Genomic DNA, 113,416 nt, shown 5'->3' with positions numbered 1-113,416 from the left:
TGGCGCCCTCCTCTCGTTTCGTACGGAAGCAGGAGTTCTGGAGGCCGGGAGGGCGTCGCACCACGAGCGCGGACGGTGAGGGGTCGAAGGACATCTCCGGTGGCGGCCGCTTCACTCACATGACGATGTGGGCGCGGAACGCCCAGGGCCTGCGGAATCTGTTCTGGCTCAGCACGCAGGCCAGCTATGAGGGTCAGTTCCCCGCCGGAAAGCCGCGCATGGACCGCGAGTTGATCGCGCAGCGGCCGGACGGAGTCATCGCCACCACCGGCTGCCCCTCCGGCGAGGTCCAGACCCGCCTGCGGCTGAGCCAGTATGACGAGGCGAAGGCTGCCGCCGCGGCCTACCAGGAGATCTTCGGCCGCGAGAACTACTTCCTGGAGCTGATGGACCACGGCCTGGACATCGAACGTGAGGTCCGTGAGGGCCTGCTGCGTCTGGCCGGGGAACTGAATATTCCCCTTCTGGCCACCAATGACGCGCACTATGTCACCGAGGATCAGGCCGACGCCCACGACAGCCTGCTGTGCATCGGTGTCGGCAAGAACAAGGACGACCCGGGCCGCTTTCGTTTCAACGGCTCGGGCTATTACCTCAAGACAGCCGCTGAGATGCGCAAGCTGTTCTCGGAGCTTCCGGAAGCGTGTGACAACACCCTGCTGATCGCCGAGCGCATCGAGCCCTATGACGAGGTCTTCGACCATGTCGACGAGATGCCGCAATTCCCGGACGTGCCCGCGGACGAAACGCAGGAGTCGTGGCTGCGCAAGGAAGTCCTCCGGGGGCTGGCGATGCGCTACGGGAACCCGGTCCCCCAGCGCATCGTGGACCGCTTCGAGACCGAGATGTCGGTCATCGGCCCCATGGGCTTCAGCTCCTACTTCCTCGTCGTGGCGGACATCTGCCGCCACGCCCGGGAGAACAAGATCCCGCTCGGTCCGGGCCGGGGTTCGGCAACCGGCTCCCTCGTCGCCTACGCCACCCGCATCACCGAGCTGTGCCCCCTGGAACACGGCCTGCTGTTCGAGCGGTTCTTGAACCCCGAGCGCATCAACCCGCCGGATGTGGACCTCGATTTCGACGACCGTCAGCGCGACCGGATGGTCCGCTACGTGACCGAGAAGTACGGCGAGGAGTACACCGCCATGGTGAACACGTTCGGCAAGATCAAGGCCAAGAACGCGATCAAGGACTCCTCGCGCATCCTCGGCTACCCCTATGCCCATGGCGAGCGGATCACCAAGGCGCTCCCGCCGGACCAGAACGGCAAGTCCGCCCCGCTGGCCGCCGTCTTCGACTCCTCCCACGAGCGGTATGGCGAGGCCGGCGAGATCCGGCAGATGTACGACAGCGAGCAGGAGGTGAAGCGGGTCATCGATACCGCCCGCGGCGTGGAAGGCCTCACCCGCGGTACCGGTGTGCACGCCGCGGCGGTAATCCTCTCCAAGACGAAGCTCACCGACCGCATCCCGCTGCACATGCGGGCCTCGGACGGTGTGAAGATCACTGGCTTCGACTACCCGTCCTGCGAAGACATGGGTCTGATCAAGATGGACTTCCTGGGACTGCGGAACCTGGGTGTCATCGACCAGGCGATCGCGAACATCCGCGAGAACCGGGGCATCAGCCTGGCCACCGTGGATCCCCTGGACGGCGACCCGTCCACCGTCGTGATCCCGCTGGACGACGCCAAGACCTACCGGCTGCTGGCCGAAGGCAACACGTTCGGTGTCTTCCAGCTCGACGGTGGCGGCATGCGCGTGCTGCTCAAGCAGATGGAACCCACCCGGTTCGAGGACATCGCCGCGGTCAACGCCCTCTACCGGCCCGGCCCCATGGCGGCCAACGCGCACACCCACTACGCGCACCGCAAGACCGGCCGCCAGGAGATCACCCCGATCCACCCCGAGCTGCGCGACGCCTTGGAGCCGATCCTCGGCAACACCTTCCATCTGCTCGTCTACCAGGAGCAGATCATGGCCATCGCCCGGGAACTGGCCGGGTACACCCTCGGTGGCGCCGACCTGCTGCGCCGTGCGATGGGCAAGAAGAAACCGGAGGTGCTGGCCGCGGAGTGGGACAAGTTCCACGACGGAATGCGGGGCAACGGGTACGGCGAGGAAGCGGTCAAGGCCCTGTGGGACGTCATGCTCCCGTTCTCCGGCTACGCGTTCAACAAGTCCCACACCGCCGGCTACGGCCTCGTCTCGTACTGGACCGCCTACCTCAAGGCCAACTACCCGGCCGAGTACATGGCCGCCCTGCTCACCTCGGTCGGGGACGACAAGGACAAGGCCGCGATCTACCTCGCCGATGCCCGCAAGAACGGCGTCCGGGTTCTCCAGCCCGACGTGAACGAGTCCGTCGCCGAGTTCACCGCCGTAGGTGACGACGTACGGTTCGGGCTGCGGTCCGTGCGCAACGTCGGCGACCACGTCATCGAGGCCATCGTCGATGCCCGCCGCCGGAGGGGGAAATTCACCTCCTTCTCCGACTTCCTCGACAAGGCCGACCTGCCCGCGCTGAACAAACGAGCTGTGGAGTCCCTGATCAAGGCAGGCACCTTCGATTCCCTGGAGCATTCCCGCAAGGGCCTCACTGCTGTCCACGAGGCCGCCATCGACGCGCTCATTCCCGTGAAGAAGGCGGCGAGCTTCGGACAGGACGATCTCTTCGCAGGCCTGGGCGGCGAAGGGGACGGTGAAGGCGGCGGCGGACCGGCCTTCGGCCTCGACTTCCCCATCGACGGGACGGAGTGGCCCCGCAGACAGCTCCTGGCGGCCGAACGCGACATGCTCGGCCTCTACGTCTCCGCCCACCCCCTGGACGGCGCCGAGCACATCCTCTCCGGCGCCCGGGACTGCTCCATCGCCGAACTGCTCGCCTCCGGCCGCACCACCGGGGAAGTGCGGCTCTCCGGGCTGATCACCGGCATCCAGCTCAAGATGACGAAACAGGGCAACGCCTGGGCCATCGTGCACCTCGCGGACCGTGATGCCGGCATCGAAGTGCTCTTCTTCCCCGCCGCCTACCAGCTCGTGCAACACACGCTGGCCGAGGACGACGTCATCTCCGTCAAGGGCAAACTGGAGGACCGGGACGGGACCGTGAACGTCTTCGGCAGAGAACTCGCGGTACTGGACGTGTCCTCCGCCGAGCACGGCGGGAAACCCCCCGTGCGGCTCGCCCTCCCCGCCCACCGGATCACCGAACAGTCCGTCAGGGAACTGAAGCGCATCCTTGGGGACCACCCGGGCGACACCCCGGTCCACCTCAGCGTCCGCGGCTCACGCAAGACGACCGTGTACGCCCTGCAGGCCATGGTGGACGCCACCACCATCGCTTCCGACGTGAAAGGCACGTTCGGAGCCGAGGCGTGGGCGGGCCCGGCATGATGCCGGGGGCCGGCGAGGGTGCCCTTGCATCGTGAGGCGTTGGGCAAGCCTGTGCCCGTTCATGACGGGCTGCACCACCAAGGGTCGTTCAACCGGCCCTGGTGGGCTTCTCGGGGCGTGTCCGGGTGCCTGGGCGCCCGGGCCCCGAAATGTGTGGCAGCGACGACATCGACCGGCCAGGATGGCAACGTGATCCGGATTCGCACCGCTTCTCCAGGCGATGTTGCCCAGCTGGTAACCCTGAACCACATCGTCCATGACCTGCACACACGACACCGTCCCGACTTGTTCGTCGCCTCCCCGGAGGCGGATGCCGTCGAGGCCTTCTTCCGCACTCGGGTCGCCGATCCCTCAAGCACCGTGCTCCTTGCCGACGGGGCGGAAGGCAAAGCCCTCGGATACGCCCTCGCCCGAGTCAGAAACCGCCCCGGCACTGCTCTGACGCACTCAGAGGTCATCGTGACGCTGGATCAGATCGCCGTGGTTCCCGATGCCACCCGGAGTGGTGCCGGCGCAGCACTGCTCGAAGCCGTACGTGAAGTGGGACGCGCGGCAGGCTGCCGACGTCTCGTCACGGACGTCTGGCACTTCAATGCGGGCGCTCGTGAGTTCTACGAAGCTGCGGGCTTCCGCCCCACGACCGTGCATCTGGATCAGCCGCTCTGACTTTCGGGTTCGGCGCCCGCCCCGTCCCAGGCCGGGCAACAGTGCGGGGCCACAAGCCCGCGCGACCCGCGGACGGACCTCAGCTTCTCAGCCCTCGGCTGCTCAGCCCTCAGCTGCTCGGCCCTCGTTTTCTCAGCCCTCGGCTGCGTCGTCCGTCAGGTGGGGAAGCAGCGGGAACAGCCTGGAGATAAGGGCAACCGGCCGGGACCCCTCGGGGCGGGCCAGAGGCCGGTGGTCACGGTCCTGGTAGGGGGCAAGTGCCCCTCGGATCACCGCTGCCATCCGGCTCATCTCCTCGGGTGTCAGATAGGCGACCGCACTGAACGCTTCGTCGCGGCGCCACTCGGCCGGCGCCTGTTCTCGTTGGTCGAGCCAGTGCTGCCAGCTCTCGTCCTCCAGACCGCGGGCGAGGTCGCCGAAATCCTCCGCGGACGGGTCGGACGCGGCTGCCGGCCGCCGCAGACGCCAAGGACGTGCGCGGCCTCCCCTGTGAGGGGCTTCTTCGATGTAGCCGTGGCGGGCGAGCTGCCGTAGGTGGAATGAGCAGAGCCCGGAGCTGTAGCCCAGCCGGGCGGCCGCTTCGGTCGCCGTGACGGCGCCGACCTCGGCAAGCAGGTCGAGCAGGGCCGTGCGGACCTCGTGCTCACGCAATCCAGAACCGGCCGTGGAGGGCAGGCCGGGCGGGCGGTCGACGTGTTCTTCAGTCACTTTGCAAAGTCTGCTACTTTGCAAAGCAATTCGCAACTGCCCGTACTCCGCGCGAACTTCGGCCCCGTCGATGCCGCCTTGCCCCAACCGAAGGAAGAACCACGATGCCCATTCCTCACGAGCAACCTCGCGCCACCGACCGGCGAGTCCGTGTCCAGGGCGAGCCGGTCGGCTCCTATCCGGCTCTGCCTCCGGAAGCCGGCCGGGGCTCGGTACGCCGGATCACGGTGGTGGGCGAGGAAATCCTCAACCGTCGATGCCGTGAGGTGACCGAGTTCGGCACCGCCGAGCTGTCGGCGCTGATCGACGACATGTTCCTGACCATGTGGGTCGCAGATGGTGCCGGCCTGGCTGCCAATCAGGTCGGTGTCGACCTCCGGCTGTTCGTGTATGACTGCCCGGACGACTACGGGGTCCGGCATGTCGGCCACCTCGTCAACCCCGTTCTCGACCAGCCCGAGGCCGGCCACCGCCGACTCGTCGACGACTTCGAAGGATGCCTGTCAGTACCCGGTGCCGCCATGGCGGTCCCGCGGACCGATCGTGCCGTCGTGCGTGGATTCGACAAGGACGGCGCTCCCCTCGTGATCGAGGGGACGGGGTATTTCGCCCGGTGTCTGCAGCACGAGAGTGATCACCTCCTCGGGCACACCTATCTCGACCGGCTCTCCCGACGGGACCGCCGCGACGCACTGCGGCAGATGGACGACCGCTGCGCGGATGTCCTCGCCCAACGCGAGGTCAAAGCCGCCGGCCTGGGCCGGTGAGCCAACGGACAGCCGGGCGCGACCGCCGTCACCGGAAGGGGTTATAGGGGCTGTAGGGGCTGTAGGGGGTTGTAGCTGTAGGGGCTTGTAGGGGCTGTCCGCGGCGCCCCGGTTCCAGGGCGCTGAAACCCCACTGAAACCGCGCTGAATGCGCCCTGCCGCAATCTCTGCGGCATGACGACACCGACATCGCGCTCACTCGCCATCGCGGCCAAGGGGCTGCGCAAGGCCTACGGGGACAAGAGGGTCCTCGACGGCATCGACCTGGCGGTGCCGGCCGGCACCATCTTCTCCCTGCTCGGCCCGAACGGCGCCGGCAAGACCACCGCCGTCAAGATCCTCTCCACCCTCGTCACCGCCGAAGCCGGCGATCTGCACGTCGGCGGCCACGACCTGGCCGCCGACCCACAGGCCGTGCGGGCCGCGATCGGCGTCACCGGGCAGTTCTCCGCCGTCGACGGCCTGATCACCGGCGAGGAGAACATGCTCCTCATGGCGGACCTGCACCACCTCTCCCGCCGCGAGGGCCGCCGCACCGCCGCCGAACTGCTGGAGCGCTTCGACCTGGTGGAGGCCGCGAAGAAACCCGCCGCCACCTACTCCGGCGGCATGAAGCGCCGCCTCGACATCGCCATGACGCTGGTCGGCAGCCCGCGGATCATCTTCCTCGACGAGCCCACCACCGGCCTCGACCCCCGCAGCCGTCACACCATGTGGGGCATCATCCGCGAGCTGGTCTCCGGCGGCGTCACCGTCTTCCTCACCACCCAGTATCTGGCGGAGGCCGACGAGCTCGCCGATCGCATCGCGGTGCTGAGCGACGGCAGGATCGCCGCCGAGGGGAGCGCCGACGAGCTGAAGCGGCTCGTCCCGGGCGGGCACGTGCGGCTGCGGTTCACCGACCCGGTCGCGTACCGGTCCGCAGCGGTCGCGCTGCGCCAGGTGCCCCGCGACGACGAATCCCTCGCGCTGCAGATCCCCTGCGACGGCAGCCAGCGCGAGCTGCGCGCCCTCCTCGACCGGCTGGACTCCGCCGGTGTGGAGGCGGACGAGCTGACCGTGCGCACCCCTGGCCTCGACGACGTGTTCTTCGCCCTGACCAGCGGCACCGGCATCCCCAACCAGCCCAAGGAGGCCGTCCGATGAGCTCCCTGTTCCTCGCCATACGCGACTCGTCCACGATGCTGCGCCGCAACCTCCTGCACGCACGGCGCTACCCGTCCCTCACCCTGAACATCCTGCTGACGCCGGTCGTCCTGCTGCTGCTCTTCGTCTATGTCTTCGGCGACGTGATGAGTGCGGGCCTCGGTGGCGGCGGCGCCGACCGCTCCGCGTACCTCGCCTATCTCGTCCCGGGCATTCTGATGATGACCATCGGCGCCACCCCGGCCGGGACCGCGGTGTCCGTGTCCATGGACATGACCCAGGGCATCATCGCCCGCTTCCGTACGATGGCGATCCACCGCGGGTCGGTGCTCATCGGGCATGTGATCGGCAGCGTGCTGCAGGCGGTCATCAGTGTGGTTCTGGTCGGCGCCGTCGCCGTGGCCATCGGCTTCCGGTCCGCGCACGCCACGGCCTTGGAGTGGCTGGCGGCGTTCGGGCTGCTCGTGCTGGTCGCCATGGCTCTCACCTGGCTCGCTGTCGGGATGGGCCTGGCCAGCCCCAACGCCGAGGCGGCCAGCAACAACGCACTGCCGCTCATCGTCCTTCCGTTCCTCTCGAGCGCCTTCGTCCCGGTCGGCGCGATGCCGGGCTGGTTCCAGCCGATCGCCGCGTACCAGCCGTTCACGCCGGCCATCGAGACGCTGCGCGGCCTGCTGCTCGGCAGCGAGATCGGCAACAACTGGTGGATCGCGATCATTTGGTGCCTGGGTCTGGCCGCGTTCGGGTACGGCTGGTCGACGTCGCTGTTCCACCGCGACCCGAAATGAGCGCACGGGCTGCCTCCCGCAGGTCGTCCCGCCCCAGGGCGGCGTACTCCGCCACCGCGTCGGCGTACGCCGCCCGGCCGGCTTCCCCGGCCGCCTGCCGGGCACGGGCCGCCGACATCGTCGGCTGGAACTCGCGCAGCACCCACAGCCGTTCGGCCAGCGCGACCATCCGTACGGCACAGGCGTCGCCGGACACGAGCCCCGCCACGCCCAGCCCGTGCAGTACGGTCCCGAAGACAGGGAGCTCCATGGGCGAGCGGGACGGGCCGGAGAGCAGCGTCCGCAGCCGCTTCCGCAGCCGGCCGACCGTCTCCGCGACGAGGTCGAGACGGCCGGCGTAGGCATGGGCAGTCACCGCCGCCGACTGGATCTGCAGCGCCCACGGGTCGAGCCAGGGGTCGCCGCCGTACATCGAGCCCTCCCTGGGCATCCGCTCCAGGGCGCTGCGCCACAGGCCGAGTCCGGCTTCCGGCAGCCCGTGGGCGAGCGCGATCTCGGCGCGCACGCCGAGATCGGGACTGTAGAAGGTGTCCTGCTGCGGAGTGCCGTCACCCTCCGCCTGCCGCAGCCAGTACCCGGCCTCGTCGAGGTCGCCACGCTGCAGGCAGGCAAGGGCGAGGCCCCAGCGGATGCCGATGTGGTCGTGCGCGTCGCCGAACCGCGGTAGCGCCTCGAGTGCCGCCTTGAGGGATGCGTACGCGGCCTCGCCCTGCTCCGTTTTCAAGCACAGCTCGCTCAGCCGAGAGTGGCCCACGACCCGCAGGGACGGGCTGTCGACCGCTGCCAGTACGGCGGTCATCCGGCGGGCCGCGGCGAGCGCGCGGTCGATGTCGTGCTCGTACTCCCAGAGATAGGTGGCGACGCACTCCGCGATGCCGGCGACCAGCGGCTGCTCGCTGTCGCAGAGCCTGTGCAGCACTTCGTAGCCGGGAGGCAGCATCTCGGGGACCGCGCTCAGCACGACAGCGGCGGCGCGCAGCAGCGTGTCCGGCGGGGCCGGGGGCAGCCGCCGGAGGGTGACGAGCTGACGGGCGCCCTGCGGGCTGTAGTTCATGAACAGGCTCGCCGTGCACAACACCGCGGCGGCACGGGCGACTTCGACGTAGGCCGGCTCGGGACGGTAGTGCGACAGCGGCGGGCCGGTGTCGGCCGCGAGGGCGACGAGGCGGGGATAGTTGGAGTCGCTCAGCCACAAGACCGCGAGGACGGCGGTGACGGCGGCGGTGGTGGGGCCATCCGTACGGGCCAGGGCGTACCGCAGGGCCGTCACGAGATTGTCCTGCTCGGCCCTGATCCGATCCCGGGCGGCAAGGGGATCTTCCCTGGGTAATGAGGTCTCCCCTGCCCGGGTGGAGCCGGCAGCCGGGGGAAGGAGCCGCGAGTTCGGGGCAGGCTCAGGTTCCGAGCCGAGGAGTACGTCGTGGTACGTAACCCCGAAGTCCCTCGCCCAGGCGAGGAGTCGACCGACGGCCTCCTCTTCCCCGCCCGCCTCCGCGCGCCGGGCCGCGCTGAACTCCCTTACGGTCTCCAGCATCCGGTACCGCACGCCCGCCGGGGTGTCGGCGACGGTGAGCAGCGACTGACCGGCCAACTGCTCCAGCAGCAACAGCGCCTCCCCGCCCAGCACCTCTTCCGCCGCTTCGCCCGAGAAGCCGCCGGGGAAGACCGACAGCGTGCGCAGCGCCGCCCTGGCGTCCGTGGCGAGCAGGTTCCAGCTCCACTCCACGACCGCGTACAGCGTGCGGTGGCGCTCCGGCACGTCCCGCGCCCCGCCGCGCAGCAGCGCGAACCGGTCGCCGAGGCGGCGGGCGATCTCCGGCACCGACAGCACCCGCACCCGCGCCGCGGCCAACTCCACGGCGAGTGGCAGCCCGTCAAGCTGGCGGCACAGCCCGGCCACCGCATCCGACGGCAGCTCCACGCCGGTCCGGGCGGCCCGGGCCCGCTGCGCGAACAGTTCGACCGAGGTGTCGAGGCCGAGCTCCGGCAGCGCGTACACCGCCTCCGAGGTGAGGCCCAGCGGGGCCCTGCTGGTGGCGAGCACCCGCAGGTCCTCCGAGGACGAGACCAGGTCCTGTACGAGGGCAGCGGCGCCCCTGATGACCTGCTCGCAGTTGTCCAGCACCAGCAGAGCGGGCGCGGAGCCGAGCACACCCAGGATGCCGGTCAGCGGGTCGGCCGAGGCGTGACCGCTCACGGCGCCGTGCCGCCCCTCCCCCGCACCGAGCGCGGAGGCCACCTCCGCGGCCACGTCTTCGTCCGCGGTGACGCCGGCGAGCGGCACGACATACACCACGCGCTGCTCGGCCCGGCGGCTCACGGCGTACGCGAGCCGGGTCTTGCCGAGACCGCCGGGGCCGACGACGGTGACCGCGCGGGAGGCGCGCAGCAGCCGCGCCACCGCCGCAATGTCCTCGTCCCGCCCCAGCAGCGGGTTCGGCTCGTGCGGCACGCCGTGCCTGACCACAGGTGCCTCACCGCGCAACAGCTCCTGCTGTACGGCCTTGAGCCGGGCGCCCGGGCCCGTGCCGAGCTCGTCGCGCAGCTCACGGCGGTACGCCTCGTACCGTGTCAGCGCGGCGGCCGGGCCCGCCGTCGCCGCCTCACCGCGCAGCAGCTCGGCAAGCAACTCCTCGTCGCGCGGATGCTCCGAGGCGGCGATGGCCAGCGGTCCGGCCGCCTCCGCGTGCCGCCCCAGACGGGCGAGCGCGAGCGCCCGCGCGCGGACGAGTGTGCCGCGGACGCGGACACACTCGGCGCGCAACGCGGCTATGGGGTCTTCGGTGCCGGCGTCCCCGTCAGAGGTGCCCTCCCACAGCGCGAGTCCGGCCTCGGCCGCTGTCAGCGATCCTGCGTGGTCTCCTGCCCTGGCCCGGTCCGTACTGGCGGCGGCGTGCAGCAGCAGGGCGGAGCTGTCGACCTGATCGTCGGCGAGGGCGAGCCGGTATCCGCGCGGCGTGCTGACGAGGACGCCGGCGCCCAGCTGGGCCCGCGCCCTGGACACCAGGACCTGCACCGCCTTTCCCGGCCGCTCCGGCAACGCGTCCGGCCACAGCCCTTCCACCAGCCGTTCGGTGCTGCAGCCCGTACGCAAGTCGCCCGCGAGCAGCGCGAGGAGGTCACGGAGCCGGGGCGCGGTGACCTCCGCTCCGCGATAGGCGACACGCGGCAGCAGGGTCAGGTCGGGGGTCACTCGTGCAGATTAGCCAACGCTCCGGCGCCCGCACTCCCACCGCGGGCCGGGCTCCTGACGCGCGCTGGACTTCCGACGCGGACTGGACTTCTGTGCTGTGGGCTGGACTTCTGTGCTGTGGGATGGACTTCTGCAGTGGACCGGACACGTGGCTCCGGGTGCGCGTCAGCCGACGAACTCGCGAAGGAATATCTCAGGATCGGGCGACAGGTCGACCGGTTCCGGCGTCGCGTCGTACTCGGTCCACCAGACGGCGGGGACGTCGGGTGCAAGCTCGCGTAGCAGCCGGTGCACGATTCGAGCGGGTTCGGCGAGGGGCTCCTGGTCGGGGAAGCTCAGGACCTGGTGCGCGACGTCCCATGCGAAGGTCAGTGTCCGGCCATTGACGTGAATATCCATCTCAAGGGCACCGGCGCGTCCGCCTCCCGTGGTGCTGCCGGGCCACAAGCGGGTTACGGCGTCGGCCAGTTGACCGGTGGAGAATGGCCAGAAGGCACCGTTCGGCTGGTCGGCGCTGAAGAAAAAGCTGGATCCCATGACGTGTCCTCAAGGATGGTTCAGAGCTGTTCGGCTACTTGTGGAGCTAAGGAGCAGGCAACCGGATGTCGCCTCCTCTCCCGAGGGCGGCCCACTACTCAAAATCGTCGGTAGCAGCGATAGTGCGGTCAACACAGTGGAATGCACCACCAACACCGTAGTCGGACAGAGGGGTTGCACTGGATGAAGCCGCCCAGATCAGCGGTCTTATCCACAGCGTTCACCATGCTCATCGCCACGCTCGGTATCACTCTGGGCCTGGTCGCCACCCAGGCCGGTACCGCGCAGGCCGCAGACAACTGCTCAGGCCTGTCCTGCCTGACGTTCACGTCGGTCAACGGCGGACGGAACCTGGATGTGCAGAACGGCAACACCGGAGACGGCGTCTTCATCGTCACCAACTCCGCACCGGGATACCACCAGAAGTGGGACGCCCGCCTTCAGGGATCCGACTCGTCGTTCGCCCTCGTCAACGACGACACCGGCAAGTGCATCGAGGCCGGTCTCCCGCTCAAACAGCAGTCCTGCTCCGGCTCTTCCGCGCAGCGCTGGTACTTCCAGCCCGTCAACGGCACCACGGACACATTCATGATCCGCAGCGCCGGGGACAACAAGTGCCTCGACGTGGTCCGCGCCGCACAGTACGACGATGCCTGGACGCAGACCTACGGCTGCAACGGCACCAAGGCCCAGCAGTGGAAGATCCCGAGCAGCGCAGGTGACGCGGCGCTCAAGGCCGCCGCCGACTACGCTTCGAAGCGCTGCCAGAAGGACAGCTCCACATGTTCGTGGACCAAGGGCTCCCAGGCGCCGGCCGAGCCGCTGCCGAAGAAGTGCGTCTCCCCCGTCTGGTACAACGGCACCGAGGCGCCGGTGCCGTGGACGTTCTCCCTGAACACCTCCACCGGCTGGTCGAGCCAGCTCGGCGTGACCTTCACCTCGGGCCTCGGAACGGGTGCCGCGAGCCCTGTGCAGACCAGCGTCAGCCTCACTATTTCCGGTCAGGTCACCTATGACGTACGTGAAGATCTCGGCAACAGCCTGACGATCACCGTTCCGTCGCACCAGTACGGATGGGTGGCGCTGTCGGAACTGGCGACCAAGGTGACCGGCGAGTGGACCTTCGACGCGAGCGGGTTCCCGTGGCAGGCGAGGGACACCGTCACGGTTCCGCTGAAGAGTGACGACCAGGGCCGGTCCAGCATCTACCTGGCCCAGACCAGCCCGAACTTCACGACCTGCAACGACTGAACCGGAATTCCGGAAAAGGAGTGGGCCCGAACGACCGAGCGGGCCCACCCTGCTCTTCGCGATGCAGGCTGACGACGCCACCGCGGCAGCGATCCGCACCGAGGCTGCGTCGGTCTTGCCGTGAAATGCCGACTCATGGCGGGAGGAACAGCTCGACGACCTGTCCCTGCCCCTGCCCCTGCCCCTGCCCCTGTCTCTGTCCCTGCCCCTGTCCCTGTCTCTGGCCCGGACCCTGCCCCTTCGCTGCCCCTGTCGTTGTCCCGTCGACGTCACGGTGGGCAGGCGGCGGGCGGCTGGCGGCCCGGCTGGACGTCACGGACGTATGGTCTGCCCTTGCGCGGCGCCTTCCACGGCCTCCACATACGCCTGGGCCACCTCGCAGACGGGAGTGCCGTCAGCCCCGTCCATGCCCATGCTTTCCAGGGTCTCCTTGATCCAGCCAGGGCTGATGAGGTTGATGCGCAGGCGTCGCGGCAACTCGTCGGCCGCATTGCGCACGAACCCTTCCAGCCCGGTGTTGATGAGGGCCCCCAGCGATCCGCCCGCCAGGGGAGCGGAGAACGTGCCCCCGGTCAAGGTGATCGAGCCACCCTCTCGAAGATGACGCATGGCTCGCCGGGCCAGCGCGACCTGTCCCAACAGCTTTCCGCGTACCCCGGCGACGATCTCCTCGTCCGACACTGACTCCAGGTCCACCAACGGGCCGCCGGCGGCACAGCACACCACCGCGTCGAAGTCCGACGCCTCCGCGAACAGTGCGTCCAAAGAGGGCGGGTCCTCCACATCCGCCTTCACCGGCCCGCCGCGCGAGGCCTTCACCACCTGATGAGAAGCCTCCAACGCGCTGACGACGGCGCTGCCGATCGTCCCTGTCGCCCCGACCACGAGTACCTTCATGCCGTCGATCATGTCAGCGGTGGCATTACGGGCGCCCGCATTATGCGGCGAGGAAAGGGCCGGGGCCTGCGAGCACCGTACTCGCCGCACCATTCGCGGTCCCCCGCCCCGCGGCCCAGGGTCTTGTCGCAGCCTCCGTTGCCTGGTCTCCTGTACTCCCGGTGGCCCCGTGGCCCCGTGCTCCCGGTGGTCCCGGTGGTCCCGGTGGTCCGCAACGCCGTAAGGCCTGCGGCCGCCCGGCGCAGGCATCCGGAACGGTCACGGGACCGAAGACGGGCAGGGCACAGACCCGGGCACGGACACAGGCGCAGGCGCAGGCGCAGGCACAGGCACGAGATCGAGGAGTGGCACGGCGTGGAATCGGTGGCTGGGCGGGGCGTACAGGGCGCACTGCCCGACGGGCACGACGTACGGGACGAACTGCCCGGCGGGCGGGCCATACGGGACACACTGCCCGATGGGCTCGCTGCGGCCATTCGCGAGACCGCAGGGGACATCGCCGCGCTGCTGCGCCGAGGCGCCGATATGGGGCTTCCGGTACCCGGGTCGGAGTGGAACGCCGGGGAGGCGGCAGCGCATCTGGCGCAGGCCAATGAGCTGATGGCCGACATTGCGGCCGGGCACGCACGCAGTTACGGGGACGGCACCCCGCAGAGCCTCGCCCCGGCCAATGAGCAAGCACTCGCCGAGTTCGACGAGCGGAGGGCCGAGCCGCTGGCCGCGATGATCGTGGCGCAGGCCGATGCATACCTGAAAGCATGGGACGAGGGGCCGAAGGAAGAAACGGTCGTCACCCCGCTGGGCCCGATGAACCCGGCCGTGCTGGGGTCGTACCTGCTGACACACATGCTTGGCCACGGATACGACCTCGCCCGTGCACTGGGTCGTCCGCACATGATCGACCGCACCCGGGTCGGACTGACCCTGCCGTTCCTGATCACGGCCATGCCGCGGGTGACCGATCCCTCCCGCACGGCCGGGCTCACCGCCCGCTACGCGATCCGCCTGTGGAGTGGTGCCCGCTTCGGCCTGACGGTGACCAATGGTGCGGTATCCGTTGGCTCACCGCTGCCGGACCGCCCGGACTGCACGATCCTCATCGAGCCGGTCACCTTCCTCCTGATGGCACTCGGCCGCCGCGGCCAGTGGGGCGCCCTCACCCGGGGCCACCTCCTCGTCCGAGGCCGCAAGCCCTGGCTCGCTCCGCGCTTCCCGGCTCTCTTCAAGGCACCCTGAACCCGGCGAACAGCGCGCGCAGCGCGCGGCCCGGGTCGCGCGCACGTTCTTCCATCCCCGCCTCGCTCTGCTCCTCTCCCCCTCTGCTCCTCTCCCTCCTTATCTCGTCTCGTTCTGCTCCTTGTGCTGCAACGCGTTCACCAGTCCGGCTACGAGATTGGCCCGCTCGGCCATGGCGTCGATGACCAGGTACTCGTGGTCGGCGTGGGCACCGCCCCCGACCGCTCCGAGGCCGTCAAGTGTGGGCACCCCCAGTGCGGCCGTGAAGTTGCCGTCGCTTCCGCCGCCGACTGCCTTGCCTTCGAGGTCAGGAAGCAACTGTTGTGCCATCGCGAAGAGTTCGGCCGAGGCCGACTCGGGCATCGGTGGTCGGCTGACAGCTCCCTGGACCATGATCTGCGCCTCATCGAGATGCGGGGCCAGTGCCGCGAACGCGGATTCGATGCGTTCCTTCTCTCCGGCCGACTCGACCCGGACGTCAACGATGAGGGTCGCCTCGGCGGGAACGACGTTGTCCAAGGTGCCTGCGGACGCGACGGTCGGGGTCACGGTCGTACCGATATCGGGGCGGCCGAGCGCTGCGATATCCAGTACCTGGTGGGCGGCTTCGATGAGGGCGTTGACCCCGGCCGCGGGCTCCAGGCCCGCGTGCGACGCCCGGCCTCCGACGGAGATCTGGAAGGTGCCGCAGCCCTTGCGGCCGGTCTTCAGGGCTCCGCCATCAGCGGCCCCCTCCAACACAAGCACAGCGCCGCAAGCAAGGGCTCGTTCCTCGAGGAGAGCGCGAGAAGAGCCGGAGCCGACCTCTTCGTCGGCGGTCACCAGGATCTCGACGCCCGACCGGTCGTCGAGCGACGCCAGGCCGTGAACGGCCTGCACCAGCCCGCCAAGCATGTCAAAGACCCCGGGGCCGGTGGCATGTCCGTCCTCGACCATGAACGGGCGGCGTTCAAGGGTGGCGAGCGGAAACACCGTGTCGTGGTGGCCGAGGATCAGTACGGCGGGATCGCCACCCCCTGCCCAGTGGACGTGCGGCCCGGCTTCGCTCTCGACGAGGGCGGCCCGCCCGCCGAGGCGGTTCTCCAGGATGGCGGCGACAGCTTTGGCCGACGCCGTCAAGGAGTCGAGATCGCGCGACGGGGACTCGGTTTCGACGAGTGTCCTCAGGTCCTCGAGCATCGCATCGACACGTACCTGGACGGTCTTGTGCATCGTCATACGGCAAGGGTAGTCGGCACGCCGTGGCAGCCCGGCGCCGTCGGTAATGAGGCTCCGGGCCGAGGAGCACCAGGACGAGAGGTGGCGGCACCGAGGGGCGGCGGGATGGGAGCGCTACGGGGGCGCCGGGACGGGGACGGAGGTGTGGGCCATGGTCCGCCGTTCCCCGTACGCCTCCTGGACGCAGCCCCCTATCGAGCCCAACCGGGCCGTACCAGGGCTGTTGCGTGGTGTGCGGGTGACGGCAGGCATGTCCCTCAGTATCGCGTGTGGTGTTGACACCGTTTCACGGTGCGTGGCCTGACGCCGTCCCGGCTGCCGTTGGGTTCGGTGCCGTTGGATTCGGTGCCGTTGGGTGCGGGGCGGGGCGGGGCGGTGTCCCGGACCCTCGGTAGGGGAATGCGGAGCATCACTGCGAGCAAGGCTGCTCACGGTTGGCCTCCCGCCATCAGGAGCGGCCGGTCTCGACCGCGGCGGCAGGCCGGCAGCTACCGGGCTGTAGCTGCCGGCCTTCGCCGTACGCCCGTGCCGCCGACGGGAGTTCCGCCTCGCGCCCGCTGAGGATCACGGTCAGGGTGCCCTCACCAGGTGCCCAGGGGACGGACTGCTTGCCGAGCCGGCGCAGTGCCTGGGCGGCGACCGCGTCGGCCGTACCGTACAGAGCGAGCGGTGGCCGGCCGGGGCGCTGCACGGCCGCACGGATGCGTTCGGCGATGAGCTCGTAGTGGGTGCAGCCCAGGACGACTGCCCTTGCCTCGTCCGGGGTGCGCTCCGCGGCGGCGGCGACCGCACGCCCGATGGCCGCTTCGTCCGCGCACTCGACGGCATCGGCGAGCCCGGGGCACGGCACCTCGGTGACGCTCGCATCGGCCGCGAATTCCTTAATGAGACCCCGCTGGTAGGGGCTACCCGTGGTCGCGGGGGTGGCCCAGACGGCGAACGGCCCGCCGCCCGCGGCGGCCGGCTTGACCGCCGGGACGGTGCCGATGACGGGCAGGTCCGGCCCCAGACGGGCCCGCAGGGCGGGCAGGGCGTGCACGGAAGCGGTGTTGCAGGCGACGATCAGCACATCGGGACGGTGTGCGGCAGCCGCTTCGGCGACGGCGAGGGCACGGGCCGTGAGCTCCTGCGGGGAGCGCGGCCCCCAGGGCATCCCGTCGGGATCGGAGGACAGGACGAGATCGGCATCGGGCCGCAGGCGGCGTACCGCGGCGGCTGCGGCCAGCAGCCCTATTCCCGCGTCCATGAGCGCGATCCTCACCCTGCCCTCGCGCAGCGGCGTCGGTACGGCTGACGGGTCTGCCGGGTATTCCTCGTAACAGCGCTGAAGTTCGCGCTCACGCCGATCCCTGATGTCCTGCTCCACGCCAGTCGCCTCTCAAGTGCCTGTCATGTGCCTGCTGCTCCATGCCACTGGCGAAGAGTTTGTACCGTCATTGGCCTCCACGGCATGACCAATCTCGGGAGAGTGGTACGGGTTCGGGCGTGGTGGGCGGAAGGGTAGCGCCCACGCCGGAGCCGTCGGCTGCCGACTCCCGGCTGCCGGCTGCCGACGACTTGGCTCAACTGGCGGCTAACAAGAGGCAGTTGTGGTCACGGAGGTCCCCGGTCGGGCCATCCGCCGGGCCAGGCGGACGATGTCAGTCGACCGGCTCATGCGGAACGGGCTGGTCGGAGCGGACGCCTGGCGCCTTCGGAACGCCGGTCCGCCCGGTGCCGGCCTGATCGGTGTCGGGAACCGTCTCGTCAGGCCCTTCACCTTCACTCTGCGAAAGTTCGGGGTCCCACGGATCAGGCACTTCACTCGCGGCATCAGCCTGGTGGCTCGGCAGGTCATGGGGCACTGGGGTGCCGTCTTCGCTGGACGTGTCACGACGGGACATCGGTTAAGGCGCCTCCTTGTAGCTGTGTCGTGTGGAGGGTGGTGCGTACCGCGCGGTGCCCTGAGCCGGTACCCGGGCTCCACTCCGCCATGCTCGACGCGCGGTGAGACACAGACCACGCCACCCCATGCACGCCGACCCGACATGTCAGCCCCGCGCCAGGGAATCGATCACGGGGTGGGGAATCGGTCACCGGGTGGGGTGGCACCGATGTCGCTCAGCGGATGGAGCGGCGGGGGTCAACGAGCAGGTCGCTTCCGAGTCCACCAGACGACCCGGAGCTCGCGTACCCGCCTGAACGCGCCCGGCTTCGGCAAGTCCGACCAGTCCAGCCAAGCCGACCAGTTCGACCAGTTCGACCAGTTCGACCAGTTCGACCAGTTCGACCAGCTGGTGCGTTCGTATGTTCTGGCCCGCCCAGGCCTACCCGCTGCCGTGGCGGGTGCGCAACGATGAGGCATGCCCGATCCGCACTGCTCGAACTGCTGTCCCGTCACCCCACCCAAGCCCGAGGCGCCTGTCCCGTGGCCGGTCGGGGCGCTGCTGTGGCTCGCCGTCATCGGCGGGGCCGGGGCGGGCCTGTACGTACTCGTCATGTGGATGGCGTCCCACCTGTTCTGAGCGGTCGAAGCACGAGCTGAATGCGACAGGTCGCTGACAGGTCCCCTGGTCGGGCAGCCCGCTCTCCGCCGCAACATCACAACCTCGGCGTTCCGACCGTCCTCAACCAGCGGTTCGGCGTACCCATCTCCCTCAGCCGGCGGATCGCGATCCACGACAACGTGCCGCCCATGACCAGCGGCCTCACGTCGGCCAGGCATCACCTTGGACGCGCGCATGCAGATGCTCGTCATGCCAGCCATCGGAGTGCAGCAAAGCACTTCGCATCGTGCCTTCCAGAGGGAATCCCGCCTTCTCCGCCACCCGGCACGAGGCGGCATTGGCGACGGAGTGGCTGATCCGCAGGCGATGCAGGCCCAGGTCGTCCAGTGCCCAGCGGCTGACGCGGACAACCGCATCGACCATGGCCCCGCGGCCGCGCCCTGCGGGAAGCAGCCAGTACAGGAACTCGGCGCTGCCCCCAATGAGATCGAAGTCGGCCAGACCGATCAGTCCGACGGGGCTGCCGCCGAGAGGCTCACCGATCGCCCAGATCGCTGCATGCTCGGTCTGCCAGCGCTGCCGCCACCGCGAGATCCGGTCGCGGGCATCGTCCAGGGTCAGCCGTCCAAGCCGGTTCCAGTGCTGGATGTCCGGGTCCTGGCATGAGTCCGCGAGGACCTCGGCGTCATCGAGGGACCACGGCCGCAGCTCAAGGTTGCCGGCCAAGCCGAACACGGGCCGGTCGGCGTGGCTCATCCGGCCCGAGGGCACAACGGCAGGTATCGGAACAATCATCCGAGCATGATGTCAAAACCTTGAAAGGATCAACGGCACTCGCCCGCCCAACCGCGAGCCGGCGAGTGCCTGTCGAACCAGCGGGCCCACTCCATCTCCCCGGCAGAAGCGTGGTGCCGGGAAGATGGTTTCGATCAGTTGCCGAAGTCCTGCCCCACCGTGACGGCGCTGTCGGCGTAGGGGAGGGACGGCAACTGGGCGCCGGGGGCGATTTTCCCGAGGGTGGCGTACTGATAACAGGGGAAACGGACGCAGATCGCCCGCCGGGCGGGGCCGTAACGAAGCGTGAAGTGTGTCCCGTTGACGAATGACCGGGTCGAAGTCGGCAGCTTCACACCATCGGTGCCCGCCTTCTCGATGTTCGAGGAGGGAATGATGGTGACGTCTCCCGAGAGCGCAGGCCCGCTGTAGGAGCAGAGGCTTCCCGCCGGGCAGCTCGGTGCTGCCTGTGCCGGGGGCGTGAAGCCGACGGCTCCGAGTGCGAGAGCGACGGTGAAGCTTGCAAAGGCCTTTTCACGCGTGCGGAACAATGACCTACTCCGAATTCTTTGGGTGGTGGAATGGGTACTGTGTGAACGGCGGTGAACGGCCGTGAACGGCGTGTCCGGGCCGACCGGTAGCGACTCATCTGGCAGCGAAGGACCCCTGCCCCCTATTCGTGGAAGTGCGGCATCCGGGGTAGATATACCGAGCCGCCCAGATGCGCAGATGCCCAGATGCGCAGATGCTCAATTTACCGAATCCCGGACGCTTTTCCATGAGCCCTGGGCACGCAATGAGCTCATGGGTGTGATTGCACCTCGGATCACCCTCGTGCAAAGGCCTTGTCAGGTGGTGAATTTTTGTTCGGTTGCGCGCGTCATGCGCGCCTTCCTTTGTGGCGACCTCACGCCTGGCGGGGGTGTACCGCCTTCCCACTCCCTCTCACCCCCTCTCACCCCCTCGCGCGCCCTCGCGCCGTCGTCCAACGATGGCTGAATCGCCTCGCCGGGCAGACGCGCCAAGACCGGGCCACCGGGGCGGCGCGGACGCCGACACGGGCACGAGCACGAGCACGGAGGCGGGCACGGGGCACGGACGCGGGCACGGACGCCGACGCCGACGCCGACGCAGCAGCAGCCTGACCCCGACGATCGCTGTGTCCCGACTGCTGTAAATGTTCACGCCATTGGTACGACTCTCCCTTCTTCGCCGAGTCCGCCGGGAGGCCGCACCCCTGGTGAATGGCTCCATGAACCCATAGCAGGAAGACCGGAAATGGGAACACGGCATACGCCCGGCCGAGTGCACGGTTCATTCAGCAGCGGCCGCGGTGGTCACTACGGCAGGTTCCTGGCGATCCGATCCGCCCTGTCCGCCCCTGCCGGCCCTGTCGGCCCTGTCGGCCCTCCCGTCGTGACCGTCGTGGCCGCCCCGGCCCTCCCGGCAGTGGTCATAGTCGTCGACCGCTGCGGCGCCCCGGCCCCCTTCGTGCGTTGCGGCAGTGCGCCCGCGGCCAGCGCTCCGAGCGCGGCGAGGGACGCGAGGACCAGCAGCGTGGTGCTCATGGCTGCGGTGAAGGCCTCGGGGGTCCGGTGCGGTCCGCCGATGGACGGCCCTTCGGCGGCCGCGGTCGGTGCGATGAGGGTCATCAGCATGGTCGCCACCGCGACGCCCAGCGTCGGACCGGTGTTCATCGCGGTCTGCTGCAGTCCGCCGGCCACCCCGGCGTGTTCCACCGGCGCCTGGTGCACGAGGACGGCCGTCGCGGTGACCATTACCGTGCCGAACCCGGCGCCCAGCAGAAGGAATCCACCGCTGATGGCCGGGGCCGTCGATGACCGGTCGAGTTGGGACAGCATCAGGACGCCGAGGGTGAGGAGCACCATCGCCGTCACGGTCGTACGGCGGGCACCGTACCGACGCTGGAGTACCGCCGCGGCCGGCGCACCCAGCACCATCAGCACGGCCAGGGGCAGCACCCGCAGCGCGCTCTGCAGCGGGTCCAGCCCGAGGACGTCCTGCAGGAAGTAGGTACCGACGAACAGCGCACCGAACATGGCAGCCGACGCGGAGAGCAGAACGGCCAGGGCCGCGGCGACGGGCGGCGAGCCCAGAAAACCGAGTGGTAGCAGAGGACTTGCACTACGTCGTTCCTGACGGAGGAAAGCGGCGCAGGCAGCCGCGGCCGCCACCGCTCCGGTCACCGTGACCGCCGTCCACCCCCTTTCCGGCAGAGCGACAAGGGTGTGCACCAGACACAGCAGCGCCACCGCGAGCAGGCAGGCCCCGGGGAGGTCGAGACGGGCGGCGAGGGAGCGGTCCGTGGCGCCGTCCGAGGGGACCAGCGGAGACGCCGGCGTCGCAGTCGGGATGCGTACGGACAGAACCAGTACACCGGTCACGAGCGCGGGCAGCACCGTGAGGAAGAAGACGGCTCGCCAGCCCAGGTGGGCGACCAGCACGCCGCCGATGACAGGGCCGGCGGCGGCCGACAACCCGATGGCGCTGGTGCGCAGGGCGATCGGCATGCCCAGTTGGTCGCGGGGATACGTGGCACGCAGCATCCCCAAGGTGGCCGGTTGCAGCAGAGCGCCGAAGATCCCCTGGGCCACCCGCAGACCGATCACCCAGCCGACGCCCGGCGCCAGACCGATTCCCGCCGACGTGAGGGCGAATCCCAGGACTCCGATGGCGAAGAGCCGTTGGTGGCCGTACCGGTCGCCGAGACGGCCGGCGAAGACGAGCAGGCTCGCCACGGCGCTGAGGTAGCCGGTGCTGGTCCACTGGACCTGCACGAACGAGGCGTGCAGGTCCCGTTGGAGGGTGGGTTGGGCAATGGTCAGCACGGTGCCGTCCAGAGCGACGAGCACGGCCCCGGTGATGCTGCCGGCGAGAGTGAGGCGCCGGTGGAGTCGAGTGGTCACCGGTCCGCCGACCCGAGGTGCGCGTCCAGTACGGCCCGGAGCAGCGGCTCGATATCGTCGCCTCCGGTGGCGAGCGGGAGACTGCCCCAGGCCCACAGCTGGGCCATGCCGTGCAGGTTCGCCCACAGGGCTCCCGCGCGTACCGCCGGCTCGGTCCCGGCTCCGGGCAGTGCGCGGGCGACCAGATCAACAAGGAACCGGAAGAGCGACAGGCTGGTCTCCCGCAGGCCGAGTTGGTTGCTCTCCAACAGGTCGTGACGGAACATCAGCTCGAACATGCCGCGGTGGTTCAGTGCGAAGTCGAGGTAGCACCGGCCGAGCGCCATGAGCTGGGCGCGCGGGTCGGCCCGGTGGTCGCCCGCCGTCTCGGTGATCTGGTGGGCCAGGTCGGCGAACCCCTCCCGCGCGATGGCCGACAGCAACGCCAGATGAGTCGGAAAGTAGCGCCGTGGAGCCCCGTGCGACACCCCTGCGCGGCGGGCGACCTCCCGCAGCGTCAGCGCCTGCATCCCTTCCTTGGTCACCAAGTCGACGCCGACCGCCACCAACCGGGCCCGCAGGCCCGCGTCTTGCTCATCCATAGACACTGTCTACCAGAGGCGAGTAGACAGTGTCTACGCGCGCTGGGCGGACGGGGTCGCGCATCCCCTGATCCCCGCCGACGGGAGCCCGCGGGGAGGTGGGGAGCGCCGCAGAGGCCGTCGGAGCCGGCGCCCTTGCCCGCCGACGATCCTTCGGGGGACAGCCCTCTCCAGCGTGTCGCCAAGGCACTCGCGCCCCGGCAACTGCCGGTCTACGAGCTCATAGGTGATGCATCGAGCGGCGCCCTGCGTGAACAAGGCAAGGCACCCGGCCACAATCAGCGTGGGCAGGAGGAGGGCCGGCGCCCACGCCCACGCCCGCGCTTTTGCGGATGCGCCGGGCAGCGGGCGGACTGCACCCAGATCAAGCCGGCGCTGGAGAAGATCCGCATCCCGCGGGCCGGGCCGGGTCGGGCCGGGCAAGGCTCGGAGCAAGCCCGACAGCGGCGCAGCCGGCAAGGCCCACAGCAACGGGCCCTGCCCCGACTGCCCGACTGTCTGCGACGGCGCGGCATCCGGCACATCGTCCCGGAGAAGGCCGACGTCTAGGCCGTTTCTGATCGCTCTTGCTGGGTGGATCAGTACTCAGGCTGGGCAACTGCGTCTTATGGTGCGGCGACATGAGCTCACGGACGCGCAGTGGCAGAAGATCGAGGATGATGCCGCGGATCCGGATGGGGCACTGGCCGAGGCCGTCGAGAAGGAAGGGGGCGTCCGCCCGCCCGTGCCGTCGTCGGCCATCTCGTGCAGGACGGTGCCGTCGTGTTCGACGAGCCGCATCGTCTGACGGCCTTCGATGACGATGGCGTGGAACTCGTCCATCAGGCCGGCCGCCTTGAGGGCGAGCTGCCCGTTGTAGTCGTGGATGTCGAGCATCCCGCCCTGCGTGCGTGCCGTCGGGGAGGATTCGGCCTCGTAGACCACGACCGGAATTCCGTGGACATTCAGGACGCGGGCCAGCGTGAGTCCGCCGAGTCCGGCGCCGATGATCGTGACGGGGGTGCGCATGGTGGCTCCTCGGGGTCAGGACCGCCCAGTGGTCTCCGGCGGCCGCTACTGGAAAGGTGGCAGGACCCCGCCTACAAGCCGCCGGCATCGGACCGACCGTCCCCGCTGGATGGCCGACACCCCTCCGGATGGGCGTTGAGCTCGGTGCCCCGATCCATCGTGCGCCCATGATGCCCTCCCCTTCCCGCGTCGCTCCCCGTGATCGCAAGGACAGGTCCGTCCTAACCGACCAAGCCACCAAGCGCCAAGCACCCAGCACCCAGCACCCAGCACCCAGCACCCAGCACCCAGCACCCAGCACCCAGCACCCAGCACCCAACTGGCTAACCAGCTAACCGGCTAACCGGCTAGGGGAGATACTTCCTAGCCCCAGGTGAGGGGGTCGAGGTGGAGGTAGAAGCGCAGGCGGTCGTGGTCGAGGGCAATGCCGTACCTCTCGGCGAACGCCACGTCCGCGGCCCGCGCCTGCTCCCCGCTCGGCCATGTCTCCCGCGCGTTGGCGAGCAGCAGTGCAAGGTCGGCGTAACGGTCGGCCAGCCCGAGGCGGCCCAGGTCGATGAAGCCCGACACGTTCAGGGTCTGCGGGTCGAGGATGATGTTGGGCAGGCAGAGATCACCGTGGCAGATGACCACGTCGGCGGTCTCCTGTTCCCGTCGCCGCGCGACCTGAGCGACAAGGCGGGCCAGCAACTCCGCGGCCGGCGTGTGCTGCTGCTCGACGGGGAGGAACTCCGGGTTCACCGCCTCGCGGGTCACGACGTCACGCGCCACGGCGACCATGTCGTCCAGGCTCCGGCGGAACGGGCACTCCCCCACCGGCACCTCGTGTAGCCGGCGGACGGCGTCCGCGATGCGTTCCCAGGCGACTCGCAGGTCCGCGGCGGACACCTGGTCAGCGGGTACGCCGGGGACGGCGCTGGTCACCAGGCAGGCACCCGCGTTCCCGGAGCGCCAGTCGAGCACCCGGGGTCCCGGTACGCCCTGGTCGCCCAGCCATACGACCCGGTCGCGCTCGGCCTTCAGGCCGGCGGCGTCCGCAGTGGGCACGCATTTGGCGTACCGGGCAGCGTCCGCACTGCGAAAGACAACGGCTCCGGACTCCCCCGCGGTGACGGGCAACCAGTCACTGTCGCCGCCACCCGCGCCGAGCAGCACCGGCGACACGGTCTGAGGTCCGGTACCGGGATGCTCGCTCATAGCGGCCACTCTAGCCAGCCGGCGGCCAGGCACCCCGGTTCGGGCCCGTATGACTGCCGCCGCTCAAGAGGGGCACCGAGGGGGGCCAACTGGACGGTTCACCAGACTCCACGGTCTACGTGCGGCTCCCTGCCGTGCGCGCCGTGCTGCGCCGTGCCGTGCTGTATCTACCGCCCCTCGGATGGCCCCACCCTGCGAAGCACTCCTGTCGCTCCCTCAGTCATGAGCCTATGAGTCGATCCTGAAGTGACCTGCCGTGCTCGATACTTTCAAGGTCTCGCGTCACCGAGGCCGGAGCGGCCAAGAGTGCAGTGGTACAGGAATGTCAGAGGCGCAGGAGTCCAGAGGCGCAGGAGTCCAGAGGTGCAGGAGTCCAGCGGTGCAGGAGTTCAGCGGTGCAGGGGTGTCGATGGAAAGACTCGGCGCTCCCTGCGAGCCAACGGGTTTGGGCTCTGTGTTCGTCAGCGAGGCGTCTCATGCATGCCTGAAGGCAGCGACGGCTGGTGGGCGGGTGACGCTACCGGTGTTCAGGCCACCGTGGATCGTGGTCGGACACTCGTTGGAGCGGGTGCTGGTCACCCGATGGCCTGGGCGGCTTTTCCGGGCCCGGGTGGTGCCACCGGTGACGGAAGAGGAACGTACCGCGATGGCACGGGCCGCGCGGGGCCTGTCGTCCGGTGCCGACTACACACGCGCCATCGCTGTCGACCTCCTGGAGGAGCTCTCCCCGTCGGTCCTCTTCGGCGCTCACGGCGACAAGGTGATCCGCGTCCTGGAAGCCGGGCTCGCCCTGGATGAGGAACGTGCGCGGGACCTTGCATCCGCTCGTCATCCCGGCGCCGATGAGGAGTACCACAAGGCATGGAGTCGCCGGCTCGTGGACCAGCCGGAAGGCGAGCACTACCGGAACCAGGATCACGCATCGACCTTGTCGATCGCCGGGGCCGGACCTTCGCGGTCACCCGTCGGACACGGATTCTCGCTGATCTGGTGGGTGGTCACGAAGAGTGCCCAACACCTCGGAAGCGCGAGCTCCTTCACCCTCGATGAGGACGGGGAGCCAGTTCTCGCAGATCCGTGGGATTCAGCCCTGAGCGCTCTGCTCGATGCCGCGATGGCCTGCGGTGCGCCGCACTTGTCGGACAGCGAGGCGGCCACCGTGCTGACTGCTGCCTGGCACACCGTGTTTAGCCCGGAAGACGTCTAAAGGGAGCTCATCGGGCTGATGTCGGATGGCCTGTGGGGTGGGGCCGGGTCGAACCGCTGCTGTCGGTTCGCGCTCGACCGCCCCTCCCTCCCCTTCCGGCTCCCCCGCGGAATCGTGAGGAGAACGCGGCGGCCAATGCGCCTGTCGCGGCGGGTGACCCAGCTGAGTGGGTACCCCCGGCGACCGATCAGCGCCCAACTGGATATTGCCGGCAGACGACCAGCGGATGGGGCGGCTCAGCGCGGCCCCGCAGGCACGGTCTCCTATACGCCCCGCCGCCACATTCCATTGGATGTTTTTTACCCATCTCTTGTTTGAGGCTCTTCAGGGGAGGGGTGTAAGCTCCACATAAGAGGTACATAAGCGGCAAAACCGACTTACCTGGGCAGCCGCCGAGAGGCGGTTTACCCAGCGGAAGCCCCCGAACCTCTGGTTCTCGCCTGCGGTGAGGACTCACCATCGGTGGCGGGCCGCTAAATCCCTAGCAATAAGAAGGTGTGGACCTATGTCCACCAATCGATTGACACGAGCCATCGCGCTGACCGCAGGAGGGCTCCTGCTGGCTGGTGGCGCAGCGGTCGCCACTGCCGGGACAGCTACCGCCGCTACCCCGACACATGCACCATTCAGCTACTCCAGCCACGACGGCGGCGGCCACGACTGGGGCAACCGCTACGGCCACGACTATGGCTACGGCTATGGCGACTACGACTACGGGGGCTACTACGGCTACGGCTTCGGCCCCAGCGTCATCGTCGTCTACTACGGCTAACGGCAGCCGCTGATGACCGTCGCCTGCTGACGGCCAAGCGTCCCCTCCCTGGTGCCCGGGACATCCCTCCCGGGCATCCGCCATCCCGGGCATCCGCCATCCCGGGCATCCGCGATCCCCGGCATCCGCGATCCCGGGCACTCGCCGTTCCGTCGTTCCGTCGTTCCGTCGTTCCGTCGTTCCGTCACTCCGGGGGGGACGGCGCTCCGCCGGGGCCGTGGGCTACGGGACTGTCATGCGGCTTGGACGGCCGCGACATCGCCACTGCGGCGCAGTGACGTACGAAATGCATGGCGGGGAGCGGGTGAGCACGTTCGGTGCACGCGTCAGCACAGTGAGTGTCGCTGCGGTGTACGCCCGCCCGCCAGCTCAACCATGAGAGAGGGGCGCGTGGCGAGCCCGGGGTGCCGTGGTCACCGCCATCACCGCCCTCACAGCCCTCACCATCACAACTCCGCTTGCCCAGAGCACCGGCACGGCCCCGCGCCGTGGCGCGCGAGGCCGTGCCGGCAGGTGGGTCACGCGATCGGGCGCGAGGCCGCAGATCGCGGGCGTGTCCGGAGACTTGGCACCCCTACTCCTGGCTCGGGCACCGGCTCAAGCGCGGAGCCAGGCGCCGACCCGGCCGCCGCGTCGGGCGCCGGGTCGGGCGCCGCGTCGGGCGCCGGGTCAGGCGCCGGGTCAGGCGGCATCAGGACGCGGAGAGAGGGCGCTCTGTCATGCACCTGTCATGCATAGGTATAGAACTTGGTGTGATCCAGCAGATCGGCCGGGGTGACGTCGTTCCACGGCTTCATCGTGTCGTGGAGGTCGACGACGTCAGGTGTGTTGCCGCTCGGCAGATACCCCGACTTGGGATGCAGCCGCTGCCAGTCGGCCCACAGCTTGTCGATGAAGCAATGGTGCAGCCAGAAGACGGGGTCGTTGGGCGAGGCACCAGTGGTCATCTGGCCACCGACCCAGACATGCACACGGTTGTGCAGATTCGGGCCGCGCCAGCCCTCGACGTTGTTGCGGAAGCCCTCGGAGGAGCTGTTCCAGGGGGCGGCGTCGTAGGTGGTAATGGCGAGTACGCGGTCCACCTCGGCCCTGGTCGGCAGTTCGCGGACCCCGGTGCCGAGCGAGCGGCGCAGGAACGTCCGGCCGTCAACGCGTATGTTCATCGGCCACTTGCCGTTGCTGAAGGCGAACGGCCCCGAAGGCACGCGGCCGTCACCGCTCCGCCCGTCGCCGCCGAGGAAGTCGTCAGCCCACAGGGAGCTGCGGGGTGAGCGGTCGACGGTCCAGTCCCAGTAGGGCAGGGTGACCGACGGGGTGATGCTCTGCAGGGCTTCTTCGAACTGCAGCAGGAACCTGCGGTGCCAGGGGAGGAATGACGGGGACCGGTGGCCGGTCCGTTCTCCGTTGTCGGTGTCGCCGATGATGAAGGCGTTGTGGGTGCTGATGAACTCGTCATAACGGCCGCTGCGCTTGAGCTCCAGCACCGCGTCGACGAAGTTCCGCATTTCTGTGGCGGTGAGGTCCGCCTGATTCTTCCGGACTGCCATGTCGAGGACTCCTCGGTGGGGGGACGGTCAGGGGAAGGCGTCAGCCGGTGACGACTGGGACCAGATCAGCGCCCTGCAGTTCACGAACGGCGGCGCGCGCCACGGCCCGTGGCGTGGTGAACGTCTCGTAGTGGTTCACCAGGCTGATCCAGGTACCGTCCGCGTTCCGCATCACATGGAGGTCGTCGTTGTCGATGCGGACGACGAAGTCCATGCCGTCGTGCGGGCCGGCCTGGCCGGCAGGGACATCCGCATGACTCCCGTTGGCCCCACGGCTCTCGTTGGCCCCACGGCTTCCGTTGCTCCCACAGCTCCCGTGGCTCCCACGGTTTCCGTGGCTCCCACGGTTTCCGTGGCTCCCGTGGCTCCCGTGGCTTCCCCGCTCCGGGGCTTGCTCGTCTGCCGGCCAGCCCTCGATGTGACGGCCCTGGTACATCTCGTCGAAGGGGTCCGGGATTTCGTGGCCCCCGGGGTGTCCGTTGCACCCGGGGTTTCCGTCGCCCGCCGGGTGACCGTGGCCACCGGCGGGGCGGGCGACGGCGGTGTCGGCAAGGCCAACCGGTGCGGCGAGCGCCGCTCCGGCAAGGGCTGCGGCGCTACCGTGCAGCACCTGGCGTCGGGTGGGACGCGACATGTTCCACTCCTCTGTCCTGTTCGTTCGGCTCCTCCTCTGTGGCGGGGCAGCAGAGGAGGGCTTCGGCCGGCGTGCCGAAGGTCGGCCCGCGCCGCCACATGCTGGCAGGGACGACCGGATCATCAAGTGACACCATCGGATCAGGCAACGAACGAGACAACGCCTGGGGGAAGGTGCAGAGTTCAACGGCGGTGATCGTACTCACGCTCCGGCGCACCAGCGCACGGAACCGGATATTCCGCGCTGTGGAGCACTATCAGCCGCAGATCCTTTCCTCGCGCGACCCAAACCGTGAGACGTCGCACGGCCGGAACTCGGCGCGAATGTACGAGCCTTGGGATGGACTGTGTTTGGGGCTGGTGCCTTCCCGCTGGTGCCTTCCCGTCAGCGGAGATTGGTGTGGGGAGTGTGCTGTGAGTGAGGCCAACTACTTCGCGCGCAAGGAGGACATCAGGCACCCGGCCCACCAGACACCAGTCAGCCGTCAGCCGTCAGCCGTCAGCCGTCAGCCGTCAGCCGTCAGCCGTCAGCCGTCAGCCGTCAGCCACGCGATCATGCCCGCCCTCGCCCGCTCCGGCTCTCCGCGTCCGCGCCGAGGTGGTTGGGGACCGCCCGACCCACTCGCACCCCATCCGGCGGCAGCCGAGGTCGCCGAGACCTCGGCAGCGGGGTCGAATCCACGAGGAGAGGCGTGGCGTAGGGATCCCGTCATTCCGCTGTGCGGGGTGCCTTCACCCGGTCCTTCGCCGGGAGGCGTCGGGCCCCACCGACGGCAGGTAACCCGGTGCCCGCCAGGCGTTCAACCGGTGCTGCACCGCGGCACCCAGTGACAGGAGTTCGGCATCCTGGCGGTCACCGGCCATCAGGAGCAGGCCGACGGGGAGTTTGTTCACGAACCCGGCGGGCACCGACAACGACGGGTACCCGGCGACGGCGGCGGGCGTCGAGGACGGGATCACATCGTTGTCGCCGCGGGCACAGTTGGTCGTCCAGGCGGGCGGGTTCGTCGGCGCGGCGATGGCGTCCAGATGATGCGCGCTCAGGGTCTCGTCCATGGAGCGGCGGGAGAGATCCTTCAACTCGGCGCGCTTGGCGCGGTATGCGGGGTCGGTGGTGGGAGGCGCGGCGAGGGCCCGCTCGAACAGCTCCTGACCGGCGAAGCAGGTCCGCTCTTCCGGGTGGGTGCGGTGGAAATCGATCAGTGCGGCGAGGTTGCGAGGCCCGTGGCGAGTGGCGAGGTAGGCGTTGATGTCCCGGTGGAACTCGCTGAACAGCGCGGGGAATTCGAGTTCGGCGAGACGCTGCTGATATGGCGGAGTCACCTCCACGACCTCGGCTCCCGCGGTACGCAGTTTCTCTGCCGTGCGGGTCATCACGGCGTCCACCTCCGGCCCCAGCGAGGGCAGCCGCCACAGGCCGATCCGCTTACCGCGCAGGCTGCCGCGGTGCGTCAGCTCGCCGAGCATGCCGGTGGAGCCGAGGTGGCCGGCGGGGCCGTTGGAGCCGGAGCGGCCGCCAGGGAGCGAGGTATCGCCAGGAAGCAAGGCGCCACCAGGATGCCGGGCCTCGCCACCGCCGAGGAGGACGGAGAGGGTGAGCGCGGCATCGGTCACATTGCGGGCCATGGGCCCCGCGGTGTCCTGTTCGGCGGAGATCGGCACCACGCCGGCCTGGCTGACCAGTCCGTGGCTGGGTTTGTGGCCGACCACCCCGTTCATTCCGGCCGGGCACACGATGGAGCCGTCCGTCTCGGTGCCGATCGCCACCTGCGACAACGAAGCGGCGAGCGCGGCAGCCGAACCGGAGGACGACCCGCACGGGTTGCGGTCCAGTACATACGGGTTGTGGGTCTGTCCGCCCACCGCCGACCATCCTGATGTCGGCTTGGCCGCCCGGAAGTTCGCCCACTCGGACAGATTGGTCTTGCCGAGGATCACCGCCCCGGCGTCCCGCAGCCGGGTCACCAGCGGGGCATCGGTGTCCGGCGGACTCCCGGCCAGCGCCGACGACCCGGCCGTTGTCGGCATGTCGCGGGTGTTCACGTTGTCCTTGAGCAGGACGGGGATGCCATCCAGCGGGCCACGGCTATCGCCGTGCCGGTGCCTGGCATCGCTGGCGGCCGCCTGACGCAGGGCCGTCGGATCCGTGCGCAGCACCGCATGGATCTTGGGGTTGATGGCGTTGATCCGCCGCAGGTAGGCGGTGGTCAGCGCCGACGAGGTGAGCGAACCGTCCGCCATACGGTCCTGCAACTCCGGGATCGTCACCGTGTCGAGATCGACTCCCGGCATCGGGGGCGCGTCGGCCGACGGCGGCGAACCGCCGATACCGGTTTCAGTGGCTACCGCGCGCACAATCGGCGCCCCCGCCGAACCACTCCCGTCCGTCCCGTCCGTCCTGTCCCTCCCACCCGTCACACTCGTCCCACCCGCCAAAAGAGACCCCGTCGCCAGGGCGGCGGCCAGTGCGGCAACAACGCTCCTCTTCCCCATGAGAGTTAGCGCACTACATCCCGGCGCCCGGCACAAGAGTGCCGCAGCGCGCTCGCCGCCCAGCCGCCGTGCCGCGCCGCCCCGCCACGACTCCCGCCGCCGGGGCAGACCAGCCGCCCGTGTGCCCTCCCCCTGTGCGCTCATGCGGTAGCGGCCGGTCCCTGCCGGGGAGGGGCCTGGGCGGGCCTTCACACGACGTGGTCGGTCCTCATGCCGTGGATCTCGGTTGCGTCGTAGCCCATTTCGGCGAGGATCGAGTCGGTGTGCTCGCCGGCGGCGGGGACGGCGCCCATGCGCGGAGTGGCACCGGCGAGATCCACCGGCGGCAGAAGCGCAGACACCACTTCTCCCCCGGGTATCCGTACGTCCCGCCAGCGGTCCCGGGCGCTGAGCACGGGGTGCGCCAGGAACCCCTCGATGTCGTTGACTCCGGCGTTGGCGATCCGCGCCTTGTCCAGCAGCTGCATCAATTCTGCGCTGTCCGACGTCCTGAACCGCTCGGCGACGATCGTGTTCAGTTCTTCGCGGTGGGCCACACGGTCGGAGCCGGTGAGGAAGCGCGGGTCCTCGACGAGGTCGGGGCGCTCCAGGAACTGCTCGCACAGTGCGGCCCATTCGCGCTCGTTCTGGATCGAGAACAGGACGTCCTTCCCGTCCGCCGCGGTGTAGGCGCCATAGGGAGCGATGGTGGCGTGCTGGGTGCCGATCCTCGGGGGCTGGGTTCCGCCGTAGGAGGTGTAGTAGGCGGGCTGGCCCATCCACTCGGCGAGTGCCTCGAACAGCGATACCTCCACGGAGCGGACGACGCCTTGGACCGCGCGCGTGAACAGAGCGGTGAGGATGCCCGAGTAGGCATACATGCCGGCGGCGATGTCGGCTATCGACACCCCCACCCGGGCCGGCTCCTGTGCGTTGCCGGTCAGGGAGACCAGGCCCGTCTGGCACTGCACGAGCAGGTCGTACGCCTTGCGGTCGGCCCACGGCCCGGTGGATCCGTAGCCGGAGAGGGAGCACGAGACCAGTGATGGGAAGCGCTCTGCCAGGGCCTTGGCGCCCAGGCCCATCCTGGCGGCCGCGCCGGGAGCGAGGTTCTGCACGAAGACGTCCGCTTCGGCGAGCAAGCGCTCCAGGACGTCCCGTCCCCGGTCCGACTTGAGGTCGAGCGTCACGGATTCCTTCGACCGGTTGAGCCATACGAAATAGCTCGACTCGCCCTTGACCGTGGTGTCGTACCGGCGGGCGAAGTCACCCCCGCCCGGGCGCTCCACCTTGATGACCCGGGCACCCAGATCGGCCAGCTGGCGGGTGGCGAAGGGGGCTGCCACCGCCTGCTCGATACTGACGACGGTGATGCCGGAAAGCGGCAGGTCTTCGGTGAGTTCGGGCATGCGGTGACCTCCAGGGCAGGGCCGGTGACGTCCAACTCCCCCATCCCCGGTCCCGTCCCCCGTCACGCACTGATCGGGCCGCCGGCGTTGACAAGGATCCCGCGTGCCGGCAGCGCGGTGCTCCGCGCAGCGGTCACACATGAAACCGCCGGGTGGGCGTCCACGATCCGTAGTCCAGCCGCGTACCCGGCGAAGTCCGGCAGCCCCACGGGCCGCTGCCCCACGGGCCGCTGCCCCATGCGCCGCGCGGTGGCGTCACCAAAGACATACGCGAGCAGGTTGGACATCCCGGCCACATCGATTCCGGCAGTGACCTTTTCGTAGGCGTCGTCCAGCCCGGTGCCGGTCAGACCCTCTGACCAGGGGCCCATGGCCCGCTGCCCGCCCAGCCCGCACGCCCCGCGTCCGGCATCCTCCGCAGCGCGTCAGGCCGCTCCTCCAGCTACCTCATCGAAGGGGAGTGGACGGGTCCGGGCCGACGGGCCGGACTTCGGTGTGCGCCATCAGCTGTACGGCGTCGTGGTCGCCGTCTTGGCACTCGGCCCACTCCCAGTAGTGGGAGCCAGAGCCAGGGCCGGTCTGGGCGTAGCCCAAGCGTGCGAGCGCCTGCCCGCGTGCGGCGAGAGTCGGCACGTGCGGGCCGGGAAGTTCCGTGCAGGGCCACTCGTCGGCGGGTACGCCGTAGAGGACCACGGCGATCTCCCAGCGGGCGTCGCCGGGCGGCCGGGTCAGCTGTGCGCGCGTGAGGTGACCGTGGGCCGTCGACTCCGGCTCGGGGCCGGGCAGCTCGACCTGCGGGTCGGGGACCTCGGCCTGCGGGGCAACGGGATCGGCCTTCGGGTCAACGGGATCGGTCTGCGGGACGGGAAATTCGGCACTCACGAGTTCTCCTCACTTCGGGCATCAGTCACGACCGGCCAAGCGGGTGACGGCCGACGACACCGACGACGTGGGTGACGACCGAGACACCCCGGTTACGGCAGGCGGCAGGCGGCAGGCCACCGGTCTCATGGAGCTCACCTCGTTCCTGTCGCGATGCGTTGTGGGCGGGGAGCGTGCCCGCCATACGAGCGGCAAACCCCGAACCACCCGATCAGCCCACCCTCCCTGGCAGTGGCTGTGGCTATAGCTGTGCCCGCGGCTGTGGACGGTGCTCTCTGCGCTTACCCAGTGCACCGGCCGCGAACGGGGCTCACCCCCGTGGATCCTCGCGGCGTCCTTCGCCCGTGGTCCGCCAGAGGGGGCGAAGTCGCAGGTAGAGGCACGTGGCCGGCATCGGCAGGGCCGACCGTGCCGAGCCGCCGACGTCCCTGATTTGGCCTCTCTCTGGATGCTTGCCCGTGTGACGTTCTGTTACCTGGGTAGGGCAGGGGGCGAGCCGGGACGGTGTTGCGGCGGCGGTCAACCTCGTGGACCGTCCCGGCCCGATAGTGCACAGAGAAAGGAACCGACCGTCATGAAGAACATCTGGGCGTACCCGGCAGACGTTGGCTACCAGGGGCTGGAGCCGTTGACGGGGTTCACCGTGGAGACCCCTGACGGGACGTTGGGGCAAGTGGAACGTCAGATGAACGAGCCGGGCAGGCAGCATCTCATCGTCGACACCAGCGTGTGGGTCTTCGGCAAGAGCCTCCTGGTACCCGCCGGCATCGTTCACTCCGTCGACACAGCCGCCAAAACGGTAACGGTCACCCATGCCAGGGACGAGATCAAGGCCGCTCCGCGCTTTGCCTTTGACAGCCAGACCGCCGAAGTCGGCTACCTCACCGAAGTCGGCAGGTACTACGCCGCGCTCGGACAGCCCGCCGCCCTGTGAGGAACGAAGGCGAAACCGAGGCCCCCACCGCCCCCACGGGGCGTCAAGCCGGGTTCCTGGGCGAGTGAAGGCGTCAGCGTCCTCGGTGCGGCGGTCAGCCGCAACCGCGCGCACGGCGGAGCGGTGATCCGGAATCCCCGGATGAGCGCCGCACCGGGCCGGCGTGCCGCTTCGGCGCGCCCCGCCCGCCTCCTGCCCGCCGCCCCGCCCGTCCGCCGCCGGTTACCCCAGCCCTCCCGCCGCCGGCTGTACCGCCGACCGTCTGCCGCTCGGTCGCTCTGCCGCCGCCCGCCGCCCTCTGTGCCGCCGGCCCGCTGAGAGGTCGGCCGCCTCCCGTTGTCCCGGCCCCACTGCCGAGCGCCCCGAGACAGTGCCGATCGAACGATGACGGCCCGTTCCCGCGCCGAAACCATGGCTCCACCCGCAGCTCACCGGGCACCAATGGATCCCATGGAAGGACGGTGGCATGACATTCGGCATTCCCCGCGAGGCCGAGATCGCCGTAGCCGGACACGGAGCGGCAGCAACCGCCGTCGCGGACGTACGACCGCCCGCTGGGCCCGGCGCGGCGGCCGGAGGAGCAAACCCGGCCGCACCCCCAGAGGCAGCCCCGGTGGCCCCCGCAGCGGCACGACCGGTGGCACCCCAGGCCGGCGGATCGGCGTTCGACGACCACGGCGGGGAGCCGTTCGGGGCCGGAACACCGCACGCCCAGGCCCGCATTGATCTCGCGGCGATTCGCGCCAACGTCAGCCGGCTGTGCGATGCGGCGGGCTCCGCCGAGGTGATGGCGGTGGTCAAGGCCGACGGCTACGGGCACGGCATGGTCGCTGCTGCCCGGGCGGCGCTCGCGGGTGGCGCCACCTGGGTCGGTGTCGCCGGGATGCGGGAGGCGCTGGCACTGCGCGCGGCCGGTGTCCCCGGCCGGTTGCTCGCCTGGCTGCTGACGCCGGGTGACGACTGGAATGCCGCGGTGGCCGCCGGGGTCGAACTGTCGGCCGGTGCCGAGTGGGCGGTGCGCGCGGCGGTCCGGGCGGCGCACGCCGTGGGCCGGCCCGCGCGGCTGCACCTGGAGGCGGAGACCGGGCTAGGGCGCGGCGGCGCCACGGCGGGCGACTGGCCGACGCTGGTGGACACCGCGGCGCGCGCCGAAGCAGCCGGGTCCGTGCAGGTCGTCGGCGTGTGGTCGCACCTCGCCCGTGCCGATGAGCCCGGACACCCCGGCTGTGACCGGCAGTTGGCGAACTTCCGCAACGCTGCCGAGCTCGCCCGGCGGGCCGGGCTCACCCCCGAAGTCCTGCACCTGTCCAACTCGGCCGCCACACTGACCCTTCCGGAGGCACGCTTCGACCTCGTACGTCCCGGGCTCGCCGTCTACGGGCTGAGCCCGGTGCCCGGCCCGGGCGGACCGGCAGAGCTGGGCCTGCGCCCGGCGATGACCCTCACCGCCCGCCTCGCCTCCGTCAAGCGGGTACCCGCCGGGCACGGCGTCTCCTACGGGCACCGCTATCGCACGCCCCGCGAGACCACGCTCGGTCTGGTGCCCGTCGGCTATGCGGACGGCGTTCCCCGGCATGCCTCGGAAGCAGGTCCGGTGCTCGTCGCCGGCCGACGGCACAGGGTGGCGGGCACCGTCTGCATGGACCAGTTCGTCGTCGATCTCGGCGATGTGCCCGCCACTCCCGGGGACGAGGTCGTGCTCTTCGGGCCCGGCGACCGCGGGGAACCCGGCGCGCAGGACTGGGCCCGCGCCGCCCACACCATCTCGCACGAAATCGTCACCCGTATAGGCGCCCGCGTTCCGCGCACCTATACCGGCGGCACGATTTCCGACGCCCACTGAGCCGATACCGACCGCCGTCCCACCCGTTGGACCACCGACACGGTCCACCTGCCGCCCCACCTCCACCTCCTGTCTCACCTCCGCCCGCCCCGCCCCCGACGAGAGAGCCCCACCATGACGTACCGGCCTCCACAGTCCCCGTCTCGCCCCACCGGCCACAACGACCCCGGCGACCCCGGCGACGAACACCTCCACCGGGGTCTGCAGCCCCGTCACATCCAGATGATCGCCATCGGAGGGACGATCGGCGTCGGACTGTTCCTCGGTTCCGCCCAAGCCCTCCACGAGGCCGGTCCGGGTCTGCTGCTCACCTACGCGCTGGCGGGCATCGTCGTCTTCTTCGTGATGCGTGCCCTCGGTGAGCTTCTGGTCCACCGGCCGGTGTCCGGCTCGTTCGCCACCTACGCGGAGGAGTTCATCGGCAAGTGGGCCGGGTTCGCCACCGGCTGGAGCTACTGGCTGATGTGGGTCGTCACCGGTACCGCGGAGCTGACCGCGGCCGGGATCTACGTCCGCTACTGGTGGCCCGGAGTGCCGCAGTGGCTGCCCGGCCTCATCGCCCTGGCAATCCTCGGCCTCGCCAATCTCCTGGCGGTCCGGCTGTTCGGGGAGTTCGAGTTCTGGTTCGCCATCATCAAGGTGCTCACCATCGTGATCCTGCTGATCATGGCCGCCGCCATCCTGATCTTCGGATTCGGCCCTCTGGGGAAGACCGCGTCACTGAGCAACATCTGGACGCACGGCGGCTTCTTCCCCCACGGCACGGCCGGACCGCTGCTCGCCCTCCAGGTCGTCGTCTTCGCCTTCGTCGGAGTCGAACTGCTCGGTGTGACCGCCGGGGAGAGCAAGGACCCGGAAAAGACCCTCCCCTCCGCCGTGCGCCGGGTGATCTGGCGGATCGCGCTGTTCTACCTGGGCGCCCTCACCGCGGTCATGGCACTGGTCCCCTGGACCCAACTCGACCCGGACGTCAGCCCGTTCGTGCTCGTCTTCGCCAAGGTCGGAGTGCCCGCGGCCGCGGGTGTGGTGAACATGGTCGTGCTGACCGCGGCACTGTCCTCCTGCAACAGCGGGGTGTTCTCCACCGGCCGCATGCTGCTCACCCTGGCCCGGGACCGGCACGCGCCGGCCGTGTTCGGGAAGGTCAGCCGCCAGGGCGTCCCCGCGGCGGGCATCCTCGCGTCCATGGCCGTGATGCTGCTGGGCGTGGCCGCGAACTACTTCGTCCCCCAGGAAGCCTTCGCGTATGTGACGAGCGTGGCGACCATCGCCGCCGTCTTCACCTGGGGAATCATCGTCTGCGCCCATCTGCGTTACCGGGCGGCGGTCCGCGCCGGGCGGCTCCGGCAGGTCGCCTTCCGGATGCCGCTGGCACCCGCCTCGAACTACTTCGTCCTCGCCTTCCTCGGTCTCGTTCTCGTCCTGCTCGGCTTCGACGCCGAGAGCAGGATCGCGCTGTATGTGGCTCCGGTGTGGGCGGCGATCCTCGTGGCCGGCTATCACTTCACCCGTCGCTCCCGGGCCGCGGTACCCCGGGGCGTGGTACCGCCCGATGAGGAGCGACCGGAGCCATCACGGCTCCCCTGAACGGTCCGAACCGCCTGCACCGCCTGCACCGCTTGCACCGCCTGCAGCGGCCTGAACGGCTCGTACGGCCAGGGGCGGAACGGCAGGCACTTCGGGGGCGTTGCCGATGTCGTCGGCAGTCAGCTTGAAGCCGTCGGGGTAGGCATCGCGCCGGGTACGGCGGTCAGGTTCGGTGGTGCGCCAGCAGTACAGACACCGTCCGCACTGCAGAACGTCCCAGACTCCGGGGACGGGCGAGGTGAACAGGTGCTCGATGACGGTGTGCGCACAGCGTGGGCAGCAGGTGGCGGCATCGGTCATGGCGTGCGGTCCCTTTCGTGAAGGGGGAGGGGCGGGATGTGGGGACAGGCGGGACCTGAGGTGCACCGAAGGGGTGCCCTCAGCGGCGGGCGGCGAGCTGTTGGAGCTTGGCGAGCCAGGCGTCCGTCTCGGGCAGGTCGCGGACCTGGTTGCCGTAGGTGCCGCGGCCGTCGGGCGCGACGGGGGTGGTGGCGTCGATGATGAGCTTGTCGACGATGCCGGGCGGCTGCGCCTGCGGGGCCAGTTCGAGGACGGGCATATGAGGGATCTGGACGAGGTCCCCCGCCGGATTCATCTTGGTGGACAGGGCCCACATCACCTGCGGCAGGTTGAAGGGGTCGACGTCCTCGTCGACGACGATGACGGTGGTGGCGTAGCCGAGGCCGTGCGGCGTGGTCAGCACCCGCGTACCGACCGCCTTGGCGAAGCCTCCGTAGCGCTTCTCCGTCGAGACGATGACGACCAGTCCGTGGGTGTACATGGCGTTGACCGCCTGGACCTCGGGGAAGTCTGTCTTGAGCTGTTGGTACAGCGGCACGCAGGTGTTGGCGGCTATCAGGTAGTCGACCTCGGTCCATGGCATACCGAGGTAAAGGTGCTCGAAGACGGGGTCGGTGCGGTAGGAAATCTTGTCGATGCGGAGGACGGGCAGCCTACGACCGCCGGAGTAGTGGCCGGTGAACTCGCCGAAGGGGCCCTCGATTTCACGTCGGCGGCCCTCGATAACACCTTCGATGACCACTTCCGACCCCCACGGCACCGGGAGGCCGGTCAGCGGGGCCTTCGCGAGCGGTGCCGGGGCGCCGCGCAGGGCTCCGGCCAGCTCGTACTCGTTCTCGTCGTACCTCATCGGGGTCGAGGCGACGAGGGAGATGACCGGGTCGTTGCCGAGGGCGAGGGCGACCGGCAGGTCCTCGCCGGCTTCCTCGGCCTTGCGCAGATGCTGGGCGATGTCATGCATCGGCACCGGTTGCAGCGCGAGCCTGCGCTTGCCCTTGACCTCGATGCGGTAGATGCCGACGTTCTGTTTGCCGCTGTGGCCGGGGTCCTCGGGATCCTTGGAGACGACCGCGGCCTTGTCGAGGTAGAAGCCTCCGTCGCCGTCGTTGAGGCGGATCAGCGGGAGCACCTGGAAGATGTCGGCCGCCTCGCCGTCCATGGTGTTCTCGGCCCACGGCGGATCGCTGCGCCACTCGGGCGCGACGGGGAACCTGGCCCAGCGGCGGATGAACTCCGCCACCTGCTCCTTGGTGCCGGTCTCCTTCGGCAGGCCCAGCGCGAGGGCGTGGTTGGCCCAGGAACCGTGCACATTCATGGCGATACGGGCATCGCTGAAGCCCCGCACACGGTCGAAGTACAGCGCCGGCGCCGCGTCGCCCAGACGCGGGGCCGCGTTGGCGGCCGCGGCGATATCGGGCTCGGGCCGCACCTCTTCGGTGATGCGCAGCAGCTGGCCCTCCTCGTCGAGGGTCGCCAGGAAGCTCCGGAGATCGTCGTATGCCATGGGTGCTCCTTCACGGGGCGGGGGTATCGGTGTTGGGGGTGTCGGTGTCGGTGTTGGGGGCGTCGGTGTCGGCGGTCAGGCGGTGGGCTTGACCGCTCGGGCGGCGCGCATGCCGTCCCACCGCTTGGCGTGAGGCACGGACAGGCCGAACTGGTCGAGGATCCGGGCCGTGAGGTGGCCGACGAGGTCGTCCACCGACTGCGGGTGGTGGTAAAAGGCGGGCATGGGCGGCACCATCTGCACGCCCTTGCGCGCGAGAGCGAGCATGTTCTCCAGATGGATCTCGCTCAGCGGTGTCTCCCGCGGGACGAGCACGAGCGGGCGGCGCTCCTTGAGCACCACGTCCGCCGCCCGCCCCAGCAGTCCGTCGGCACAGCCGGCCCGGATACCCGCCAGCGTCTTCATCGAGCAGGGCGCAATCACCATGCCGTCCGTCCTGAAGGAGCCCGACGAGATGGTTGCTCCCTGGTCTTCGGGCCGGTGGGTGACATCGGCGAGTGCGCTCACCTCGGCGACGGAGCGGCTGGTCTCCAGCTCGATCGTGGTCCGCGCCCAGCGGGAGAGGACAAGGTGGGTCTCGACGTCCGGCAGCCCGGCCAGTGCCTCCAGCAGCCGGACGCCGAACACGGCACCCGTCGCTCCCGTCATTCCCACGATCAGTCGCACAGTGGTCAGCTCCCTCGGTTCGCCGGACGGCGTTACGGCCCGTGCCACGCCGGCACAGGGCCGGAAGGCCCGTCGCATCGGTACGCGACAGGTCAAGGCCGGTGGGCAGATCAAGGCCGGCTTGAGCTGGAGAGGGTGCACCGAAATTATCGGTCACCGGCTCGTCACACCGGATTCGCGCCCGGTAAGCCCGCACGCCGCCTGACCGGCCCTGTCCTCCCCCACGCTAGGCGCGAGCCACCCCTTCGAAGCGGTACGCTGAGGACACGCTATGGACAAAAACGGACCCGCTGACATCACCGAGGTCCCTTTCAGGGCCTCCGCGGGAGCCCCGCCCGGCGCGGAGGTCTTCGGCTTCGGCGATCTGCTCGCACGCGCACGGGGGCATGACATCGACCCGTACGCCACCAAGCGCCTGGCCTTCCACGAGCTGATCGCGGTGCGCGCCGGCACCCTGCGCTGCTCCGTCGACTTCACCGAGCACGAGCTGACCCCGGGCAGCTGGCTGTGGGTGCGCCCCGGCCAGATCAGTCAGTACCGCTCCGACCTCACCCTGGCCGAGGGCAGCATCGTCCTTTTCCTGCCGGGCTTCCTGAGTCCCGCCACCGCGGAGGCCGCCCGTGTCGACCAGCACGACGAGACGCTGCCACTGGCCCCTCGGGGCTCGGAGGGGGATGCCGTACGCCGGGTCCTGGAGCTGCTGGAGAGCGAGTACCGGCAGCTGGCCGGTCTGCCCCTGGAGGTACATATCGAGGTGGTGCGCCATCTGCTCGCCGTCCTCGTCCTGCGGCTGGCCCAGGTGCGCGGCGCGCGGAGTGGCGATGAGGCGGGCGGTGCCGCCTTCCGGAGTTTCCAGCGGGCAGTGGAGCGTGACTTCGCCCGCAGCCACCGGGTGGACGACTACGCCAGGCAGCTGGGCTACAGCGTCCGCACGCTCACCCGCGCGACCCACGCCGCTGCCGGTTGCGGCGCCAAACGCTATATCGACGACCGGGTCCTCCTCGAGGCCAAGCGCCTGCTGGTGCACACCGGCCTCACCTCCACCGCCATCGGCGACCGGCTCGGCTTCCCGGACGCCACGGTGTTCACCAAGTTCTTCCGCCAGCGGGCCGGCGAGACCCCGGCAGCCTTCCGGGGCCAAGCACGGGGCAACCGGCCATGAGCCGGCGCGCTGCCGGTGGTCGCCGCGGATCTGCACCACCAGAGGCGCCGGGCCCCTCCGTCGCCGGCGGCTGAGCAGCGCCGCGGTCTTCCGCACGGACCGCGCCGCCCCGCTGTGCACGCGGCCTGCACCCTGCGCCCAGCGGCCCCGTAAGCCCGGCCACATGAGGAAGGATCATCAACCTCGGCAATCATCGGGGTCTGAGCCGCGCCGCGTTCGGCGGCTCCTGCTGCACATGGCGGTGCGCCGCAGACAGGCTGTCTGCGGCGCACCGGGTGGCGGAAACCCCGGCCGGTGAGGAGAGGGCGCCCCTCACCGGTCACGTCCGTGCTGGGTCAGTGACGGCGCCCCCACGCCTCGGTGTCGACGACACGGTGGCGGTCGTTGCGCAGGGTCGCTTCGTCCCTGTTGTTGTCCCAGACGTAGTTCCGGCGGTCCTGGTAGACGTCATTGCGGTTGTCGCGGCCGATGCCGGTGTGGACGCGGACCTGGCTGTGGCCGTTCAGACGCACGTTGCCGAACCGGTAGGCGTGCCCGCTCTTGTCGGACAGGCTCCAGCCCTTGATGTTGACGGGTGTGCGGCCGGTGTTCTTCACCAGGACCCACTCCGCGTTCAGGCTCCGGTTCGAGCGGTCGTCCCGCCCGGGGCTGTCGTACTGGATCGCCCCGAGCACCACCGCGGACCGCGTGGGGTGCGGAGCGTGGTGGCCGGCCGCGCCGGCCGGAAGGGCTGCGGTCACTGCCAGGGCCGCGGAGCCCAGCACCGCCATGGCTACGCGCGAAGGATGAAGAAACATCGAACCTCCTGCAAAGGACGCCCTCATACGGGCGCCCAAAAACCGGACACCCGGCCGGTTTGGCCGGGCCCCCACAGATTGACCGACCGGCACCCCCGGTGGGGGAAATCTCTTTTGGGGTGACAAAACGTGGACATATGCACAACCACACCACGCCAGGCGCGTACGCCCCGGCGCTCGCCCTGCCGCCCACAACGCCCCTTACACGTATCCGGCCCCGCTCCAGGGGCGGTGAGCCCGCAGGGTGAGGCGTCGCGCATTCCCTGCTGCCGGGAGGCCGGTCTCACGCCGGATGAGGTCAGTTCGTGAGTCGGGCCGTCCGGCCCGGCCCTGCCTCTGCGGTCAGGAGACCGACCGAGGAGACAGAAGCGTTGCCACGCGCACCGCTCCCCCAACTCAGGTGTCCGATGGGTCACTTCGTCATCATCCGTTGCCTGTGGCCCCTGGAGCCTCTACGTTGAGCGCGCCTGAATTCAGCTCAGCCCGCCGCTCCTGTGACGGGCTTCGGGAGGGACCCCCCATGCGCTCACGCACCTCCACCGACACCTGCAGACGCCTTTCCCTGCGCACCGCGATGACCGCCGGCCTCGCCGCGGCGGCGCTGGCGGCGACGGCCGCCGCGGCCACGGCGGCCACCGCCCAGGGCGCCGCCCCGCCCCCACACGGCCAACGCACCCAGCAGGTCGAGTACTTCACCGGAGAGGACGGTCACCCCCGGCACACCACCGTTCCGGCCTCGAAACCGGCCTCCCCCTCCGACCGGGCCGCGATCGCCGGCGACGGTGACATCACCTCGATCGTGCGGAACGGCCCGGTCGGCACCAAGCTCGATGTGGTCTTCATCGGGGACGGCTACACCGCAGCCCAGCAGGAGGACTTCCACGCGGACGTCCGCGCCAAGTGGGCCAAGATCTCCGCCGTCGAGCCCTACGCCTCGTACGCCGGACTGTTCAACGTCTGGGCCGTGGACGCCGTCTCCAACGAGTCCGGGGTCTCCGGGGACCCGACGCAGGACGTGGTCCGCGACACCGCCCTCGACTCCGCCTTCTTCTGCGAAGGCACCGAGCGGCTGCTGTGCCTCGACACCGGCAAGGTCGAGTCGTACGCCTCCAAGGCCCCCGCCGCCGACCTCGTCGTGGTACTCGCCAACTCCACCAAATACGGTGGTGCGGGTTACAACGACGTCTCCTCACAGGTCGGTTACGACGGGATCGCCACCGCCTCCTCCGACAACGACCGGTCCGACCAGATCGCGGTGCACGAGACCGGCCACTCGCTCGGCAAGCTCGCCGATGAGTACGACTACGGCCAGTCCGGCACCTACTCGGGCCCCGAACCGGCCGAGGCCAACCTGACCACGCTCTCCGCCGACGAGATGTCCGCCGAGCGGCAGAAGTGGTACCGCTGGATCGGTCAGGAGTCCCCGGACGGCGGAGCGGTCGGTGCCTTCGAGGGCGGCGGCTACTACCCCCACGGACTCAACCGCCCCACCGAGAATTCGATCATGCGGACACTCGGCCGGGAGTTCAACCTCCCCGGCCGTGAGGCGATGATCGCGGGCTTCTACCGCTATGCGAGCGTGCTGAGCAGCACCGTGGCAACCGACCGCGCCATACCGCGCAGGACGCGTATCCATGTCGGCGCACCCGCCTCCGCGAAGGTGAAGTGGTATGTCGACGGCCGCGAGCGCAAGGCCGCGCGCGGCAGGTACACGGTCGTGGTGCGGGCCCTCGGCGTCCCGGCCGACGGCCGCGCCCATACGGTCACGGCGAGGGCCACCGACCGTACGGCCGCGGTCCGTGACCCGGCGCTGCGCAAGCAGCTCTCCGGGTCGCTGAGCTGGCGGGTCTCTCCCTGACGGTCAACGCCGGACCGGACAAGAAGCCGGTGCCCCCGCAAGCGTGCGGGTCAGCGCGGTGCCGCGAGGTCCTGGGTCCACCAGGGCCCGCCCGCTCCCTGGACGACACCGATGCCGACCGATGTGAACTTGCAGTCCAGCAAGTTGTCGCGGTGCATGGCGTCGCCCATCCAGTCGTTCACCGCCGCTGCGGCGGTGCGCGGGCCCCGGTCAAGGTTCTCGCCCCAGCTGCTCCACTGATATCCGGCGGCGGTGATCCGCTCGTCGGGGCCGGTACCGTCCGGGGCGTTGTGCTCGTAGTACTGACGTGCCGCCATGTCGGCGGAGTGACGACGCGCCGCGGTGTGCAGTCTCCGGTCGATGTGCAGTGGCCCGCAGCCGGCCCGGGCCCGCCGGCGGTTGATGAGCGAGGTGGCCTGCTCCTCCAGGCTGGGCGGGGCGGGGGCCGGCCGGGCGGGCGGGGTGGGCGACGCGGTGGCGGTCCGCGACGGGGTCGGGGTGGGGGTCGGTGTGGGTGTAGGTGTGGGGTCCGGCTTCGGCGGGGGTGAGGTCACGGTACGGGCCGCCTTCGGCTCGTCCCTCCGCTCGTCCTTCCGTTCGGCCGGCGGCGTACCGGGCGACCACCACAAGGCGGCGGTGACGGCCACGGCGAGCGTGGCGGTGCCCGTTATGGCAGTGCCTTTCTTCACTCGGCGGGGCCGGGGCAGCCGCTTCGCCAGAGGGTGTGCGCCGGGTGCACCGGACGCTCCGGGTACACCGGACGCTCCGGGTACACCGGACGCTCCGGACGCATGGTGCGCAGGCGCCGCGGTCGCCGACGCCGTCGCCGTCGCGGCGGTGGGGGCCAGGGCGGCCGGCGGGGCGAGGTGCACGGGCAGCGGCAGCAGGGCGAGGCCGGCCAGCAGCCCTTCGGCGGGCAGCAGGTCGGTCCAGTGTCCGGAGCAGGCCGCGCACTGGCGGGCATGGCGGGATATGCGTTTGCGCCAGAGGGCGCAGGGTTCCTTGTCCCAGGTGGCGGTCACCTGAGCCAGCTCGGGGCAGGGCGGACTCGCCGAGAGCGCACGGACCACCACACGTCCGGCCTCCAGCTGTTCCTTCATCCGCTGCACCCGCACCGCCGCGTGGCGTGAGTCGATGCCGACGGCGGCGACCAGCTCCGGCCTGGTGATCTCCCCGGCGGCCTCCAGCCACCAAAGGGACAGCAGTGACCGGTCCCCCTCGTCCAACCACCGGGTAGCCGCGGCCACTTCACGACGCTGGCCGGACAGTCCGAGTTTCAGGATGGTCAGGTCCACGAAATCGGCGGAGCGGTCGGCGCGTTCCGGCGCCTGGTCCCAGCCGACCACGGGCGTCTTGCGGTCGGCGGTCCACCGGCGGCGCACCTGGTTCATGGCGATCGCCACCAGCCAGGAGCGGAAGGACGCCGGCTCCCGCAGGTCCGACAGCGACTCCAGGACGCGCAGCATGGTCTCCTGCACCACGTCGTCCACGTCCGCATGGCCGTCCAGCGCGCGTCCCACGACGTTGTAGATCAGCGGCAGGTAGGAGGCGATCAGCTCCTCCCGGGCATGCTCGTCCCCGGCCTTGGCGGCCTCGACAGCCGCCGTCCCGTTTTCCTGCTTCACGCCCATTCACCCTGTTCATCCGTGCGTACTCGTAGCCCCCGCACTCAGGTGACCCCGCGAGCCCCTCGCAATAACAGAAAAAACCTACGCGGATCCGGAAAGCGGCCGCGCCCCGGGCCACGCGCGGGGCTCAGTCCGGTGCCGAGGGCCCGGCCACACGCCCTGGCATCCGGCCCGCCGCGTGACCGCTGAGGCGTTGCGGCGCGACCACCGAAGGGCGCGGCGCGACCACCGAGGAGGCCACCGACGAGACCTCGAAAAATTCTTGCGAGCTTTTCGTTATCGGGCCCCGCTCACGGGATCTCCCATGTGTCGGCCCCACGGACCACGCGCCACGCGGCACCGCCCGGCCGGCGGATCCCCAGCCCCCACAGGAAACGGAACCATGAACAACGACCACCTGCAGACGGAGTTCCACGACGAGGCCCCGGCGGACGGCGGCCGCCGGGCGAACGGCTCCGCCGGACCGCGGCGTTCCGGCCCGTCCGGCACCGGCGGCCGGTCGGGGGGCCGGCACGGACGGAGCGGCGGTCAGCACCGTGGTGGCAGTCACCCACGGCGGAAGGCGACACTGATCGCGGTGGCCTCGGTGATCGTCGTGGGCGCCTCCGGCGTGGCGCTGATACGGCCCGGCTCCGGAACCGACCAGGCGCTCGCGGCGGACCAGTCCGCCCCGGGGGCACCGACCGCCACGACCTCCACTCCCCCGGCGCCGACCGCCCCCCGCCCGTCCAAGACCCACAAGCCGTCGGCCTCCCCCTCCAAGGCGGAACACCACGGCAAGCGGCACTCGGCGCCCCGGCCGCACGCCTCCCGCACCGGCCGCAGCACGGACACCGCCAAGAGCGCAGAGCCCCGCGCGGCCCGTCCCGACTCGGGAGCGGGGGACTCCGCCGGGACCCGGGCCGCGACGGGCACCGCCGCCACGTTCGCGCAGAAGATCGTCGAGCTGGTCAACGCCCAGCGGGCGCAGCACGGTTGCGGTCCGCTCACCGTGGACTCCCATCTGCAGACCGCCGCGCAGAAGCACTCCGACGACATGGCCGCCCGCAACTACTACGAGCACAACACGCCCGAGGGCGTCGACCCCGGCACGCGTATGACCAACGCCGGTTTCCCGTGGAGCAGTTGGGCCGAGAACATCTTCAAGAGCCCCAAGGACCCGGCCACGGCGATGGACGGCTGGATGAAGAGCCCGGGCCATCGCGACAACATCCTCAACTGCTCCTACAAGTCCACCGGCGTGGGCGTCAATCTCAGCGCCAACGGCCCGTGGTGGACCCAGGACTTCGCCACCCACTCCTGACCGGCCCGGACACCTCGCGCACCGCCCCGCCGCTTCTGCGGCCGGGGCGGCGCCGGGGCCCGGCCGCCCAGAGGCCGAGGTCCGGCACCCAGGAGTCGGGGTCCGCGAGCCCAGGCGATCCGAGAGCCCGATCCGGCGTCCGAGCAGCCCGTCCGGGAGTCGGGCGGACGGCAGAACACTGCATGCCGGAAGCCGGACGGACAGCGGAACACCACGCCCCGGCGGGTCAGCCGCCCGCCGGGGCGAAGGTGCGCCCGAGGAAGCCGTCCAGGCTGCGGCGGGCCGCCTCACCGTGCGGACCGGCGAAGATCTCGGCGGCGTGGAGCGTGCCGGGCAGGACGGTGACCTCGGCCTTCGGGAAGCCGCGGGCGACCTCGCGCAGCTTCCCTTCGTCGGAGAGCGGATCGTCGGCGGTCCCCAGGAGCAGCAGTTCGCCGTCGTAGGACGTACCGCTCCCGGCGGTGTAGCCGCCCAGCGAGGCCGGCGGGCTGATGCCCGCGACTCCGGCGGGGCGGGCGGTGCGGTCCGTGAGCATGCCGAGCATGAGCGTGCCGCCCAGGCAACCGCCCACCCACGCCACGCTCGTGGTGCCGCGCGACCGCAGCAACCGGGTCGCGTCGGCCACGGTCCGGCGGCGGTCCCCGCCCCAGTCGAAGGTGACGACGTGGTAGCCGCCGACCGCGAGCCGCTTGGCCTCGGCCGCCCATTCACAGGCATCGCCCCAGGAGATGGGGGCGAAGACAACACCGTGCGGACCGCTGCCCACGGCGACCAGACGGCCGCGCCCCGCGGATCCGGGCAGACGGTACGCGGTGGCGCCCCGGATGCCGCGGAAACACGACGGCAGCCGGTCCGGTGCGGCGCTGAACTCTGCCATGCCGGCGGTTCCTTCCGCCATGGATCGATGGGTTTGCGCCATCGCGTCCCCTTGTGGGGCCGCGTCCCCGGCGCGGCCGGCGCAGGCGGAGGCCCCGGTCAGAGCCAGAGCCAGGACCGCCACCAGGGCCAGAGCACGCTTCGACTCACGCTGAAACATGAGAGAAGCATAGAGAGAAAGCATTAAGAAAAGCTATGTTAAAAGGTAAATGGAAAGCTTTTCACCATGTTCACATCTGGCGATCACACAGTCTCCCCAGGTCAGAAGGTGCCTGTCCGGACGGTGGGATATCTTTGGACTGAGCGATGAGGAAGAGGGAAGGCGGTTCACGGTGGAGCCTGACCACGTAGACGAGATCATCTCGGCATGGGGACACGAGCTGCCCGAAATCGCCGGTCTCCCGCTGGAACTCGCCAAACGGACCGCCCTGTTGGTGTCGGCTTTCGACGTCGCGGCAGGCGCCGAACTGGAGAAGCTGGGGCTGACCCAGGCCGAGTACGGAGTGCTCGCCACCCTGCGGCGGATCGGCGCGCCCTACCGCCTGAAGCCGACCGAGCTCACCCACGCGCTCCTGCTGTCCTCCGGCGGCACCAGCAATGTCATCAAGCGCTTGGTGGCCGCCGGCTATGTCACGCGCGCGGCGGCCGAGGACGATGCGCGCAGCAGCTGGGTGCAGCTCACGCCGAGCGGGGTGGAGACCGCCGAGGCGGCGGTGCGCGCCACCACCGCCGTGCACGCCCGGCTCGTCGACCGCATTCCGGAACGCACCGCGAAGGCCCTCAGCGAGCAGCTGCGGATCGCGCTCGCCGCCATCGAGGAAGGTGTGCTGATCCGCCGCTGACGCAGCGGCGTCAGCGGCCGGCCAGCCGGTCGCGCAAGTCCTGCGCCTGGGCCAGCAGCCGCGGCAACCCGGCGTACACCAGCAGCCCGTGCCGTTTGGCGATCCGTCCGGCGACCATCACGGTGTCGACGTCGGCGCGGTCCATCGACGACACGACGGCCGCGGGCGCGTCGTACACCGGCGCCACGCCCGGACGGTCGGCCCGCAGCACGATCACATCGGCCTGTTTTCCCGGGGCCAGCGAGCCGATGCGGTCCGCCATCCCCAGCGCCTCGGCGCCGCCGAGGGTGGCGAACTCCAGCACCTCCCGCACCGTGAGCAAGGGCGCGTCCGGGCCCGCGAGGCCCTGCAGCGCCGCGAAGCGCCCGATCTGGAAGGCGGCCCGCAGCTGCGTGAACATATCGCCGGGCGCGGCGACTTCGACGTCCACGCTGAGGCTGGGCCGCAGGCCGGCGGCCACCGCCTCGGCGAACGGCGGCAGCCCGTGCCCCATGGTCATTTCGATGGCGGGCGCGATCGACAGTGCCCCGCCGCTGTCGTGGATCAGCCGCAGTTCACCCCCGTCCATCCCGGTGCCGTGGATGAAGACCGTCCCGGGGCGCAGGACACCGAGGCGGCGCAGCCGGGAGACCGTGCTGCCGCCCCGGAGGTGCAGGGCGGTCGGCAGTTCCAGTTCACGTGCCAGGGCCCCGCCGCGACGGATGGTCTCGTCGCTGCCGGCCTCGGCGTTGAGCGCCATGGTCACCAGGCCGTCCCCGGCGTGCAGGCGGCGGGTACGGACCCGGCGGGCGTCCGGTGCCGTGCCGTGTCCGTAGGCGAAGACGGTGCGCAGCCCGGAGTCGGTGAGCGCATCGAGCAGGGCGTCGGTGTGCTCCTCGGTCGGCTTGTCGACATTGGAGATGTCCTGGACGGTGGTCACCCCGGCGTCCAGGGCGCCCAGCGCGCTCAGCAGATTGCCCAGGTGCAGATCGTCGGCGGTGAGCCGGGGTGCCAGGGTGTGCAGGACGGTCGCGAAGTACTGGTCGAGGGTCTGGTCGGCGCCGCTGCCGCGCAGCGCCGCCTGCCACATGTGCCGGTGGGTGTCGATGAAGCCGGGGAGCACGAGGCACCCGTGGGCGTCGATGCGCTCGTCCACCCCCGAGGCGTCGATGCGGGGTTCCACGGCGGTGATCCGGCCGTCCTCCACCAGGATGTCGGCGGACGGCAGTTCACCGAGGGCAGGGTCCATGGTGAGGACACGGCCCCCGGTGATCAGCGAACGAGCGGTGCTCATGCAGTGCCCCACCCCTGGGGCGGTGCCAGGCGGCCCATCTGGAGGTTCCAGTATTCGGTGTTGCGCCGGCAGCGGCCATCGGGGGCGAAGAGCAGGATGTTGGTCTCCAGGAAGGTGACCCAGTGGTCGCCGTCGGGGTTGATGGCGGGGGCCCGCAGCGTGACCCAGAGTTCGACGGCCGCCCGGTTTCCGGTGACGACCGGGGTGCCGTGACGGCCGGTCATCTCGCTCTGTCCTGCGGTGATGTCGCGCCAGTAGCGGCCGATGGCCTCGCGCCCACGGAACGTCTGCGCCGGGACGCCGGGCACCGCCTCGTACACGGCGTCGGGCGTGAACAGCCGGACCGCGGCGGTGTCGTTCTTGGTCCGCCAGGCCTCCAGATAGGCCTCGGTCCAGCGGGACACATCGCCGGCGGTGAGCCGGCCGGTCAGATCGGCGGCGTGTGCGGCCGGTGTCACCGCCGTCAGGGGCAGGGCGGCGAGGCCGGCCCGGAGCAGGGTACGGCGGGGGGTTCGGGGTTTCACGGGTGTTCGGTGCCCTTTCCGTGCGTACGGGGTGGCGCGCGGGCCGGCGCGTGCGCGGAGCCGGGCCGGCCGCGGCGTCATGCTGCGTGCTGGAGGCGGAGGGTGAATTCGATGCCGTCTCCCAGTGGAAGCTGCTGGGAGAGGTAGCCGTTCTCGGCGGCGCGGACGTGGTCGGTGAACTCGGGCGGCAGCATCGGCAGGTTGTCGGAGACGACCAGGGAGCCGGCCCGCAGCGCGGGTTCGAGCACCTTGAGGACCGGGAGATAGAGCTCCTTCCATCCGTCCAGCAGCACCAGATCGACCGGACCGGGAAGCGCCGCGAGCTGGTCGCGGGCGTCGCCGGTCCTGATCTCGGCGAAGGCATCGAGCCCCGCCCGCTTCAGGTGGCCGCGCGCACGGTCGGCCTTGCCGGGGTGCAGCTCCGAGCCGATGATGCGGCCGCCGCCATTGTCGCGCAGCGCCGCCGCCGCATAGAGCGTCGAAGCGCCGAAGGAGGTGCCGAACTCCACCACGAGGGCCGGCCGCAGGCTCCGTACGAGCTGGTACAGGAAGGTGCCGACCTGTGGGTGCACGGGCAGCGCGGCCTGGGCACACAGCTCGGCGGCCTGCCGGGCGGTGGGTGGCTGCGGCCAGTCGGCCGCGGTGGCGTAGGCGCGCTTCATCACGTCCGGATCGTGGTGTTCGGCGGTGCGGGCGATCTCGTCCAGGACGGCGCGCACCCGTTCGTCGTCGAGCCCGGTGGGTGAGGTGGTCATCGTCGCGCCTTCCCGTCCCGCACCGCGGCCGGCAGCGCGGGGTCGAGGTAGCTCTGTGCGTTGTAGACGGTCCGGTCGGTGTCGAGGATTTCGCGCCTGCCGTGCATCACCCGGGTGTTGTCGATCAGCGCCAGGTCGCCGTCCCGCCAGTCGATCTCCTCGGTCAGTTCGGTGGTGAGCCGGCGGAATTCGGCGAGGAGTTCGCCGGGAATCTCGGTGCCGTCGGCGAAGGTGACGCGCGGGGCCTCGTAGTTGTACGAGGGGCCGAAGATGCTGTTGGCCCAGGCGAGGCGGCTGCCGAAGAGCGTGGCACGGGCGGCGCCGGTGCGGAACGCGTAGTGGAGGGAACCGTCGTCATCGAGCCGGAGGGTGGTGGACACGTTCCTGCCGACCAGCTCCTTCATATCGGCGAAGGTGATGTCGTCGAGCTTCTTCCGGCCCTCGCTCTGGTGGCAGACGAACGCCTTCCACTTGGGCTCCTCCACCCGGCGGCTGTACATGATGTCCTTGATGCCGAAGACCGCGCGGGCCGTGTCGCCGGCCGCGTCCCAGACGCGGTAGCCGTCGCAGACCGTGGTCTGCGAGCCCCGGGCGGCGGCCTTCTCGCACAGGAACCAGGTCAGGTCGGGGCCGAAGGGGCTGTTGCCGTTCTCCAGGTGGAGGCCGACGGCGCCGGTGCCCGCGTCGACCTTCTGCGCGACCTCACCGCCGTGGAAGGAGCGCGCCGGGTCGAGGGTGATCCGGCCGGAGTGCGCCTTCACGAACGAGGTGAATTCCTCCAGGCCGGTGTGGAAGCCGCGGAAGAGCAGGTAGCCGGCGTCGGCGAGCAGCCCGGTGACCCAGGCGGGGTCCAGCGCACGCAGCGAGCGGTCCCCGGCCGGTTGCACCAGCCGGCCGGTGGCGGCGCCGTAGGGCCGGACGTCAGCGATCGTGGTCATGCGTCAGCTCCTTGGTGGTCGTGCAGCGTTCCCTCGGTCAGAGCGGTGCGGATGGCTGCCCGCATGGGCCTGCCGGTGACGGTGAAGAACCTGCGGTAGAGGCGGTCGCCGGCCACCACGAGGTGCGGTACGGCGACCCGCTCCACCTCGGAGAGGTGCGCCGCGCCGAACTCCCGGACGGCGGCCTCGGCCGCCGCGAGGCCGGTGGAGTCGTCGACGAGGAAGAGTCCGTGCAGGACGGTGAGTCCGTCGCCGACCACCGCGACGGCGCGGACGAACGGGAGTTGGGCGTATTGCGCCTCGACCCACTCGGGAGCCACGTTGCGGCCGGCCGCGGTGATGATGACGTTCTTCTTGCGTCCGGTGATGCGGAGGAACCCCTCCTCGTCGAGGTGGGCCAGGTCGCCGGTGCGGAGCCAGCCGTCGGCGTCGAGGAGGAGGCTGGAGGGGTCGTCGCGGGTGTACCCGGCGAACAGCGAGGTGCTGCTGACCAGGAGTTCGCCGTCGTCGGCGATCTTGACGCGGACGTGCGGCAGCGGGCGGCCCACGGTGCCCAGACGGCGGGCGGCCGGGGTGTTCCAGCTGACCACGGAGCTGTTCTCGGAAAGGCCGTACCCCTCGTGGACGGGGAGGCCGTGCTTCTCCAGGCGGTGCAGCAGATCAGGGTGCACGGGCGCACCGCCGCAGCAGATGAGCGGCGCGCCGGGAGTCCCGAACAGGGCCGGTGCGACCGCCCGTCCGCCCTCGGCGGCCTCGTCGGCGGCGGTGGCGAAGGCATCGACGAGCGCGGGGGTGGCGACCATCGCGGTCGGGCGGGACGCGGCCACATACGGCAGGGCGTCCGCCGCGGCCGCCGCTGCGGTGCCGACCAAGGCCTTGCCCGGCGGCATCAGGACGAGCGTCCCGCCGTCGAGCAGGACCATGTAGAGGCCGGTGACCTGCTCGATGAGCAAGCTGAACGGGACAAGGGAGAGGTAGCGGGTGAAGGCCCCGCGGGGCATCACCGACCGCAGCGATCCCAGCAGTTCATTGAGCGCCGCCGCCCGGATCCGCACGCCTTTGGGGCGTGAGGTGGTGCCGGAGGTGTGGATGACCTTGCACTCCCAGTCCGTCCGGCCGGCGCCGGCCGGCGGCAGCACCAACGGCGCGGCCGGCACGGGCCCGTCCGTGGACACCGGCAGCACCGCGCAGTGCGGGCCCAGGACCCGGTCCCTCCCCCACTGCGTCAGGCGCTCCCGTCCGGCCGCGTCCGCCAGGCACAGATCGGTCTCCTCCAGCAGGCCGGCGGCCTGTTCGGCGGAGAAGGCGAGCGGGACCGGCACCTCGATGGCGTGTGCGGCGATCAGCGCAAGGTCGGCGACCACGAATTCGGGGGTGTTGCCGCAGACCACGCCGATGCGCAGCGGCCGGCCGTCCCCCTGCCCGATCCGGTGGGCGAGGTCCGCGGCCCGGCGGGTGACCTCCAGGTAGCTGAGGGTCCGGGCCGGGACGCCGTCCTCCCCCAGTACCTCGATCATGGGGTGTGCCGACTCACCGAACCTGGTCAGGCTCTCCCTAATGGCCCGCATGACCGGCCACCTCCATGGCGCTGATGCTCAGTTGCAGATCGGTGACCGAGTAGCGCCCGGTGGTGTCGGAGAACAGCCGGTCCAGGGCGTTCAGCGCGATGACGCCGACCTGCGGCTGGTGGTCGTAGTACGAGCCCCAGCGCGCCGCCTCGTCCGGGGACAGCCGGCCCGGGTCGGCGGGCCCGAAGGGCACGAAGCAGATGCCGGTACGGCCCAGCGTCGTGATCAGGCTGCGGGTGACGGTGCACAGGATGTACTCCATGCCCAGGCACCAGGAGATGATCGGGGTGGCTCTGATCAGTTCGCGGCCGACCGAGACGCGGCGGGTGGCCAGTGCCCCCACCTCCACCACCCGCCTGCGGTCCACCGTGACCCCGAGGTGGGCCAGTACGGCGGCCTCGACCCCGGTGTCGAGATACCGCTCGGAGAACAGCTCCTGCTCCCTGCCGAAGGTGAGCCCCGCGCAGGCCAGTGGCGGGCAGGGCTCCGCCGCCCCGCCACAGGCCGGACGGGCGACGATGAACGAGTCGGGCCGGGGCGCCACCTCGGCGCCATATGCCTGGGCGTACACCTCACGTGCGAGGTCCGCGGCGTCCAGCCATGCGCTGGTCGCCCGGTGTGCCAGATCGATCTGCACGGTGCTCCCCCCTTCCCCGGCTGCCGGCGTTACTTGGTGCCGACGACCAGAGAGACGGATGAGGGCAGCGCGATCCGCTCGACGGTCTTCAGGCCCGCCCCGGTCAGCCACCCGGAGATCTCCGGCAGGCTGTAGGTGCGGTCGCCGGAGCAGGCGTACATCGCCAGGGAGAACGCCGCGTTGTGCTCGTCGAGCTGTTCGCCGCGGACGTCTTCCAGCACCACGATCCGGCCGCCGGGCCGCAGCGCCTTGGCGGCCCGCGCGATCAGGTCCCGGTTCTCCTCGTCGGTGTGGTTGTGCACGATCTCGAAGAGGAAGACCACGTCATATCCGGTGCCGAGGTCACCGCTGAGGAAGCTGCCGCGCCGGAGGCTGATCCGGTCGGCCAGCCCCGCCTTCTCGATCGCGGCTCCGGTGTCGGCAAGTGCCTCGGGCAGGTCGACGATGGTCGCGGAGAGCCCGGGGTGCCGTTCGCACATGGCCATGGAGTGCAGACCGTGCGAACCGCCCAGGTCCAGCAGGCGCCGCGCCCCTTCCGGCAGCGGTACGGCATCGACGATGGACCGCACCGTCAGGCGCGACTTGACCCGCATGTACGCGGAGAAGTCCCGCCCGGCCTCGGGGTTGTTGGCCCAGCGCTCCCACAGCGACCGGGCGGGCTTGCCGTCCCGTACGGCCTGCGGCAGATCCCACATGACGTTGGTGAGTTCGTAGGCCCACAACAGTGCGGGGGTGAAGTCGTACTCGGCGTTCTTGCCCAGCCAGCGTTCCGCGAGCGGACCGTTGCGGTAGCGCCCGTCCTCCAGGGTGAGCCAGCCCAGGACGGCGGCGACGTCGGCCACCGCGCGGGTGCCGTCCGTACTGGCGCCGATGGCCTTGGCCAGTTCGTCGAGGGTCTGGGGACCGTCCTCCTCCAGGGCGGTGAAGATGCCGAGCTTGGCGGCGGAGGTGAGCGCCGCGTAGCGGATGGTGGAGCCGATCACCTCGTCGATCGGGTTGCCCGCCAGCTCGGCGTCGGTGGTGGTCTTGAACATGGCTGATCTCCTCGGGATGGCAGGTGGCAACGGCCGCGCGGACGGTACGCGGCCAGGACATGCCGTGCTCGCGGCGGTCCGCGGGCACGGTGCGGTGATGGGACTGCCGAACGGGGACGAGCTTCAGCCGGCCGGCCGGGGAGCGGATACGCCCGGGGGCGGACCGGCTCCGGCCGTGCCACGCGGGCGCGGCGAGGTGCCCCGCGCCGTGGCGGCCGTATTACTCCACGCCGTGGCGGCCGTGGTACTCCGCGCCGGTGGAAGGGCCCACCGGGTGGGGGTTTCGTTCCGGGCCCGGCCGCGGCGCGCGATGACCCGCCCCGGCCGGTTTTCGGCATCGGCGACACCGCCGACCGGACGTCGCGGAACCCTCGGATATCGGGCCCGGCGCCTGCCCGCCGGCTTCGTGTGCGAGGCCGGTGCGGGGCCCGGCGGCAGTGTCTTCGGCGGGGGGCGGTCGGGTGGGAAGGTGGCGGTGCAGGGCCGGGTGCTCAGGCGGGGCGGAACGGTGCCGCGGTGCCGTCGCGGTCTCCCGGAACCCGCCGGGCCCGGCCGGCCCCGGCCGGGAAGCGCCCGGGGCCGCGCCTGAGCGGAGACCGGGGACCGCCGCGGAATCCGCGCCCGCGGTTCAGTCGGGAAGCGCACATGCGTCGGCCGCCCCGGTCCAGGCGTGACGGCTGAACGCTGCGCACCGGGTTGCCCTCGGACCGCGCGTCCGCGTGCGGCGCCACGGTCACCTGACGGCTGTTCATCGGGTCCCCCTCCCGGGCGCAGCGGCCTCCGTACGCGTCGTGGAAGGTCAGGCGGAGACCTCGTCGAACCCGACGGCCGCCCGGCCGGCCCGGTGCACGTGGGCGGTCTCGGCGATCCGGCGGCCAAGGGCCTCGGCGGTACGCAGATCGCTGGCACAGGGGGTGACCTCGGCACCCTCGTCGTTGTTCGACTGCGACATGGCGCCCAGCCAGCTGCCGAGCCGGTTGAGGTCCTCGGGGCTGCCGGAGGAGGTGTTCCAGCCGCCGTACTCGGCGAGACCGACCCAGATCATGCCGTGCTGGGCGGCGAACAGCGTGATGTCGATCAGCGCGTTGAGCTTGTCACCCGCCATGTTGCCGCTGTTGGTGAAGCCACCCGCGATCTTGTTCTTCCAGCGCATGTTGTCGCCCCAGACCTGGCTGGTGGCCTCGACGAACGCGCGGAAGACGGCGCTGCTGCCGCCCATGTAGGTCGGCGTGCCGAAGATCAGGGCGTCGGACTCCTGCAGCACCTCCCACAGTTCGTCGTTCAGTTCGGCGAGGGAGACCAGTCGTACCTGAGTGTCGGGAACCTTCTCCGCACCGGCCGCGACGGCCGCCGCCTGCTTTGCGGTGTGGCCGTATCCACTGTGGTACGCCACCGCAACCTTGATCTGCATGCTTCTCCCCCACCCGGGATCAATACGATGTTTAGCTTTCACTAAAGCTGTTCAGAAAGCTTTAGGTGCCGGTTACGCTATCCATGCCCGCACGCCCAAGGCAAGCGCCTCCGGACAACACCCTGAAAAGAACAGGTAAACCGGCAGGTCGGAATAGTTCACCCTGCCACCTCCCCTTCTGCCCCGCCGGCCCGCGTGCGAGGCGCCGGGCACCCCGTCACCTCGACCGGGATGCCGGCACCTTCGACCGGGCGGCGAAAACGGACGCCGGGGCACACATCGCAGCCAGGCACACAGGGAGGGGTGACCGCGCCCCGGCCCATGCGGTGACGCTTCGTCAAATGGACCGAGGGACGGGAGACTTCACCAGGAGCGGACCGGCACGAGCCCACCCGTGCAGCCATGTGACGCGCGTCACATCATCCCGTGTCATACGGCGAAGCGGCCTCATCCGTATGCAGGGTGACGGGCCCACGAGGGGCCCGCCGCTACGGGGAAAGGACATCACGTGCGTAACAGGCGAATTTTCACCACTGCGCTCGCTGCCGCCGCGCTCACGGTCATCGGACTGGGCGGTGCCGCCCAGGCACACGCCGCCACCGCAACAGAGGCCGCACCGGCCGCCTTCCACCTCCAGGCCAAGCCGATGGACGGCCCGCCCGGAACCGTGTGGACCGGCAAGAAGTTCTGGACTCTCAGCGGCTGCCAGGCGGCGGGCACCGACCTGGTCAGCAGCGGCAAGTGGGCCGACCCCTTCTGCGACGGCTCGGGCCTCCAGTGGGACCTGTGGGCCCGGCCGCTGTAAACCGTCCGCCGGCTCCCACACCTCACGGGTAGTCGCGGACAGCAAACCCGAACCGGGCGGTCCGTCCCGCGCAAGTCCGCGGTCACGGGGGGCGGCCGCCCGGTCACGAGGGGGGAAGAAGGCCGCCCGGCCGGTCACGAGGGGGACGGCCGGGCGGCCAGGACGGACGGCCGGGGCCAGGAGGGGACGGCCGCTGACGCCGGGCGAGAATGAAGGCATGACACGTACGACGGTCGTCAATCTCAAGGGCCACCGGGACGACCCGGAGTACGCCGACGTGGTCTACGTAGGGCGTGCGATGCACCGGGGCGGCTGGCACCTCCCGGCGTCGCCGCTGGCCAGTCCGTTCCGCCCGGGCCGGGACGGGTCCCGCGCGGAGGTGTTGGCGAAGTACCGCGCCTGCCTGCTGGAGCGCCCTGACCTGCTCGCGCTCCTGCCCGCACTGCGCGGACGCCGGCTCGGCTGCTGGTGCGTCCCGGAGCCCTGCCACGCCCAGGTGATTGCCGAGATCGCCGACTCGGCGGAGTGAATGGGGTGAGGAGCACCGTGGAGCGCGGAGGGGGCGGCCGGGACCGCCGGCTCGGCGAAGCCCGGCCCCTGGTCACCCCCGGGGTCCGGCGGCACCGGCGGGAATGTGCGCGAGGGCCGCGCTCGACACGCGATACCGGCCGTTCGGCACCTCGCCGAGGGTGACATGGACGGTCAGGGGGCCCGCCCATTCATATCCGCGCTCGGCGGCGTGCCGGTCCAGCACATCGGTCAGATGCCGCCCCACCTGCCCGCCGCGTGCGGCCAGTTCATCGTGCACCCGTTGTGCGAGCTCGACGGTGTAGTCATTGGGCACGAGGACGCGGCTCTGGCTGCAGACGACCGCGTGCTCATCGCACTCCTGCCGTAGTGCGTCGAAGAGCTGGACCGGATCGGTCCGGAAAATCTTGCCCAGCAGCGCACGCTCGCATTCCTCCACCACACGTTCCCAACGCATCAGCCATCCCATGGAGATCGTCTGCCCTGGGGCCGGGTGCGCATGCGGCGTGATACCGGTCCTGGCTCGTCGGAGGCCCGCAAGAGGCGAGGGGCGGCCGCTCCGCCACCAGGAAATCCCTTGGCCCCTCTTGCACCGACAGTCACAATGGATGGGTGCCGATCATGACATTCCCGGAACCGGGTGTCCCGCCCGCCCTGCGTACGCAGGTGGCAGAGCTGCGGGACGAGGCCTGGCCCCCGGACTCCCCTGCGGCGCCCGGTACGTTCGCCCACGACCCCGCCCTGCAGCCGGTCTCGATGCTGCTCGTCGACGGTGCCACGGTGCTGGCCGCCCTGGACATCCTCAGCAAGGAGATCGCCCATGACGGCGAACGCTACCGGGCCGCGGGGCTGAGCACGGTGGTGACCCGTGGCTCCGCCCGCGGCCAGGGCCACGGCCGCCGTCTGGTGGCGGCCGCCCACGAGGCAATGGCGGCAAACGGCCCCGACCTCGGTCTGTTCACCTGCGACCGCCCGCTCCGGCCCTTCTACGAAAGCGCGGGCTGGCACCATCTGCCCGGCGCGGTACTGGTCGGCGGGACGCCCCTGGCCCCGTTCCCCAGTGACCGCCCCGGCTTCGACAAGGTCACCATGGCCGACTTCTTCTCGCCCCGGAGCCGGCGGCACCGCTGCGCCTTCCCGCACTCCCGCATCGAGTTGTACCCGGGCGAGATCGACAAGCTCTGGTGATCCTTGATGACGAGGGAGCGCCCGGGCGGGGTACACAGCGTCCGAACGGCTGGAATGCGGAGGCTCATGGTCAGTCACGGGGAGTTCCGCGAGGTGACCGGTGATCCGCCGGACGTCTGCCCGCGAAATCCCCGGACGTTCCGTCAGGCCCAGCGGCCCGGGTGCCCCTTCTGCCGCATGGTCCGAGGCCAGGCACCGGCGACGGTGCTGCGCGAGTGGCCGGAGACCATCGCCATCCGGCCACGGCACGGAGGTGTCGCCGACGGACATGTGCTGGTCATCCCCAGGGTCCATGTCGCCGATGTGGCCGAGGACCCGGCGGTGTCCGCTACGGCCATGCTGCGCGCCGCCGCACTCACCGCCGAGGCCGGGGACTGCGCGGAAGTACGGACAGCGCCGCGGCCGAGCCGCCGAGCCCCAATGCCGCATTCATCTCCCCGCTTTCCAGGGGAGGGGGCACGAGGGGCCTGCTCGCCAGGATGGAGGGCAGGGTCCCGGCACCGAGCGGCAGCCGGTCGAATGCCACGAAGTCACTCTCGCCTCCGGGATGCATACGCCATGTCCAGGGCGTAGCGACATCCGTTTCGGCGGGAGGTGGCGCGGCGGTGTTGCGCTCAGGTGCGGAAATCAGGCTGCTGAGTTGCCCATCGGCATTGAGGGCGCTGTCGCATAACTGCGCAAGATCGTGACTCGGCGCCTTCACACCGCGCTCGATCTTGCTCAAGTGGCCTTCGGAAAAGCAGATCAGGGTCGCCAGTTCCCCCAGCGACAGCCCCGCTTCGATCCTTCGCCGGCGTCACTCCGCCCCGAACCACACAGAAATCCGCTGCACCCCGCTCGCCCCCCTCGTCGCTCGCGACCGGTGAAGGGAGTGCGCCACGCATCACGCCGACTATCACATCTTCTCCATACATTGCTTTTTGTCGCTTTCATCACGCTCCGCTTCGGCCGACGTAATCCCCTTCTTTGCAGGAAGGCGGCCTTGCACAACGGGTCAGTTCACGGCGTTCCGTGGTTCCGCAACCGTGAAGATCACGTGTTATCGGCCCGGATCGTGGTGCGGTGGCGCCGGCCCGGGGCGGCGCCACGCGCACATGGAACACCCACCACACAACGAACCGAGGGAAAACCTCCAAAACCACTTTGCCAACACTGTGCCCGCCGAAGCGATCACGGGGAGATGCGGAGGCGCAGACTGGCGGACGCGGTACGCGCTCCGGTGGCGGCCGCTTCTCCTCCGCCACGAACTGGATGAACCGGACGAACCGAAGGACGTGCGTCATGAGCGAACGTGTCATCACCCCGCGCAGCCGCGGATTCCTCTTCCTCGACTCCCACCCGGCCGGCTGCGAGCGCCTGGTGCAGGAGATGTGGCAGGCCGCCCCCTCGCCCGCCCATGTGCCGGACGACGCCCCGGTGGCGCTCGTCGTCGGCTCCTCGGCCGGCTACGGGCTGGCCGCGACGATCGCCGGACTCGCTCATACGGGAATCCGCGGCATCGGCGTCTGCTTCGAGAAGGCCCCCACCGAGCGCCGCACCGCCACGGCCGGCTGGTACCGCACCGCCGCCACCGCTGAACTCGCCCGACGGCACGGCCAGGAGATGGTGTTCCTCAACGGCGACGCGTTCTCCGACGAGATGAAGGAGCAGGTCGCCGATCTCCTCCGACAGCGCTTCGGCCGGCTGGACCACCTGATCTACTCGGTTGCCGCCCCCCGGCGCACCGACCCGGAGACCGGAGCCACCTACGCCTCGGTCCTCAAGCCCATCGGCGAGCCGTACCGCACCAAGACCCTCGTCTTCGACGGTGACGGAACTCCGGAGGTCAAGGAGGTGGAGACGCCGCCGGCCGAGGACGACGACATCGAACAGACCGTGGCGGTGATGGGCGGCGCGGACTGGGAACGGTGGGTCGACCGCCTCGCCGACCGGGGCCTGCTCGCCGACGGGTTCACCACGGCAGCCCTGTCGTACATCGGATCCCCCCTGACGGACGGGATCTACCGGCAGGGCACCATCGGCGCCGCCAAGTCCCACCTCGAAGCCACCGCCAGAGCGCTCGACGAGCGCCTCGACAAGCTGGTCGGCGGCCGCGCGGTGACCTCCGTCAACGGCGCGGCGGTCACTCAGTCCTCCACCGCCATCCCCGGCATCGCCCTCTACGTCGGCCTGCTGCGCGGCGCACTCGGCGAGGGCATGGTGCCGCCGATCGCGCAGCTGGCCGACCTGTGGGACCAACTGACGGGCGTCCGGCCGCTCGACACCGATGAGGACGGCAGGGTCCGTCTCGACGGCTGGGAACTCAACAGCGCGGTCCAGGCCGCCGTCACCGAAAGGTGGGAGTCGGCCACCACCGAGACGATCGCCCGGCTCGCCGACCTCGACTGGTTCCACGCCGAGGTCCAGCGCCTCTACGGTTTCGCGGTAACGGGCATCGACTACACCGCCCCGACCGCGATTCAGGTTCCCTGGCCGGACGCCACTTCCTGACTGCCCGCAGGAAACCACCGGACCGCCGAGACCACCGCACCACCGCACCACCGCACCACCGCACCACCGAAACCACCGATGCCTACGCCACCACCGACTCGGAATTCTTGTGTGTGGTGGGTTTGCTGCTGTGGCCACCCCCGGCCCTTGCTGACGGGGAGAGCCGGGGCACTGGCCACGCAGGGCAGTTCCCGGATTGCGCGGCGCATTCGGTTTCCGCGTCAAGGAATCCGGGCGGCGGACCATTCGCCGCAGCGGCGGCCGCCGCGGCAAAACCTTTGCGCGCAGGCCGTGGCTCCTCGGCCACGGCCTGGCCGGTCACTGCGCGCCGGGCCCCTGACAGGGAATCACCGCGGTCACAGTTTTACCGGCCAACTCTTTCCTGATCTCTACGGAACTCGCGATGCGGCAGACCATTGACCATCCGAAACCGCCGCCCTCACCGCTGACATCCGGGGTGCGGGGGCGAGGGAGCACCGGGCTGGCATCGCCCACGTCGACCACCACCGATTCCGGGCCCGCCCGCAGCCGCAGCGTGCAGGTCTTTCCGCCCGCGTGCCGCACCGCATTGGTCACCAGTTCGGAGACGACCAGGATCACTGCCTCCCTGGTTTCCTTTTCCGTGGCGGGCTCCATTTGCTCCAGGAAGGTGGCGGCAAGGTGGCGTGCGGGCCCGACGGCCTCGGACCGGCAGTCGAGTTGAAGCTCCAGCACCGGCGACGCCGTCATGGTGCGAGGAGCCTCGGCGGTGCTCATGATAAAGCTCACCTCATATCGCGTCGTCTTGCCTTCAGGCCGGAAAGAGTTCCCGATTCCCCGGCTACCAACCACAATATTCCGAGGTCGGACGAAATGGTTTGTTCGCCCTGACGATGAAAGGCCGGCCCCGCACCCGTCCCGAGCGGACAAGGAAAAGCGGAGCGGTGTGGAACACCTCACGCCACCTCGGCAACTGGACGGCCAGGGCGGTCTCCGTCATGGCCACGAGGGCCTGCCGCGCACCGTCGGCGCCGAAATGCTCAGCGCGAGAAGCGGCACCGGCAAAAGCGGAGCCACCGTCATCATCCTCCGGACAGTCGCGTGCCCGCATCCGCCGGAAACAATCGGACAATACCCCTGTTTGCTTCACGGGCCGGTGGGTAAGGGCCGGTCTCGCCTGTCGTTGCGCGCAGGGCCGGAGGGCCTACCGCATTGCTCACCGAATCCGCCGCCGACTACCGCGCCGGGCTCGGCATCGACCGGCCGATCGCCTCCTCCTCTTCAGGAAAGAAAATGCGGACATAACTAAAATGCGGACATAACTACCTATAGCGGCCCTTGCTCCTTATGCTTCACTGCGTCGAATGACACGCGCCCCTCGGTCAGGTGACGGCCACTCCCGGCCGGCGGGGGACGTCCACACCCGCTCGACGCCGGAAGGCGGCAGCTCCCGTCCGGCGTGAACGAGCAGCGGGCCGGCGCCGCTCCAGTTGCCCACGCTGTGTGTGGTCGCCGCGGACGGGCTCCCGGGCCGAGGCGTCCGTGCCCTCATCCGGGACACCACCAGCCTTGCCCCGACGAAGACCATCGCCGTGGCCGCCAGATACCCCAGTTCCAGCACCGCGGCATGGGCCGGGGCGACCCTCGCCGACCAGCCCGCGCCGCGCTGTACTCCCTCGAACACCACACGGTTGACGCTCAGGAAGGCCACATGGGTACCGATCGCCGCCCACAGCGGCGCGACTCCCGGTGCCGTCCGGGCAGCCACCAGCGTGAGCCCGAAGACCGAGAGCAACACCAGGTAGGCGATCGGATCCTGCCCCTCGGGGGTGAGGCCCATCGGCGGGGACGCCACGCCCACCAACCGGGACACCCCGGCCTGCACCACGGTGGATGCCGCCGGCACCAGCAGGAAGACCGCCGTCACCCCCAGGGCGGAGACCGCGCCGCCGAGCCGGTCGCGCAACGAGGCCCAGGCATAGCCGCGCAGCGTCGCCTCCTCGGGCAGCGCCTCAAGCAGCACGGCCACCACGGCATTGCTCGCCAGGAACGTGGCAAGGGCCGCCGGGTCCAAGCCGGACCAGTGGACCCATCCGAGCGCCGTGCCGGCCCCGAGCACGGCGGCAGCACAGGAGACGGTGACGACCAGGCCGCGGAGGAAGCCGAGTGGCGCCGAGGAAAGGGGCCCGAAGCCCAGCGGGCAGCGCCTCGCCGACCGGGCGGCCCGCAACCCCATGACGGTGGGGACGGCCAGCGCACTCACCAGCGCGGCAGGCAGCAGCTGCCGCACCGGACCGTCGGCACCGAGCACCCGGGCGAACACCTCCCCCAGCGCATTCCCCGCTCCCAGTGCACACGCCATCACCGCACCGCCGAGGAGGGCTCTCCCCCAGGCCCGCCCCACGGAGCCCCCAGCCGGCGTCGTGCCGTAGGTCGTAGCCATCGGCTCTCCCTTCACGTTCGGCGGGAGGGGCGTCCGGGTGCATCCGGATATGCCCGGACGCGTCCTGGCCGGTGCGCCGGGGTCGTCCCTGCGCATCGAACCGGGCAGGTGGTGGGGTTCGTCACCCCGGCACCTGCACCGGGCACCGGGCGGACACCGGACCGCCGCACCCCGCAAGCTCTTCGAGAGCTACGTGTGCCCGCGGCATCGCCCAAGAAGCCGCCCACCGTCGCGCCCGACACGAACGGCTCCTCAAACCCTCCTGGGGCATGACCTACCGGCGCCGGGGACTACATCCCCCGGCCCAGCAGCCGTACGCGAAGGGGGCGGACCACGGCCGGCTACTGCCCCTCGCGTGCCGTACGCGCCGTGCGTGCCGCACTCGCACTCGCAAAGAGCCTCAACGGGACATAGACCGCCACGGAAACGATGAACGCGACGTAGTACGCAAGATCGGCGCCGTGCAGTGCGGCCGCGACCGGCCCGACGAACAGGGTCGTGTCCATGAAGGGCACCGCCGCGGCGAACGCGATGGCAAAAGCGAGGCACGCGGGCCACCACGGCTGAGGGCGGGCGAACTCGGCCTCGACGTCGATCGGCGCGCCGCGACGGGCCTTGGCGCGCAGCCTCGCGTCGACGAGCACGATGCCCACGAATCCGGGGATCCAGTAACCCACGAACAGCAGCAGGTTCTGGAAGCGCATCGCGGTGTCCGCGGCGTGCATCCACAGCACCAGCAGGAATCCGAGTACGGCCGCTGCCGCCGCGGCGAGCGGCCGGGGGATCCGTATACCGGCCGTCTGGAGCGCCAGGGAGCCGCTGTAATCGTTCATGGCGTTGCTGCACACGGCAGCGGCCGCAATGGCCAGCAGGCCGAAGGCGCCGAGGACCCCGCCGCCCAGCAGTCCGTGCACCCCGGCAGCGGTCTGATCGGTGAACAGCTTGGCTCCCCACAGTCCAAGGGCCTGCACCCAGGCGAACGAGAGCACCATGCCGAGCACGGAGTACCAGAACATCCTGGGCCGGGAGGTCGCACGGGGCAGGTAGCGGCTGAAGTCCGACGCGTACGGGGCCCACGAGATGGCCAGACTCAGCGCGACGGTGCTGGTCAGGACAAAGGCACCGAGGCGATCGGCACCGTGCGCGGAGCCCGTTACGGGAAGCGGCACACCGGACAGCAGCTTGACGCTCAGGACCAGGAATGCGGCGCCCAGCACAAAGGTCATCACCGTTTGGAGCTGATGGAGCGCCTCGTAGCCGAAGACGCCGACGGCTCCCTGGAGCAGCAGGACCACCAGCGCGCCCAGCCAGAACGGCCAGCCGAGCAGCTGGGCCAGCGCCTCACCGCCGAAGAGGCCGATCAGTGCGTCCCAGGCGACGGAGGAGAGCCACTGCATGATGCCGGGCAGCGCCACGCCACGGCCGAAGGCCAGCCGCGACAGCGGTAGCTGACCGGTCCCGGTCTGGCTGCCCCAGGTGCCGAGGTAGGCGGCGGGTACCGCGCCGACGATCGTGCCGAGCACCATGGCCGTGAGGGCCGTCCAGAAGTCCAGCCCCAGGGAGATGCCCACGGTGCCGGAGAACACTCCGGTCATCGTGAGGTTGGGGGCGAACCACACGGTGAAAAGGCGGGCAGACTTTCCGTAGCGGTTGTTTTCGGGCACCGGCTCGATGCCGTGCCGTTCGACCGCCAGGTCACCGGTCCGGGCAGGCATCCGCCCTCGGAAGGCGGATTCTTCGATGGTCATGACTCTCCAGGCTCAACAGATGCGCCGCCCTACGGTAGGCCGGGCGGTCGGCCCGTCCGTCACGGCCCCCTGGCGCGGCCCCCGGTACGGTGCCGCCGGCCAGGGTCGAACGGAGGCAGGCGCCGTCCCAGGGGGCGGTCGGTGATCACGACATCCGAGGAACCCTGAGGGGCCTGAGGAACCCGAGGGTCAGATCAGGGAGCAGGGATCAGGGATAGGACACCAGGGTCGACGGCACCGTCGAGGTGCCCGAGGTGGGGGCGCCGATGCCGTTGATCACGTGCTCGTACTGCCCCTTGCCGCCGAGGGAGACCACGAGCAGATCGTGGAGCCGCACGCCCGGCTTCTCCGGGGCCGCGAAGCCGTGGTCCTGGCGGATGGTGGGATCCACGTTGTAGTAGCAGTAGCTGCCCAGGCCCCACCCTTCGTGCGTGGTCACCCCGTCAGCGATCTTGTACGCGGCGTACCCCTTGGTGCTGCCGTTCTGTACCGCGGCCTGGTTGGGTGCGTCGTACGCCTTCTCGTTCTGGAAGAAGACCGTGCGTCCGCGCTCGCCGCGCCACTCCACGTCGTACTTGTTGAAGTGCTCGACGAAGAGCCCGGTCGCCACGACGTCATCGCCGTTGACCCGGACCCCGTAGTCGGCCCGGTTGGTCTCCCAGCCCACACCGTCCCCGTGGTCGGCGCGCCAGACCCAGGTGTGATCGACGATCGTGTGGTTGCTGTTGATCACCATGCTGGTGGTCGCCTTGCCGGCGCCCGCCCCGCCGATCCGGATGAAGACGTCCTGAACCGTGGTCGGGTTGGCGGCGTGGCTTGCGGAAGCGCCCTCGGGGCCGACCTCCAGCAGCGTGGTGGAGTTGACCGGTCCTGCATCGATCAAAAATCCGGCGAGCCGTACACCGTCGACGTCGGCGACCTTCACGGCCGTGACACCGTTGTCCGGAACGAGGGTCGCATACCCCAGCCCCAGGACCACGGCGTTCGGGCGCTGGACGTCGATCGGCCGGTCGAGGTGGTAAATCCCGGGTGTGAGCAGCACGTTGAGGCCTTGTGCCAGCGCGGCGTTGAGGGTCGCCGCGGCAACGCCGGGTTTGGCCACATAGAACTGTCCGAGCGGCAGGGACTGGCCTCGTGGTGTGCCGTTTCCCCAGGTGGTGCCGCGGGCGTTGGTGCGCTTCTCGGGCAGGAAGACCCGGTAGTCGGCCCCGTCGAGGTAGAGGAACGGCTTTTCACGGGAGACCGGGGTGGTGTCGAGCGTGGTGTACGGGGGGTTGGGGAAGGTCTGCGCGGGGGCTCCCTCGACCCCCGAGAACACCATGTTCCACACGGCGTTGTTCCAGCCGCCCACGGAACTGTCGCGGCTGTACCACTGCTGCTGCGAGTACGGGCTCACCGTGCCGTCGATACGGCTGTCGGCGATATAGCCGCCGCTGGCCCAGCCGTAGCCGTCGGGTGCCAGGTTCAGCCCGCCCTTGACGTGCATCCGCCGGAACGGTGCCGCCTGGGCCACCGCCCACCGGTTGGTGCCGTTGACGGGGCGGAGCGCGAGGTTTTCCGCCGAGCGCCAGAAGTTTTGTGTCGCATTGCCGTTGAACCAGCCGGCGTCCACGGTCACATCACCGTTGAAGGTGGTGTCGTCGGGCGACAGCCCGAGGCCGGCGATGGAGGTGTAGAAGCCGAGCTGGGCGTTGAGTCCGTTGTAGGTGCCCGGCCTGAAGAGGAGTTGGTACCTCCCGTCGCCGAACTGGGCCGACTCCTGCCGCCGGAAGATCTCGTCGAGCGTGCCTTGGATGTCGGGCGTGGCGGGCTCGAAGACCAGCACGTGGGGGCCGAGGTCGCCGCCGCCCGGCAGCCCGGCGGCAGCCGGCGCCGCGGACGCCCGGGAGGAAAGGACCGGCAGGCTTGCGGCGGGGAGCGCGGCTGCCATCGCGGCCAGGACTCTGCGGCGTGAGGGCGTGGACGCGGAGGACGCCGGAGCATCGGTGGGGGGTGTGGGCATAGCGGCTCTCCTGATTCAGGAAGTGAACGAATGATGTTCATGGGAGCGCTCTCTTGCCCGATGCATGTTCATCACCTGGGAAAGGTGCGTCAAGACTTCTGTCGGGATTCCAGAGGTTCACCTCTGATGGATCGTCAAATAACAGCCGTTTTGGGCATGTTACTGCCGAACCGACCCGATCCGGAGTGTCGTGACGCAGCCCGCTCCGCGTTCAGTAAATGTCAGTGGGATGCGGCGCGGCGGGGTGTGCGTAAACTGCGGGGTCATGCCCATGCCACAAATCTCCCCTGCCCCGGACGCCACGTGGTGCGCACCGGACGCCGCGGCGCAATGACCGCTCTCCCCATCTGACCGACATTTCAGATCTTGAACCGACGCCCCGGGTCTTGAGGCGTCGGCACCCATGCGGTGCACCCCGCCTCCCACCGCCCGCCTCCCGCAGGGTGGTGCAGTGCGTCAGCCCAGGGCCCGGTCAAGGTTGAATGCGGCGCTGATGAGGCCGAGATGGGTGAAGGCCTGGGGGAAGTTGCCGATCTGTTCGCCGGTGTGGCCGATCTCTTCGGCGTACAGCCCGAGGTGATTGGCGTAGGTGAGCATCTTCTCGAAGGCGAGCCGGGCCTCGTCCACCCGGCCGGCGCGGGACAGCGCCTCGACATACCAGAACGAGCAGATCGAGAAGGTGCCCTCCTCGCCCCGCAGGCCGTCGGGGCTGCGGCGGGGGTCATAGCGGTAGACCAGGGAATCGGACACCAGCTCCTCGCCCAGCGCATCCAGGGTGGAGAGCCACTTCGGGTCGGTGGGAGAGATGAACTTGGCCAGCGGCATCATCAGGACGGACGCGTCGAGGACCTCGTCACCCTCGTGCTGGACAAATGCCTTCCGCCTGCTGGACCAGCCACTCTCCATGATCCGCTGGTAGATCGCGTCGCGGGCATGTGCCCAACGGGGCATGTCCGCCGGCAGGCCCCGGTGGGTGGCGATGCGTATCGCGCGCTCGATCGCCACCCAGCACATCAGCTGCGAGTACAGGAAGCGCTGGGACTTGCTGCGCGTCTCCCAGATGCCTTCGTCCGGCTGGTCCCAGTTCTCGCAGACCCAGTTGACCAGCGTGCCGATGGTGGCCCAATGCCCGCTGTGCAGCGGCTCCCCCCATTTGTCGTAGAGGTAGAGCGAGTCGATGAGGGCGCCGTAGATGTCCAGTTGGAGCTGGTGGACGGCCTCGTTGCCGATCCGGACGGGCGACGAGCCCAGATGCCCTTCCCAGTGCGGGAGTTCTTGCTCGGGGAGTTCGCTGCGGCCGTCGATGCCGTACATGATCTGCAGCGGACCGTCGGAACCGTCGTTGAGGGCGATGTTCTCGGACAGGAAGTGCACAAAGGCCTTGGCCTCATCGGTGAAGCCCAGTCTGAGCAGTGCGTAGATGCAGAACGCGGCGTCCCTCACCCATGCATAGCGGTAGTCCCAGTTGCGCTCGCCGCCGACCTGTTCGGGCAGGCTGGTGGTGGGAGCGGCCACGATGGCGCCGGTCGGGGCGTACGTGAGGAGCTTGAGGGTGAGCGCGGAGCGGTGCACCATCTCCCGCCAGCGCCCTCGGTAGCGGGAGTGCGACAGCCAGGTGCGCCAATACCGCACCGTGGCACCGAACAGGTCCTCCGCCTCCGCCAGCGGGCACGCCCGCGGCTCCACCCCGCCGCCGATCCGGTCGAGCGCGAAAACGGCGAACTCGCCCTCTCCCAGCAGGAACGAGGCCGTGGCGTCCGGGCCGTCGATCTCGACCGGAACGCTGGACGTCAGCGCCAGTGAGAGATCCGGGGAGTCGAACACGGTCTGGCCCTGCCGCGCACTCACGGTGTGCGTACTGCGCCCGTAGTCGAAGCGCGGGGCCACCCGTGCGGTGAACGGCAGGGCCCCGCGCACGCAGAGCACCCGCCGGATCAGCCGGTGGCGGTCCGCCTCATGGGAGCCGTCGGCGATCGGCATGAAGTCCTGGACCTCGCCGACACCGTGGTCCGCGAAGAACCGCGTGATCAGGATGTTGGTGTCGGGGAAGTAGAACTGCTTCGTCCGGGCGGGAACATCCGGGGCCAGCTCGAAGGCCCCGCCCCGGTCGGCGTCGAGGATCGCCGCGAAGACACTGGGGGCGTCGAAGCGTGTGCAGCAATACCAGTCGATGGTGCCGTTGGTGCCGACGAGAGCGGCCGTACGCATGTCCCCGATCAGGCCGTGCTCGGCGATGGGGGTGTAGCGGAGTGCGTCCGCCTTGCTGGGGCGGAGGCTCACAGCGGCGGTCATACGACCTCCCCGGACGGGGGCTGCAGGAGCAGTGGATTCAGGTTACCTCCACGCCGTCGCGGGCGGCGAGCGAGCGGTGTGCGCTCGGGGCCGCCCGCTGAGGAGTCACTGTGCGTGTTCCGTGCTCACGGAGGGAGTCGGCAAGGCCGCTGCCGCCGGCCACCGGTCCGGGCCTGGCTACGTCGACCGCGGCTGCCCGAAGTCCACCTGGCGGGAAGCGGCGATTCCGGCCCGGCCTCTCGCGCTGCGCCCCTCCGCCGTAGGACGATGGCACGCTCGCCTTGCGCCTGCCCCGTTCCGTACGCCATGCCCTGGGAAGGACCCGGACCATGAGCAGACCGACTGCCGCACACGGCCGCCTCGCCCTGCTGCTCACCACCCTGCTCCTCGGAATGTCGCTCGCCCTCGCGCCCGGGCCCCTCGCACACGCAGCGGGTGCGCCGGCCGGCCCCGCTCACCGTGCCGCGTCGGCCGGCACCTACTGGACCCCGCAGCGGATGCGGGCCGCACAGCCCGCCGTCGTCACCAGGAGTTCCAAAGCGCCGCACCGGGCAGCGGGCCCCACTCCGCCGAGCCACCCGTTCGACGGACTCCCCCAGGTGGGGACGTTCTTCTGGACGGACGGCAGCAACACCGGCCGGTTCTGCGGCGGCACGGTCGTGCGCAGCCCGCGTCACAACCTCGTGGTCAGCGCCGCGCACTGTCTGCGCGCCCCCGACCCGAAACGACACCTCTCGTTCGTGCCCCAATACCACGACGGGCTCACACCGCACGGGATCTACCCCGTCGACCGCGTCTACCTCGACCAGCGGTATGACGACCTCGGTACCGGCGCGGGGGCCCGCTGGGACTACGCGGTCGTGCGGCTGGGGGCGAGGAGCGACGGGCGGGAGGTGGAGGAAGTGGCCGGCGGCTTCGACCTGCTCCCGTACCCGGGGTACGACCACCGGAAGGTACGGCTCATCGGCTACCCCGGCAACAACGACACCAGCCATCCCAAACCGCTGGACTGCACCTCCTCCACACACCGCTACACCAGCACCGACCCGGCCGCGCCCGGGGACTTCCTGGAGATTGCCTGCGCGGGCTATATCGGCGGCACCTCCGGCGGGCCGTTCCTGGTACGGGACTTCACCGGCTACGCCCTGATCGGCGTCATCGGCGGCTACCACACCGGCGGCGACTTCCCGGACGTCTCCTACAGCTCCTACTTCACGGCCGACACCCTGGCGCTCTATGCGCACGCGGTGCACGGTGATACCCCTGCCGTACCGCGCCAGGATCCGCCGTCGAAGTGATCGTGGACGTCTCCGGGCATTTCCCCGGGCCCTGTTCATGTCGCCTCGATGTCAGCGTTCCTGTCCGCGTTAAGGTCAGCGATGGCTAACGGCTGGTTTCCCACCAGACCCGCAGTGGAAGGTGACGCCCGTTGGTGCCGTCGTTTCTCTCGTCCGTGCTGAACCGCCTCTTCGGCAATGAATCGTGGCGCCGGCTTCATGCACGGGCGGCGTTCTGGGTCACGCTGGTCATGACCGCGGTACTTCTCGGAGGTGCCGCTCTGGTCGTGGTCGCCGAATCCGGCGCGCCGCACGCCAATATCACGTCGTACCCGAGGGCTTTGTGGTGGTCGATCGAGACGGCGACCACGGTGGGTTACGGGGATTTCTATCCGGTCACGCTGTGGGGCCGCGTCATTGCTTCGCTCCTGATGCTCAGCGCCATCACGGCGTTCGGGGTCATCACGGCTGCCCTCGCCACCTGGTTCGTCGGGCGCGCGGAGCAGGACGTCATCCGCGTGGGCAAGGCGGTGGGGAATTACGCACGCGAGGATGCGGAAGCGCTCCGCTCGGAACTGCATACGCTGCACACGCGCTTCGACCACGTGGAGAACCTGATCCGGGACAAGGGTTCCCACTCCCCTTCTTGACCGAGGGGCGTTGCGGTCCTTGACTTGGCTCCTTGCCTGTCCATGTCTCAGCGGGCGGACTCTTGTCTAAGCTGGTGGCCGTGATGAATTCCGCCGATGTCCGCCGTATCGCCCTTTCCCTGCCCGAGACGGTGGAGAAGGAGGCCTGGGAGATGCCCACATTCCGGGTCGCCGGAAAGATGTTCCTCACGATTCCCGACGACGAGACCTCGTTCGCCGTGCGATGCCCGCGGCACGAGCGGGAAGAGTTGATTGCCGCGGAGCCGGCGAAATTCTGGGTACCGCCGCACGAAGCCGGCTCCGCCTGGGTGAGGGTACGGCTGGCCGCTTTGGAGGACATCGACGAGCTGCGGGACATCCTCGTGGACTCCTGGAAGCAAGCAGCTCCGACGCGGCTGGTGGATGCTTTTCCCCGAACGGACTGAGTCGGCACGCCCTGCTGAGCGGACATGTCTTGCCGATCTCATCGACGCCGGCCGTCAGCAGGGCCGCCTCTCACGGGCGGCGGCGCAGGTCGCTCCAGTCCAGTGCCTGGGACGCCGTCTGCTGGGAACGCTCGGCGGCCTCGCGAGCCTCGGCGAGGATGTCTCCGTGCTCCTCGACGAGCTCTTCGTAGATGGGGGTGGGGCTGGAGGTGTGCGTAGAGGTGTGCGTGGAGATGGTCATGTCGGTGTCCCGTTCCCTAGTGATTCTGTGACTGCGGCTTGAAGGCTTCTCGCCGCCCTGGGAAGTAGGGAGCACCACAGTTGCATAGTCGGTGCACCAAGGGAGGTTTTCCCCACTCGTCCGCCGCTCCCCCGCGCGGGCGCTGGACATCGTGTCATGAGCGCGGCGAGCACGCAAAGATCATCCCAGAGCCCGAGACCTGTGCGGTGCGTTCACCCCAACCGCAGGTGAGGGGCCGCCACTCGTCAAGGACCGAAGCGCGCACGTCCCGCAGGTGTGCGTCATCTCATGCGCTCCGTCCCCTGGGAACGCGTCAGCCGCAGCCGGTCATCCTCGTTCTCGGCAGACATCGGCTCGGCGCAGTGGGAGGAGACTTCGTGAGCAGACCGCTGTACGTAAGGTTTCAGGGGACCAGGCGCAACCCGAGAGGGAGCTTCCCCGGCGTCTTCGGCCTCAAGCCAACGGTCTTGCCCGGGAGGGCAAGTTGAGCGACGAGCAGCACCGCTTCTGGCGGGCCGGCAACGACTGGTACGACGCCCACTTCACCAACCCCTCGGACATCGACCCCACGGTCTACGACCGGGACCTCAACCCCGGGGCGGTGGCCTGGTTCAAGGCCCATGCCGTGCATCTCATCGACCGGGTGGACGGATATCTGGAGCTCCTGGCCGCGCATCACGTGCCCTGCGAGCGGATCGAGTCCACGGACCCCGGAAGGATCATTTACGAGGATGACGAGCAGGTCGTGGTCGTCCCGTGGGAACAGGCAGGGGCGGGGGCAGCGACGACGTGACCCGGGGACGGTCCTCCAGGGCAACGCTGGTGCGACTGACAGATGTTGGGCAGGATGCCTGGTGTGACGACGGCGCGGGGATGTGAAGCATGTGGTGCGCCGCTCCCGGCGCCTCCCCGGGCCGCGAGCGGCGGCACTACCGCGGGCCGCGGCACGGCTGCGGGCGGCGGAACGGCTGCGGGCAGTGGCGTGGCTGCAGGCGGCAGGGCAACGGCCGGCGGTGGCGCGAGTGGGGGCGGTGGCACGCCTGCCGGCGGCCGGCCCGCGCGGTACTGCTCCCGTGCCTGTCGGCAACGCGCGTTCCGGCAGCGCGCGGAGCGTCGTGCCCCGCCCCGAGCGGAGCTTCCGGGGCGGGGACTGCCGCCCGCGCTCGACGTGTTCGTGGGTCGTGAGCGAGAGCTGTCGCGGATACGTACGCTGCTGCGATCCGCGCGCCTCCTGACGCTGACGGGCCCGGGCGGCGTGGGCAAGACACGTCTGGCGCTGGAGCTGGCGGGTGGTGTCCGGGGCGCCCGCGCGGGCCGGGCCCACTGGGTGGCGCTCGAATCGCTGGAGGACGGCACGCTGCTGCCGCAGGCGCTCGCTACCGCCCTCGGGGTACGCGAGCGCGGCGGCCGGGCAGGCGTCGAGGCATTGGTCCATGCGCTGGGCACGCGCACGGTGCTGGTCGTGCTGGACAATTGTGAGCATCTGGCGGACGCCTGCGCGCGGCTGGCCGAGACGCTGCTCGCCCGTTGCCCCCGGCTGCGGATTCTCGCCACCAGCCGGGAGACCCTGCGCGTCCCCGGCGAGGTTGTGTTCCGTGTCGGCGAATTGTCGCTCTCCCCGCCGGACGGGGACCACGGCTCCGCCGAGCCGCTGCGGTCGGAGGCGGTCAGGCTGTTCCTGGAGCGCGCCCGGACGAGCGACGCGGAGTTCGGGCTCGGGCCTGATGAAGCCCGTACGGTGGCCGAGATCTGCCGGCGGCTGGACGGGCTGCCACTGGCCATCGAACTGGCGGCGGGCAGGGCGGGGTCGCTCTCCCTGCCGGGCATTCTGCACGGTCTCGACGATCAGCTGTCCCTGCTGACCGACGGCAGGAGGACCGGGCCGGGCCGGCATCGCGAGTTGGGGGCGGCGATCGACTGGAGTCACCGCCTGCTGGATCCGCTGGAGAGAGTGGTCTTCCGGCGGCTGTCGGTGCTCGGAGGCGGCTTCGACGCGCAGGGCGCTGCCGCGGTCTGCGCCGACGGGGAGGGCGGGAGCCGGTGGGGCGACGTGCGCGACGTACACCGCACGGAAACAGCCGGTCGCCGGGGCCCGCACACCCTCGTGCGCCGGGAGCAGGTGTTGCGCGTGATCTGCGCGCTGGAGGCCAAGTCTCTGGTCGTGAGGGTACGGGGGGATGAGCCACGGGGCACGGCGAGGTTCCGGCAGCTGAGTGCCATCCGGGCCTACGGAATGGAACGGCTCGCGGAAGCCGGGGAGCTGCAGGACACGTGGGACCGGGCACTGGACTGGCTGATGGAACAGGCCGCGGGAGCCGTCGCGCCGGAGACGTTCCCCGACACCGCCGAGGGGCCCCTCGCCCAGGAGCAGGGGAACCTCGCGGCGGCCGTCACCCACGCCGCGTCCCGTTCCGACCGCCGCTACCTCCCCCTTGCGGTCGCGCTGGCCCGTTTGCAGTACCAGCAGGAGCAGTTGACGGCCGCGCGCACGCTGCTGTCGGAGGTCTTGGAGCGGGCGCCGGACCACGAGGACCGCGGAGCGGCGTTGGCGCTGGCCGCGCGGTCGGCCTGTCTGCAGGACGACCATGCCGCGGCCCTCGCCTTCGCTCAAGAGGCCGTCGCCGCCGGGCGCAGCGGGCGGCATCCGGCCGGGACGGCCAATGCTCTGGACGCACTGGCGGCCGCCCGGCTGTGCCGGGGCGAGTTCTCCGAGGCCGTCGCCGTTTTCGCCGAATGCCTCGATGTGGTCCATGCGCTCGGCCGTCCACGGGACCTCGCGCTCTGCCGGCACCATCTGGCGTGGGCGCTGCTCCACACGGGCGGGACCGTGCAGGCCGAGGAGCTGATGCAGAAGTGCCTTCCCGAGCTGGAAGCACGGGCACCGCAGGGGCAGTTGACGGCCGCTCTGCACACCGCAGGCGCGATCCGGCTGGCGCAGGGCGACGTGGACGCCGCCGAGCGCAGGTTCGCCGAAGTGCTGCTCAAGACGCCGCCCGGCGAGAGCTACCACACGCTCTACCCGCTGGAAGGGCTGGCCATCGTGTCGGCCGAGCGGGGGGACCTGGAGCGCTCGCTACGGCTGTACGCGGCGGCCGCCGCGATACGGCGGCGGATCGACACGGAGCCGGAGGCGCACTGGTGGGAGCGGGTGGAGGCGGCCGTGGCGCGGGCCAAGGAGGGGGTTCCGCCGTCCGGTGTCAGTGCGGCGATGGCGGCCGGTCGCCGGCTGCGGGGCACGCGGTTGGTCGCGTATGCGCTGCGCGGCACGCAGCTCCGTTCCACGGGAGGCGACAGTGAACACGTCCGTTCCGCGGGACGCGACGGCGAGGCCGCCCGTTCCGCAGAGCACGACAGTGATCATGAAGGGCTGCCCGGACGAGGCGGCGTGGCCGGGCAGCCCCCGCTGACCGGACGTGAGTCGACGGTCGCCCGACTGGTCGCCGAGGGGCTGACCAACCAGCAGATCGCCTCGCATCTGGGCCTCTCCAAGAGCACCGTGGCCAGCCATCTGGACCGGGTCCGGGACAAGTGGGGGGTCAGATCCCGTACGCAGATCGCCGTCCGGGCCGCGGGACGGGCAGCGGGCGCCGACCCCCGCCCCTGATCGCAGGGGCGACCACGCCGATCGCGAGCAGGCGGGCCGGGGCCGGCCCGGATCCCGTCGATCGTCCCCTCCCTGGCACCGGTGGTTTCGTCACGCGCACAACTCACCGGTCATCCGACCGATGCGGAGACCCACACGGCGTCGGAGGCTGAGCGGGAGAGCGCACCCGAGGGGGCGGCCGGTCATCCCGGACCCGCCCCCGGCCACCCCGCAAAGGCCCCTCGCCCGGACCCTCACCACAGGAACGGGCACGGCCGTCGCAGGGACAAGGTCAGGACGAGCGTCACAGGGATGGCCGTCGCAAGAACACCACCGATGACCGCCACGGTCAGCCGTTCGTCAGGTCACCACCACTGCACCCGCCGTCCGGCCAGCTGGTCGTACGGCCGCCCGGCTGCACGGCTGCACGGCCGCACGACTGCACGACCGCACGGCCGCCCAAGACGTCCGTCCCCTCGGGTGCCCCGTCAATGAGTTCCTTCCGGCAAGGAGATGCGATGCGGTACGCCGACGATATGAGCCAGGGGGCTGCAACCGGCCCGGTGCCCCCGACGCGGGAAGGCGGCGAGCAGGGAAGTTCCAGGAGGTCCTTCATCAGGTCCACCTCCGCAGGCGTGACCTCCGTGGCCCTCGGAGTGGGTGTGGCGGCTTCGGCCGGTCCCGCGGCCGATGCCGCGGAGCCGCGCCGGCCGGCGACGGCACGGCGGGCAGCGGCTCCGCTCGCCGTTACCCCGGCCTGCTCGGGCCACGAAACTCCGGCGTCCATCGAGGGCCCGTTGTTCAAGCCCAACTCTCCCGCACGGGGCGATCTGATCACTCCGGGCATCCGCGGGGTACGGCTCGACCTCAGCGGAGTCGTGTACGACACCGCCTGCAAGCCGCTGCCCGAAACGCTCATCGAGTTCTGGCAGTGCGACCAGAACGGCGACTACGACACCTCCGGATTCTCGCTCCGCGGGCACCAGTACACGGACAGCCGAGGTGCCTACCTGCTCCGGACGATCATCCCCCGCGATTACTGGGGCCGTTGGGGCCAGCGGGCACCGCACATCCACACCCAGGTGCAGGCGTCCGGCGGCCCCGTCCTCATCACCCAGCTGTACTTCCCCGATGACACGCAGGCGTACGGGAGGGACTTCGCCGCCCTCAACGCCGCCGACCGGCTGCTCAACCGCGCCTGCACCATCGGTCTCAGCGGCCCGGCGGACGACCGCTACACCGGCACCTTCGACTTCGTGATCACCACCAAGGTCTGAGGGGTTCCTCCCCCAGGCGGGCAGGTGGGCGCACGCCCACCGGCCAACCGCCCCGTACTCAGGCCTGTTCCCCCACCAGACAAGGAAGTCCGCATGCCATCAAGTACCTCCCTGCCCAAGCGGCGTCCCGGCCGGGTAGCGCTGTCGGCAGTGTTTGCCGCCACCGCGCTCACCGGGGCGCTGGCCCTGACCGGCCTGGACGGTGAACCCGCGGCATCCGCAGCCTCCGCGGCAGCCGCCGCTCCCGCCCCGCCCGCCCTCTCTTCCGCCTCCCGCGCGGACCGGTGGAAGGCGACACCGGTGCCCGTGAAGAAGGGCGATCTGACCGCCATAGCGGCGCTGAGTGACAAACAGGCCTGGGCAGTGGGCTATCGGCTGAAGAGTGCCACAGCCCTCGAAGCCGTCGCGCTGCGCTGGGACGGCACGTCCTGGACCCAGGAGTCCACACTGCCGGAGAACAGCTTTCCGCAGGCCCTCACCGTCCGGTCGGCCACCGACATCTGGACCGTGGGCAGCGCTTCGGTGCACTGGGACGGCACCGAGTGGACCACACACCAACTGGACCGCGATCCGGGCGGCCGGGTCGTCCCCGACGCCGTGACGACGACGTCCGACGGGAAAGCCTGGACGGTGGGCCGGGCGATGGACCGGTCGGTCAAGGACGGAGTCCCGGCCGTCCAGTCGTGGGACGGCAAGAGCTGGCACCGGCAGACCCTGCCCGATGTCGGCAAGGGCGAGCTCACCAGCGTAACGGCCGTCGCTCCGGACGACATCTGGGCGGCCGGCGCCGCGTACGCCACCGATGCCACGTCACGGCAGACGGCGCTGCTGCTGCACTGGAACGGCAGCAGTTGGAAGCGCGTCACCGCCCCGGGCCCTCAGGACTCCCACAACTGGCTCGGCGGAATCACCGCGTTCGCCGCCGATGACATCTGGGCCGTGGGCGGCAGCACTTCCGGCAGTACCGAACGCCCTCTTGCCGTGCACTGGAACGGCACCGCCTGGGCGGAGGCAAAGACGCCGAACGTGGCGGACGGCCGGCTGCGTGCCGTCGGGAAGGCGGGGAACGGCGCCCTGTGGGCCGTCGGAGGCAAGGGCGCCGCGCCCGTGGCTCTGCGCTGGAACGGAGGAGCCGGTCGCTGGGAGACTGCTTCCGCTCCGGGCATCGTCGTACGCAGCTTCGCCACGGTGCCCAAGAGCGCCGACCTCTGGGCGGCCGGGATCGCCGGACAAGGAGACCTCGTGCCGGCGATCACCCGGCTGACGGGCTGAGCCGACGGCCATGGCCACCGTGGGGGTGGACAGGACGCCTGCCGTCCGTCCACCCCTCCGGCAATGGGTGGCGCACAGCGGCCGTCGGCCGACGGTCACTCGCCCCGGAGACCCGGATTTCAGTGCGCAATGCCGTCGATCAGCTCACGGGCGCCCTGGCGCAGCAGGGCAACGGCCACGGACGTGCCGAGCGTCTCGGGGGTGAGCGGACCGGCCCATTCGTGCGCATTGAGGACCGTCTTGCCGTCCGGGGTGAACACGCAGGCCCGCAGCGACAGTTCGCCGCGCCGGTCGGTCGTGGCGTAGCCGGCGATCGGGCTGTTGCAGTGGCCCTGCAGTACGTGCAGCAGCATGCGTTCGGCGGTGGTCTCCTGGAAGGTCCGGGGGTGGCCCAGGCCGCTGACGGCATCGATGGTGTCGGAATCGTCCTCGCGGCACTGCAGCGCCAGCACGCCCGCGCCGATGGGCGGGCACATCTCGTCCACCGACAGGATCTGGGTGATCACGTCCGTACGGCCGATGCGCTCGAGACCGGAGACGGCCAGCAGCAGTGCGTCCGCCTCACCGGCCGCCAGCTTCTCCATGCGGCGGTTGGCGTTGCCGCGCATCGGCACACACTGCAGGTGCGGGTGGGAGGCGGCGAGCTGGGCGATCCGGCGGACCGAGGAGGTACCGATCCGGGCGCCTTCGGGGAGTGCGTCGAGGGTGAGCCCGCCGGGGTGGATCAGTGCGTCACGGACGTCATCGCGTTCGAGGAAGGCGGCGAAGGTGGTGCCGGCCGGCAGCGGGCGGTCCCCCGGGATGTCCTTGACGCAGTGCACCGCGAGGTCCGCCTCACCGGCCAGGAGGGCGGCGTCGACCTCCTTGGTGAACGCCCCCTTGCCCTCGACCTGGGACAGGGCGCCCATCCAGCGGTCGCCGGTCGTCTTGACCGGGATGACCTCGGTGGCGATGCCGGGATGGAGGGCGGCGAGTTCGGCGCGGACGCGCTCCACCTGTGCCAGGGCCATCGGCGAGTCGCGGGAGACGATGCGGATCAGTTCAGGGGCGGACATGCGCCCACGATAGTCCGTCGGATGCGCGGGGACCGCCACCAACGGGCCCGGCCCGCCCGCGCTTCCGTGCCCGTGCCCGCGGCCGCGCGATACGGTCCCCGCATGACCCGATCGACCGAAGCCGACACCCTGCCGTCCTCCGCCGTTGCCGCGGACGACCTCGACCGCGCCGTCCAGCTCGCGGTGGCCGTGCTGCGCGAGGCGCCCCCGGCCGCGTGGGACGGCAAGGCGGGCTCGCTGGAGTGGGACTGCTGGGAGACCGTCGAGCATCTCAGCGACGATCTGTTCGCCTACGCCGTCCAACTGGGCCCCCGGAGGCCGCCGTTGGAGGGTCCGGTGCCGTTCGTGTGGGAGAGCCGGCGGCCGGGCGGTCCCTCGAACGCCGTGCACGCCGACCGTGCGGCGGGTCCTGTCGGGCTGCTGCAGGTGCTGGAGGCGAGCGGCGCCCTGCTGGTGGCCATGGTGCGTACGACGCCGCCGCGGGTGCGTGCCCACCATGTGTTCGGGGTGTCGGACCCCGAGGGCTTCGCCGCGATGGGCACCGTGGAGACGCTGGTGCACACCCACGACCTGGCACAAGGGCTCCAGCTCGCCTGGAACCCGCCCGCCGACGTATGCGCACGGGTGCTCGCCCGGCTGTTTCCTGACGTCCCGGAGGCCGCCGATCCCTGGCGCACCCTGCTGTGGGCCACCGGGCGCGCCGAACTGCCGGGGCACCCTCGCCGCACCGCATGGCGCTGGTACGGAAGCGTTCGGGGATGACTCCCGGGCGGAGGGTACGGCACCCGGACGGAGGGTGCGACGCCCAGGCAGGTCACGGCCCGCCGGGCGGGAGGGTGCGGCGCCCGGGCGATTGCGCCGGCCGGATGAACGACGGGCGCCGTCACGCCGCTGAGCCTTCGGCCCGTCGTCCCGTTCAGTGCCGCGCCCAGGGGTGCCGCAGACGGAGCCAGAGGTCCCTGGCCCGCCGTCCCGCTTCGGTACGGCTCTTGGCCACCAGCTCCTGAGCCTGCTCCTCGTTCTCCACCATCGGGCCGGAGCCACGCAGCGGCTTGCCGGCCGTTTCATGGAGGAAGAAGGTGGCGATGAGGCCGATGACACCGGCGACCATGAGGTAGTAGGCGGGGACCATGTCGTTGCCGGTCGCCTGGACCAGCGCGGAGGCGATGAGCGGTGTGGTGCCGCCGAAGAGCGAGACCGAGATGTTGAAGGCGATCGACAGCGCGCCGTAGCGCAGCCGGGTCGGGAACAGCGCGGGCAGCGTCGACGCTGACGTACCGGCGAAGCACACCAGCAGGAGGCCCAGGATCAGGCATCCGAAGGCCGGCAGCAGGATGCCGCCGGCGCGGATGAGCAGCACCGCGGGCACGGCAAGGACGATCATGGCGGCGCTGCCCGCCATGAAGACGGGACGGCGGCCCCAGCGGTCGGAGGTGCGGCCCACGGTGGTGATGGTGAGTACCACGACGATCATGGTGCCGAGGACGAGCAGCTGGGCGGTGAGGGCTTTCTGACCGAGGGTCTCGGTCATGAACGTCGGCAGGTACGAGGTCACCATGTAGTTGGTGACGTTGTAGAGCAGCACCAGGCCCATGCAGATCAGCACGGCCTCCCAGTACCGGGTGAAGATCTCCTTCAGCCGTCCCTTGCCGGACTGGCGGGCCTCCTCCACCGGGTCCTCGCCGCCCGCGGCCACGGCCGCCTCCGCATCATGGTGTGCCTGCTCGGCCTCACGCCGGAAGGCCGGTGTCTCCTCCAGCCTCAGCCGCATGTACAGGCCGATGAGCCCCAGCGGTCCGGCAACGAGGAACGGCAGGCGCCAGCCCCAGTCCACCAAGCCGTCGTCGCCGAGCACGGCCGTGAGCAGGGTCACCAGTCCGGAGCCGAGCGCGTATCCGACGAAGGTGCCGAAGTCGAGCCAGCTGCCGAGGAATCCGCGGCGGGTGTCCGGTGCGTATTCGGCGATGTAGGTGGTGGCTCCCGCGTATTCCCCGCCGGTGGAGAACCCCTGGACCAGACGGCAGATCAGCAGCAGAATCGGCGAGGCGAAGCCGATGGTGCTGTAGGTGGGCAGAAATCCGACGGCGAAGGTACTGACCGCCATCATGATCATGGTGGCGGCGAGCACGCGTTTCCGGCCGATACGGTCGCCGAGCGGGCCGAATACCAAACCACCGAGCGGCCGCACGAGAAATGCCGCGGCGAAGGTGGCGAAGGTCGACACGACCTGGGCCCCGGGGGAACTCGAGGGGAAGAACACCTTGCCCAAGGTGCCGGCCAGATAGGCGTAGACCCCGAAGTCGAACCACTCCATGGTGTTGCCCAGCGCCGCTGCCGACACCGCCTTGCGTACGGCAGGCCTGTCGGTGATCGTCACATCCTCGGCACTCAGCGGCTGTTTGCGGCGGCGTAGCAGAATGCGGAGCATGCGGTCGGTGGCGGGAGTCCCCCCACGGGCGGGCTTCCGGCCCCTTCCCGGTTTCGACGGTCTTTGGCGTCCAGCGCTCATGTCATCCCGTCAACAGGGCGGAAGGGGTTTCCTCATGACTGCCCATCGGCACAGCGTGGGCCGGCTCACCCATGGTTTCTTCGACGGCTCATTATTCCCCGGCCGATCCGCATCGGGAGAAGGCCGGGCGCCGCGTGTCGCACGAGCTCGCAGGCTGTCGGGTTCATGGACCCGACGGTGGAGACCCGCCCCCCGCGAACGCCGCCCCCACAGCAATGGGCTGTCCTTAATGCCTGGACCTGACCTGACCGGACCGGACCGGACCGGCGACACGAACCGGAAATGTCATGGCCCGGGGCGCCCCGGGCCATGACAGAGCCCAGGCCGACCAGAGGGCCAGGCCTGGGCTCGTTCCGGTGCTCGTTCCGGGGCGCCTGGGGCCTCTCCGGGAGAGGGGAGAGCCTTCCTCTGAGAACCCTCCTGGGAGAGGTCTCCTGGGCGGCCCGGATCCGGAAGGGTCAGACGTGTCGGTACGAGGCGAGGTGGGCGAACACCACAATATTGTCGACGTAGTCCTTGACCTTCCGGTCGTAGGCACCACCGCAGGTGATCACCCGGAGTTGCGCGGTGGGGGCATCGGCGTAGACCCGGTCGCTGGGGAACTTCGCCTTGCTGAAGGTCTCGACGCTGTCGACCCTGAAGGTCGCGATGATGCCGTCCTCACGGGTGATGTTGATCGAGTTGCCGGGCTTGAGCGATTCAAGTTGCAGGAACACCGCCGGTCCGATCTTGGTGTCCACGTGACCGGCGATGATCGCCGAGCCGCGCTCGCCCGGCGAGGCGCCGTCCTTGTACCAGCCGACGATGTTCTTGTTCATCGCGGGCGGGGCGTTGAGCTGTCCGGTCGGGCCGATGGTCAGCTGGGTGAAGGGCGCGTCCACGCCGATCTGCGGGATCGTCACCCGCTTCGGGGCGGAACGGGACAGGGACAGATCAGGAACCGCAGCGGCGGTGGAAGGACTCGGGGTGGCGGAGGTCGCCACGGCCGGCTGGGACTGCGGCTTGGGGTCTGCCGAGGTGTCCACGGAGTTGTAGACGAGGAGGGAGCCCAGCAGAAACGCTCCCGCGGACCACAGCAGGCCGCGGCCGACGGGGCGGGACGCGGTGGAGGTCCGGGAGGGGTTCGAATTCGGCTGGGGCGACTGCTGGGCGGTCATGTGCAGATGCCTTTCATGAACGGAGCGGCGGCGCGACATGAGGGCCGCCGGTGATGCAATCGCCGCGGCCACCGTTCACGAGGAACGGTGGCCGCGAGCACAGCGGCCCCCGTATGGGGCAGCCGGATCAGGCCGCCGCAGCACCCGAAGAGTTGCGACGACGCAGCATGTACGCACCAGCACCGAGACCACCGAGCATCAGCACGGAGCCGGCGGCCATACCGCCACCGGTCGCCAGGCCGCCACCGCCGGTGTGGATGCCACCGTGGGGCTTGCGGTGCTCGCCACCGCCGCCGTAGCCACCACCGTCGTGGTCACGGTCGCCGTAGCCACCCTTGTCGCGGCCGCCGTAGCCACCCTTGTCGTGGTCACGGTCGCCGTAGCCGCCGCGGCCGTGGTCGCGGTCGCGGTCGCCGCCGCGGCCGTGGTCGCGGTCGCGGTCGCCGCGCCCGCCCTTGTCGTGGTCGTCGCCATAGCCGCTGCTCTGGTCCCAGTCGCCCAGCACGGTCTTGGCCGCCATGGCCCCACCGCCGGTGTGCACGCCACCGCTCGGCCTCCGGTCGTCGCGGCAGTTGTCATGGCCCCAGCCACCACGACCGTGGTCACGGTCGCCGTAGCCGCCACGACCGTTGTCACGGCCATTGTCGCGGCCGTTGTCGCGGCCGTTGTCGCGGCCGTTGTCGCGGCCCTCGCCACCGCGGCCGTGGTCGCGGTCGCCGTAGCCACCGCGACCGTTGTCGCGGCAGTTGTCACGGCCCCAGCCACCGCGGCCGTGGTCGCGGTCGCCGTAGCCGCCACGGCCGTGGTCACGGTCGCCGCCGCGGCCGTGGTCGCGGTCGCCGTTCCTGTCGTGGTCGTTCTTGCTGACGGAAGAGGTACTGTCCGAGGCAATGTCCGCCGTGATCATGGCGTTCGCAGCGGGGGCGGAGATTGCGAGCACCGCCGTAACGGCGGCTGAGGCGAACAGGGTGCGAGCAGTGCGCATGGGGACATTTTCCTTTCGGCGCGACTGCGAAGGCTGACTCTTTGTCGGCTCATCGGATCGCAGTGGCGACGTGATCACCGTCAGCCGGATCGCGGCCGCGCACCACCGGAGAATGTCGCATTCGAGGGACGCCATGGGCTCTTCGGGTGGCCGAAGGCAGCGGATTCACCCGTTGGATGGCGCGCCTCGTCGGCGTGTCGCGTAACGAGTGGGCTAGAGGCACTTTTGCGGCCCTCCACGGCGCCGCCAATCAGCCCCGGACGAGCGCGGCGAGCGGGCTCCTCCGCGACACACCGACGCCCCGATGCCCGGGGTGACGCCTGCGGAGATGCCCACGGTGAGCCCCGTGGTGACGCTCAGGCAGCCGCTTGCGGTCGCTCATGCGGTCGCTTGTGCGGTCACTCGCACAGTCGCATGTGCAGTCGTCTGTGCAGTCACTCGCGCAGTCGCCTATGCGTCACTCCGTACCGCGCGAAGGACGGGCGAGAAACGCAACTCCCCTGCAGGACCAGCCCGTTTTGCCGCCCGAAGGTGCAATGGAGGCCGGTCCGGAAGCGGCGGTCACCGCTCATTCCCGGTGCGTTCCGGAAACGTCATCGCTTCCGCCAGCTCCTTGAACCCCTTGCCAGTAGGGGCAGTTGTCACACAAAGTGCCGCCGACGGAGCCTGGCGCACCGTCTACACACCTCCGCCACTCCCTCCCCGCCATTCCCGCCATGCCCGCCATGCCCGCCATCTCACCAAGGACCGCGAACCTGAGCAGCCTTCGTCGTCCACGCGAACCGTCACCCAAGGGGCGCTTCAAAGGGGCTCACCCGAATTGAGGATTTCGTACGGCCGGCAGGCCGAGTCGGCAGGCGGTCTCCTGCCTCCCATGAAAGAGCGAGGGCACCGCCCCGCCCCTCGCCTCAGGCCATGACCTCAGGCCATGACCGCAGGTCTGACCTCAGGCCGTGCTGTCCCGGAGCGCCTTTTCCACGATCGCCTCCAGCCGCGCGTGGTGTGCCCCGCGCCAGTAGACACGCCCACACGCAGTGCATTGCGCAAAGACGTCATACGTACGCTGAGTGCCGTGCTCAAGGTGCTCCCGGACCGAGTTCTTGTCGGCGTCCGCCAGCCGGCCGTTGCAGGCGGTGCAGCGTGTCCACGGAGCGAGCGTGGGGGCGAAGCGGCCCAGGACGTCCCGGAGTTGGTCATCGGGCCGGTCGCTGTAGACAAACGCGCCCGCCCAGATCTCCCGGCGTCGCAGCAATCCCCGGTCCCGGGAGAGCAGTACCCGTCGCTCCTTCGCCGAGAGCGCGGCCAGCGCCGCGTCACCGGGGTCCTCGTTCGTGTACGCCGCGTCGACACCGAGCAGCCGCAGACGGCGCGCCAGGGTGCCGAGGTGCACATCGAGCAGGAACCTCAGGGGCGCGCCGGCGATCCGCTGCGGGCGTTCGACGGCGTACACCTCGATGTTCTCGCCCGCCTCCGGCACATGGGAGACGGCAACCTCGACCTCGTCCACGACGAGGCGGCCGACCTCGGTGAGCGGGACACCGAGCGACTCGACGACATGACCGAGCGTCGATGAGCCATCGGTCACCACGGGCGCGGGGGCAGTGGTGGTGTGCACCGATGCGACGAAAAGGTGCAGCTCAGGGGCGAAGCTCAGATGGATCTCGGGTCCGTTCACGCCGGACAGCATGCCATCGGACGGGCCTGGCCAGCCAGCGGATTCCCGCCGGTCACAGGAGGGACAACCGCGCCCGAGGTCCGCCCCGCCGCGCCGCGGTATCGAGCCACCGGCCGGGCAGCTAGGCCGCATGCGACCGCACACCACGCACGCACCACGCACGCACCACGCACCCACCACGCACCGCGCGCCACGACCGCGCGCCGTGCTTCGACCGTCCGCCGCGACCGCGACCGCGACCGTGGGCGGGCTTGGCTACATACGGCTACATACGGCCCGTAGCGATCCGCGCCCCGGATTGTCCACGGTGGAGCGGGCCCCGCTCCCCCGCCGCCCCTAGCCTCACTCCCACCACATCACCCGCATCACCAAGATCACGAAGCACACGAAGCACATGAAGCACACGAAACGCGAGAAGCACGAGAAGCACACCAGCATGGCCAATGAGGGGCGGTACCGGTGAACTGGCTCATCCACGACTACCGCGAGAACGATCTCGCCGCAGCGGTCCACCTGATCGACTCCACCGCCGAACTCGGTCAGGAGTCCGTCTTCTCGCTCGCCGAGTGCATCGGTGCGCTGACCTCGCGACAGCCCGCCGTGGTGGCTGTCCACCAGGGTGCGCCCATCGGCACGGCGCTCGCGTGTGTGGCGGGTGAGCGGGGCTGGGTGATGCGGATCGCGATCTCTTCCGCGTGGCGTGGCCGGGGGCTGGCGAGTGCGCTACTGGTGGAGCTGGAGCGGCGGCTGATCGCGGCCAGGGTGAGCCGTATCGCCTATGTCCTTCCAGAAGAAGACCTGCTCGGGGAAGGGCTGCTCAATGCGGGCTATACACGGCAGCCCGCCGTGGCCTACTTCGAGAAGGTCGAGCCGCATCACGGCCCCGCGGCCAGTCTCCTCGAGGACCTCGGCGGACGGTTCCTGCCCACCGATCTGTGGGTCAAGGTGGCCGGCATGGAAGCGGAGAAGGACCTCATCGAGCGGCGTGTCGTGCTGCCGCTGGCGGAGCCGGAGCGAGCCGCCCGGCACGGTGTCCGGCCACCGCGGGCGATCGCCCTGTTCGGTCCGCCGGGAACCGGCAAGACCACCTTCGCCCGGGGTATCGCGGCCCGGCTCGGCTGGCCGTTCGTCGAGCTGCTTCCGTCCCGTCTGGCCGACGAGGGCAATCTGGCCGCGGCTCTGCGCAGCGCGTTCGCCCGGATCGCGGAGCTGGAGCGGGTCCTCGTCTTCATCGACGAGGTCGAGGAGATAGCGCCGGTCCGCGGCGCGGCCGCTCAGCCGGGCGGGCTGCACGGCGTGACCAATGAGCTGCTCAAGCTCATACCCGGCTTCCGGGAGCGGGACGAACGGTTGCTGGTGTGTGCGACCAACTCCATCCGCTCGCTCGACCCGGCATTCCTGCGCCCCGGCCGGTTCGACTACCTCATCCCGATCGGCACGCCGGACCCGGCGGCCCGGTCGGCGATCTGGTCCCGGTACGCGGACGGCCGGGCCGACGTGGATATCGCGGCGCTGGTGGCGGCCAGCGAGCTGTTCACCCCGGCCGATATCGAGCACGCCGCCCGGGTGGCCGCCCAGGCGTCTTTCGAGCGGGACCTGGAGGCGATCGGCGTGGGCGCGGGCGCGCACGGCCGCCTCGGGGCGAGCACCGAGGACTATCTCGCCGCAATCGCCCAGTGCCGGCCGACCGTCACCCCCGGAATGATCGACGAATTCAGCGCTGACATCACCGCGCACGCTCGCTGCTGACGGCGCGGACGAAGCGACGCCGGTACGAGGACATGGCCGTAGGAGGCGACGGCCATATGTGGCCATGGCCATACGAAGCGACGGCCGTACGAGGCAACGGCCCGCTGCGTCGCGCCCCGGCCACGGGCATGCCGACCGTTGAGGCCCCGGCCGCTGGCGTGCCGCGCGCTGAGGTCCCGACCGTTGGCATGCCGACCGTTGGCGTGGCGACCGTAGGCGTGCCGGCCGCTGAGCTCACCGCCGCAGTCCTCGTCAGCAGCTCAAGTTGTCACCGGGCGTGGTGCCCAGGACCTGCACAAAGCTCTGGTAGCTGTTGATCCGGCTCTGCACCTGGCCGGGGTTTCCGCCATTGCACTCAAGAGAGCCATTGATGCTGCGGATGGTCTCACCGAACCCGGCCCCGCTGACCATGGCCTGGTGCGGGGTCATGGTGCCCGGTCCGGTCTGTGTGTTCCAGTACCAGAGCGCGGTCTTCCAGGCGACGGCGGCGTCCTGCTCCACCAGATAGGGGTTGTGCAGCAGGTCGATGCCGAGCGCATCGCCCGCCGCCTTGTAGTTGAAATTCCAGCTGAGCTGTATCGGACCTCGGCCGTAGTAAGCGGCCTGACCTGCCGGGCAGCCGTACGGCTGGCCGGCATCGCAGTAGTGGGGGTAGTTCCCGGTGTTCTGCTCCACCACGTACACGAGGCCACCGGTCTCGTGACTCACATTCGCGAGGAATGCCGCGGCCTCCTGTCGCTTCACGGTGTCGCTCCCGGTATTCGCGAACTCCGGATAGGCGCTCAGAGCCGCGGTCAGGCCGCTGTAGGTGTAAAACGCATTCCGGTTCGGGAACATCTGGTTGAACTGCGCCTCGCTGACGACGAACCCCTCGTCCCGGGCGTCAGCACCGTCCGGGACCGCGGCACAGCCGGAACAGCCCACTGCGGCTGTCGCAGGCGCCGCCGGAACGACGACGGCCAGGCTCGCAGCGAGAGCGGCGGCGCTCAGCAGCGCGGCAGTACGTGATCTCATTACGGTGACTCCTTCGCGCGGCCGGACTCCGGACCGGAGGGGCCACGGCATGTGGGGGGAATGACCTCATGAACGACGTGCCTTACGAATGACGTCAGTTGCCGTGTCGCCGCATTGACGTATCGCCGTATCGCCGTGCTGCCGCATTGCCGGAAGCGCCACAACAACCGCCCTCGAAGTGCGGGCACCGGGGCACGGATCGATCCAACGACAAGCTCACGGACAAGTGCGACAAGACGACGGCTACACCTTCACTTACAGGCGCCGCATCACCTTGAACTTCACCTGGAACTTCATCTGGAACTTCATCTGAACTTCCATTGCGACTTCAACTGCTTCTTCCGCTGCGACGTGCACTGCACCTGGAACTGCGGCCGTGACCACCGCAGCTGCGGTCTAGACCAACGTCAGGTTATGGCGCGCACGTTGAGCATGTCCATACCAATGCAGCGATCCATCGGCGCTCAGCACAGACGACTACCGCACAGCAACTCCCCCCGCAGTTCGCGCCGTTCGTTCCCAGCTCCCTCGCGAACGAACCGGGCCGGACCGAACCGGACCGGACCGGACCGTGTCAGGCCGAGCCGAACCTTGCCGGGCTGACGACATGACGTCGAACCAGGAGGTGGCGACACAACATCGCACGTCCTGTGCAAAAGTGGCCCGATGAAGACAATCGGGTTGCTCGGCGGCATGAGCTGGGAGTCCACGGCGGAGTACTACCGGCTGCTGAACCAGTTGACGCGCGAGCGGCTGGGCGGTCTGCACTCCTCGAAGTGCGTGCTCTACTCCGTGGACTTCGCGGAGATCGAACGGCTGCAGACCGAAGGGCACTGGGAGCAGGCCGCAGAGATACTGGCCGAGGCCGCCAGGGCGCTGGAGGCGGCCGGCGCGGACATGCTGCTGCTCTGCACCAACACCATGCACAAGGTGGCCGACCAGGTATCCGCTGCCGTGACCGTCCCGCTGCTGCATCTCGCCGACACCACCGCGGACGCCGTACGTACCAGCGGCCTGCGCCGCGTCGGACTGCTGGGCACCGCTTTCACCATGGAGCAGGACTTCTACCGCGGCCGGCTCGAAAGCCACGGGCTGGACGTGTTCGTCCCGGACGCCGCCGGGAGAGGCATTGTCCATCGCGTGATCTACGAGGAGCTGTGCCTCGGCATCGTCCGCGAGGAATCCCGGAAGTCGTTCCAGGCCGTCATCAACCGTCTCATCGACGCAGGGGCCGAGGGCATCGTGCTGGGCTGCACCGAGATCGAGCTGCTCATCGAGCCGGAGCACAGTTCGGTTCCGCTCTTTCCGACCACCCGGCTGCATGCCGAAGCAGCCGTCGCCCACGCCCTCGCTGACGCCCCGTAATCCGTACCGCCGTCGCGCAGTACGGATGACGGATCCTCGCGAGCGCCCCGCTACGCAGCGGGTTGGGCGATCATTGCGGTGGCCACGGAGCGGAAGCCGAGGCGGGCGTAGATCCGAGCGACAGCGTCGTCGCCCGCGGACAGGAAAAGGGTCTCGACACCCCGTGATCGTGCGTCGGCCACCAGCGTCGCGGTGACCGCGAGACCAAGGCCACGACGGCGCGCGGCCGGCAGAGTTCCCACTCCGACGATCTCGCTGACCGTCCCGACCGGCTGATGCTGACCGGCACACAACGCCCTGCCGGCCTCCACCGCGGCGGCCACGGACGTCAGACCGGCCCTGATCCGTGCGGCCGAGCTTTCCACCGACCCGTCCCCGGCGACGGCCCGCACAGCCTCGGCCAGCTCCGCCACCCCGGCCACCCCGACTCCGGTCCCGGGGTCGGCGAAGGCCAGGTGGGGGACGGCCAGCGCACTGGGCAGCACCGGATCGTCCGGCCCGACGGTCCGCAGCACCACGCCGCCGGTCATCTTGGGCACCTCAGGGGTCGGGACATCCGGGCCCAGCACCATCAGGGGATGCGCGTGCACGGAAAGCCCCGACTGCTCGACCGCGGCCCGCAGCGCGGGCGCGGTCTCGGCAACCCACTCGAAACTCTCCGGAATACCCAATTCCCGCTGCCGGACGCGCACCCGGTTCACCTCGGCAGCAGTCACCTCTCCCCGCCGCCCCGGCGCCGGGCGCGCATAGAACGGCCAGCCCTGCCCCTCCCGGACGAACAGCGTCAGTGCCCCGAAGTCCTCGGCCCGGGCTCCGGAACGGGGGACGGCGTCGTAGTAATCCTCAAGGTGTTCCAGCAGTTCATTACGATCGTCCAGCTCCAATGAAGTCACACCGCGCATCCAAACAGCAGCAGGCGAGCCGCTACCACCGCATTACGCACGGACGCAGACCGTCCCGGACGGATGCAGACCGCCCGGCACGGAACGGTGGACAACCGCACCGCCGGCAACGAAATCGCGCACCGGGCCGTCCGAATGGAGATGGCGATGGGGTACTTGAAGAGGGTCGGAGTTGGGAAGGAAGGGCCGCCAACTCCCCTATCGGCACAAATTATTGGGTCGCGAGGAGGTTTGAACTCACGGCAGGTACGCTGACGTGGTGGCGCGTAGCGAGTTAGAACGATTGGCCAGGATCCGGATGGAGATCACCGGTGAGACGCTCGAACGCGCCATGGCCGTACTCGAAGGCCAGACGACTTACCCCGCGGCGCCCTCCGCATCCCACGCCGAGCCCGATCCCGCCGAGAACGCTGAGGTCAGCGAGGCCGGTACGGGCAGCGAAGGCCCTGCGAGCAACGGGGGCAGCGGGGCCCGGGCAGTGCCCGAGCCCCGACGGACACCTCCCAGACGAAACCACCTGCGGGGCCTCTGAGCCTGCTGCATCCACCGCTGCATCCACTGCCGTCTTCGCCACTGCTCCACCACCGGACACTGACCGGCCGATCACGGCGGCACGAGGGCCTGGGGCCTGGGGCCTGGGGCCCGGCTTCCGGCTTCCGGCTTCCGGCTTCCGGCTTCCGGCTTCCGGCTTCCGGCTTCCGGCTTCCGGCTTCCGGCTTCCGGCTGCGCATCGTGCCCCGTCAGGGCGCCGGCGGCTCGGCAGGGAAGAGGATGGGGCTGAGGAGGTAGGGCGAGCGCCCCGGAGTGGGCTCGTTGCTGAGGGAAGGCTGCAGGGTCTCGACCAGCTTCCTGAGAAGTTCGGTGAGTTCGTCCGGGCTGAGCCAGAGGGTGCCCTGGCGATACGAGACCGAGTCGTCGGCCGGGTTCGCGCCGTCACGGTCGAGGTAGGCGTTGAATTCGGCGATGAGGACGGCCATGGCGGCCGCGAACCCGCGGCGGTGGTCGTCCAGGGACATGGCCGCGGCGGCCTCGCCGTCGATCGCGGGACGGTCCTTGCGCAGCCGGTACCGGCGCTCGACCGCGCCGCGCACACGGTGCTCCTCGGCCACTTCGAGGAAGCCGGCCTCCGTCAGTAGGGCGACATGTCGGTAGACGGTCACCTTCGACGCCTCGGGCATCCGGGCGCACAGCTCACTCGTGGTGAGCTCACGCCCGCCGGACAGGGCGTGAACCACGCGCAGGCGAACCGGATGGAGAAGCAGATCGACGGTATCCACGCCACTACTCTTTCACAAATGATACCGTTATCGAAATTGAAATCGTTCAGCTACGGGAGCGGATATGAGGCAGACGACGGGGCGAGCGGTGTCCGTGAACGGGCGGTCGGTTCATGTGGAGGTGTCAGGCCGGGGCACCGACTGGGTCGTCTTCGAGGCCGGTGGGGGCCTGGGCCGGACCTGCTGGGATGCGGTGGTTCCGCTGCTGGCCGACCGGGCTCGACTGCTGGCCTACGACCGCGCCGGGTTCGGTCGCAGCGCCCGGACCACACAACAGTTGTCGGTCGACGACATGGCCGCCGACCTGGTCGCACTGGTCGACGCGGTGATACCGCAGCCCGCCACGCTCGTACTCGTGGGGCACAGCATGGGCGGACTGGTCACCCGTCGCGCGGCAGAGAGCCTGGGACCACGACTTCGGGGCCTGCTGCTGCTCGACCCGACACCGGAGCGTGCGCCCGTCTACGACATGTACGACCGGACCGCCGTAAGGATCGACCGCGCCATGGGCGTGACACAGACGCTGGTCCGGTTCCGCCCGCTGGCGCGCATGGTCAGCGGAAACATCCGCCGCGTCTTCCCCGCGGAGACCTACGCCACCATGCTCGCCGAGGACTTCGTCCCGGCCGGCATCGCGCAGACCAGGAAAGAGTTCAAGGCCGCAGCCGCCGCCATCCCCCAGTTCCGTGCCCAGCCGCCCCGCGAACCGGCCTGTCCGACGGTCCTGCTCTCGGCTTCCCGCCCGGTGAAGGGCCGGGAAAAGCAGCACGCCGTCATCGCCGAACACCAGCGACGCTGGACCGAGGCACTGCCGGACGGGCGCTTCGAAGAGGTCGACTCGGGGCACTTCGTCCAGGCCGAGCAGCCGGCGATCGTCGCGGACCGGGTCACACAGCTCCTCGGCCGGGAACCGGACCGGAGCAGCGCCCCATCAGCCTGACGGCTCTCCCGCCCGCCCACACAAAGCACCGGGCGGCGTCTACGAGCCGTCCGCCCCGCCTCTCATCCGTGCCAGGTGCTATCGGGCGCGCCCGATGGCGCCGCATGCCCGGAAGGGTCGAGCCCTCTCCCCGGAATGGCGCGGAGCGCAATCGCCTACGCACACAGCGCTAGCATGCCCTCGCCCCGTCCCCCTCCGCCACAGGTATCTGCCCGTGGACGTCCGGCGGACGGACTACTGAATCTCATGGAGTCAGGGGTCGTGCCAGCAGTGGCGTCTTCAGCATCTGATGCCCCCCGCTGGCCAGCATGCGGACTTCACCCCGGTCACTGATCTCCGCGCGTACGATCCCCGACTCGTCCTCGTAGACCGGATAGCCGCCCGCTCCTGCGCGCTCGGTGCGACGCACAATCACCACGTCATCCTCGACCGCGGGTGCTTGAAATACCAGCTCATAGCATTCCGGGTAATCCATCGGGGCCTCCCGACACGACTCGGCAGGTGCTCCGGGCGTCGCTCCCCCACCGCCGTTGCACCTCGGCCCTTCCATCGTCACCCACACCCGCCCGGCGCGCCTGAGGAGGACACAGAGATGACCGGAACCCAGGCCGGCGTGCGGGACGGCATCCATGCGGGGTGGAGTCCAGGGAGGGCGGCATACATGCGACGCGGGGTGGAGTCCAGGGAGGGCGGAATCCACGCGGGGTGGAATCCATGCAGGTGGGGTGGAATCCACGCGGGTGGAATACATGCAGGTGGGATGGAATCCACGCGGGTGGAATACATGCAGGTGGGATGGAATCCACGCGGATCCTTGCGGTCGGCAGATCGGCCTGGCCTTGCCGTCCGGGCTTGGGGTCAAGGCCGTACCCACGAGGTCGCACCTCACGCGGCGCCGCGGCCGACCGGATGCGTGAGCCCCGCTCCCGTGCGCTGTCACAGGAGCGGGGCAGGTCCGAGAAGCGCCAGCAGCTCGGATAGTTACGGGAGCCACGGTAGGGGGCACCACTGACAACGGCTGGTCCGGCGGAATGCAACGGGGAGTGCGGGGGGAAATCACCTCGCCAGCGAACGATGCGACCGCGATGGCCTGCGCGTGCGGCGACGCCCGGGATGCGGCCACGGCGCCGGGCGCGACGACCGACTTCAGACGTCACCCGATCGGAGTAGCGCCCGTCCGGCCACGGTGCGATCATCCATCAGCCTGGGCAGGCCATGAACAGGGCCGAGCCGGGCCGCAGACGGATAGCTGCCGGGTGCCGGTGGCTCGAAAGGGGCGATTGTGGCGGGAAGGCCGTGGTTTTCGCTTGCGACGGTGGTTCTGGATTGCCCGGATGCCCATGCGCTTGCCGAGTTCTACCAGCAGCTCCTCGGCTGGGAAGTGAAATCCAGCGAACCGGACTGGGTGCTGCTCAGGTGCCCGGAAGGAGCCATGGCGCTCGCGTTCCAGTCCGAGCCTGGGTATCGGGCCCCCATATGGCCCGAACACCCCGGGGAACAGCAGAAGATGCTGCATCTCGACATCCGGGTCGATGACCTTGTAGAGGCCGAGGCATATGCCGTCGCAGCGGGCGCGTCCCGGGCCGAACTCCAGCCGCAGGACGATGTTCGGGTGCTCTTGGATCCGGCGGGACATCCGTTCTGCCTCTTCCTTCACTAGAAGGACGGAGCCATTGCCAGTGGGTTTGTTGAGCTGGTTGAACGGGTTGAAGTGGTTGAGCCTGCTGGGCTTATCGGGCCTGCTGAGCCAGCTGGGCCTGCGTGTTGAACGGTGCCGGCTTGTAGCGCGGCGGGGAGGATTCCTCCGTAACGCCGGGCGACCGCGGAGCGTGTGGGAAGGGACACACACAGGCAGCGAGGGACGAAGGACGGGCCGACTGTCCTTGCTGGTCAGACAGTTGAGGTGGCGTAGGGATCACCACCGGGGCGACCGCTGCGGGCGCGGAGACGCCGCGCGCGGGTCTGCGTTGTCAGTGTCTGCCCCTAGCATTGCTCATATGTCCCCAACTCCTTCTGCCCCTACGGGTACGCCCGTTCCTGCTTCCGAGGCGAACGAATCGATCCGGCGATTTGTACGTGCCCGTCGCGGTATGGCGTGGTCGGCCCAGGACATGGCGGAGTACGCGGTGCTGCTGGAGATCTGGACGCTGGCGGTGCGCTCGGAGGTCGTCGAGGCGGCGTAGCCCCGTGCACGCTCAACTCGGCGGCCAGAGCCCGGCCTTCCCGGCTCCTGCTTCCTCATTTCTGGCCGCTGGTCCCTGAACCCTGGTTCCTGGCCCCTGACTTCTGCCGCCTGGCTCGTTGCATCTTGCTCACTAGATCCGGGGCTCGTTGACTCCGGGGCTCGTTGACTCCGCTCTCGCCGGCTCCTGACTTGCCCCTGGACAGCAGCTGTCCGGAGGAGCCGGCCCGATGGGCGGTTCCGGCGAACGAACGGATGCCAAGGCTGCGTTAGTCATGCGTTAGTAGACCGGCAGCGGTCGGCACCACCCTGGATCCTGTCCCGCTCATGACGGCGGCACCCACGCCATGTCCAATGCCCATGGCCGGAACCAACGCGCACAGCCACACCCAGGCCCACGCAGCACCGGCGCGATCCCGCAGCAACGCTGTGGCGAAAGAGCAGAGTGCAGACAAGGGGCAGAAAAGGGGACTTATGTCCGGGAACAATGCCTCCGAGGTCGACGCAGCCGTCAGCAGCACCCCTGCGTCCCCCACCACCGTAGGCTCCGCTTTACATCGTGGGCGCCGGATCGTTGCCGCTTCGCTGATCGCCGTTGCCGCACTCTCCTTGACCGCCTGCGGCAGCGACAGCGGCAGCGACAGCGACAACACGAAGGCGAGCGCCAAGGTCTCGTCGCGGCCCGATCCCGAGGATCTGGCCAAAGAGGCCGCGGCCCTCGGCAACGTAGCGGATGACCCCGGGCCGAAGGACAAGACGACACCGAGCCCGAAGCCATCTGACACCGGGAAGAGCAACGAGGGCGGCTCCGGGGCGGGTGGCGGCAAGACGAGTCGCGACAGCGGGACGAGCAGTGGCAGCGGAAAAGGCAGCACGAGCGGTGCCGGCTCAGACTCCAGCTCTTCGGCCGGTACCGGGTCCGCGCCCCATGACGAGGGCGTGAGCGGCACCTGGAACGGCGTCCTCAAGTACCTGGCTCCCGGCAAGATGACCGTGGCCCCGGCCTCCGGAGCCGAGCAGGGCTTCGCCATCGGCCCGCAGACCGAGGCCCTGGGCGCCGCTGCCATGTGCGGTGCGCCGGACGGCAACGTCACGATGGACGAAAGCGGCTACGGCACCTCCCCGTGCACCGAATCGCAGTTGGACGAGGCCGCCAGGATGAACTCACTCGATGTCCGGGTCACCGTCGAGGACGGCGTGGCGACGAAGATTGCCGAGCATTACCACCCCTGAGCGTCGAGGGGATCCTGAGGCAGCTCCCCCAGTGCCTGCTCGCCCGGGGGGACACCGTCGGCGTGTCGGCGGTCGCGTGTACGGCGGGGCGACACGCCGGTGGCCGGTGTGCGGTGGGTGAGGGCGAGCGATTACCGGTGATCTGCGGGTGGTGGGTGTGACCGGTGGGTGATGGGTCATCGATGGGTGGCGGGAGACCGGTGGGCAATAGGTGACCGATAGGCGACGGGAGACCCGTGGGAATCGATAGACGTCTGGTCACGGCTGGTCACGGCTGGTCACGGCTGGTCAGGGCTGATCGGTGGCGGGTCGTGGTCGAGTGGGCTGAAGCCGCCGGCCGTGGCTGACCACGCCGCAACCGTGACGTCCGATTTCCGCCAGCCATGACGCGGGCGAGCCCTCAGACTCGGGAAGTGAAAGCACTCCATGCGAACGAGGAGAGCGCCATGACCTCCCCCTCGGCATCCACCGCCACCACTGGCTACACCACGCTCGACAGCCCCTTGGGCGAGTTGCTGCTCGTCGGCGAGGAAGCGTCCACCGCACCCGGGGGCACCGCCCTGACCTCCCTCTCCATGCCCCAGCAGCGGGGCGCCGCTACCGTACAGCCACACTGGCGCCGCGACCCCCGTCCCTTCACCGATGTCGTCCGCCAGCTCCGTGCCTACTTCGCGGGCGAGCTCTTCCGCTTCGAGCTCGCATTCCGCACCACCGGTACGGCGTTCCAGGAGCACGTCTGGCAGGCCCTGGAAGCCATCCCGTACGGCACCACGACCACCTATGGCCGACTCGCCGAGGGCCTCGGCGTGTCGCGGGCCGACGTACGGGCCCTGGGTGCGGCGATCGGGGCGAATCCTCTGCCGATCCTGCGCCCCTGCCATCGTGTGATCGGCGCGGATGGCTCGATGCGCGGCTACGCGGCGGGGGTCGAACGCAAAACCGCGCTGCTCACGCACGAGGGCGCCCTTCAACCGACGCTGATCTGAGCCCGGCCATGCCTGGTATCCCTTCGATCATGACCTCTCCCCTCATTTCCCCGGCGGAGACGGCCGCATACGGCGGCCTCCCCGCCCCCGTCCCGCACTCCGGCGCCGAACTCGCCGCCCTGCTCGGCCTGTTGACCGCGCCCGGGGCTCGTATCGGCACGGTGGTCGTCGGGCACAGCCGGGACACCGCGTCGCGGTCGGCAGCGGCGGCGTTCGCCGAAGCCTGGCGTGCCCCCGGGAGGCTGCCGGTGCTCGCCGTGATCGACTGGCCGGAATCCGCCGCGTCCTGGCTACGGGCCGCGCGCCGGTTCACGACCGAGGAGCCTGACGCCTGGGTGGTGGCCGCCGCGCCGCTCGGCTGGGCCCAGATGAGCCGCCGGCTGCGTCACAGCACCGACTGGGACCCGGCACGCACCTACGGCTTCGCGGCTCTCGGCGACTCCCGCGTACCCGCCCTGGCCGGGCCGGGGACTCTGCAGGGCATGCGAGGCGCCGGCGCCGACGGCAGCACCTGGAGCATCGACCGCGGCTGGGTCACCCACCGGCTACCGGCCCGTCCGCCTACGGCTCCTGCCCGTGGCAGGCTGTAATCAGCGAGCGATGAGGCAAGGCAGGAGGACATGAGCACGCCACTTCCCGGCTTCGAGGACTTCGGGGAACCAGCTCCCGCGGCCCCCGGAAGACATGGCCCCGACGACACCGACAGCAGCGGGACGGGCCCCGGCGCGCCCCCTCCCCAAGGCCTCCAAGGGCTGCTTCACCCGGCCGCAGCCGCCCGGAGCCAGGCCCGCGAAGGCGCCGGCCGAGAAATCGCCCCCGGCGCCGTCCATGTCCCCGGCTGGCTGACCACGGCCCAGCAACGCGAGCTCGTCACCGCCTGTCGCGGCTGGGCGCGCGGCCCGGCCCCGATCCGGCACACCAAGCTGCCGCGCGGCGGTGTGATGTCCGTGCAGACCGTGTGCATCGGCTGGCACTGGCAGCCGTACGCGTACACCCGCACCGCCGATGATGTGAACGGCGCCCGAGTAGCCGAATTTCCTTACTGGATGGTCGAGTTGGGCCGCCGGGCGCTGGTCGAGGCGTATCAGGACGTGGCCGCGGGCGACGGTTACACGCCTGATACCGCGCTGATCAACTTCTACGACGGCCAGGCGAAGCTCGGCATGCACCAGGACAAGGAAGAGCGCTCCGGCGCGCCGGTGGTCTCCCTCAGCATCGGCGACACCTGCGTCTTCCGGTTCGGCAATACCGAGACGCGCACCAAGCCGTACACCGATATCGAGCTGGTCTCCGGAGATCTCTTCGTCTTCGGCGGACCGTCCCGCTTCGCGTACCACGGAGTGCCCAAGGTCAGGCCGGGCACCGGGGACCCCGCGTCCGGCATGACCAGCGGGCGCCTCAACATCACCATGCGGGTCACCGGACTCGACGGATAACCGCCGCGTCCCGAGGCAGACTGGACTCATGTGCCGCAGCATCAAGACGCTCCGTCCGCCCACCACCCTTGAGGTCACCGACGAGGACATCCGGGCCGCTGCCTTGCAGTACGTCCGCAAGGTCTCCGGCTTCCGTGCCCCGGCCGCCCACAACCGCGAGGTCTTCGACCAGGCCGTCGACACAGTGGCAGCCGCGACCCAGGAACTCCTTGACGGCCTGCAGATCCGCGGCTCGGCCGGCCGCGGGCGCCCCCATCCCTGAGTCGCCGCTCCATCACCAGGAGCTGTCCGGCCCATCAGTGACCACGACCTCGGAGCGCGTCCAGCGACAGCTGTCACGTGCCATGATCCGCGCATGAGGCAGTACTCCTCCTTGCCTCCGGAAAGGGCACGTGCCAAGCAGCCGGTGCCGCCACCGCCTGGACTGAGACGGTTCGCTCGCTGCCAGTCGGCACCCCGATCGCCGGTGAGGTCATCGGTAGGTAGATCGGTAAGCAGCCGGCGGACTGCGAGGAGGCTGAGAGGCCCTGGGGGAGGCACTAACGCGGAGCCCGTCTTCCCCCGCAGCCTCTCCCCCTCCCCCGCAGCCTCTCCCGCTCCCTAACGATCGCCCGCCGGCCCCCGCCAGTCCGCATGGCGAATACGGGAGATCTCCCGCACCTCACCAACCGTGCCCCATTCGTCCTTCCCCAGCCGCGACAGGGGCTTCAGGCGGGAAATCTCGGGATGCCCGTCGACCAGTACGTCCTGCGTGACGACCGCATGCACCACGCGCCCGAACACGACGGTGGAATCCCCGATGCCCACTGTGCTGTGCACCTCGCACTCCAGCGCCACCGGCGACGCCGCCACCCGCGGAGGCTTGACGCGCAGACTCGGCTCGGTGTCGATCCCGGCCGCCTCGAACTCGCTCACCTCGTGCGGAAAGTCGGTGCCCGTGTCATTGATCTGCCCGAACAGCCCCTCCGGCGCAAGGTTGACCACGAACTGCCCGGTCGCCTCGACATTGCGCAGGGTGTCCTTACGGCCGACGGAGCTGAACTGCACCACGGGCGGCGCGACGCTGGCGATCGTGAAGAAGGAATGGGGGGCTAGGTTCGCAGAAGCACCATCAGGGCCGATCGTCGAGACCCAGGCGATGGGCCGCGGCACGACGACCGCGGTCAGCAGCTTGAAGAACTCGTTGCGGGACATAGCAGCGGGATCGAAGTCAATACGCATGGTGATCAGTATCCAGGTGCCTGACCGCGGACCGTACAGCGGATCCACGGCATCACCAAACCCCTGAGTTCGGCGGAGAGTGCCCGGTATCGGAACCACCCGAGCACCAGGAGCCGACACCGTGCCCACAGCAGCCCTCACCGTCTGGGAGGACTTCGAGGTCCCCGCCCATGCCCGCGGCGGACAGGTCACCCTCAACCTCCACGACCACCTGGCGGCCTACGCCCCCAAACTCCCAGGCGCCTAGCTGCGCATCTCCTCCGACCGCTTCGGTCTCGAAGCCGGCGTGGACCGCCAGCTCGAAGACGCCGAAGACACCCGGGTCCGACTGCAATGGGGCCCCCTCGCCAAGGTCTACCGGGAGAACGACACCTCGGCCTTCAAGAAGCGCAAGGCCGTCAAGCCGGACGGTTCCATCGACTGGACCGTCCTGCGCCCCGAATTCCGCCAGCTCCTGGCCGACCTGGCCAACGGTGTCATCGTCGGCGTGATCTTCTACGACCTTGACCGGCTGGTGCGCCGGCCCCGGGATCTCGTCTCCTTCCTGAATAAGCAGCTTCAGACATCGAAGACCGGATTGGATCAATCCGCCGGCACCATCGCAGCCTTGCAGGCAAGGTTGGACCAGGAACTGGCACGGAAGAGCGAACTCATCCACCGGTGGTCAAACGAGAGGGCTTTGCATGAGGTCGATCTGAGCGAGGGAGACTATTTCACCATGCTGGCGGCCCTCAATCGCAAGATTTCCCGCCTCAGGGAATCGATCGCCGGCCTGGAGGGCGCTCCTCCTCCGAGGGCCGCATCCGAGGACCTCCTCGCCAATTGGACAGCGGGTCACGAAGACGCGCGATCCCGCGGGGTCGGAAGAACCTCCCTGGCCTGTGCCCTCCCCGTCGGTGCATGCCGAGGGGGCGGGCAGAGCACGTCGTATCCATAGCGCAGCGGTGGCGGCCCCGCGGTCGTCGCTGACGACCGCCTCCGCTGCGACGATGGCGGCCGAGCCCCGCGTCCGTCCGTGACGATGGCAATGCCGGCGCGCCGAGAAATTGTCGAGTAGGGATGTGGCGCCGGCCGTGGCGGCCGACCGAGCGCAGCGAAAGCCGGTGAGCGGCCCGGATCGTTTGCGCGCTGTACGTAGCGAGGAGACGCTGACATCGTCATCGAGTAGCCGCCATCGGCGCTCGAACCCGTCTGGGCTGGTGCGCGTTTCGCGTCGCCCGCTTCCTTGGGGAAGGTGAGGGTCATGGGCAAGAAGGACGAGGCCGTGGTTCGGGCGCTGCTCGACCGGCACGGCCAAACATACGCGGCTCAGGCGGGCATCAAGCTGCGGAACACCCCCGCCCCGCTGTACCAGCTTCTCGTGCTCTCCTTGCTGCTGTCCGCCCGTATCCGGGCGGACACCGCGGTCGAGGCGGCCCGCGCACTGTTCTCCGCGGGGATGCGCGACGCCCGACGGATGGGCCAGGCCACCTGGCAGCAGCGCGTCGACGCGCTCGGCGAGGGCGGTTACCGTCGCTACGACGAGCGGACCTCCACCCAACTCGGCGACGGCGCCGAACTTCTGCTGGAGCGATACAAGGGCGACCTGCGCCAGCTGCGCGAAGGGACAGATCCGAAGAAGCTCCTGCAAGACATTCCAGGCATCGGCCCCACCGGGGCTGACATCTTCCTTCGGGAGGCACAGGCCGTGTGGCCGGAGTTCTGCCCGCACCTCGACCGTAAGGTACTGGACGGGGCACAGCGCCTCGGGCTACCGAGCTCTCCCAAGAAGCTGGCGTCCCTCGTAGATGACGCAGGCCTGCCAAAGCTCGCTGCGGCCCTGGTCCGAGTAGCCCTCGACGAACGGAAAGCGGAACAGGTGCGCTCGGCGGCAACAGACTGAGCCGGATCTTGCCCATACCGCGCGCTCGGAGGCCTGGTCCCGGCGAGCTGGAGCCGTGGGCAGCGTGGTGAAGCCGCCGCTGCCCTACACCGGCACCTCGGTGCCGCTCGCCCCCATCAGCCCGACGAGCGGCACCTGGAGCAGCCGCGCCTTGAGGTCCCACAGAGCGATGTCCACGGCCGAGAGGGCCCCCGCGACCAGGCCGGGCCGGGCCGGGCGGCGTTGCGCACGGCCCGGGACATCGCCTCGTCGGCGCCGGGCACATCCATCGCGCAGCGGCCGGTCACGAGGCCGCCGGCTGCTCGTCGATGACCTGGGCGGTGGCCGCGGCCCCGAGGTGCAGCCCAAGCCCGTGGTCGTGCCGGAGCTGGCCTGGGCCACGATCATGGTCGTGGAGTCCCAGGTCAGCGTGCCGTCGCCCTCGGCGGCATCGATGGGAGCGCGGTAGACCGAGGTGGCGACCGAGTCGACAACGGGGTCCGCGCCCCGGGTGTGAGGGCCCACCGTCAGTCCTGGTGGTGCTTCCGGCCCGGGAGGAACTCCTGGACCTTGGCCTTCAAGCCCTGCTTGACCATCGCCGCGCGGTCGCTGTCGCCCTTGAGGACGGCGCCGGCCGCGGCCTCGATCTGATCGAGGCTGGCGTGCGGCGGAATCGGCGGGACGGCGGGGTCGGTGCGGAAATCGATGACGAACGGGCGGTCGGCGGCGAGTGCCTGGCGCCAGGCGTCCACCACCTCGCCGGGCTTCTCCACCCGGACGCCGCCGAGCCCGATGGACCGTGCGAAGTCGGCGTAGGGCACGTCGGGGAGTGCCTGCGAGGCGAGGAATTGCGGGGCGCCGGACATCGCGCGCATCTCCCACGTGACCTGGTTGAGGTCCTGGTTGTTCAGGACGGCCACGATCAGGCGCGGGTCGCTCCACTCCTGCCAGTACTTGGCCGCCGTGATGAGCTCCGCCATACCATTCATCTGCATGGCGCCGTCCCCGACGAGGGCCAGCGCCGGCCGGTCCGGGTGGGCGAACTTCGCGCCGATGACGTACGGCACGCCCGGGCCCATGGTGGCAAGCGTCCCGGACAGTGAACCGCGCATCGTGCCGCGCATCCGCAGGTGACGTGCGTACCAGTTGGCGGCCGAGCCGGAGTCCGCGGCCAGGATGACATCGTCCGGCAGCAGCGGATCCAGGGCGTGCACGACGTACTCCGGGTTGATCGGATCGGCCTCCACGGCAGCGCGCCGCTCCATGACCTCCCACCAGCGTGCGGTGTCCTTCGCGATCTTCTTGCGCCACTCACCGTGCTTCTTGCGCGTGAGCTGCGGCAGCAGCCGTTGCAGGGTCGCCCGGGCATCTCCGACGAGATTGACTTCGAAGGGGTAGCGCATCCCGACCATGTGCGGGTCGATGTCGATCTGCACCGCCCTGGCCTGGTCCAGCTCCGGCATGAACTGGGTGTAGGGGAAGCTGGATCCGATGACGAGCAGGGTGTCGCAGCCCTGCATCAGCTCGTACGACGGGCGGGTCCCCAGCAGGCCGATGGCGCCCGTGACATACGGCAGGTCGTCGGGGAGCGCGTCCTTGCCCAGCAGCGCCTTGGCCACCCCCGCGCTGAGCACCTCGGCGACCTGCTCCACCTCGGCGCGCGCCCCGCGGGCACCCTGACCGATCAGGACGGCGACCTTCTCCCCGGCATTGAGCACCTCGGCCGCACGGGCCAGGTCGTCGTCGCTCGGGACCGGCGCGTAGGAGGCCATACCGAGGCTGGAGGGAACCATCTTGAAGGCGTGGGTGGGCGGCGAGTAGTCCAGTTCCTGGACGTCCGCCGGGATGATGACTGCGGTCACCGTCCGCCGGCCGTAGGCGGTGCGCATGGCCCGGTCGAGGGCGTTCGGCAGCTGCTCGGGGACGGTCACCATCTCACAGAAGTCGGAGGCGACGTCCTTGTACAGGCTCAGCAGATCGACTTCCTGCTGGTAGGAGCCGCCCATCGCGCTGCGGTTGGTCTGCCCCACGATTGCCACGACCGGTACATGGTCGAGCTTGGCGTCGTAGAGGCCGTTGAGGAGGTGGATCGCGCCGGGCCCGGACGTGGCGGCGCAGACGCCGACCTTGCCGGAGAACTTGGCATACCCGACGGCCTGGAACGCGGCCATTTCCTCGTGCCGCGCCTGGATGAACTGCGGCTTGTTGTCCGCACGTTCCCAGGCGGCGAGCAGCCCGTTGATGCCATCACCGGCATAGGCGAAGACGTGCTCGACGTCCCATTCGCGAAGCCGCTGGAGGATGTGGTCGGAGACCTTGGTGGACACTGAAGCTCCTTTTCTCAGGTCAGGTTCGTCGTCGCAGGAGAGCCGCGCCCGCCGTACAGACCGCCGCGCCGACGGCGGCGAGGCCGCTGCGGTGGCCAGACGGGCGTCGCGGGCATCGAGGCGCGGGCGGTCGACGAGTTTGAGGTGTCGGGCGCAGCCGACCGGCGTAGTGGTGCGAGAGGAATTCGGCCTTGTATGTCGCCATGTCCACGCCGGTCGGGCAGTCGGACTTGCAGCTTTTGCACGCCAGAAACAGATCGAGCGCGTCGCGCACCTCCGTCGAGCACCATCCGTCCTTGACGGCCGAATCGGGGTGCCCGTCAAGCATCTCGAACAGCAGCCGCGCCCGCACCCGGGTCGCACGCTCCTCCTCACCGGTAGCCCGATAGGACGGACACCTCACCCCGCCGCTGTGAGACGGGCAATTGCCGCCCCCCACGCACCGCAACACCGCGCGGCGGAACGAGTGCTCGTCCTCGGGATAGCCAAAGTGGGTCGCGGGCGCCGAAGGCCGCCAGGCGGCCCCCAGCCGCAGCCCCTCATCGACCCGCCGTGGGGCGACGACCTTTCCGGGGTTCATCCGATTATCCGGATCGAACAGCGCCTTGAACTCTCGAAACGCGGTCGCCCGGCGCTCCCCGAAAGCCGTCGGACATTGTCGACGGTCTTGCCGTACGCCTGCGCCGGCGCCCCACACGAATTGTTGCCGATCATCCCGCCCAGGGAACAGTGGCTGTGCGTCGACGGCTTGGGCCCGAACGTCAGCCACACATCGGAGAGTTGGCGATCGAGCTCGTCCAGAACGATCCCCGGCTCGACGTAGTTCGAACCGTCGGTGGAGTAGGCACCCCGGCTCCCCGCGTCGGAACGGACCTCGCCGTCGACCCGGGCCCGCAGCAGAGCCTTCGTGGACAGGCCGGACGCTCCGCCTTGAGCGGCGCCTTCGCCGTGCTCCATCGCCACACCTCCCACCGGTCGGACGACGGCCGTCAGCCGACCACAGGACACGCGTTCCCCAGAGGGGGGCCAGATAACGCGTGGATTAGCGCGGATTGCGCCGTGTGGAGCTGTGGGGGCGGTGTCATGCCCGGGCACTGCCCCACCTCCCGCGCTTCCCACAGAACTAAGCGTCGCGGTAGGTGAGCTCGACGGCTCGCCACCGGCCTTCACTCACTGATCCCTGGGCGGCTTGCTCCGCCCTCGGCCCAGCCCGTCGGCAGCCACCCGGAGATCTGCCACGAGTCCCGAATAAAGCCCGGTCACCTCCAGGGAGAAACGGGACGAGGGGCAGTCTGTGACATGCCGCAGGTCTTGCCTCACCCGAGGGGAGACGAGTCCAATTGGCTCAGCAGGTCACCCGGGCCTTCGTAGACCTCCTGCGCTCCGGCCTCCAATAGCTCGTGGCGGCAGTAGCCGCCGCTGAGCACGCCCACGCACAGCACCCCGGCCCGGACACCGGCCTTCATGTCCCAGACCGTGTCTCCCACGAACACCGCTCGTCCGGGCTCGGTGCCGGCCTGCGCGAGCGCCTGTCCCACAAGGTCAGGGGCGGGTTTGCTGGACTCCACGTCGTCCGCGCCGGTGACTGCGGCGAGCGCGTCCTCGGCATCCAGCGCGGTGCGCATGGCGCTCAGCTCCGCCCCGCCCGCCGAGCTGGCGAGCACCACCTCCCAACCGCGTCCGGCGCAGGCACGGAGCAGGTCGGCGGCGCCATCCAAGGGCGCCAGCCGGGTCCAGTACTCGGCGAAGAGCGTCTTGTGCGCCGCGCTGATGGCGGCATCGCGGTCGCGGTCCTCGCCGGGGCCCAAGAGGTGGCCGATGAGGTGGTCGGCCCCCATCCCGACAGTTCGGTGGATCGCGGCCATCGGCACCCGGTGGCCGGCCTGGCGGAACGCCTCCCACCAGGTGACGGCGTGCAGATAGGTGCTGTCCACGAGGGTCCCGTCCATGTCGAACAGTGCAGCTTTGCGGTTCGCATTCATGATCGCCTCCTATGGGCGCCGAGAGGCTGCTCCCGCTCCGGCGCAGGAATCAGGCCGGCACCTTCGGTCGATGCCGTCACCCTTCAGCTCGTGCGGTGTGCCAGTGTTCAGCTCCGGGGCGGGTGCCTGTCCTCTGGCGAAGCAAGCGCCGGCATCACGCGGAGAGCGCGCCTTGATGAGGACACCCCGTTCATCGACGAGGGGGCAGTAGTAGCCCGCAGGACCTCCTCCTCAGTAGCCCGCAGGACCTCCTCCTCTCCTTCCGGTGCCGTCGGCTTACTTGGCAGATCAGGCACTTCCTCGTGGATGGCGTACCTCATTGTCCAGCGCAGGGTGTGCAGCCCCAGCGGCAGCGGCAGCACGGGGAGACCGAAGGAGCCCGGTCAGAGGCACCGGAGCAGGAAGGGCCGCTGGCTCGACAGCAGAGTCGTCCTTGTCGCTCAGAAGATCTCCTCGGCAGTGGATCTGATGATTTGGGCCTTCATATTGCGTTCCATCATGTGCAGGGCTGCCTCTGCGAGATCGCGGTGGATATGCGCGCAGGCGTCCTCGACGACGGTGACACCGATGTGGCGGATATGGGCGTCGAGCGCCGAGTAGAGCACGCATTGTTCGGTGACCTGGCCGCAAAGCACGATCGTGCCGATGCCGTGCTGGCGCAGCAGGTATTCCAGGGGCGTCTGGTAGAAGATCGAGTGCCGCGCCTTGACCACGAACAGGGATTGCTCATCCGGCCGGAGCGGCTCCACCAGGTCCGCGTGCGGTCCGCTGAGCACGGTGTCCAGCAGCTCGTCGTGGTGCGAGCGCCACAGCCCGAAATTGTCGTTGACGTAGATGACCTCGGTATCGCTCCGCCGGGCCCGTTCGATCAGTGACGTGACGCGCGGCAGGACCGTGCGGACCGAGGGCAGCAGCAGTTCGGCGTCCTCGTGGTCGTAGGAGTTGAGCATGTCGATCACGATGAGTGCGGTGTCGGACATGGGGCGGCCCCTGGTCAGCCCCGGGCCGGACGTTCGCGGACCACGTCCTCGGGCCGCTTGTCGTCGCGGAGGCCGAGGAACCGCGGATGGCGCAGCATGCCGTCGCGGGTCCACTCCGTGAAGCCGATCTGAGCGACGAGTTCGGGGCGCACCCAGTGGGCGCCCCGCTCACGCACGGGCCCGTCGAAAGGAGAGCGGTCGCATCGGCGGGCATCGAGCAGGGTCCGGAGTCGGCGCAGGGTGTGCTGGTCGAAGCCGGTGCCGACCTTGCCCGCGTATCGCAGCGCGCGGTCTGCGTGGTAGCCGAGGAGCAGGGCACCGAATCCGATTCTGCTGCCGGCGGGTTCGGTGAAGCCGACGATGACGAGTTCCTGCCCCTGAGCGCACTTGAGTTTGAGCCAGTCCGAGGAGCGGCGCGGCAGATAGCGGCCGGCGGCCCGCTTGGCGATCAGCCCCTCCCAGCCGCGGGCGCACGCCTCGTCCAGCTCGCGGGCGCCACCGTGGTTGCGGTGCGGGGTGAAGCGCAGCGGGTCCCGGAAGTCGAGCGCCCGGCGCAGCAGGGACTTGCGGGTGCGCAACGGCAGCCGGGTGAGGTCACGGCCGTCCAGCCGCAGCAGGTCGAAGACGTAGTACGTCACCGCGACGCCGCTGGCGCGGGCCTGCTCGGGGTCGGTGAGCTGCATCCGCTGCTGCAGGCGGGCGAAGTCGGTGCGGCCGTGCGCGAAGGCGACGATCTCGCCGTCGACGGTGAGGTCCCGGCACCGCTGGCGGCCGAGGACGTCGACGATTTCCGGGTAGCTGGCGTTGACCTCGCGGCCGGTGCGGGACAGCAGCCGGGTGCGGTCGGGTTCGCGCACGCCGAGCGCCCGCACGCCATCGAGCTTGCGTTCGAATATCCAGCCGTCGTCGAACTCCCGGCGGTCGCTGAGCACGGCCGGCATCGGACGCAACGCGTACTCCTCGCCGGCCGGGGCGTCGTCCAGCGACGCCCGCTCCGCCGGGGGCAGCGCGTCCAGCAAGTCGCGGGCCGAACTCATCACGCGCTCCCCCGCTCCCCGCCCTCCTCCTGGGCGACGCGCTTCAGGGTCCGACCGCTGCGGACGGACCGGGCCCGGCGGGCATCGGGGGCACCACGACGTCCGGCCCGCTCGTCGCCCTCCTTGACGTCCAGCCGGAAGTCGACGTGCAAGGTACTGGCGTCATGAATCTGCACCACGAAGCACAGCGTGTCACCAGCGGAAGCATGCCCACCCTGCGGCTCGCGGGTCCGGCCGAAGTGCCGTTTACCACGATACGTAGTCAGCTTGTTCCTGCTGGTCACGGTTTTGCCTGCCTTTCTTCGGAGGCCGCCTCTCTCACTGTGGCGCGCCGCGGACAGCAGCGCATGTGCACCCTTTGGCTCGCGCGCCGCAGCCCTTCGCCTGCCTGATACGGCGGGTATCACCACCTGCCACGGGACACTCAACGGCCGAGAAAGGTAGTGATGGTGCGGAACCAGGCGGGCAAGGGACCACGGACTTCGTGCAGCAATTCGTTCCAGCGCCGGTCTGCCCGCTCCTCCGCCGACTCATGGCGTCCGTCGGATATCTGTCCTCGGCCTGACGATTCCCTGCGCCCTCCCGTGATTCTCACGAGCCAGTCATTGCGTCAGCTGTGGCAGCACCTGCGTGCGGTAGAAGTCGAAGAAGCCGCGTTGGTCAGGGCCGATCTGGCTGATGTACACAGCGTCGAACCCCGCGTCCGTATAGGCGTTGATCGCGCTGAGGTGTGCGTCCACATCGCCTCCGCACGTCACTTTCTCCGCGACGCGGTCCGGGGTAACCAGTTGCGCCGCCTGCTCGAAGTGCCGGGGAGTGGGGAGGATCTGCGGCAGTTCACCCGGGAGCTGCTCATTGGCCCACAGCCGATGCGCAGTCCGGACAGCCTCGTCTCGATCGGTGGACCAGCACACTTTCAATCCACCGCGAACGGGTTTCGTGCTGCCGCCGCTGCGTTGGAAACGCTCGACCGCCTCAGCATCCGGCACCATGGTCACAAAGCCGTCGCCGATCCGACCGGCCAGTTCCGTGGCGGCGGGGCCGAACCCCGATACGTCGATGGGCACCGGCTCGTCGGGGACGGTATAGAGGCGGGCGTTTTCCACGGTGTAATACCTGCCGTGGTGACTGACCTGCTCGCCTGTGAAGAGCTTCCGCATCACCTGCACGGCCTCTTCGAGCATATCCAGACGAACCGACGCCTGGGGCCATGCGTCTCCGAAGATGTGCTCGTTGAGTGCTTCTCCGCTTCCTACCCCGAGCCGGAACCGTCCCCCTAGCTGCACCGCTGCGGTCGCTGCCGCTTGGGCGGTGACGGCAGGATGCAGCCGCATCGTCGGGCAGGTCACAGCCGTCTCCACCGGCAGCGATGTTGCCCGTGAAAGGGCCCCGATCACCGACCAGACGAAGGGGCTCTGGCCCTGCGCATCGTTCCACGGGTGGTAATGATCGGAGATCCACAACGAGGTGAAGCCTGCCTGCTCCGCCATACGAGCCTGCTCGACCAGTTCTGCCGGCCCGTGCTCCTCACTGGACAGGAAATAGCCGTACTCCACGATCAGACCTCCATCGTCGGCTCCTTGGGACTTTCACGTATCTGACACCAGTGAAGACCGGCTCGTGGGCATTCCGCCCAGACCTGCATCGTATTCCGTTCCGCCTTCGGTCAGGGGGCGGGACGTCACCACGGTCGAATGAGACAGAAGGGGTGGCCGACAGGGTCGGCATAGACACGAAAGCCTCGCCTTCCGCCTTCATCCTCAAGGTCCAGGGCTTTTGCTCCGAGGGCGAGCACTTCCCTTTCACGCGCCTCCATGTCGTCCACGTCCAGGTCGAGATGGAGCTGTTGCGAGCGGCTTGTGCTGGGCCACTCGGGCGGAACGTAATCAGGTACTCGCTGGAACGAGAGCCGCTTCACGTCGCTGATGTAGAGATCAACCCACGCGCTGTCGGTCTCGCCCTTGATCTCGCCCCCCAGCAGCTGCGCATAGAAGTCGGCGAGGGCGTACGGATGGGGACAATCAAAAACGAGCGTACGGATCGTCGCGATGGCCATCGGTCCTCCTCGGGATGAGTGGAACAGGTACCCGAATGGATCGCGCGCAACCGTTCCGCATCGGTAGTTATCTCGGTTGGCCCCTTCCTTCACGTGACCGACGCCTGGAGATCCGGATCGGTCCCCGCGGGCTGCGGCCGCACGGGTGCTGGGCCTGTCCAGGGCGCGGGTGGAGAACGAACGCTGACCGCGTTCCGCTCGCACTACGGCATCGACGCAGCCTATTGCCGCCCAGGGCTGGAGGGCGCACACGAGAAGGGTGGGGTCGAAGGCCAGATCGGATGGTTCCGCCGCAATCACCTCGTTCCCGTGCCGGATGTGGGCTCCCTTGCCGAGCTCAACGCCGTGGTCGAATGGTGGGATGCGCAAGACGATGGCCGCCGCATCGTTCACGGCCCAGGACGGAAGGCGAATGCTTCGCCGTTGAACGGCCGTTGTTGCAACTGTTGCCGGATGAGCCGTTCGAGACCGGCCGACTGTTCACGTTGAGAGTGGACCGCTACAGCCAGATCAGCGTCCGCACCAACCGCTACTCGGTGCCGGTGCGATTGGTCGGGCCGCCGGGTCCGCTGTGGGAGCGTCCGCCCCCGCGTTGCGGGGCGGATGTCAGGTCGCGGGTGGAGGCCTTGCCGGCGGTTTCGGCTTCGCCGGAGCGGGCGCGTTCCTTGTTCACCGGGCGGGAGGCGATCTCCTTGGCCCGCTTGTCCGAGGTGCCCCGCTCCTCGGCCGGTTCGTTGATGTGCTCGTACTGCCGTTCACGCTTCTTACTGGATCCTGCAGGCACGTGGGAAGCAGGCACCGAGCCAGCCCGGCAGACCGGCGGCTTGACCAAGGCGATATCACTGCTGTGCCCGGGGAGAGACCGTTAGTGCAGGAGGCTCACCGCACGGGCGATCACCAGAAGCGAGGTCAGCAGCGCAGAGACGCTTTCCACACTCATCATGAGCTTGGCGCGAGTCGAGAGCGGCATGGTGTCGGTGGGGCTGAAAGCTGTCGAATTGGTCACGGACATGTAGAGATAGTCCATCAGGGTGGGAACCCAGTCGGAGCTGCCGCTGGAGCCGTCCGCGACTTCTTGGACCGCGTCGTCGTTCTCATCCTGGGAGAAGCGGAAGTCCGCCAGCGGTAGCTCGCTACGCGGCGCTTGAGTGCGGCGGACGGGCCCGCCCCGGTCCAATTCCCAGTACGCCAGACCGAAAACAATGATGTTGGTGAGCCAGACCTGCAACGCCGCCACCAGGAGGGAGCGCCCGTCCTTCACTCCGACGGACAGCAGGTCGTGGAGCAGCATTCCCAAGGCGAACAGATTGCCTGCTGCGATGATGAATACCAACGTCAGGGATAGGAGGCGGGAGACTCTGGTCTCCCGAGTGAGACGCTTGGGGTTGATCGCGAACAGCGGTATGAGCAGCAGGAGTTCCAAGACCGGCAGCACATAGCGCGGCGCGACCAGCAGCTGTTGCGGCAAGGCCACGTAGAGCGCCATCGCGGCAAGGATGGCGATCACCCCTGGCAGGCGTGCTTCTCCGCGCCGCTCGTGCCGGGGGTGCTTCGTACGGGCCACGGTGCGTGCGCCTGGCACAATCCCTCTCCTTCATCGCCTGCTGCTGATCAACGGGACCGGAATTCGGCCACCCGATGAGGGACACCAAGCCAGACCGATGCCCCCGGGGGCACGCCTCCCAGCCCCTGCCGGAATGCGTCCATGCCTCAGGTGCAAGTCGGCCGAGCACTGGCACGTCAGCTGGATCCCGAGCCGCCCCGCGCCCACAGTCGCGTGATACCGCCTGCCCTTACGCAACCCGCCGGTTTCGTGGGCCAAGTGGCACTCGGTTATGCCTCGGCGAGGAGGCTTTCGCGCAGAGTGGCGTAGGTGCGGGTCAGGAGGCGGGAGACATGCATCTGGGACAGGCCCATTTCCTCGCCGATCTCGGTCTGTGTCATCTCCGAGCCGAAGCGCAGTTCGAGGAGAGTACGCGCACGCTCGTCCAGTTGGGCCAGGTGCGGCTTGAGGGCCTGAAGATTCTCGGCCAAGGCAAGAGCGGGGTCTTCGTCGCCTATCAGGTCGGCGACGAGCCCGGTCTGCTGCTTGCTGCCGCCGGCTTCGATGGGCCGGTCGAGGGAGCCGGCATCGTAACCGTTGCAGGCGA

101 protein-coding genes and 6 pseudogenes (1 of these 107 cut by a window edge) are annotated in these 113,416 nt (G+C 69.8%); 42 read left to right on the top strand and 65 right to left on the bottom strand.

The window, feature by feature from the left end; genetic code table 11:
* On the top strand, positions 1-3,395 hold the 3' portion of the coding sequence (gene dnaE, locus ACGFR7_RS29735; protein WP_393325183.1) for a DNA polymerase III subunit alpha. 214 nt of this gene lie to the left of the window's left edge; 3,395 of the gene's 3,609 nt are visible here — the last part of the coding sequence; its start codon lies off the left edge, out of view; it ends in the stop codon at positions 3,393-3,395.
* A 153-nt stretch (positions 3,396-3,548) separates the two neighbouring features.
* Positions 3,549-4,061 (top strand): GNAT family N-acetyltransferase, encoded by a 513-nt coding sequence (locus tag ACGFR7_RS29730; RefSeq protein ID WP_393325181.1) that lies wholly within the window; start codon positions 3,549-3,551, stop codon positions 4,059-4,061.
* A 132-nt stretch (positions 4,062-4,193) separates the two neighbouring features.
* Here ACGFR7_RS29730 and ACGFR7_RS29725 read toward each other — a convergent pair whose 3' ends face one another.
* Entirely contained in the window at positions 4,194-4,769 is a 576-nt protein-coding gene (locus ACGFR7_RS29725) for a helix-turn-helix domain-containing protein (protein ID WP_393325179.1), read from the bottom strand.
* Positions 4,770-4,873: 104 nt separating this feature from the next.
* Between ACGFR7_RS29725 and def the strand changes: the two genes are divergently transcribed.
* The 3 genes from def to ACGFR7_RS29710 all read left to right on the top strand — a co-directional run bounded on the left by def (position 4,874) and on the right by ACGFR7_RS29710 (position 7,470).
* Entirely contained in the window at positions 4,874-5,536 is a 663-nt protein-coding gene (gene def / locus ACGFR7_RS29720; RefSeq protein ID WP_393325178.1) for a peptide deformylase, read from the top strand.
* Between the two features lie 174 nt (positions 5,537-5,710).
* A complete protein-coding gene (locus tag ACGFR7_RS29715; protein ID WP_393325177.1) occupies positions 5,711-6,682 on the top strand; it encodes an ATP-binding cassette domain-containing protein in 972 nt (323 codons plus the stop codon).
* Entirely contained in the window at positions 6,679-7,470 is a 792-nt protein-coding gene (locus ACGFR7_RS29710; RefSeq protein WP_393325176.1) for an ABC transporter permease, read from the top strand. Before ACGFR7_RS29715 ends, ACGFR7_RS29710 begins: the two co-directional genes overlap by 4 nt.
* On the opposite strand, the gene ACGFR7_RS29705 is transcribed toward ACGFR7_RS29710, so the two are convergent.
* Both ACGFR7_RS29705 and ACGFR7_RS29700 read right to left on the bottom strand, forming a co-directional pair.
* Positions 7,397-10,663, bottom strand: a complete 3,267-nt coding sequence (locus tag ACGFR7_RS29705; RefSeq protein WP_393325174.1) for an ATP-binding protein — start codon at positions 10,661-10,663, stop codon at positions 7,397-7,399. The two genes, ACGFR7_RS29710 and ACGFR7_RS29705, sit on opposite strands and share 74 nt — an antisense overlap.
* 165 nt (positions 10,664-10,828) lie before the next feature.
* Complete coding sequence (locus tag ACGFR7_RS29700; RefSeq protein ID WP_393325172.1) at positions 10,829-11,200, bottom strand: hypothetical protein; 372 nt, start codon at positions 11,198-11,200, stop codon at positions 10,829-10,831.
* 225 nt (positions 11,201-11,425) lie between these two features.
* On the opposite strand from ACGFR7_RS29700, the gene ACGFR7_RS29695 reads away from it, so the two are divergent.
* Positions 11,426-12,451 (top strand): RICIN domain-containing protein, encoded by a 1,026-nt coding sequence (locus ACGFR7_RS29695; protein WP_393325170.1) that lies wholly within the window; start codon positions 11,426-11,428, stop codon positions 12,449-12,451.
* Positions 12,452-12,763: 312 nt separating this feature from the next.
* On the opposite strand, the gene ACGFR7_RS29690 is transcribed toward ACGFR7_RS29695, so the two are convergent.
* A complete protein-coding gene (locus ACGFR7_RS29690; protein ID WP_393325254.1) occupies positions 12,764-13,348 on the bottom strand; it encodes a short chain dehydrogenase in 585 nt (194 codons plus the stop codon).
* A gap of 420 nt (positions 13,349-13,768) precedes the next feature.
* On the opposite strand from ACGFR7_RS29690, the gene ACGFR7_RS29685 reads away from it, so the two are divergent.
* Positions 13,769-14,584 carry a maleylpyruvate isomerase family mycothiol-dependent enzyme gene (locus ACGFR7_RS29685; RefSeq protein WP_393325253.1) on the top strand — a complete coding sequence of 272 codons (816 nt, stop codon included), beginning with the start codon at positions 13,769-13,771 and terminating at the stop codon, positions 14,582-14,584.
* A gap of 99 nt (positions 14,585-14,683) precedes the next feature.
* On the opposite strand, the gene ACGFR7_RS29680 is transcribed toward ACGFR7_RS29685, so the two are convergent.
* The 4 genes from ACGFR7_RS29680 to ACGFR7_RS29665 all read right to left on the bottom strand — a co-directional run bounded on the left by ACGFR7_RS29680 (position 14,684) and on the right by ACGFR7_RS29665 (position 17,685).
* Positions 14,684-15,802, bottom strand: coding sequence for a M20 family metallopeptidase (locus ACGFR7_RS29680; RefSeq protein ID WP_393325168.1), 1,119 nt, complete (start codon positions 15,800-15,802; stop codon positions 14,684-14,686).
* 114 nt (positions 15,803-15,916) lie between these two features.
* The gene (locus ACGFR7_RS29675; protein ID WP_393325166.1) at positions 15,917-16,054 is read right to left on the bottom strand and encodes a hypothetical protein; all 138 of its coding nucleotides are present in this window, start codon (positions 16,052-16,054) and stop codon (positions 15,917-15,919) included.
* Between the two features lie 196 nt (positions 16,055-16,250).
* Positions 16,251-17,063 carry a glutamate racemase gene (locus tag ACGFR7_RS29670; protein ID WP_393325251.1) on the bottom strand — a complete coding sequence of 271 codons (813 nt, stop codon included), beginning with the start codon at positions 17,061-17,063 and terminating at the stop codon, positions 16,251-16,253.
* Positions 17,064-17,442: 379 nt separating this feature from the next.
* On the bottom strand, positions 17,443-17,685 hold the full coding sequence (locus tag ACGFR7_RS29665; RefSeq protein ID WP_350256609.1) for a hypothetical protein: 243 nt from the start codon (positions 17,683-17,685) through the stop codon (positions 17,443-17,445).
* A 459-nt stretch (positions 17,686-18,144) separates the two neighbouring features.
* Here ACGFR7_RS29665 and ACGFR7_RS29660 point away from each other — a divergent pair, with 459 nt between their 5' ends.
* On the top strand, positions 18,145-18,306 hold the full coding sequence (locus tag ACGFR7_RS29660; RefSeq protein WP_164993132.1) for a hypothetical protein: 162 nt from the start codon (positions 18,145-18,147) through the stop codon (positions 18,304-18,306).
* Positions 18,307-18,489: 183 nt separating this feature from the next.
* Here the strand turns inward: ACGFR7_RS29660 and ACGFR7_RS29655 are convergent, their stop codons facing one another.
* The 6 genes and pseudogenes from ACGFR7_RS29655 to ACGFR7_RS29630 form a co-directional block, all read right to left on the bottom strand.
* Positions 18,490-19,044: a GNAT family N-acetyltransferase gene (locus ACGFR7_RS29655; RefSeq protein ID WP_393325164.1), complete on the bottom strand. Its 555-nt coding sequence runs from the start codon at positions 19,042-19,044 to the stop codon at positions 18,490-18,492.
* A 173-nt stretch (positions 19,045-19,217) separates the two neighbouring features.
* The gene (locus ACGFR7_RS29650; protein ID WP_393325162.1) at positions 19,218-19,613 is read right to left on the bottom strand and encodes a peptidase inhibitor family I36 protein; all 396 of its coding nucleotides are present in this window, start codon (positions 19,611-19,613) and stop codon (positions 19,218-19,220) included.
* A gap of 789 nt (positions 19,614-20,402) precedes the next feature.
* Complete coding sequence (locus ACGFR7_RS29645) at positions 20,403-21,989, bottom strand: MFS transporter (protein ID WP_393325160.1); 1,587 nt, start codon at positions 21,987-21,989, stop codon at positions 20,403-20,405.
* Positions 21,986-22,570 (bottom strand): TetR/AcrR family transcriptional regulator, encoded by a 585-nt coding sequence (locus tag ACGFR7_RS29640; protein ID WP_393325158.1) that lies wholly within the window; start codon positions 22,568-22,570, stop codon positions 21,986-21,988. Before ACGFR7_RS29640 ends, ACGFR7_RS29645 begins: the two co-directional genes overlap by 4 nt.
* Positions 22,571-23,284: 714 nt before the next feature.
* Positions 23,285-23,578 (bottom strand): annotated as a pseudogene (locus ACGFR7_RS29635) (FAD-dependent oxidoreductase); the annotation flags it as partial.
* A gap of 363 nt (positions 23,579-23,941) precedes the next feature.
* Positions 23,942-24,775 carry an APH(3'') family aminoglycoside O-phosphotransferase gene (locus tag ACGFR7_RS29630; protein WP_393325157.1) on the bottom strand — a complete coding sequence of 278 codons (834 nt, stop codon included), beginning with the start codon at positions 24,773-24,775 and terminating at the stop codon, positions 23,942-23,944.
* A 379-nt stretch (positions 24,776-25,154) separates the two neighbouring features.
* On the opposite strand from ACGFR7_RS29630, the gene ACGFR7_RS29625 reads away from it, so the two are divergent.
* Complete coding sequence (locus ACGFR7_RS29625; protein ID WP_393325155.1) at positions 25,155-25,982, top strand: hypothetical protein; 828 nt, start codon at positions 25,155-25,157, stop codon at positions 25,980-25,982.
* Positions 25,983-26,502: 520 nt separating this feature from the next.
* Positions 26,503-26,754, top strand: a complete 252-nt coding sequence (locus ACGFR7_RS29620) for a hypothetical protein (protein ID WP_393325153.1) — start codon at positions 26,503-26,505, stop codon at positions 26,752-26,754.
* A 728-nt stretch (positions 26,755-27,482) separates the two neighbouring features.
* On the opposite strand, the gene ACGFR7_RS29615 is transcribed toward ACGFR7_RS29620, so the two are convergent.
* The 6 genes and pseudogenes from ACGFR7_RS29615 to ACGFR7_RS29590 form a co-directional block, all read right to left on the bottom strand.
* Positions 27,483-28,301 (bottom strand): tyrosinase family protein, encoded by an 819-nt coding sequence (locus ACGFR7_RS29615; RefSeq protein WP_393325151.1) that lies wholly within the window; start codon positions 28,299-28,301, stop codon positions 27,483-27,485.
* A gap of 40 nt (positions 28,302-28,341) precedes the next feature.
* Positions 28,342-28,935, bottom strand: a complete 594-nt coding sequence (locus ACGFR7_RS29610; RefSeq protein WP_393325150.1) for a tyrosinase family oxidase copper chaperone — start codon at positions 28,933-28,935, stop codon at positions 28,342-28,344.
* Between the two features lie 731 nt (positions 28,936-29,666).
* The gene (locus ACGFR7_RS29605; RefSeq protein ID WP_393325149.1) at positions 29,667-31,427 is read right to left on the bottom strand and encodes an amidase family protein; all 1,761 of its coding nucleotides are present in this window, start codon (positions 31,425-31,427) and stop codon (positions 29,667-29,669) included.
* 188 nt (positions 31,428-31,615) lie between these two features.
* Positions 31,616-32,815 carry a CaiB/BaiF CoA transferase family protein gene (locus ACGFR7_RS29600; RefSeq protein ID WP_393325147.1) on the bottom strand — a complete coding sequence of 400 codons (1,200 nt, stop codon included), beginning with the start codon at positions 32,813-32,815 and terminating at the stop codon, positions 31,616-31,618.
* Between the two features lie 62 nt (positions 32,816-32,877).
* Positions 32,878-33,204: pseudogene (locus tag ACGFR7_RS29595) on the bottom strand (DUF2268 domain-containing putative Zn-dependent protease); the annotation flags it as partial.
* Positions 33,205-33,262: 58 nt separating this feature from the next.
* Positions 33,263-33,697 carry a DUF6303 family protein gene (locus ACGFR7_RS29590; protein ID WP_393325145.1) on the bottom strand — a complete coding sequence of 145 codons (435 nt, stop codon included), beginning with the start codon at positions 33,695-33,697 and terminating at the stop codon, positions 33,263-33,265.
* A gap of 574 nt (positions 33,698-34,271) precedes the next feature.
* Here ACGFR7_RS29590 and ACGFR7_RS29585 point away from each other — a divergent pair.
* From ACGFR7_RS29585 to ACGFR7_RS29575, 3 genes are all read left to right on the top strand, one after another.
* Complete coding sequence (locus ACGFR7_RS29585) at positions 34,272-34,631, top strand: PRC-barrel domain containing protein (protein WP_393325144.1); 360 nt, start codon at positions 34,272-34,274, stop codon at positions 34,629-34,631.
* 466 nt (positions 34,632-35,097) lie between these two features.
* Entirely contained in the window at positions 35,098-36,474 is a 1,377-nt protein-coding gene (alr, locus tag ACGFR7_RS29580) for an alanine racemase (RefSeq protein WP_393325142.1), read from the top strand.
* 114 nt (positions 36,475-36,588) lie between these two features.
* Positions 36,589-38,061, top strand: coding sequence for an amino acid permease (locus ACGFR7_RS29575; RefSeq protein ID WP_393325140.1), 1,473 nt, complete (start codon positions 36,589-36,591; stop codon positions 38,059-38,061).
* Here ACGFR7_RS29575 and ACGFR7_RS29570 read toward each other — a convergent pair.
* The 3 genes from ACGFR7_RS29570 to ACGFR7_RS29560 all read right to left on the bottom strand — a co-directional run bounded on the left by ACGFR7_RS29570 (position 38,047) and on the right by ACGFR7_RS29560 (position 40,531).
* Positions 38,047-38,361, bottom strand: a complete 315-nt coding sequence (locus ACGFR7_RS29570) for a non-oxidative hydroxyarylic acid decarboxylases subunit D (protein ID WP_393325139.1) — start codon at positions 38,359-38,361, stop codon at positions 38,047-38,049. The two genes, ACGFR7_RS29575 and ACGFR7_RS29570, sit on opposite strands and share 15 nt — an antisense overlap.
* Before the next feature lie 79 nt (positions 38,362-38,440).
* Positions 38,441-39,865: a non-oxidative hydroxyarylic acid decarboxylases subunit C gene (locus tag ACGFR7_RS29565; protein WP_393325137.1), complete on the bottom strand. Its 1,425-nt coding sequence runs from the start codon at positions 39,863-39,865 to the stop codon at positions 38,441-38,443.
* A 75-nt stretch (positions 39,866-39,940) separates the two neighbouring features.
* Positions 39,941-40,531, bottom strand: coding sequence for a non-oxidative hydroxyarylic acid decarboxylases subunit B (locus ACGFR7_RS29560; protein WP_393325135.1), 591 nt, complete (start codon positions 40,529-40,531; stop codon positions 39,941-39,943).
* Between the two features lie 271 nt (positions 40,532-40,802).
* Between ACGFR7_RS29560 and ACGFR7_RS29555 the strand changes: the two genes are divergently transcribed.
* Positions 40,803-41,693 (top strand): helix-turn-helix transcriptional regulator, encoded by an 891-nt coding sequence (locus ACGFR7_RS29555; protein ID WP_393325133.1) that lies wholly within the window; start codon positions 40,803-40,805, stop codon positions 41,691-41,693.
* Between the two features lie 335 nt (positions 41,694-42,028).
* Here the strand turns inward: ACGFR7_RS29555 and ACGFR7_RS29550 are convergent, their stop codons facing one another.
* Entirely contained in the window at positions 42,029-42,490 is a 462-nt protein-coding gene (locus tag ACGFR7_RS29550) for a lamin tail domain-containing protein (RefSeq protein WP_393325132.1), read from the bottom strand.
* 520 nt (positions 42,491-43,010) lie between these two features.
* On the opposite strand from ACGFR7_RS29550, the gene ACGFR7_RS29545 reads away from it, so the two are divergent.
* Complete coding sequence (locus tag ACGFR7_RS29545) at positions 43,011-44,348, top strand: M64 family metallopeptidase (RefSeq protein ID WP_393325130.1); 1,338 nt, start codon at positions 43,011-43,013, stop codon at positions 44,346-44,348.
* Between the two features lie 50 nt (positions 44,349-44,398).
* Here ACGFR7_RS29545 and ACGFR7_RS29540 read toward each other — a convergent pair whose 3' ends face one another.
* Entirely contained in the window at positions 44,399-45,979 is a 1,581-nt protein-coding gene (locus ACGFR7_RS29540) for a sigma-70 family RNA polymerase sigma factor (RefSeq protein ID WP_393325129.1), read from the bottom strand.
* Positions 45,980-46,358: 379 nt separating this feature from the next.
* Between ACGFR7_RS29540 and ACGFR7_RS29535 the strand changes: the two genes are divergently transcribed.
* On the top strand, positions 46,359-47,279 hold the full coding sequence (locus ACGFR7_RS29535) for a CAP domain-containing protein (protein WP_393325128.1): 921 nt from the start codon (positions 46,359-46,361) through the stop codon (positions 47,277-47,279).
* A gap of 226 nt (positions 47,280-47,505) precedes the next feature.
* Here ACGFR7_RS29535 and ACGFR7_RS29530 read toward each other — a convergent pair whose 3' ends face one another.
* Complete coding sequence (locus ACGFR7_RS29530) at positions 47,506-48,156, bottom strand: alpha/beta fold hydrolase (protein WP_393325126.1); 651 nt, start codon at positions 48,154-48,156, stop codon at positions 47,506-47,508.
* 331 nt (positions 48,157-48,487) lie between these two features.
* Here ACGFR7_RS29530 and ACGFR7_RS29525 point away from each other — a divergent pair, with 331 nt between their 5' ends.
* Positions 48,488-48,997, top strand: a complete 510-nt coding sequence (locus ACGFR7_RS29525; RefSeq protein ID WP_393325125.1) for a MarR family winged helix-turn-helix transcriptional regulator — start codon at positions 48,488-48,490, stop codon at positions 48,995-48,997.
* Between the two features lie 10 nt (positions 48,998-49,007).
* Here the strand turns inward: ACGFR7_RS29525 and ACGFR7_RS29520 are convergent, their stop codons facing one another.
* The 8 genes from ACGFR7_RS29520 to ACGFR7_RS29485 form a co-directional block, all read right to left on the bottom strand.
* Positions 49,008-50,270, bottom strand: coding sequence for an amidohydrolase family protein (locus ACGFR7_RS29520; protein WP_393325124.1), 1,263 nt, complete (start codon positions 50,268-50,270; stop codon positions 49,008-49,010).
* Positions 50,267-50,794 (bottom strand): nuclear transport factor 2 family protein, encoded by a 528-nt coding sequence (locus tag ACGFR7_RS29515; protein WP_393325122.1) that lies wholly within the window; start codon positions 50,792-50,794, stop codon positions 50,267-50,269. Before ACGFR7_RS29515 ends, ACGFR7_RS29520 begins: the two co-directional genes overlap by 4 nt.
* 77 nt (positions 50,795-50,871) lie before the next feature.
* The gene (locus ACGFR7_RS29510) at positions 50,872-51,549 is read right to left on the bottom strand and encodes an O-methyltransferase (RefSeq protein WP_393325121.1); all 678 of its coding nucleotides are present in this window, start codon (positions 51,547-51,549) and stop codon (positions 50,872-50,874) included.
* On the bottom strand, positions 51,546-52,487 hold the full coding sequence (locus ACGFR7_RS29505; protein ID WP_393325120.1) for a TauD/TfdA family dioxygenase: 942 nt from the start codon (positions 52,485-52,487) through the stop codon (positions 51,546-51,548). The genes ACGFR7_RS29510 and ACGFR7_RS29505 overlap by 4 nt, the downstream gene beginning before the upstream one ends.
* Positions 52,484-54,055 carry an AMP-binding protein gene (locus tag ACGFR7_RS29500; RefSeq protein WP_393325119.1) on the bottom strand — a complete coding sequence of 524 codons (1,572 nt, stop codon included), beginning with the start codon at positions 54,053-54,055 and terminating at the stop codon, positions 52,484-52,486. The genes ACGFR7_RS29505 and ACGFR7_RS29500 overlap by 4 nt, the downstream gene beginning before the upstream one ends.
* A complete protein-coding gene (locus ACGFR7_RS29495; RefSeq protein WP_393325118.1) occupies positions 54,042-54,692 on the bottom strand; it encodes a thermostable hemolysin in 651 nt (216 codons plus the stop codon). The genes ACGFR7_RS29500 and ACGFR7_RS29495 overlap by 14 nt, the downstream gene beginning before the upstream one ends.
* Before the next feature lie 29 nt (positions 54,693-54,721).
* A complete protein-coding gene (locus ACGFR7_RS29490) occupies positions 54,722-55,726 on the bottom strand; it encodes a methyltransferase (RefSeq protein WP_393325116.1) in 1,005 nt (334 codons plus the stop codon).
* 799 nt (positions 55,727-56,525) lie between these two features.
* A complete protein-coding gene (locus ACGFR7_RS29485) occupies positions 56,526-57,137 on the bottom strand; it encodes a flavodoxin family protein (RefSeq protein ID WP_328390434.1) in 612 nt (203 codons plus the stop codon).
* Positions 57,138-57,645: 508 nt separating this feature from the next.
* Between ACGFR7_RS29485 and ACGFR7_RS29480 the strand changes: the two genes are divergently transcribed.
* Both ACGFR7_RS29480 and ACGFR7_RS29475 read left to right on the top strand, forming a co-directional pair.
* Complete coding sequence (locus tag ACGFR7_RS29480) at positions 57,646-57,942, top strand: hypothetical protein (RefSeq protein WP_393325114.1); 297 nt, start codon at positions 57,646-57,648, stop codon at positions 57,940-57,942.
* Positions 57,943-58,159: 217 nt separating this feature from the next.
* On the top strand, positions 58,160-58,471 hold the full coding sequence (locus ACGFR7_RS29475; RefSeq protein ID WP_393325113.1) for a DUF4326 domain-containing protein: 312 nt from the start codon (positions 58,160-58,162) through the stop codon (positions 58,469-58,471).
* A 72-nt stretch (positions 58,472-58,543) separates the two neighbouring features.
* Here ACGFR7_RS29475 and ACGFR7_RS29470 read toward each other — a convergent pair whose 3' ends face one another.
* Positions 58,544-58,927 (bottom strand): DUF3662 domain-containing protein, encoded by a 384-nt coding sequence (locus ACGFR7_RS29470; RefSeq protein WP_393325112.1) that lies wholly within the window; start codon positions 58,925-58,927, stop codon positions 58,544-58,546.
* A 164-nt stretch (positions 58,928-59,091) separates the two neighbouring features.
* Between ACGFR7_RS29470 and ACGFR7_RS29465 the strand changes: the two genes are divergently transcribed.
* The gene (locus tag ACGFR7_RS29465) at positions 59,092-59,658 is read left to right on the top strand and encodes a GNAT family N-acetyltransferase (RefSeq protein ID WP_393325250.1); all 567 of its coding nucleotides are present in this window, start codon (positions 59,092-59,094) and stop codon (positions 59,656-59,658) included.
* Positions 59,659-60,013: 355 nt separating this feature from the next.
* Here ACGFR7_RS29465 and ACGFR7_RS29460 read toward each other — a convergent pair whose 3' ends face one another.
* Positions 60,014-60,442 carry a helix-turn-helix domain-containing protein gene (locus tag ACGFR7_RS29460; RefSeq protein WP_393325248.1) on the bottom strand — a complete coding sequence of 143 codons (429 nt, stop codon included), beginning with the start codon at positions 60,440-60,442 and terminating at the stop codon, positions 60,014-60,016.
* A gap of 497 nt (positions 60,443-60,939) precedes the next feature.
* Between ACGFR7_RS29460 and fabV the strand changes: the two genes are divergently transcribed.
* Entirely contained in the window at positions 60,940-62,148 is a 1,209-nt protein-coding gene (gene fabV / locus ACGFR7_RS29455) for an enoyl-[acyl-carrier-protein] reductase FabV (RefSeq protein ID WP_393325111.1), read from the top strand.
* A 318-nt stretch (positions 62,149-62,466) separates the two neighbouring features.
* Here fabV and ACGFR7_RS29450 read toward each other — a convergent pair whose 3' ends face one another.
* From ACGFR7_RS29450 to ACGFR7_RS29430, 5 genes are all read right to left on the bottom strand, one after another.
* Entirely contained in the window at positions 62,467-62,904 is a 438-nt protein-coding gene (locus ACGFR7_RS29450; protein WP_393325110.1) for an ATP-binding protein, read from the bottom strand.
* Positions 62,905-63,472: 568 nt separating this feature from the next.
* The gene (locus ACGFR7_RS29445; RefSeq protein ID WP_393325108.1) at positions 63,473-64,570 is read right to left on the bottom strand and encodes a type II CAAX prenyl endopeptidase Rce1 family protein; all 1,098 of its coding nucleotides are present in this window, start codon (positions 64,568-64,570) and stop codon (positions 63,473-63,475) included.
* A 341-nt stretch (positions 64,571-64,911) separates the two neighbouring features.
* Positions 64,912-66,318, bottom strand: coding sequence for a purine-cytosine permease family protein (locus ACGFR7_RS29440; protein ID WP_393325106.1), 1,407 nt, complete (start codon positions 66,316-66,318; stop codon positions 64,912-64,914).
* Positions 66,319-66,526: 208 nt separating this feature from the next.
* Positions 66,527-68,320 (bottom strand): coagulation factor 5/8 type domain-containing protein, encoded by a 1,794-nt coding sequence (locus ACGFR7_RS29435; protein WP_393325104.1) that lies wholly within the window; start codon positions 68,318-68,320, stop codon positions 66,527-66,529.
* A gap of 456 nt (positions 68,321-68,776) precedes the next feature.
* Positions 68,777-70,612: a glycoside hydrolase family 15 protein gene (locus ACGFR7_RS29430; RefSeq protein ID WP_393325102.1), complete on the bottom strand. Its 1,836-nt coding sequence runs from the start codon at positions 70,610-70,612 to the stop codon at positions 68,777-68,779.
* 329 nt (positions 70,613-70,941) lie between these two features.
* Here ACGFR7_RS29430 and ACGFR7_RS29425 point away from each other — a divergent pair, with 329 nt between their 5' ends.
* From ACGFR7_RS29425 to ACGFR7_RS29415, 3 genes are all read left to right on the top strand, one after another.
* The gene (locus ACGFR7_RS29425) at positions 70,942-71,910 is read left to right on the top strand and encodes a trypsin-like serine peptidase (RefSeq protein WP_393325100.1); all 969 of its coding nucleotides are present in this window, start codon (positions 70,942-70,944) and stop codon (positions 71,908-71,910) included.
* A gap of 131 nt (positions 71,911-72,041) precedes the next feature.
* The gene (locus ACGFR7_RS29420; protein WP_393325098.1) at positions 72,042-72,539 is read left to right on the top strand and encodes a potassium channel family protein; all 498 of its coding nucleotides are present in this window, start codon (positions 72,042-72,044) and stop codon (positions 72,537-72,539) included.
* A gap of 83 nt (positions 72,540-72,622) precedes the next feature.
* Positions 72,623-72,964, top strand: coding sequence for an MmcQ/YjbR family DNA-binding protein (locus ACGFR7_RS29415; RefSeq protein WP_393325247.1), 342 nt, complete (start codon positions 72,623-72,625; stop codon positions 72,962-72,964).
* A 70-nt stretch (positions 72,965-73,034) separates the two neighbouring features.
* Here the strand turns inward: ACGFR7_RS29415 and ACGFR7_RS29410 are convergent, their stop codons facing one another.
* Positions 73,035-73,205, bottom strand: coding sequence for a hypothetical protein (locus ACGFR7_RS29410; RefSeq protein ID WP_350248953.1), 171 nt, complete (start codon positions 73,203-73,205; stop codon positions 73,035-73,037).
* A gap of 377 nt (positions 73,206-73,582) precedes the next feature.
* On the opposite strand from ACGFR7_RS29410, the pseudogene ACGFR7_RS29405 reads away from it, so the two are divergent.
* The 4 genes and pseudogenes from ACGFR7_RS29405 (at position 73,583) to ACGFR7_RS29390 (ending at position 79,337) form a co-directional block, all read left to right on the top strand.
* Positions 73,583-73,998 (top strand): annotated as a pseudogene (locus ACGFR7_RS29405) (hypothetical protein).
* 42 nt (positions 73,999-74,040) lie between these two features.
* Positions 74,041-76,809, top strand: a complete 2,769-nt coding sequence (locus tag ACGFR7_RS29400; protein ID WP_393325096.1) for a LuxR C-terminal-related transcriptional regulator — start codon at positions 74,041-74,043, stop codon at positions 76,807-76,809.
* Positions 76,810-77,423: 614 nt separating this feature from the next.
* The gene (locus ACGFR7_RS29395) at positions 77,424-78,065 is read left to right on the top strand and encodes a dioxygenase (protein WP_393325094.1); all 642 of its coding nucleotides are present in this window, start codon (positions 77,424-77,426) and stop codon (positions 78,063-78,065) included.
* Between the two features lie 93 nt (positions 78,066-78,158).
* Positions 78,159-79,337, top strand: coding sequence for a hypothetical protein (locus ACGFR7_RS29390; RefSeq protein ID WP_393325092.1), 1,179 nt, complete (start codon positions 78,159-78,161; stop codon positions 79,335-79,337).
* A 119-nt stretch (positions 79,338-79,456) separates the two neighbouring features.
* Here the strand turns inward: ACGFR7_RS29390 and hemC are convergent, their stop codons facing one another.
* The gene (gene hemC / locus ACGFR7_RS29385; RefSeq protein WP_393325090.1) at positions 79,457-80,392 is read right to left on the bottom strand and encodes a hydroxymethylbilane synthase; all 936 of its coding nucleotides are present in this window, start codon (positions 80,390-80,392) and stop codon (positions 79,457-79,459) included.
* Between the two features lie 102 nt (positions 80,393-80,494).
* On the opposite strand from hemC, the gene ACGFR7_RS29380 reads away from it, so the two are divergent.
* On the top strand, positions 80,495-81,154 hold the full coding sequence (locus tag ACGFR7_RS29380) for a hypothetical protein (RefSeq protein WP_393325089.1): 660 nt from the start codon (positions 80,495-80,497) through the stop codon (positions 81,152-81,154).
* 154 nt (positions 81,155-81,308) lie between these two features.
* Here ACGFR7_RS29380 and proP read toward each other — a convergent pair whose 3' ends face one another.
* From proP to ACGFR7_RS29360, 4 genes are all read right to left on the bottom strand, one after another.
* Complete coding sequence (gene proP / locus ACGFR7_RS29375; RefSeq protein ID WP_393325087.1) at positions 81,309-82,820, bottom strand: glycine betaine/L-proline transporter ProP; 1,512 nt, start codon at positions 82,818-82,820, stop codon at positions 81,309-81,311.
* A gap of 539 nt (positions 82,821-83,359) precedes the next feature.
* A complete protein-coding gene (locus tag ACGFR7_RS29370) occupies positions 83,360-84,058 on the bottom strand; it encodes a class F sortase (RefSeq protein WP_393325085.1) in 699 nt (232 codons plus the stop codon).
* A gap of 127 nt (positions 84,059-84,185) precedes the next feature.
* Positions 84,186-85,043 (bottom strand): hypothetical protein, encoded by an 858-nt coding sequence (locus ACGFR7_RS29365; protein ID WP_393325083.1) that lies wholly within the window; start codon positions 85,041-85,043, stop codon positions 84,186-84,188.
* Positions 85,044-85,989: 946 nt separating this feature from the next.
* Entirely contained in the window at positions 85,990-86,718 is a 729-nt protein-coding gene (locus tag ACGFR7_RS29360; protein ID WP_393325081.1) for a Mut7-C RNAse domain-containing protein, read from the bottom strand.
* 459 nt (positions 86,719-87,177) lie between these two features.
* On the opposite strand from ACGFR7_RS29360, the gene ACGFR7_RS29355 reads away from it, so the two are divergent.
* Complete coding sequence (locus ACGFR7_RS29355) at positions 87,178-88,467, top strand: ATP-binding protein (protein ID WP_393325079.1); 1,290 nt, start codon at positions 87,178-87,180, stop codon at positions 88,465-88,467.
* A gap of 252 nt (positions 88,468-88,719) precedes the next feature.
* On the opposite strand, the gene ACGFR7_RS29350 is transcribed toward ACGFR7_RS29355, so the two are convergent.
* The gene (locus tag ACGFR7_RS29350) at positions 88,720-89,481 is read right to left on the bottom strand and encodes a chitinase (protein ID WP_393325078.1); all 762 of its coding nucleotides are present in this window, start codon (positions 89,479-89,481) and stop codon (positions 88,720-88,722) included.
* A gap of 666 nt (positions 89,482-90,147) precedes the next feature.
* Between ACGFR7_RS29350 and ACGFR7_RS29345 the strand changes: the two genes are divergently transcribed.
* Positions 90,148-90,846, top strand: coding sequence for an aspartate/glutamate racemase family protein (locus tag ACGFR7_RS29345; RefSeq protein ID WP_393325076.1), 699 nt, complete (start codon positions 90,148-90,150; stop codon positions 90,844-90,846).
* A gap of 50 nt (positions 90,847-90,896) precedes the next feature.
* Here ACGFR7_RS29345 and ACGFR7_RS29340 read toward each other — a convergent pair whose 3' ends face one another.
* Together ACGFR7_RS29340 and ACGFR7_RS29335 are read right to left on the bottom strand one after the other, a co-directional pair.
* The gene (locus ACGFR7_RS29340; RefSeq protein WP_393325074.1) at positions 90,897-91,748 is read right to left on the bottom strand and encodes a GNAT family N-acetyltransferase; all 852 of its coding nucleotides are present in this window, start codon (positions 91,746-91,748) and stop codon (positions 90,897-90,899) included.
* A gap of 740 nt (positions 91,749-92,488) precedes the next feature.
* Positions 92,489-93,025 (bottom strand): helix-turn-helix domain-containing protein, encoded by a 537-nt coding sequence (locus tag ACGFR7_RS29335; RefSeq protein ID WP_393325072.1) that lies wholly within the window; start codon positions 93,023-93,025, stop codon positions 92,489-92,491.
* Between the two features lie 64 nt (positions 93,026-93,089).
* Between ACGFR7_RS29335 and ACGFR7_RS29330 the strand changes: the two genes are divergently transcribed.
* Complete coding sequence (locus ACGFR7_RS29330; RefSeq protein ID WP_393325070.1) at positions 93,090-93,965, top strand: alpha/beta fold hydrolase; 876 nt, start codon at positions 93,090-93,092, stop codon at positions 93,963-93,965.
* A gap of 244 nt (positions 93,966-94,209) precedes the next feature.
* On the opposite strand, the gene ACGFR7_RS29325 is transcribed toward ACGFR7_RS29330, so the two are convergent.
* A complete protein-coding gene (locus tag ACGFR7_RS29325) occupies positions 94,210-94,440 on the bottom strand; it encodes a DUF6296 family protein (RefSeq protein ID WP_088796009.1) in 231 nt (76 codons plus the stop codon).
* 840 nt (positions 94,441-95,280) lie between these two features.
* Here ACGFR7_RS29325 and ACGFR7_RS29320 point away from each other — a divergent pair.
* The 6 genes from ACGFR7_RS29320 to ACGFR7_RS29295 all read left to right on the top strand — a co-directional run bounded on the left by ACGFR7_RS29320 (position 95,281) and on the right by ACGFR7_RS29295 (position 100,064).
* On the top strand, positions 95,281-95,625 hold the full coding sequence (locus ACGFR7_RS29320; protein ID WP_393325068.1) for a VOC family protein: 345 nt from the start codon (positions 95,281-95,283) through the stop codon (positions 95,623-95,625).
* 996 nt (positions 95,626-96,621) lie between these two features.
* Positions 96,622-97,380, top strand: a complete 759-nt coding sequence (locus tag ACGFR7_RS29315) for a hypothetical protein (protein WP_393325067.1) — start codon at positions 96,622-96,624, stop codon at positions 97,378-97,380.
* Positions 97,381-97,826: 446 nt separating this feature from the next.
* Positions 97,827-98,366, top strand: a complete 540-nt coding sequence (locus tag ACGFR7_RS29310; protein ID WP_393325245.1) for a methylated-DNA--[protein]-cysteine S-methyltransferase — start codon at positions 97,827-97,829, stop codon at positions 98,364-98,366.
* A 29-nt stretch (positions 98,367-98,395) separates the two neighbouring features.
* Positions 98,396-98,956 carry a hypothetical protein gene (locus tag ACGFR7_RS29305; RefSeq protein WP_393325065.1) on the top strand — a complete coding sequence of 187 codons (561 nt, stop codon included), beginning with the start codon at positions 98,396-98,398 and terminating at the stop codon, positions 98,954-98,956.
* A gap of 30 nt (positions 98,957-98,986) precedes the next feature.
* Positions 98,987-99,802, top strand: coding sequence for an alpha-ketoglutarate-dependent dioxygenase AlkB family protein (locus tag ACGFR7_RS29300; RefSeq protein ID WP_393325063.1), 816 nt, complete (start codon positions 98,987-98,989; stop codon positions 99,800-99,802).
* 28 nt (positions 99,803-99,830) lie between these two features.
* Positions 99,831-100,064 carry a DUF2277 domain-containing protein gene (locus ACGFR7_RS29295; protein ID WP_393325061.1) on the top strand — a complete coding sequence of 78 codons (234 nt, stop codon included), beginning with the start codon at positions 99,831-99,833 and terminating at the stop codon, positions 100,062-100,064.
* 338 nt (positions 100,065-100,402) lie between these two features.
* Here ACGFR7_RS29295 and ACGFR7_RS29290 read toward each other — a convergent pair whose 3' ends face one another.
* On the bottom strand, positions 100,403-101,023 hold the full coding sequence (locus tag ACGFR7_RS29290; RefSeq protein WP_393325059.1) for a flavin reductase family protein: 621 nt from the start codon (positions 101,021-101,023) through the stop codon (positions 100,403-100,405).
* Between the two features lie 121 nt (positions 101,024-101,144).
* Between ACGFR7_RS29290 and ACGFR7_RS29285 the strand changes: the two genes are divergently transcribed.
* The 3 genes from ACGFR7_RS29285 (at position 101,145) to ACGFR7_RS29275 (ending at position 102,905) form a co-directional block, all read left to right on the top strand.
* Positions 101,145-101,270 (top strand): hypothetical protein, encoded by a 126-nt coding sequence (locus tag ACGFR7_RS29285; RefSeq protein WP_393325058.1) that lies wholly within the window; start codon positions 101,145-101,147, stop codon positions 101,268-101,270.
* Positions 101,271-101,960 (top strand): recombinase family protein, encoded by a 690-nt coding sequence (locus tag ACGFR7_RS29280; RefSeq protein ID WP_393325244.1) that lies wholly within the window; start codon positions 101,271-101,273, stop codon positions 101,958-101,960. It abuts the gene before it with no gap.
* A 306-nt stretch (positions 101,961-102,266) separates the two neighbouring features.
* Positions 102,267-102,905, top strand: coding sequence for an endonuclease (locus ACGFR7_RS29275; protein WP_393325057.1), 639 nt, complete (start codon positions 102,267-102,269; stop codon positions 102,903-102,905).
* 84 nt (positions 102,906-102,989) lie between these two features.
* Here the strand turns inward: ACGFR7_RS29275 and ACGFR7_RS29270 are convergent, their stop codons facing one another.
* The 10 genes and pseudogenes from ACGFR7_RS29270 to ACGFR7_RS29225 form a co-directional block, all read right to left on the bottom strand.
* Positions 102,990-103,409 (bottom strand): hypothetical protein, encoded by a 420-nt coding sequence (locus ACGFR7_RS29270; protein WP_393325056.1) that lies wholly within the window; start codon positions 103,407-103,409, stop codon positions 102,990-102,992.
* A gap of 2 nt (positions 103,410-103,411) precedes the next feature.
* On the bottom strand, positions 103,412-105,211 hold the full coding sequence (locus ACGFR7_RS29265; protein WP_393325054.1) for a thiamine pyrophosphate-requiring protein: 1,800 nt from the start codon (positions 105,209-105,211) through the stop codon (positions 103,412-103,414).
* A 148-nt stretch (positions 105,212-105,359) separates the two neighbouring features.
* A pseudogene (locus tag ACGFR7_RS29260) lies at positions 105,360-105,854 on the bottom strand (FAD-linked oxidase C-terminal domain-containing protein); the annotation flags it as partial.
* Complete coding sequence (locus tag ACGFR7_RS29255) at positions 105,788-106,168, bottom strand: FAD-binding oxidoreductase (protein WP_393325052.1); 381 nt, start codon at positions 106,166-106,168, stop codon at positions 105,788-105,790. The pseudogene ACGFR7_RS29260 and the gene ACGFR7_RS29255, both read right to left, overlap by 67 nt.
* Before the next feature lie 359 nt (positions 106,169-106,527).
* Positions 106,528-107,193 (bottom strand): HAD family hydrolase, encoded by a 666-nt coding sequence (locus tag ACGFR7_RS29250; RefSeq protein WP_393325050.1) that lies wholly within the window; start codon positions 107,191-107,193, stop codon positions 106,528-106,530.
* Positions 107,194-107,633: 440 nt separating this feature from the next.
* Positions 107,634-108,173: a cysteine hydrolase family protein gene (locus ACGFR7_RS29245; protein WP_393325049.1), complete on the bottom strand. Its 540-nt coding sequence runs from the start codon at positions 108,171-108,173 to the stop codon at positions 107,634-107,636.
* Positions 108,174-108,187: 14 nt separating this feature from the next.
* A complete protein-coding gene (gene ligD / locus ACGFR7_RS29240) occupies positions 108,188-109,210 on the bottom strand; it encodes a non-homologous end-joining DNA ligase (protein WP_393325047.1) in 1,023 nt (340 codons plus the stop codon).
* Entirely contained in the window at positions 109,210-109,389 is a 180-nt protein-coding gene (locus ACGFR7_RS29235) for a hypothetical protein (RefSeq protein ID WP_393325045.1), read from the bottom strand. The genes ligD and ACGFR7_RS29235 overlap by 1 nt, the downstream gene beginning before the upstream one ends.
* A gap of 423 nt (positions 109,390-109,812) precedes the next feature.
* Positions 109,813-110,769 (bottom strand): TIGR03557 family F420-dependent LLM class oxidoreductase, encoded by a 957-nt coding sequence (locus tag ACGFR7_RS29230; protein ID WP_393325242.1) that lies wholly within the window; start codon positions 110,767-110,769, stop codon positions 109,813-109,815.
* A 122-nt stretch (positions 110,770-110,891) separates the two neighbouring features.
* On the bottom strand, positions 110,892-111,266 hold the full coding sequence (locus ACGFR7_RS29225; RefSeq protein ID WP_393325044.1) for a VOC family protein: 375 nt from the start codon (positions 111,264-111,266) through the stop codon (positions 110,892-110,894).
* A 14-nt stretch (positions 111,267-111,280) separates the two neighbouring features.
* On the opposite strand from ACGFR7_RS29225, the pseudogene ACGFR7_RS29220 reads away from it, so the two are divergent.
* A pseudogene (locus ACGFR7_RS29220) lies at positions 111,281-111,772 on the top strand (hypothetical protein); the annotation flags it as partial.
* 44 nt (positions 111,773-111,816) lie between these two features.
* Here the strand turns inward: ACGFR7_RS29220 and ACGFR7_RS29215 are convergent.
* The 3 genes and pseudogenes from ACGFR7_RS29215 to ACGFR7_RS29205 form a co-directional block, all read right to left on the bottom strand.
* A pseudogene (locus tag ACGFR7_RS29215) lies at positions 111,817-112,050 on the bottom strand (plasmid stabilization protein); the annotation flags it as partial.
* Between the two features lie 81 nt (positions 112,051-112,131).
* Positions 112,132-112,752, bottom strand: a complete 621-nt coding sequence (locus ACGFR7_RS29210) for a hypothetical protein (RefSeq protein WP_393325042.1) — start codon at positions 112,750-112,752, stop codon at positions 112,132-112,134.
* A gap of 347 nt (positions 112,753-113,099) precedes the next feature.
* Positions 113,100-113,416: sigma-70 family RNA polymerase sigma factor (locus ACGFR7_RS29205; protein WP_393325040.1), on the bottom strand; the 317-nt coding region annotated here is incomplete at its 5' end.

This window comes from Streptomyces sp. NPDC048516 (genome assembly GCF_043199875.1).
Classification (GTDB): domain Bacteria; phylum Actinomycetota; class Actinomycetes; order Streptomycetales; family Streptomycetaceae; genus Streptomyces.
The sequence above is the reverse complement of the archived record's forward strand: the minus strand, read 5'-3'. Positions and strand labels throughout refer to the sequence as shown.

Coding starts and splice junctions, on each gene's coding strand:
- def (WP_393325178.1), top strand. CDS start 4,874: ATGCCCATTCCTCACGAGCAACCTCGCGCCACCGACCGGCGAGTCCGT.
- ACGFR7_RS29715 (WP_393325177.1), top strand. CDS start 5,711: ATGACGACACCGACATCGCGCTCACTCGCCATCGCGGCCAAGGGGCTG.
- ACGFR7_RS29710 (WP_393325176.1), top strand. CDS start 6,679: ATGAGCTCCCTGTTCCTCGCCATACGCGACTCGTCCACGATGCTGCGC.
- ACGFR7_RS29700 (WP_393325172.1), bottom strand. CDS start 11,200: ATGGGATCCAGCTTTTTCTTCAGCGCCGACCAGCCGAACGGTGCCTTC.
- ACGFR7_RS29695 (WP_393325170.1), top strand. CDS start 11,426: ATGCTCATCGCCACGCTCGGTATCACTCTGGGCCTGGTCGCCACCCAG.
- ACGFR7_RS29690 (WP_393325254.1), bottom strand. CDS start 13,348: ATGAAGGTACTCGTGGTCGGGGCGACAGGGACGATCGGCAGCGCCGTC.
- ACGFR7_RS29680 (WP_393325168.1), bottom strand. CDS start 15,802: ATGACGATGCACAAGACCGTCCAGGTACGTGTCGATGCGATGCTCGAG.
- ACGFR7_RS29675 (WP_393325166.1), bottom strand. CDS start 16,054: ATGCCTGCCGTCACCCGCACACCACGCAACAGCCCTGGTACGGCCCGG.
- ACGFR7_RS29665 (WP_350256609.1), bottom strand. CDS start 17,685: ATGTCCCGTCGTGACACGTCCAGCGAAGACGGCACCCCAGTGCCCCAT.
- ACGFR7_RS29660 (WP_164993132.1), top strand. CDS start 18,145: ATGCCCGATCCGCACTGCTCGAACTGCTGTCCCGTCACCCCACCCAAG.
- ACGFR7_RS29655 (WP_393325164.1), bottom strand. CDS start 19,044: ATGAGCCACGCCGACCGGCCCGTGTTCGGCTTGGCCGGCAACCTTGAG.
- ACGFR7_RS29640 (WP_393325158.1), bottom strand. CDS start 22,570: ATGGATGAGCAAGACGCGGGCCTGCGGGCCCGGTTGGTGGCGGTCGGC.
- ACGFR7_RS29630 (WP_393325157.1), bottom strand. CDS start 24,775: ATGAGCGAGCATCCCGGTACCGGACCTCAGACCGTGTCGCCGGTGCTG.
- ACGFR7_RS29615 (WP_393325151.1), bottom strand. CDS start 28,301: ATGGCAGTCCGGAAGAATCAGGCGGACCTCACCGCCACAGAAATGCGG.
- ACGFR7_RS29610 (WP_393325150.1), bottom strand. CDS start 28,935: ATGTCGCGTCCCACCCGACGCCAGGTGCTGCACGGTAGCGCCGCAGCC.
- ACGFR7_RS29605 (WP_393325149.1), bottom strand. CDS start 31,427: ATGGGGAAGAGGAGCGTTGTTGCCGCACTGGCCGCCGCCCTGGCGACG.
- ACGFR7_RS29600 (WP_393325147.1), bottom strand. CDS start 32,815: ATGCCCGAACTCACCGAAGACCTGCCGCTTTCCGGCATCACCGTCGTC.
- ACGFR7_RS29585 (WP_393325144.1), top strand. CDS start 34,272: ATGAAGAACATCTGGGCGTACCCGGCAGACGTTGGCTACCAGGGGCTG.
- alr (WP_393325142.1), top strand. CDS start 35,098: ATGACATTCGGCATTCCCCGCGAGGCCGAGATCGCCGTAGCCGGACAC.
- ACGFR7_RS29575 (WP_393325140.1), top strand. CDS start 36,589: ATGACGTACCGGCCTCCACAGTCCCCGTCTCGCCCCACCGGCCACAAC.
- ACGFR7_RS29570 (WP_393325139.1), bottom strand. CDS start 38,361: ATGACCGATGCCGCCACCTGCTGCCCACGCTGTGCGCACACCGTCATC.
- ACGFR7_RS29565 (WP_393325137.1), bottom strand. CDS start 39,865: ATGGCATACGACGATCTCCGGAGCTTCCTGGCGACCCTCGACGAGGAG.
- ACGFR7_RS29555 (WP_393325133.1), top strand. CDS start 40,803: ATGGACAAAAACGGACCCGCTGACATCACCGAGGTCCCTTTCAGGGCC.
- ACGFR7_RS29550 (WP_393325132.1), bottom strand. CDS start 42,490: ATGTTTCTTCATCCTTCGCGCGTAGCCATGGCGGTGCTGGGCTCCGCG.
- ACGFR7_RS29545 (WP_393325130.1), top strand. CDS start 43,011: ATGCGCTCACGCACCTCCACCGACACCTGCAGACGCCTTTCCCTGCGC.
- ACGFR7_RS29540 (WP_393325129.1), bottom strand. CDS start 45,979: ATGGGCGTGAAGCAGGAAAACGGGACGGCGGCTGTCGAGGCCGCCAAG.
- ACGFR7_RS29535 (WP_393325128.1), top strand. CDS start 46,359: ATGAACAACGACCACCTGCAGACGGAGTTCCACGACGAGGCCCCGGCG.
- ACGFR7_RS29530 (WP_393325126.1), bottom strand. CDS start 48,156: ATGGCAGAGTTCAGCGCCGCACCGGACCGGCTGCCGTCGTGTTTCCGC.
- ACGFR7_RS29520 (WP_393325124.1), bottom strand. CDS start 50,270: ATGAGCACCGCTCGTTCGCTGATCACCGGGGGCCGTGTCCTCACCATG.
- ACGFR7_RS29510 (WP_393325121.1), bottom strand. CDS start 51,549: ATGACCACCTCACCCACCGGGCTCGACGACGAACGGGTGCGCGCCGTC.
- ACGFR7_RS29505 (WP_393325120.1), bottom strand. CDS start 52,487: ATGACCACGATCGCTGACGTCCGGCCCTACGGCGCCGCCACCGGCCGG.
- ACGFR7_RS29500 (WP_393325119.1), bottom strand. CDS start 54,055: ATGCGGGCCATTAGGGAGAGCCTGACCAGGTTCGGTGAGTCGGCACAC.
- ACGFR7_RS29490 (WP_393325116.1), bottom strand. CDS start 55,726: ATGTTCAAGACCACCACCGACGCCGAGCTGGCGGGCAACCCGATCGAC.
- ACGFR7_RS29485 (WP_328390434.1), bottom strand. CDS start 57,137: ATGCAGATCAAGGTTGCGGTGGCGTACCACAGTGGATACGGCCACACC.
- ACGFR7_RS29475 (WP_393325113.1), top strand. CDS start 58,160: ATGACACGTACGACGGTCGTCAATCTCAAGGGCCACCGGGACGACCCG.
- ACGFR7_RS29470 (WP_393325112.1), bottom strand. CDS start 58,927: ATGCGTTGGGAACGTGTGGTGGAGGAATGCGAGCGTGCGCTGCTGGGC.
- ACGFR7_RS29465 (WP_393325250.1), top strand. CDS start 59,092: ATGACATTCCCGGAACCGGGTGTCCCGCCCGCCCTGCGTACGCAGGTG.
- fabV (WP_393325111.1), top strand. CDS start 60,940: ATGAGCGAACGTGTCATCACCCCGCGCAGCCGCGGATTCCTCTTCCTC.
- ACGFR7_RS29450 (WP_393325110.1), bottom strand. CDS start 62,904: ATGAGCACCGCCGAGGCTCCTCGCACCATGACGGCGTCGCCGGTGCTG.
- ACGFR7_RS29445 (WP_393325108.1), bottom strand. CDS start 64,570: ATGGCTACGACCTACGGCACGACGCCGGCTGGGGGCTCCGTGGGGCGG.
- ACGFR7_RS29440 (WP_393325106.1), bottom strand. CDS start 66,318: ATGACCATCGAAGAATCCGCCTTCCGAGGGCGGATGCCTGCCCGGACC.
- ACGFR7_RS29435 (WP_393325104.1), bottom strand. CDS start 68,320: ATGCCCACACCCCCCACCGATGCTCCGGCGTCCTCCGCGTCCACGCCC.
- ACGFR7_RS29430 (WP_393325102.1), bottom strand. CDS start 70,612: ATGACCGCCGCTGTGAGCCTCCGCCCCAGCAAGGCGGACGCACTCCGC.
- ACGFR7_RS29425 (WP_393325100.1), top strand. CDS start 70,942: ATGAGCAGACCGACTGCCGCACACGGCCGCCTCGCCCTGCTGCTCACC.
- ACGFR7_RS29415 (WP_393325247.1), top strand. CDS start 72,623: ATGAATTCCGCCGATGTCCGCCGTATCGCCCTTTCCCTGCCCGAGACG.
- ACGFR7_RS29410 (WP_350248953.1), bottom strand. CDS start 73,205: ATGACCATCTCCACGCACACCTCTACGCACACCTCCAGCCCCACCCCC.
- ACGFR7_RS29400 (WP_393325096.1), top strand. CDS start 74,041: ATGTTGGGCAGGATGCCTGGTGTGACGACGGCGCGGGGATGTGAAGCA.
- ACGFR7_RS29390 (WP_393325092.1), top strand. CDS start 78,159: ATGCCATCAAGTACCTCCCTGCCCAAGCGGCGTCCCGGCCGGGTAGCG.
- hemC (WP_393325090.1), bottom strand. CDS start 80,392: ATGTCCGCCCCTGAACTGATCCGCATCGTCTCCCGCGACTCGCCGATG.
- ACGFR7_RS29380 (WP_393325089.1), top strand. CDS start 80,495: ATGACCCGATCGACCGAAGCCGACACCCTGCCGTCCTCCGCCGTTGCC.
- proP (WP_393325087.1), bottom strand. CDS start 82,820: ATGCTCCGCATTCTGCTACGCCGCCGCAAACAGCCGCTGAGTGCCGAG.
- ACGFR7_RS29370 (WP_393325085.1), bottom strand. CDS start 84,058: ATGACCGCCCAGCAGTCGCCCCAGCCGAATTCGAACCCCTCCCGGACC.
- ACGFR7_RS29365 (WP_393325083.1), bottom strand. CDS start 85,043: ATGCGCACTGCTCGCACCCTGTTCGCCTCAGCCGCCGTTACGGCGGTG.
- ACGFR7_RS29350 (WP_393325078.1), bottom strand. CDS start 89,481: ATGAGATCACGTACTGCCGCGCTGCTGAGCGCCGCCGCTCTCGCTGCG.
- ACGFR7_RS29345 (WP_393325076.1), top strand. CDS start 90,148: ATGAAGACAATCGGGTTGCTCGGCGGCATGAGCTGGGAGTCCACGGCG.
- ACGFR7_RS29340 (WP_393325074.1), bottom strand. CDS start 91,748: ATGCGCGGTGTGACTTCATTGGAGCTGGACGATCGTAATGAACTGCTG.
- ACGFR7_RS29330 (WP_393325070.1), top strand. CDS start 93,090: ATGAGGCAGACGACGGGGCGAGCGGTGTCCGTGAACGGGCGGTCGGTT.
- ACGFR7_RS29325 (WP_088796009.1), bottom strand. CDS start 94,440: ATGGATTACCCGGAATGCTATGAGCTGGTATTTCAAGCACCCGCGGTC.
- ACGFR7_RS29315 (WP_393325067.1), top strand. CDS start 96,622: ATGTCCGGGAACAATGCCTCCGAGGTCGACGCAGCCGTCAGCAGCACC.
- ACGFR7_RS29310 (WP_393325245.1), top strand. CDS start 97,827: ATGACCTCCCCCTCGGCATCCACCGCCACCACTGGCTACACCACGCTC.
- ACGFR7_RS29305 (WP_393325065.1), top strand. CDS start 98,396: ATGACCTCTCCCCTCATTTCCCCGGCGGAGACGGCCGCATACGGCGGC.
- ACGFR7_RS29300 (WP_393325063.1), top strand. CDS start 98,987: ATGAGCACGCCACTTCCCGGCTTCGAGGACTTCGGGGAACCAGCTCCC.
- ACGFR7_RS29295 (WP_393325061.1), top strand. CDS start 99,831: ATGTGCCGCAGCATCAAGACGCTCCGTCCGCCCACCACCCTTGAGGTC.
- ACGFR7_RS29290 (WP_393325059.1), bottom strand. CDS start 101,023: ATGCGTATTGACTTCGATCCCGCTGCTATGTCCCGCAACGAGTTCTTC.
- ACGFR7_RS29275 (WP_393325057.1), top strand. CDS start 102,267: ATGGGCAAGAAGGACGAGGCCGTGGTTCGGGCGCTGCTCGACCGGCAC.
- ACGFR7_RS29255 (WP_393325052.1), bottom strand. CDS start 106,168: ATGGAGCACGGCGAAGGCGCCGCTCAAGGCGGAGCGTCCGGCCTGTCC.
- ACGFR7_RS29250 (WP_393325050.1), bottom strand. CDS start 107,193: ATGAATGCGAACCGCAAAGCTGCACTGTTCGACATGGACGGGACCCTC.
- ACGFR7_RS29245 (WP_393325049.1), bottom strand. CDS start 108,173: ATGTCCGACACCGCACTCATCGTGATCGACATGCTCAACTCCTACGAC.
- ligD (WP_393325047.1), bottom strand. CDS start 109,210: ATGAGTTCGGCCCGCGACTTGCTGGACGCGCTGCCCCCGGCGGAGCGG.
- ACGFR7_RS29225 (WP_393325044.1), bottom strand. CDS start 111,266: ATGGCCATCGCGACGATCCGTACGCTCGTTTTTGATTGTCCCCATCCG.
- ACGFR7_RS29210 (WP_393325042.1), bottom strand. CDS start 112,752: ATGGCGCTCTACGTGGCCTTGCCGCAACAGCTGCTGGTCGCGCCGCGC.